Raw genomic sequence first — 111,053 nt, 5'->3', positions numbered from 1 at the left:
CAACCCCGATTACAACGGCAAGACCCAGGAAGGCGTCTCCTACTGCCAGCGCACCATCAACAACGGCCTGCGCGTCTCCGGCGCCACCGCGTTCCTCAGGCCGGCAATGAAGCGGCCCAACGTGCATGTGCACACCCATGCGCACGCGACCGAGATCATCTTCGAAGGTAAGCGCGCCGTCGGCGTGCGCTACATGAAGGGCGGGCGCGGCGGGCAGCCGGTCGAAGTGCGCGCCAACAAGGAAGTGATCCTGTCCGGCGGCACCTATAATTCGCCGCAGCTGCTTCAGCTTTCCGGCATCGGCTCGCCGGATCTGTTGCAGCAGCACGGTATTGCCGTGCGGCACGCGCTGCCCGTCGGCGAGGGCCTGCAGGATCATTACGCCCCGCGCACGGTGGCGCGCGTCAAGGACATCAAGACCATCAACGAGCTCCGCCGCGGCTGGCGTCTTTGGGTCGAGGCGATGAAATGGGCGACCGCGCGCCGCGGCCTGCTGTCGCTGTCGCCGACCATGGTCTATTGCTTCTGGCATTCCGGCGAGAGCGCCGAGAGCTCCGACCTGCAGCTCACCTTCACGCCGGCAAGCTACAAGGAAGGCGTGCAGGGCCAGCTTGAGGACGAGCCCGGCATGACCGTGGCGTCCTGGCAGCAGCGGCCCGAGAGCCGCGGCTATGTCCGCATCCGCTCCAGCGATCCGTTCGCGCCGCCGATCATCCAGACCAATTATCTCGACGCCGAGCTCGATCGCCGCGTCATCGTCGGCGGCATGAAGCTGGCGCGCCGCCTCTTGAAGAGTGCGCCGCTCTCGCCCTATTACGCCTACGAGGATTTCCCCGGCCCCAACGTCAACACCGACGACGAATTTTTGCACGCCGCCACCGAGCGCGGCACCACCACCTTCCACCCCGGCTGCACCTGCCGCATGGGTCCGGCGGATTCCACCTGGGCCGTGGTCGACGACCAGCTCCGCGTCCACGGCCTCGAAGGCCTCCGCGTCATCGACGCCTCCGTCATGCCCCGCATGATCTCGGCCAACCTCAACGCCTCCACCATGATGATCGCCGACCGCGCCTCGGACCTGATCCGCGGCAAGCAGCCGATGGAAGCCGCAAGGATTCCGGAGACGGCGGTGGCGTGAGCAGCGCAATTGCGTAGGGTGGGCAAAGCGAAGCGTGCCCACGCTTCTGTTGCAATATTGTAGAGGTGGTGGGCACGGCGCAAGTCCGCCTTTGCCCACCCTACAAGCTTGCTGTGTCGCTGCCGCGTCAACCCCTGCACGCAAAAATATTCCACTTTACCGAAATTCGGAATTGCGGCATAGATCAAAACAGCCCGGCCTGACGAAGAGGGGCGGTTCGCGAGTTGTTCGAAACGCGGGCCGGGTTGCGATGGACGCGGCAGCGTCGACACGAAGGTGCGGGCAGGGCGGGTAGTCCCTGTGAGTCCGCGGCCACGTGCAGACGAACGGCGCCGAAGTCCGGCAAAGCCTCTTGGCGAAGCCGGATGAGCTGCGTACGGCAAAACCGTGTGGTCCTGGCCGTCGTTGCTACGGTCAAGCCTGTCGCGGAGATGTGCGCGAGCCCAACCGGGCAGACGGCATCGTCAATTCGCGGGGCGAGGGAGGCCAGAAAGAATTCGGCTCCCGGGAGAGCGCGGCATAAGCCGTCCGACCATCGCGCAGGGAAGGCCGAGTGATCGGCGACACCTGTATGCTGCTGTGCGGTTTCTCTGCGTGTGCCTTTCGCGCAGCGGACCGCGGGTGCCCGTCGGCACCCGGTCTTCCCTGCGCCCTCTTTCTTCGGAAGAGGCGATGCAATGAAGCAAAGCTCGGGCGAGATGAGCCGCGAGGCTGCGAAGGTGTGTCTGCGGCTACGCACGCGCTGTCATCGCCCGCGAAGGCGGGCGATCCAGTACTCCGAGAAGGTGCGCTAGAACCGAGAAGCCGCGGCGTACTGGATTCCCCGCCTTCGCGGGGAATGACAGTGGCATTTGGAGAATGACGCCGTTGCCCCTTGCCCGCACTCGTGCCCCGGACGCAGCGCAGATATCGTAGGGTCGGCAAAGCGAAGCGTGCCCACGATCTTCGTCCATCGCGGAGGACTGGTGGGCACGGCGCTTTGCGCCTTTGCCCACCCTACGGCATCGTGCGACGCGCTGCAGCGCGTCGGGGACACGAGGCCTACACTTCCCGCCGGCTCAAGAACGCCAGCCGCTCGAACAGATGCACGTCCTGCTCGTTCTTGAGCAGCGCGCCGTGCAGCGGCGGGATCAGTTTTCGCGGGTCGCGCTCGCGCAGCTGCTCGGCGCTCATGTCCTCGTTGAGCAGCAGCTTGAGCCAGTCGAGCAGCTCCGAGGTCGACGGCTTCTTCTTCAGGCCAGGCACCTCGCGCACCTCGAAGAAGATGCGCAACGCTTCCTCGACCAGGCGCTTCTTGATGCCGGGGAAGTGGACGTCGACGATGCGGCCCATCGTGTCGGCGTCGGGGAACTTGATGTAGTGGAAGAAGCAGCGGCGCAGGAACGCATCCGGCAGCTCCTTCTCGTTGTTGGACGTGATCATCATGATCGGGCGCTGCTTGGCCTTGATCGTCTCGCCGGTCTCGTAGACATGGAATTCCATGCGGTCGAGCTCGAGCAGCAGATCGTTGGGGAATTCGATGTCGGCCTTGTCGATCTCGTCGATCAGGAGCACCGGGCGCTGCTCGCTGGTGAAGGCGTCCCACAGCTTGCCGCGCTTGATGTAGTTGCGGATGTCGGACACGCGCTCATCGCCGAGCTGGCTGTCGCGCAGGCGCGACACCGCGTCGTATTCGTAGAGTCCCTGCTGCGCCTTGGTGGTGGACTTGATGTGCCAGGTGAGAAGCGGCGCGTTCAGCGCCTTCGCCACTTCCTCCGCCAGCACGGTCTTGCCGGTGCCGGGCTCGCCCTTCACCAGGAGCGGGCGCTCCAGCACGATCGAAGCGTTGACGGCGACCTTGAGGTCATCGGTCGCAACATAGTCCTTGGTGCCGGTAAATTTCATCGCGCGTCCTTGTTGGTCGTCGTCCCGGGAATTGCCAATTGCATCGCCCCGGTCGCGACATGGGAACGGCCGCGCAGGGCGGCCGTTCCTGGTTCGGTCAGGCTTTCAGACCCGTCTTATCAGCGAAAGGATAACGAGCACAATCACTGCGCCGATCGTGGCGTCGACGATGGCGCCGATCGTGCCCGTTGCCAGCTGGATGTGCAGCTGTGGCAGCACCCAGCTCGCCACCAGCGCGCCGATGATGCCGACGACGATGTTGCCGACGAGGCCAAATCCCGCCCCGTGGACAATCTTGCCGGCCAGCCAGCCGGCGATGGCGCCGATGATCAGCGCCGCGACAATTCCCATTGCAAACGTCCCCCAAACAACCCCTTGAGGCCGGCAATTCTAGAGCAAAAAGCCTGCCGGTCCACGTTGAATCACCGCGGTCGTGATCTTGCTTCACCTCTCCCCTGCGGGGAGAGGTCGATTTGCTCCCGGCGATGCGGAGCATCGTCCGGTGCAAATCGGGTGAGGGGGCGCCGGTCCCACGAGGAAGCGAAACCCCTCACCCGGCACTGCGTGCCGACCTCTCCCGATGGGAGAGGTGAAGTGCCGCCCCTTGACGTCAGCCACCCGACGGGCAATCTGTCACCCATGTTCCTGCAATTCTTCACCTCTCTGCGCGATGCGCAGGTCCCCGTGACGCTGCGCGAATACCTCACGCTGATGGAGGCGCTCGACGCCGACCTTGCCGACTACACGGTCGAGAACTTCTACTACCTGTCGCGCGCCTCGCTGGTGAAGGACGAGCGCAACCTCGACAAGTTCGACCGCGTCTTCGGCACTGTGTTCAAGGGGCTGGAAAGCCTGCTCGAGGCCATGGACAAGGCGGAGATTCCCGAGGAGTGGCTGAAGAAGCTCGCCGAGAAATACCTCACAGAGGAAGAGAAGAAGCAGATCGAGGCCATGGGCTGGGACAAGCTCATGGAGACCCTGAAGAAGCGCCTCGAGGAGCAGAAGGGCCGCCACCAGGGCGGCTCGAAGTGGATCGGCACCGCCGGCACCTCGCCGTTCGGCGCCCACGGCTACAATCCCGAAGGCGTGCGTATCGGCCAGGAGAAGAACCGCAACAACCGCGCCGTGAAGGTGTGGGACAAGCGCGAGTTCAAGGATTTGGACGGCAACGTCGAGCTCGGCATCCGCAACATCAAGGTCGCGCTGCGGCGCCTGCGCAAATTCGCGCGCACCGGCGCGCCGGACGAGCTCGATCTCGACACCACGATCCGCGAGACCGCCAACCACGGCTATCTCGACGTCCACATGCGCCCCGAGCGGCGCAATGCGGTGAAGCTGCTGGTGTTCTTTGACATCGGCGGCTCCATGGACGCGCATATCGAGCAGGTCGAGGAGTTGTTCTCGGCGGCGAAGAGCGAGTTCAAGCACATGGAGTATTTCTACTTCCACAACTGCCTCTATGAGGGCGTGTGGAAGCAGAACAAGCGCCGCTTCACCGATCGCACGCCGACCTGGGACGTGCTGCACAAATACCCGCACGACTACAAGGTCGTGTTCGTCGGCGACGCCTCGATGTCGCCTTACGAGATCATGGTGCCCGGCGGCTCGGTCGAGCACGTCAACGAGGAGCCCGGCTCGGTCTGGCTCGACCGCATCATCCGCACCTATCCGCACACGGTGTGGCTGAACCCGGTGCAGCAGAAGCACTGGGACTATTCGGAATCCACCACCATCATCAAACGCATCTTCGCCAATCGGATGTATCCGATCACGATCGAGGGGCTGGAAGCTGCTATGAAGGAATTGACGCACTAGCTGTTGTCATTCCGGGGCGCGACGAAGTCGCGAGCCCGGAATCCATCGGGCCGCAGCAGGCGTAGATCAATGGATTCCGGGCTCGCGCTACGCGCGCCCCGGAATGGCAACAAGAGGGAGAACCATATGCCCCAGACCATCACCCGCGGCATCAAGGCGCTGATCGACGAGGCCAATGCCGAGATCGAGACGCTCACCGCCAAGGACGCGATCGAGATCTCCAAGAACGGCGACGTCGTCATCGTCGACATCCGCGATCCCCGCGAGATCGAGCGCGACGGCCGCATCCCGGGCGCGTTCGCCTGCACCCGCGGCATGCTCGAATTCTGGATCGACCCGCAGAGCCCTTACGCCAAGCCGATCTTCCAGGAGGACAAGAAGTTCGTCTTCCACTGCGCCGGGGGCCTGCGCTCCGCGCTCGCGGCCAAGACCGCGCAGGACATGGGCCTCAAGCCCGTCGCCCACATCGCCGGTGGCTACGCCGCCTGGCGCGATGCCGGCGGGCCGACCGAGAAGTGGGAGCCGAAGAAGAAGGGGTGAGAAGTGCTGCGCCGTCGCGCCATTCTGCCATTCCCCGCGAAAGCGGGGAATCCAGTACGCCGCAGCCTCTCGGCTCAATCATAACCGCCTCTGGAATACTGGATCGCCCGGTCAGGCCGGGCGATGACAGCGGAGTTTGATGCGCATTGCTTCAACTTCGGAACGACAAGAAAGACATCGCATGACCACCGACCCCCTCGTCTCCACCGAATGGCTCGCCGCTCACATGGGCGATGCCAACGTCAAGATCGTCGACGCCAGCTTCAAGCTGCCGGGCGTGCTGCCGCTGCCGAAGGACGATTATCTCGCCGCGCATCTGCCGGGCGCGGTGTTCTTCGACGTCGATGCGGTGTCGGATCATTCCAACCCGCTGCCGCACATGTTTCCGAGCGTCGAGCAGTTCGGCCGCGACGTCGGCAATCTCGGCATCGGAAACAGCGACACCGTCGTGCTCTACGATGCCGGCGGCTGGGTCGCAGCGCCGCGTGCCTGGTGGATGTTCCTGTCCTACGGCCACGGCAATGTCCGCATCCTCAATGGCGGTTTGAAGAAGTGGCGCGCCGAAGGGCGCCCGACCGAGAGCGGCGAGGTCGAGCCGAAGCCGGCGACCTTCACGGCGAGCTATGATGCAAACCGCGTGCGCAGCATGCAGCAGCTGATCGCCAACCTCGAAAGCCGCAAGGAGCAGGTGATCGACGCGCGCGCTGCCGATCGCTTCGAAGGCCGCGCGCCCGAGCCGCGGCCGGGCATCCGCTCCGGCCACATCCCCGGCGCCCGCAACGTGCCCTACAACCTGTTATTCGATGCCGCGACCGGCGAGATGAAGCCGCTCGAGGATCTGCGCGCCGCGTTCACCAATGCCGGCGTCAAGCTGGATGCGCCGATCGTGACGAGCTGCGGCTCCGGCGTCTCCGCCGGCGTGCTGACCCTCGCGCTCTACCGCCTCGGCATCACCGACACCGCGCTCTATGACGGCTCGTGGTCGGAATGGGGCCAGGCCGGCGGCCCGGCCATCGCGACCGGCCCGGCGTGAGGTTGTCGGAGTGACGAGTCAGCGCGTGCGTGCGGTCGTTGTTGTCGCGAAAGCCGGCTGCTGCTGACCGAACGGATCGAGCTGCTGCTGCAGCTGCTGAGGTGGCGGGCGCCGCACCACGCGCTGGCGCTTCTTGGCCTTCGCCTTGCGCTTGGTCGCCTTGCTGTCCGGCTTGCTGCTCTCGGCCTTGGCCTTCGCCGGCGCGTCCGTCGCGGCCGGGGCAGCGTTCAGCGCAGCGAGCCTTGCCGAGGCGACATCGATCGCCGCGGCTGCGAGGGCAGGGTCAGCCGGCGCCGGCTCGCTGGCGGTTGCGGCAGGCTGGGCCTCGGGGATCGCGGCCGTGGTGTCGGCGGGGGTCAGCGTATCCGTGGAAGCCGGGGCGGCCGCCGCCACGGTCGGCTCGGGCCTGGCTGGCTCGATGGCCGGCGCTTCGGCCTGGGGCGTGGCGCCCTCAGGCTGAACGTCGGGCTCGGTCGTGAGTACCGCAACCTGGTCGGGCTCGCTCAGGGGCAGAGCGATGGTCGGCACCTGGTCGCGGAGCGATGGCGTGGTCTCGGCGGGCAACTCCGGCTCGGCCCGCAGCACCGCGAGCACCGGCTGGGCCGGCTCGGGCGCTTGCGCAAACACCTGCTCCTGCGGGCCGTTCCGCCAGCCGGGGTTGCTGGCATATTGCTGATGGGTCGCCCGCAGCAGCGCGGCGGCCCCTAGGCCGAACACCAGGATGGAGGTTGACAGCAGGATCGCGGCAAACAGGAAGCGAAAGCCGGGAAGCATCGAGCGGTTGCGAATTTCCGCCCCGGCGGCGGAGTGGCCGGGGCCCAAGAGCCATCTGAACGCGGTGACGGTACTGCTTGCCGCGTTCGCCACGCGGGATCGAAGCTCAAAAAAGTGGCGAATCAGGCTGATTCGACCATATCGCAACGCTTCCGGATCGTTCCGTTAAAATCGCGGCCCAACATCGCGGCAAATGATGGCGCGATACGATTTCAGCCCCGTGATGCAACGGGGCAACGGTAGTCTTGCGGATCACAAAACGGCAAGTCCGGCGCAAATAAGCCTGATATGTCTTGAATGTGCCGCTATCTTCCGTCATCTGGCCGTTAACGGTCCGATCGGGCTTGGGGACTATACAAGAGCGATGATGATCAAACATTTTCTGACGATATGCGCTGCCGCAACAGTCGCTGCGGCGGGAACCTCGCTCGCTCAGGCACAGAGCTATCCGGTCCAGCAGGTCCCGAGCTATGGCGCCCCGGCCGAATATCGGCCCGGTGACCGCGTACCGAATTTCGACGCGCTCGATGAAGACGACGACGCGATGCCGCATGCCTCGCTGCCGCCGCCCGGTCCGGCCGACGATCCGCGCCACGGCCGTCCGATGGGCGCGCCTCCGGTCTATTCGGCCGCCCCGCCGCAAGGCCCGGTGATGTCGCCGGATGATCCGCGCTACGGTCGCCCGGCTGGCGCCCCGCCGGTCTATTCGGCAGCGCCGCAGGGCCCCGTGATGTCGCCCGACGATCCCCGCTACGGCCGGCCCGCCGGTCCGCCGGCGGTGATCTACGCCGACCGTCCCCCTCAGCAGGCGCCTGCCAATGATGGTCTGCGTCCGCCCGAGGCTGTCGGCGGTCCCGCCGCGACCGGGACGGTCCAGGCCGGCCAGCCGCCCGTGGGCACGGATGGCCGCCCGGTCACCTTGGCCGCGCTGCCGCCCGAGGAGCAGCCCGATGCCGCGCCGGTGCAGCTGCCGCCGAACCTGCGCCGTCAGGAGGTCGCGTTCCAGACCAAGGAGCCGGCCGGCACGCTCGTGGTCGATACGCCCAACACCTACCTCTATTACGTGCTCGGAGGCGGCCGCGCGATCCGCTATGGCGTCCGTGTCGGCCGCGACGGCTTCACCTGGACGGGCGTGCAGAAGATCACCCGCAAGGCCGAGTGGCCGGATTGGCATCCGCCGACCGAGATGATCGAGCGTCAGCCCTATCTGCCGCGCTTCATGGCCGGCGGCCCGGGCAATCCGCTCGGCGCCCGCGCGATGTATCTCGGCTCGACCGTCTATCGCATCCACGGCACCAACCAGCCCTCGACGATCGGCAAGTTCGTCTCGTCGGGCTGCATCGGCATGCTGAACGAGGACGTCTCCGACCTGTTCGATCGCGTCAAGGTCGGCACCCGCGTTGTCGTGATGCCGGGCGGCCCGCCGCCGGGAACGGCGACGGCCTCCGCCGCGCCGACGCAGAGCGCGGCCGGGCCGGCTCCGATGTCCGCCCAGGCGGGCCCGGTCCCGGGGACGCAGCCCACCGTCGTGCCGCCGCTGCCCGCGCCGGTCACCGTGCGCTGAGCGCCTCAATTTCAATGAGATTGCGAAGGGCGTGCCGTCGGCACGCCCTTTTGATTTCAGGCCAGCCTGCGCGGCAGCTCGCCGCCCTTGGTGAAGGCGTCGATCGCCTCGACCATCTGGCCGTAATGGATGCGCAGGCCATCCGTGGTCGCGTAGCCCAGATGCGGCGTCAGCACGACATTGTCGAGCTTGCGGAAGGGATGCTCGACCGGCAGCGGCTCGACCGAGAACACGTCCAGGCCTGCACCCGCGATCTTGCGCTCCTGCAAGGCTTCCAGCAGCGCCTGCTCATCCACGATCGGCCCGCGCGCGGTGTTGACCAGGAAGGCCGTCGGCTTCATCCGCGCAAGATCCGCGCGGCTCACAAGCCCGCGCGAGCGCTCGCTCAAGACCACGTGGATGGTGACGATGTCGGCCTTGGTGAACAGCTCCTCCTTGGTGGCGTAGCCGACACCAACAGCCGCGCACTTCTCCGGCGTGAGGTTCGGGCTCCAGGCGATCACGTTCATGCCGAACGCTTTCGCAATGCCTGCCATCTTGCTGCCGAGCTTGCCGAGCCCGACGATGCCGAGCGTCATGCCGTCGATCTCGACGCCGGCAAATGTCTGCCAGGATTCGCCCGCATGCATCCGCGCGTTCTCACGGCCGATGCCGCGGGTCAATTCCAGGATCAGGCCCATGGCGAGCGGCGCGGTCGGATCACGGGAATATTGCGTGCCCCCGATGGCGATGCCGCGCGCTTTCGCGGCCTCGATGTCGATCGCAGCGTTGCGCATGCCCGACGTCAACAGCAGCTTCAGCTTCGGCAGGCGATCGAACAGGCTCTTGGGAAACGCCGTGCGCTCGCGCATCGCGCAGATGATCTCGAAGTCGGTGAGCGCACTGGCTGCGGCCTGCTCGGAGGCGAAGGGATGGCTGAACACGGTGACGTCGACGCGGTCTGACAGTTTCGGCCAGTCGGCGACGTCGAGGGCGAGGTTGAAATAGTCGTCGAGGATTGCGCAGCGCAGCCGGCTCATCAGCGATCATCCATGGCGAGAGGTGATGGCGCCGGGCGGGCGCCGTCGTCGGAACCTGGCCATGGTTGCGCGCAATCGCGCCAGCGCGCAAGCAGCCTGCGGCTCAAAAGTCCGATAGGAGGTCGTCTCTCAGACGTCGCGGGGCTTCAAGCGGAACGGCGCATCCATGCCGTGCTTGGCGCGCCAGGCGGGGCCGGGGCCGCGCATGTAATGCAGTTCGGGCCGGTAGGGATTGAAGGCGGTGGCGAAGAAGCGCTTCCAGAAGGCCTTGATCTCCGAGGCGAACCCGAAAGTGCGCCCGGCTCCTGCCGGAACGGGAAGAGAATTGGTCTCGATCAGAGCCATGATGCGGCCTCGCTGTGCTCCCCATTCGTTCTGAGCGGGTGGCGCTGTTTCCGCGCGAAACCGAGCTTTGGCCTGCTTTATTAAAAAATGGTTTCAATTGTCCGGATCTGCGTCCGGATGGTGTCCGTCCCGTATTCATCCGTGGTGAACGGAGGGAAAACGTTGCCCTTTGAGGGCGGGATCGTTACATCGCTGGCGAAGCAAATTTCCTCAAATCGAAGGTTTCACGGGACCGATGGCGCGCCAGTTCATCTATTTCATGCAGGGCCTGACCAAGAGCTACCCGACCCGGAAGGTGCTCGATAACATCCATCTGAGCTTCTACCCGGATGCCAAGATCGGCGTGCTCGGCGTCAACGGCTCGGGTAAGTCGACGCTGCTCAAGATCATGGCCGGTCTCGACAAGGAATACACCGGCGAGGCCTGGGTCGCCGAGGGCGCCCGCGTTGGCTATCTGGAGCAGGAGCCGCAGCTCGATCCCAAGCTGACCGTGCGCGAGAACGTCATGCAGGGCGTCGCCAAGCAGAAGGCGATCCTCGACCGCTACAACGAGCTCGCGGTCAACTATTCGGACGAGACCGCCGATGAGATGACCAAGCTGCAGGACGAGATCGAGGCTCAGGGCCTGTGGGATCTCGACAGCAAGGTCGACCAGGCCATGGACGCGCTGCGCTGTCCGCCCGACGACGCCGACGTGACCAAGCTCTCAGGCGGTGAGCGTCGCCGCGTCGCGCTGTGCCGCCTGCTGCTCGACCAGCCCGAGCTCTTGCTGCTGGACGAGCCGACCAACCATCTCGATGCGGAATCCGTGTCGTGGCTGGAAGGGCACCTGCGCAACTATCCCGGCGCGATCCTGATCGTCACCCACGACCGCTACTTCCTCGACAACGTCACCGGCTGGATCCTCGAGCTCGATCGCGGCCGCGGCATCCCGTACGAAGGCAATTACTCGTCCTGGCTGGTGCAGAAGCAGAAGCGTCTGGAGCAGGAGGGACGCGAGGATGCCGCGCACCAGAAGACGCTCGCGCGCGAGCAGGAATGGGTGGCGTCTTCGCCCAAGGCACGCCAGGCCAAGTCCAAGGCGCGCTACCAGCGTTATGAGGAACTGCTCAAGCAGGCCAGCGAGAAGCAGACCCAGACCGCGCAGATCATCATCCCGGTGGCCGAGCGGCTCGGCGCCAACGTGGTCGATTTCGAGGGTCTCAGCAAAGGCTTTGGCGATCGCCTCCTGATCGACGATCTCACCTTCAAGCTGCCGCCCGGCGGCATCGTCGGCGTGATCGGCCCCAACGGCGCCGGCAAGACCACGCTGTTCAAGATGATCACCAAGCAGGAACAGCCGGACAAGGGCTCGATCACGGTCGGCGAGACCGTGCATCTCGGCTACGTCGACCAGTCGCGCGACGCGCTCGACGGCAAGAAGACCGTGTGGGAGGAAATCTCCGGCGGCAACGAATTGATCCTGCTCGGCAAGAAGGAAGTCAATTCGCGCGGCTATTGCTCGTCGTTCAACTTCAAGGGCGCTGACCAGCAGAAGAAGGTCGGCGCGCTCTCGGGCGGTGAACGCAACCGCGTGCATCTGGCAAAAATGCTGAAGTCCGGCGCCAACGTCCTGCTGCTCGACGAGCCGACCAACGACCTCGACGTCGACACGCTGCGCGCGCTCGAAGAGGCGCTGGAGGACTTTGCCGGTTGCGCCGTCATCATCAGCCACGATCGCTGGTTCCTCGACCGCATCGCGACGCACATCCTCGCCTTCGAGGGCGAGAGCCATGTCGAATGGTTCGAAGGTAATTTCCAGGATTACGAGAAGGACAAGATGCGCCGGCTCGGCCAGGACAGCATCATCCCGCACCGCGTGAAGTACAAGAAGCTGACGCGGTGATGGCGGCATGATGCGGCGGGCGCTCATCGCTGCGGTGATCGTCATCACCTGCGGCTGGTCGTCCGCCCGCGCCGCTGACGCCGCCTTCACGCAGTTCATCGCCTCGCTGTGGCCGGAAGCCCAGCAGGCCGGCGTCTCGCGCGCAACGTTCGACGCGCAGACGCGCGGGCTGGAGCCCGATTACAAGCTGCCCGATCTGCTCTTGCCGGGACGGCCGGCGACCGGCGCGCCGTCGCAGGCCGAGTTCGTGCAGGTGCCGGCGGACTACGTCAAGGAAGCTTCGATTGCGCGGCTGGCCGGCGAGGGCCAACGGCTGCTGCAGAAATATCGCGCGGCGCTGACCGAGATCGAGAAGAGCTCCGGCGTGCCGGCAACAATGATGCTTGCGATCTGGGGCCGCGAGACCGATTACGGCCGCTACACGCTGCCCTATGATCTGGTTCGCGTGCTGGCGACGCAGGCCTATGTCGGCCGGCGCAAGGATCAGTATCGCAACGAGTTCATCCTCGCGCTGAAGATCCTCGGCGAAGGCGTGGTGACGCGCAAGGACATGCGCTCGTCCTGGGCGGGTGCCACCGGGCTCACGCAATTCCTGCCGTCCGAATATTACAAGCATGGCGTCGATTTCGACGGCGATGGCCGCATCGACATCTGGCACTCCGTGCCGGATGCGCTGGCCTCGGCCGCGCAGCAGCTCGTCAACAAGGGCTGGCAGAGCGGCCTGCGTTGGGCCTACGAGGTGCAGGCCCCGGCCAAGGTCGATTGCACGACGGGCGTGCCGGAGGTAACCAAGCCGATCGCCCAATGGCTGCGCGAGGGTTTTGTCCCGGTGCGCGGCCAAAAGCTCAGCGCGGCCGAGCAGGCGCAGCCGGCCTCGCTGCTCCAGCCCGAAGGCATCTACGGGCCGTCGTTCCTGACCACGAAGAACTACTTCGTCATCAAGGAATACAATTTCTCCGATCTCTACGTGCTGTTCGTCGGCCATCTCAGCGACCGCATGACGAGCCCGCTGCCCTTCGCAACGCCCTGGTCGGCTTCGAAGCAGTTGCGCACCAAGGACGTCGAGACCATGCAGCGCGGGCTGACGCGCATCGGGCTCTACAAGGACAAGATCGACGGCAAGGCCGGCATGCAGACGCGCGCCGCGCTCGGCGCCTATCAGAAGTCGGCGGGACTCAAAGTCGATTGCTGGCCGAGTGAAGAGGTGCTGCGTTCGATCCAGGCGGCGCGGTAGAGCATGATCCGGAAAAAGTGTGAAGCGGTTTTTCCGAAAAGATCATGCTCAAACAAAGACCTAAAGCGCGATGACGATTCGTCCAAATCTCATCGCGCTTTAGTGTCTCACCAAAGAAAAAGCCCGGCCGAGGTGCTCGGCCGGGCTTCGATCGCCGCGCTCATGAGCGCGTTGCGATCAGATCAGTAGCAGACGCGAACCGGGCGGCTGACCCAGCCGTAGCCGTCCCAATAGCGCTCGCGGCGCCAGTAGCAGGGCGCGGGCGGCGGGGGCTCGGCGATGTAAACCGGGCCGCCATAGGCGGGACGGCTCGACGCGATGGCGCCGCCGACGATCGCGCCGCCGATCAGGCCGGCCGCGATGCCGGCGCCGACGTTGTCACCGGCTTTGGCGGACGGAGCGGCGGTCACCAGCGAACCGGCGACCGTCGCGACCGTGAGGGCGGCAACTAAAGTCTTGTTCATGCTCTTGGCTCTCCTGGGAGATGGGTTCCTCCTGTTAGAGGCGCCCGGGTTTCAAAGGTTCACGCACACTCTGATGGAATTGGCCTTGCAGCTAGGAAGCGCGCAAATGGTCAATCCACGGTAAACGCACACGGACCTGTGACGAGAAAAAGCGGTCTTTTTCAGGCCCCGAGATGAACGGCAACTCCGTAGTCAACCGGCTTGGCGTGCCTCAGCCGCAGACTCGGACGCGACGGACGCGCCAGGCATAGCCATCCCAGAAGCGCTGCTTCTGCCAGACGCAGCCGCCGTAATAGTCGTCGGCCACATAGCCTGGACCAGGGGCGTAGTAGCGCGGCGGGTAGTAGCCCGGCTGATAGTAGCCATAGCCGGGTCCGTAATAATACGGAGAAGCCAATGCACCGCCGACAATGGCGCCGCCGATGATCCCGGCTGCCACGCCTGCGGCGACGCCGCGCTGGGCATGGGCCGGCGATCCGGCCGTCAGGGCCAGGGTGGCGACGGCAGCGACCGCCATGAGCGACTTCTTCATTGCTTGACCTTTCAGACCAACACACGGGAACCCTTTGGGCCGCAAGGTTCCATATTTCGCTGAAATGATCAATGAACGGCACCTTTGCCGGAGACGACCAACTAATATGGGCCCCACTGGGAGACGATGATGGGCAACGCGATGGTCAATGCCTTGATTGCGGCCGGGATCGTTTTCGCGATCGGCTACGGCTGGATCGCACATCTCCAGAACCGCGCACGGCGCTCCCGCGCCACCGCAGGCAGCGACCGCGGGAGTGTGACAGCAGCTATTCCGGGACGAGTGACGGCTTCTCGCTGGGAAGCTGGTTCTCCGGCGGCAGTTCGGGGAGCTCGAGCGACGGCGGCAGCTGTTCGAGCAGCGATAGCGGCAGCAGCAGCGGCGGCGACTGTGGAGGCGGTGGCGACGGTGGAGGAGGCGGTGGCGGCGACTAGTCCGGCCCAATCTTGATCCAGCGCAACAGCTTATTTTAGAGCCGTTCTAGGCTTTGATCAGGCCAGTTTGGAATAGCTTCAAATACCGGTTTTTCCTTTTGCATCCGGCCGGCCTGTTAAATATCGATGATGGCGCATCACCGAAGGGCCTGCCGCTTCCATGATCGTTTGTTCCTGTAACGTGCTGAGCGATGACGATATCCGCGCCGCCGTCGCCGAGTCCGACGATGCCGTGCGCCATGCCAAACAGGTCTATGGCTGTCTCGGCTGTAGCGCCGAATGCGGCCGCTGCGCACGGACGATCAAGACCATCATCGACGAAGCGCTTGGGCCCTGCGCGCAGTCCTGCTGCGCCGGCTGTCCGCATAGCCACACCGTGGCCGCCAACGACGAGACCGCCGAGCCCGCCGAGTTCGCGCTCGCGGCCTGCTGAAAACTTCCGCACCCCCGGCTGAGCTTTTCCCCGGCTGCGTTCCCGCAGCCGGTTGCCCTCGTTCGCAAAGTGATTTAGAAGCGTTCTAAACTCGGTTAGGGCCGATTTGGATTGCAAGAGCTGGAGTGAACCATGCAGGGCGACGCAAAGGTCATCGAATATCTCAACAAGGCGCTGCGTCATGAGCTGACTGCGATCAATCAGTACTGGCTGCATTACCGCTTCCTCGACAATTGGGGCCTGCTGGACATGGCCAAGGTCTGGCGCAAGGAGTCCATCGAGGAGATGGAGCACGCCGACAAGCTCACTGAGCGTATCCTGTTCTTCGACGGCTTTCCGAACATGCAGGTGCTCGACCCCCTGCGCATCGGCCAGAACGTCAAGGAGATCATCGAGTGCGATCTCGCCGCCGAGATGAGCGCGCGGGCGCTTTATCAGGAAGCGGCGACCTACTGTCACAGCGTCAAGGACTATGTCACGCGCGACCTGTTCGAGAAGCTGATGAGCGACGAGGAGCATCACATCGACTTCCTCGAAACCCAGCTCGATTTGATCGGCCGCATCGGCCTCGAACTCTACACCCAGAAGCATGTCGGCGGGCTGGAAGGCGACGGGCATTAAGCGCTAACGCCGCGACAGACGCCGTCGCGACACACTCCCATGTCGTCCCCGCGAAAGCGGGGACCCCGCAAGGCTGGGACGACGCTGTGATGCCGTGCGGCCTACAGCTGCGTCTTGTAGAGCTCTTCCACGGCCTCCTGGCTCGCGGGCTCGCCGAGGCCGGTCTGCTCGTGAACGACCGTGACGATGCTCGGCATCACCGAGCGCGGCACCTTCTCCGACGACCACAGCTTCGAGCGCATCAGCGCCTTGCCGCAGTGAAAATAGACTTCGCTCACGGTGACGTTCAGCACCGCGCGCGGCGGCTTGCCGAATTCCTCCATCGAGGCGAGCAGATCCGGGTCGGCCGACAGCGTGCCGCGTCCGCCGACGCGCAGCGTCTCGTCGATGCCCGGAACGAAGAACAGCAAATGCACGAAGCCTGAGCCTTCGACCACGTTGCGGAAACTGTCGATGCGGTTGTTGCCGGAGCGGTCGGGCATCAGCAGCTGGTTGGGGCCGGCGACGCGGACGAAGCCGATGCCGCCGCCGCGCGGAGAAGCGTCGACGCTGCCGTCCAAGCCCGATGTCGCGAGCACGCAGAACGGCGACATCTCGATGAACTTCTTCGCGTGCGCGTCGATCGCGGGCCGTGCTTTCGCGATCACGCGCGGGCTCGGCTTGGCATAGATGGTGGCGAGGTCTTCGGCGCTAAGATCGGTCAACGGCGTGCCTCCGCTTCAAGCTTGGCTCTAGGCTACCCGATCGGGCCATCTCCAGCCAATGGAATTCATCAAGACGCGCTACACCGCATCCGCCGGCACGAAGCAGCTGATGATGATGGCCCCGCGGTGGTGGACGTACCACACCACGGCCTGGCCGACTGGATTGCCCTGGTCGCGGATGATGGCGCGTTCGGGCACTTCCATCCATTGCCCTTCGATCGGCACCCAATAGCTGCCCGCGCGCACGTCGTAGTCGGTGCGATGGCCGTCGGAGATGTCGCAGCAGGGCACGCCGTTCGGCGCGATCACGCTCTTGAACCAGGCGCGGATGTCGGGCGGGACGTGATCATATTGCCCGTTGTCGAACGCGAACGCAGCGCTCGTCAGCGCCGTCATCGCGATCAGCCAAACGCACAGTGCGAGCCTTCGCATGCGATCCTCCGCCGCATTCCGATTCGTATCGTTGATGCGATTAAGCCCGAGCTGACAGCGCATTGCATGCTCAAATAATATGCGCGCGAGAGGCGCGGCGGCATGATGCGTTGCGGCATGATCTTCGCTATGGCGTCTCGATCGAGGCAAGCAGCGATTTTGGCGCGACATTGCGCCAGGCCATATCGAGCGCGCTTCGCAGCGTTACCTGATCGACCTTCGCCAGCTTCACATTCGTGCTGCCGTTCTTGCCCCAGGCGCCGGGCACGGGGCGAAACATCGCCGGCTCCGCATCGATGAGCATGGCCTGCTGGTCCGGCGTCAGCTTCACCATACCCCATGTGTCATCGGGATAGCCTATCGTCGCGAACACGCGCTTGCCGACGCGGAAGTCGGCATGGCCGTGATGCGCGCCCTCGATAACACCGGGAAGTGCGAGTGCAGCCTTACGAAAGCGGGCTTTCGACATATCGTCTGGCTGCCGCTCCTACATCGTCCGCTGCGGCGCGGTCTGTAGCAATTGCCTGACCTGCTCGCTGTAGAACTTTGCATTGCCGGTGGTGCCGTGGCCGCGCGTCTCGGCGCTCGCCGGGATCAAATAGAGGCGGCCGTTCTTGACCCGCTTCATGGCAGCGTCCGTGAGGCCGGTCTCGGGCGGGTTGCGTTCGTCATCGGCCGAATTGATCAGCAGCAGCGGGGCCTCGATCGCCTCCAGCTTCTCGCTCGCATTGTAGTCGTGCGAGGATTCCCATTGATAGACGAAGTCGTTGGCGTCCGCCGTGATCGGCGTCGCGAGCCGGTCATCGACGATCTTGTCGGCCTTCGCCGCGGTCGGCGCCTGCGATTGATAGGCGAGCGTCCCGCCGATGCTGGCAATGCCGTAGGCGGTGATGGCATATTTCATCATGCGCGGCTGGCCGGTGTAATTGCCGCCATTGTAGTCGGGATCGTTGCGGATGGTGTCGAGCATGATCCGCCGCATCATCCAGTTGCGCGATGCCATCTCGGTCGGCTGCGAGGCCATCGGGATCAGCGCGTCCATCGCCTTCGGATATTTCTCGCCCCACAGCCAGGTGTGCATGCCGCCCATCGAATTGCCGATCACGAGCCGCAGATGCTTGACCCCGAGGCCTTCCGTCACCAGGCGATATTGCGCCTCGACCATGTCCTCGTAATTGTATTTCGGAAAGCTCGTTTTCATGCCGTCGGAGGGCTTCGACGATTTGCCGTGGCCGACATTGTCGGGAATGATGATGTAATATTTGGCGGCGTCGAGCGGCTGCCCCGGGCCGAACAGCTCGCCGGCAAAGGAAGGCGTCAACACGCTCGCGCCCGACCCGCCTGTGCCGTGCAGCACCAGCACGGGCTGGCCCGAGGGTTCGCCGACCGTGGTGTAGTGCAGCTTCAGTTCCGGCATGGTCTCGCCGGTGTGGAACTTGAAATCCCGGGCGATCCAGTCGCCCTGCTTCGGTGGCGGATAGTCGACTGCCCATCCTGACGTCGAGATCGATAGCAGGATGGCCGACAGCGCGACGCAAGAAGCTCTCATGTTCCTCTCCCCCGTGCGGCTCGTGTCCGGCGGCCGCTTTTGCGGCGGAACCTAGCACAAATGCGGGAACGATGTAGGATTTCCCCTCCGCCAACCGTCCTCGAGGAAATATCCGGAGAAAGTGCATGTGCCGCAATATCAAGACGCTGTTCAACTTCGAGCCCCCGGCGACCGAGGATGAGATCCATGCCAGCGCGCTGCAATTCGTGCGAAAGCTGTCGGGTTTCAACAGACCGTCTCAGGCCAACGAGGCGGCGTTCGAGCGTGCGGTGGCCGAGGTCTCCGAGGCCGCGCGAAAACTCCTGACTTCACTGCATACCCATGCGCCGGCGCGCGACCGCGAGGTTGAGGCGGAAAAGGCCAAAGAGCGCTCGCGGCTGCGCTTCGGTACGTGAGCTCAGGCAGCGTGGTCCGTGATCTGCCTCACGGTATCTGCTGCCTCGGCTTGCGAAGGTGGCGGCCGGGGTTTTGATCGCCCGGAGCACGACATGAGCCGCCCCCTTCTTCCCTTGAAAGCAGGTGCCATCGTCTTCACGCTGCTGTGGACCGCGTGGATGATGTGGTGGAGCGGCTCGTTCTCCAGCGCGAATGTGGTCATCCTCGCCCTGTGCGGCGCGGCGGTCGGCTATCTCTGGTATCGCGCCATGCGCTGGCAGTTCGAGCGCATGGGCATGCTGCCGCGGCGCGAGGATCAGCCCAAATAGACTGGGGCTAACTCTTCTGGCCCTGCTTCTTCTTCTTCTTTTTCTTCTTGTGATCGTCGCCGTCGTCGCCCTCGTCGTCGACGATTGCCTCGTCGGTCTCCTGGACAGCGGCTTCGAGCGCTTCGCGCTCAGCGGCTTCGCGCTCGCGTTGGCGGCGGCGCTCGTCCCAAGCGTCGAAGAGCTGGTCGAGCCACGGCAGCACCTGCTCGATCGACGGCAATTGGCCGGGCGGACCCGGCTCGCCGCGCGGGCCTTGCGGCCCCGCCGGCCCCTGCGGTCCGACAGGTCCCAGCGCGCCGGCTGGCCCACGCGGACCGGCTTCGCCCTGCTTTCCTTGCGGTCCGGCCTTTCCGACCGGGCCCGGCTTGCCCTGCGGCCCGGGCTTGCCGCGCGCGCCGTCGGGGCCGCGCCGGCCCGGATGACCTTGTGGTCCCGGTCGTCCCGGCTCGCCTTGCCGCCCACGAGGACCCTGAGGCCCCGGCCGTCGTCCCTGGTCGTCTGCCACGCCATTGCTCCCTTCACCCGAAGCAAGCTACTTAGCGGCGTTTGACGACAGCAGCAATTCTGCCCGCGCATCGTGCCCGGCTTGATCAACATCAATCCAACGGAGCAACCAGCCGTGTCATCGATCGCGCGCGGCTGCGCAGCGCGTCGTCGCGGGTGGACTAAAGTCGCGCGCTAGTCCTGATGGGCAGGCACGTCGATGCCAGAGGCGGCATAGAGCTTGATCTTGTTGCGCAGCGTGCGCACCGAAAGGCCGAGCACGCGCGAGGCCCGCGTGCGGTTGCCGTCGCAGCGCGCCAGCGTCTGCAGCACGAGCTCACGCTCGACCTCGTCGACGGTGGCGCCGATCAGAAGCGGAACGATCTGGTTCGGGGCAAAGAATTGTGCGTCCGGCTCGGACGCGGCGACATGAACAGTGGTCATCAACACACCTCCCGATCAACGCCCGCTTCCATCGTCGGAAGCGGATCGAGAACCAACGACCCCCAAGCCGTGAATCTACGGTGGTCTGGTTTGGTTAATGAAGGGTTAATCGGGGTGGCCGCGCCGAATTGATCTTGAGAATGCCCAAATGCGGCCGCGATTGACGAGCCTCTCACACCGTTCGGTAGCCGCCGTCCACCATCACGATGCTGCCGGTGACAAAGGCCGACAGATCGGAGGCGAGGAACACCGCAGGCCCCACGATGTCCTCGGGCTTGCCGGTGCGCGCCAGCGGCGTGTGATCGACGAAGGCCTGCACCAGCGCCGGATTTGTCGCACGCACATGGACGTTGATGTTGGTCTCGATAAAGCCGGGCCCGATCGCGTTGACGCGCACGCCGTCCTTGCCGAGCTCGACCGCGAGCGCCTTGGTGAAGCCGAGCACGCCGTGCTTCGAGGTGGTGTAGGCCGCCGAGCTCGGCGTGCGCAGATGCACGAAGGACTGGATCGAGCCGATATTGACGATGCGGCCTTTGCTCGCGCGCAACGGCGCGAGGAACGCCTGCGTCATGTTGAAGACGCCGGTGAGGTTGAGCGAGATGATGTCGTTCCAGTCCTTCGCCACCGTCTCGGTCTCCGCGGTGAAGGCGTTGCGGCGGGTGATGCCGGCATTGTTGACGAGGATCGAGACCTGCCCGACCTTGTCCGCGACCTGCTTCGCCAGCGCAAAGCAATCCTCGCGCCTGGTCACGTCGAGCGCAAAGCTCTCGGCCTTGCCGCCCGATGTTCGGATCTCCTGCGCCGCCTCCGCCGCCGTCTCGGCGTTGACGTCGAGCAGCACGATCTGCGCGCCCTCCCGCGCATAGCCGGCGGCGATCGCCCGGCCGATTCCGGAACCGGCGCCGGTGACGACGGCAATGTGGTTCGCGAGCAACGCCATGGCATATTCCTCCCGTTTTCGTTTCGAAGTTTCACGAAAAGCTAACTCGAAATTAAGGGGTCGGAAACGGCGGCCTTGGCATACTGATCTTGATTGCTAAACGTTGCGCGCATGATGGAACGGCTCGACTCCTGGAAACTCGCTCTGGAACGCCTGCGGTCGGCGCAATCGCCGGATTGGGCCGAGGCCGGCCGGCTGGTGGCCGAGATCGCGCGGATGAGCGGCGACGTCACGCTGCGCCAGGCCGCCGAGCAGGCGCTGCCGGTGCTGCGCCAGGCCGTCGACAATGACGATCACAGCGTGACGCTGGCGGCCCAGCGTCGTCTCGGTGTGGTGCTCGAGGTCGTGCACGATCTGACCGCACCGCGCTTCGGCCGCCGCAACGCTGCGCCGAAGAAGCTCTCCAGCGAGGATCGCGCCCGCAAGGTGCTCGGCCTGCCGCTCGCGGTGCAGCTCACCTGCGAGGACATCAACCAGGCCTATCGCCGCGCCGCCAAGGGCCTGCATCCCGACCAGGGCGGCAGCGCCGAAGCCTTCATCGACCTCGCCGCCGCGCGCGACATCCTGATCCATCCCGGCGCGCACAAGGACGCGTGAAGGCGCCACGGCTCGCGTTCACGCGGGCACAAAAACAACCGGGCAAGGACGTTGGCGTCCTTGCCCGGCTCTTCGTCCGCCGATCGAAACTTTACCAGGTGCAGCTACCGCTCTTGAGCGCGGCGTCCTTCGCCGCGAGGGCGTCGAGGAAGGTCGGCACGCTGGCGCTGGCGCGGTGGTAGCCGGCCGGCCACGGCGTGGTCGGGATGCTCTCGTCCCAGATCTGGCAGAAGCCGGTGTCCTGCCAACGGATCAGATGATAGCTGGCTTCGGCCGGGCTCGCGGCGACGAACGCAGTGACGGCAAGACCGGCGGCAGCGCACAGCATGGAAATACGACGCATGATCAGCTCCTCAAATGAATGATGTGATGCGCCTCCCGACAATGACGGGGAGGGGTGGTGCGGGACGCGCTTGGCTGCGCCCCGGACAAGATGTGAGTAGTTCCACCGGCCGCCGAGGTTCAAACAATGTGCGCTGGACCTGCGCGATTTCGGCCGGGGAAACGCTTCAGGCCAGCGCAAAGAAAAAGGGCGGATCGCCCGCGCGACCCGCCCTTCGAATGCGATCTCTTGCCGTAGAGCTCAGAGCGTGCACTTCCGCTCGGTGCGCATCTTGATCTGCAGGTCGGAGGCCTGCTGGAAGGTCGGGAGCGGCTTGCTGACGACCTTGTAGGTCGAGACCCCGAACTGGAACGGCTTGTATTGCAGGTCCTCGTTCCAGACCTGGCAGATGCCGGTGTTGTCCCAGCGGATCACGTAATAGCCGACCTTCGCTGAGGCCGGCACGGCGAACACGGACGAGGCGATGCCGGCAACGGCACAAAGCGCGAGAAGGCGACGCATGAAGTATCTCCTTGTGGGACATGGGACCGAAAAAATTCGTGCGGTAAAAGCAGGCCCTTTGCAAGCCGGCGAGCCGCCATTCACGGACATGTCAGCCGTGCCTCGAGCATTTGGTTTGGCAGCGTGCCCGATGGGCCACACGCAGCTTAATCCGCTCCTACTTGGCCAATGAGGCGACCGCCTCGATCTCGATCAGCATCTTCGGATCGGGCAGCGCGTGCACCACGCATGTGGTGCGCGCCGGGTATGGCGGCGGGCCGAAGGCGCCGGCATAGAGCGCGTTCATGGCGGCAACGTCCGAGGCGCGGGTCAGGAGCACGTTGACCTTGACGAGATCGTGCATACCGGCGCCGGCCTCGCCCAGCACGCGCTTGATGTTGACGACGACATTGGCGAACTGCGCCTCGAAGCCATCGGGTAACGCGCCTGATACATCGAAGCCGGGAATGCCGGAGACGAACAGGAGATCGCCAACGCGCGTCGCAAAGGACAGCGGCGGCGCCTTGACGTGCGGCGGGGGCGCGAAATGCTGGATCGACATGGGATCACCTCAGGACGGGGGCGGACGCATGAGAGTAGCGGCAAGACGTGGGCTGCTCAAAACAAAAGTGCGAAAACAACCCCATGCGCAGTAGGGATGGTGCGGAGATCATTGGGTTTTTACGAAATTCGGGATTGCGGAAGTATCCGCTTGCTCCGTCGGGCAAAACAGGGGCAGTATGGCACGATGGCGATGGTGCCTTCGATCGCTGGCGGTTCGCCTTTTCCTGCTGGCGGCAAGAGCCGGTATCCATCCATCTCGTCATTGCGAGGAGCTCTTGCGACGAAGCAATCCAGACTGCCTCCGCGGAACGATTCTGGATTGCTTCGCTACGCTCGCAATGACGGGGCATGAGGACCTTCCGCGAGTCTTGCCGCCGCTGCACTTGCGGAAACTGCCGTCCCATCATGTTGCCGCCCCGATCGATCAGGTACATTCGCTCCGTCTGATTCGAATCCTCCCCTAAAAAAGCCCCCGGAGACCCCCATGAAGCTCGCATCCACCTTCCGCGCCGCGTGCGTCGCCATCGTCGCCCTGGCCGGCCTCTCGACGACCGCGCGCGCCGACAGCGGCTTCGTGACGCTGACGATCTACAAGGCCGGCTGGATCATCGGCGGCTCCGGCGGCTCCGGCGTGCTGAACTTCCGCGGCCGCTCTTACGGGCTCTCCACCGGCGGCATCGACTATGGCCTGGTGTTCGGGGGATCCAAGACCGTGCTGCGCGGCCGCGTCAGCAACATCAACCGCCCCTCGGATGTCGCCGGCGTCTATGGTGCCGCCGGCGCGGGCCTCGCCGTCGGCGCCGGCGCCCGCGCCATCGTGCTGACCAACCAAAAAGGCGCGGTGCTGGAGCTGACCGGCACGCAGGTCGGCCTGATGGCGAATGCGGATCTCAGCGGGCTTGCGATCACGATGCGGTAGAAGACGGTGCCGTAGGGTGGGTTAGCCCTGCGGATGCGCGAAGCGCATCTGCGGGGCGTAACCCACCTCTTCGGCGTCTCCGGAGACGACAGTGGTGGGTTACGCTTCGGACAGCGCTTCGCGCCGCCCGAAGCTAACCCACCCTACGATTTTTGACCATCGCATGCATCCGCTCGCAATGCGCGACGAGGTTTGCGTGCGCATCGACGAAGGCCTTCAGCGGCGTCGGGATCGGAAAGAAATAGATATTGGCGATGAAGCCGTAGATGCCGGCATCAACGCTCGTCGGCGCCGCGCCGTGCACGAAGCCTTGCGCCGGCACGATCTCCGCCAGCACCTGCAGATCGGCGAGGCCCCGGGCATAGGCCTGCTCGGGCGTGTAGCGGCCGATGCCCTGGAAGTGATAGCGCTGCGCGTTGTAGGCCTTGGCTTTCTCGAAGCCATCAGCGTCGATCTGCGGATGCTGCGCGATGAAGGCGTCGCGGAACGCCGGATAGAAGCGCTCGTCCTTCCAGCGCGAAAAGGACATCACCCAGTAGAGATCGTCGAGCATGCGCGTCACGAAATGGTTGGTGCGGCGCTGCTCCGATGACAAGCCGGCATCGATCGTCAGGCGATATTTCGCGGTCGCATGCGCGATGATGGTCTCGCTGTCGCCGATGATCTCGCCGTCGTCGACGACGTAAGGCAGCTGCCCGCGCGGCGCGGCGGAGGCATCGAAGACGTGCTCATGCACGAACGGCACGCCCGCGAGCCTGAGGAAGGCGAAGACCTTGAGGCCGTAGCCGTTGTTGTCGGCGACGCCGAACAGTTGCGGATAGGAGTAGAGGGTCAGCATGGCGGGCTCCTCTGGGGTGGTGGAGGCTAGAATGCAGGAGGGTCGCGGCCGGCGCAACGGTTGGGCCTGGCACAGCTCTCGTAGGGTGGGTTAGCCGCTCACGAGCGCAGTCGTTCAACGCGCGAAGGTGCAAGGCGTAACCCACCACCTTCGTATCCGCCGAAACAGAGGCGGTGGGTTACGCCGCACGGCCCGCGCTTCGCGCAGCCGCGCGTCTAACCCACCCTACGAATTACGAACGCGACGCCGCGTTGAACACCGCCAGTTGCGCGTCGAACGCCCGCCGGAACGCCGGCCGCGCCTCGCCGCGCGCGACATAGGCGGCAATGTCGGGGTATTCGTCGAGCAGGCCTGACGAGTTCAACCGCCGCAGCACCGTCACCATCATGAGGTCGCCGGCGCTGAAGGCGCCGTCGAGCCAGTCGGCCTTGCCGAGGCGGCGGGACAATTCGCCGAGCCGGATGCGCACGTGCTCCTGCAAGCCCGGCAGGCGCTCGGCGTACCAGCTCTTGTCGCGCTCAATCATCATCGCCATGGTAAGCTCGACGATCGGCGGCTCCACCGTGCTCAGCGCGGCGAACATCCATGCGATCGCGCGGGCGCGCGCGCTCGCATCCTTCGGCAGCAAGCCGTCATGGTGTTCGGCGATGTGGAGCACGATCGCGCCGGACTCGAACAGGGCGAGGTCGCCATCCTCATAGGTCGGGATCTGCCCGAACGGATGCAGCGCAAGATGCGCCGGCTGCTTCATCGCGGCGAAAGAGAGGAGGCGAACGTCGTAGGGCTGGCCGACCTCTTCGAAAGCCCAGCGGACGCGCATGTCGCGCGCGTGGCCGCGGCCGCGATCGGGGGAGTTTTCGAAGGCGGTGATGATGGGCATCGGGGGCTCCGGGTGTTGCGTCTGTGTTCAGAGGACGAACCGGCGGTCGGCATTCCGACAATTACGCCTGTGGTTATGGGTCCCGGCGCCCGTGCGCAATTGCGCACTAGGCCGGGACGACACCTGCGGGGCGGAAAAAGTGGGGCTCCCCTGTCGGAATGCCGCCCGCTCGCTCGTCCTTGGGACAGCGGCGCCCTGCCGAGCGTCCAGCCCCAGCCGAAAGGATACAAGTTCATGACCTCGATCACGCCGTTTCTCTGGTTCGACAACAACGTCCCCGAGGCCGTCGCGTTCTACAAATCGGTGTTTCCCAACGCCAGGGTCGAGACCGTCAGCGACTCCATGGCGGTGTTCGAGCTGGAGGGCCAGCGCTTCCACGCGCTCAATGGCGGGCCGCAATACCGCTTCAACGAGGCGGTGTCGTTCTTCATCAGCGTCGAGACGCAAGGCGAGGTCGATTATTTCTGGAGCCGTCTCACCGCCGACGGCGGTGAGGAATCGAGGTGCGGCTGGCTCAAGGACAAATTCGGCCTGTCCTGGCAGGTCATCCCGACGGCGCTCGGCCGCTATCTCGGCGACCCCGACCGCACCAAAGCGAACCGCGTGATGCAGGCAATGATGGGGATGCGGAAGCTCGTGATCGCGGATCTGGACAGGGCGTATGCGGGGTGAGGGGGACGGTACCGTAGGGTGGGCAAAGGCGCTCTTCGCGCCGTGGCCCACGCACCGCCGGGACTCGCGAAGAATTCGTGGGCACGGCGCTGCCGCGCCTTTGCCCACCCTACGAAGCTGGATCCTCGTGGCGGGAGGCGCGAAGCACCGTTTCGAACCATGAAGGCCCTCATCTCGCCCGCGGCGATCCTTCGAGACGACCGCTGCGCGGTCTCCTCAGGATGAGGTCTGTGGGTGTGGCGCGCTCTCGTAGGGTGGGTTAGCCGAAGGCGTAACCCACCACGTCTGCATCGGCGGCGACAGAAGAGGTGGGTTACGCTGCGCCAACCCAGCCTACGCAGCAATCCACCTAGCCAACTCCCGCCACGGCTCGATCGTCCAATGCCCCGACGCCGCCCCCGACGGCGACGGCAATACAAATATCTCCGGCAAACTCTCATTTCGCATCTGCCGCCCCAGCGCAATCGCAGCTGACGGCCTGCCGTAAAACAAGCTCGCCGCCTTCTTGCTCGTGAACGCAACCGTCCGCGGCCGGTACAGTCGCGAAACTCGACAAAAAGGAAGTTTCGGGACAGGAATTTATCCTTGAGGAGTTAAGGTCGCTTCGCGCATCAATCCAGCGATTGGATCGTCCGATTGCCGAAGTGGCATCCAGGTCCCGCGGAACTGATGCTGAAGTCATCGAATATGAGTTTCCGAGAATGCGGGCTACAAAAAGGCGAGAAGTTAATGAGGCTCTCGTCCAAAATTTTCCTTTCATAAGTCACGTGGTTTGGACGGAAGGTGTCAGCGGTTCAATTGTGCGAGTTACGGTGCCGCGTGGTTCGCCAAAGATGGAGATCAGATCTCTACTGGATAAATATTTCGAGCTGGCAGTGAGTGAGGAGGAGGCCAAATGATCACAACGAGTTCAAGGCACCCGTTGTGATCATAAGACAAGCCCTCACAACACCCGATTGCTCTCCTTCACCTTCTCCGCATCCAGATACAAGCTCTCGCCCATCTCCTTGAACTTCGCGCTCATCTTGGCCATGCCGTCCTCGGCGGTGCCCTGCATCGACATCCCCACGCTGTTCGGATCGTTCAGCGTCGCCGCATAGTCCCGCACGTCCTGCGTGATCTTCATCGAGCAGAATTTCGGGCCGCACATCGAGCAGAAATGGGCGACCTTGTGGGCTTCCTTCGGCAGGGTCTCGTCGTGGAAGTTCTTCGCGGTGTCCGGATCGAGGCCGAGGTTGAACTGGTCGGTCCAGCGGAATTCGAACCGGGCGCGGGAGAGGGCGTCGTCACGCAATTGCGCGGCGGGGTGGCCCTTGGCGAGGTCGGCGGCGTGGGCGGCGATCTTGTAGGTGATGACGCCGGTCTTGACGTCGTTGCGGTCGGGCAGGCCGAGATGCTCCTTCGGCGTGACGTAGCAGAGCATGGCGCAGCCGAACCAGCCGATCATGGCGGCGCCGATGCCCGACGTGATGTGGTCGTAGCCCGGCGCGATGTCGGTGGTCAGCGGTCCAAGCGTGTAGAATGGCGCTTCCCCGCATTCCTTGAGCTGCTTGTCCATGTTGATCTTGATCTTGTGCATCGGCACGTGGCCGGGGCCTTCGATCATGACCTGGCAGCCCTTGTCCCACGCGATTTTCGTCAATTCGCCGAGCGTTTCGAGCTCCGCAAACTGGGCGCGGTCGTTGGCGTCGGCGATTGAGCCGGGACGCAGGCCGTCGCCGAGCGAGAACGAGACGTCATACTTGCGCATGAGGTCGCAGATCTCGTCGAAATGCGTATAGAGGAAGCTTTCCTTGTGATGCGCCAGGCACCACTTCGCCATGATCGAGCCGCCGCGGGAGACGATGCCGGTGACGCGGCTGGCGGTGAGGTGGATGTATTGCAGGCGCACGCCGGCGTGGATGGTGAAATAGTCGACGCCCTGCTCGCACTGCTCGATGAGCGTGTCCTTGTAGAGCTCCCAGGTCAGCTTGACGGGATCGCCGTTGCACTTCTCCAGCGCCTGGTAGATCGGCACGGTGCCGATCGGCACCGGCGAGTTGCGCAGGATCCACTCACGCGTGGTGTGGATGTTGCGCCCCGTGGAGAGGTCCATCACGGTGTCGGCGCCCCAGCGGATCGCCCACACCATCTTCTCGACCTCTTCCTCGACCGACGAGGTCACCGCCGAGTTGCCGATATTGGCGTTGATCTTGGTCAGGAAGTTGCGGCCGATGATCATCGGCTCGAGCTCTGAGTGGTTGATGTTGGAGGGGATGATGGCGCGGCCGCGCGCGATCTCGTCCCGCACGAACTCCGGGGTGATGAAGGCGGGCACCGAGGCGCCGAAGCTCTCGCCGTCGGCGAGCGCCGCTTCGGCGCGCTCGAGCTGAGCCTTGCGGCCGAGGTTCTCGCGCTCTGCGACGTAGATCATCTCCTTGGTGATGATGCCGGCGCGGGCGAATTCGAGCTGGGTCACCTTGTGGCCGTCGAGGCCGCGCAGCGGCTTGTGATAGGCCGAGAAGGCGCGCGCGGCCTTGTCGGTGGAGACGCTGCCATTGTCTTCCGGCTTGATCTGCCGGCCCTCATACTCCTCGACGCCGCCGCGCTCCAGCACCCATTGCTTGCGGTTGCGCGCCAAGCCGGCGTTGACGTCGATGGTGACGCTGGGGTCGGTGTAGGGGCCCGAGGTGTCGTAGACCGGCAGGTTCGGCTCGCCGGCGCCTTCGGACAGGATGATCTCGCGCAAGGGCACGCGGATATCAGGCGCGGCGTCGGGGGTCGCAAAGATCTTGCGCGAGGAGGGAAGGGGGCCGGTGGTGACGGCGGGGACGGTTTTGTCGGGGTTGGAGCGGATGTTCATGGGATCCTCCGGTTAATTCTGGTGTGCGTGCGTTGGAGCGACGGCGGTGAATTCTTGCTCCGTCATTGCGAGCGCAGCGAAGCAATCCAGAAATGCGTCCGCGGAGACGGTCTGGATTGCTTCGTCGCAAGGGCTCCTCGCAATGACGCGTGATGAGAGCGGGACCTGCATCACGCCGCCTCCTTCGAACCGTCGAGCCATTGCCGCACGCGGGCGTCGGGGTCGGGGTTCTGGGTGACGTCAGACACCACGGCAATCGAATCCGCGCCCGCCGCAAAAATCTCCGCGGCGTGCTCGAACTTGATGCCGCCGATGGCGACCAGCGGGATGGTGCCGATGCGCTGCTTCCATTCGGTGATCTTCGGAATGCCCTGCGGCTCGAAGCGCATCGATTTGAGCGTGGTGAAGAAGATCGGGCCGAGCGCGACATAGTCCGGCTTGGCTTTGAGCGCGGTTTCAAGCTCGGCGTCGTCATGGGTGGAGATGCCGAGGGAGAGGCCGGCCTCGCGGATCGCGTTGAGGTCGGCTTCCGCCAGATCCTCCTGGCCGAGATGCAGGTACTTCGCGCCGGCGACGATAGCCGCGCGCCAATAGTCGTTCACCACCAGCTTGGTTTGCGTGTCCTTGGTGATGGCCAGCGCGTCGCTGACGATCTGCAGCGCGTCGGCGTCGTTCAGCTCTTTGGCGCGCAGCTGGATGGTGCCGACGCCGAGCTTGGTCAGGCGTTCGACCCATTGGAGGCTGTCGACGACGGGATAAAAGCGATCAGGATACGGCATGCCAGAACGGGGTCCCAACGACAGGGGTGGAGGGCGAGGCGAAGTCGCGGGCGTTCATCAGTCCGGCCTCGTAAGCGGTGCGGCCGGCCTCACAGCCCATGCGGAAGGCGTTGGCCATCGCGACGGGATCGGCGGCTTTGGCAATGGCGGTGTTGAGCAGCACGGCGTCATAGCCGAGCTCCAGCGCCTGCGCGGCGTGGGAGGGCGCGCCCAGGCCGGCGTCGACCACCAGCGTGATGTCGGGCAGCCGCTCGCGCAGCAGCTTCAGCGCATCGCGGTTGGTGATGCCTTTCGCGCTGCCGATCGGCGCGGCCCATGGCATCACCACCTTGCAGCCGGCATCGACGAGGCGGCTCGCGACCGAGAGATCCTCCGTGCAATAGGGGAACACCTCAAAGCCGTCCTTGATCAGGATGCCGGCGGCTTCGACCAGGCCGACGACGTCGGGCTGCAGCGTGTCGTTGTCGGCGATGACCTCGAGCTTGATCCAGGAGGTAGCGAACAATTCGCGCGCGAGCTTTGCCGTCGTCACGGCCTCGCGCACGGTGCGGCAGCCCGCGGTGTTCGGCAGCACGGTGACGTCGAGCTCGCGGATCAGCTTCCAGAACGCGTCCCCGGTCTTGCCGCCGGCGGATTCGCGCCGCAGCGACACCGTGACGATGTTTGACCCGGAGGCGCGGATCGCGCCTTGCATGATCGCAGGCGAGGGATAGAGAGCGCTGCCGATCAGCAGGCGGGAGGCGAAGGTTTTGCCGTAGAAGGTCACCATGTGGGAGGTGTCTCCTTAGTGGATGCTGTCAGCCCAGATGTAGCTGTCATCCCCGCGAAGGCGGGGATCCAGTACGCCGCGGCAGTGCGGCTGGAACCGTGAAGCCGCGGCGTACTGGATCGCCCGGTCAAGCCGGGCGATGACAGGGGAGTGTGGGGCGCGCGCGGGCGCGACAAATAGACAGCAATCATCACCTCACCCTCCCTGCCGCGGCGTGATGATCTCGATCTCGTCGCCGGCCTTCAGGCGCGTCTCGGCCCAGCGGCTTTTCGGCACGACGTCGTAATTGAGCGCGATGGCGAAATGAGTGCCTTCGTAGTCGAGCTCGGCGAGCAGCGCGTCGACGCTGGCCGCGCTGACCTCGCGCTGCTCGCCGTTTATGATCACAAGCATTGGACGATCACGCGCATTGCATCACCTCGTTGTCGATCTGGCCGCGCTCGACATAGGCGAGCGTCAGCTCGGCGAGCGCGGGGGCGATCAGGAAGCCGTGGCGGTAGAGGCCGTTGACGCTGATCCTGCGATCGCGAATGCCGATGCGCGGCAAATTGTCGGGAAAAGCAGGCCGAAGCCCCGAGCCGAATTCGAGGATGCGGGCCTCGCCGAAGGCCGGATGCACGGTATAGGCCGCGCCCAATAGCTCCAGCGCCGAGCGCACGCTGACGCCGGTGTCCTCCGCCTCGATCGAGGTCGCGCCGAGCATGAACAGGCCGTTCTCGCGCGGGATGACGTAGAGCGGCCAGCGCGGATGGATCAGCCGCACCGGGCGCGCCAGCTGCACCTCGTCGGTCTCGATCAGGATCATCTCGCCCTTGACGCCGCGAAGCTCCGGCTCCTCGTCGCGCGCGGCAAGGCCGCGGCAGTCGATCACGATGCCGTCCAGCTCGGCAGCGCTGACGTCGCTGCAAAACTTGATGGTGCCGCCGGCGGCGCGGATGCGCTCGTGCAGCTGCGGCAGCACGCGGCGCGGCTCGACATGGCCCTCGGCGGGGAAGAACAGCGCGTCGCGGAAGCGGCCCTCCAGCGACGGCTCGAGCGCGGCAAGGCCGGCGGCATCGAGCCGGCGGTGATGCTCGGTCATGCGCGCGAAGCGCTCGAAATCGTTGCGCTCGCGTGGGTGGGCAACGACCAGCGAGCCGTTGAACGGCGTGTCCGGCAGCTCGCGCCGCCAGAGATCGAGCGAGCGCAAGCCGAGGCGGCTGATGATGGGTTCGGCGACCTCGGCCTCGCAATAGGGCGCGAGCATGCCGCCGGCCCAATGGCTGGTGGCATCCGTCATCGCCTCGTCACCGCGCTCATGCAGGGTGACGGCGTGGCCGGCCTGGGCGAACAGCAGCGCCTGCCAGGCGCCCGCGATGCCTGCGCCGATGATGGAAACCGGTGAATCCGGTCGCTTGGTCGTCTGCAACATCCCTGTCCCTTCGCCGGCATGACCCGGATCAGGTTCAAAGGGTCACCGCGGTCCTGGGCGGTATTGCCCATTTAGCGGTATCTCAGCTCCTCCTCGGAGCACCCCTCGGAACGGTGCCAATGTATGCCAGCAGGGCGGGGTGGTCAACGCGTGTTGCCGCGGAACCCGTCCGTGCCCCCGACGCAGCGCATCACGCAGTGGTGCGCTGCTGAGCCGGGGCCCATTTTGCGGAGGGTGCTGGGTCCCGGCTCTGCGCAGCAGCGTTACCGGACGATGCTTCGCATCGCCTAGGCTGCAGCGCGTCCGGGACACGAGAGCTTACTTGAGCGCCTGCGCCCGCGCGTTGCGGACACGCTGGGCGAGCTTTCTGTGCGTCGGCGCGGCGAACATCGGCTGCGGATTGCCGTTCGGCTCGAGCCAAGGCTGACCCATAGTGCCCTGGCCCATGGTCTCGCCCGCATTGGCGACCTGCACGGCCTCCTGCCGCTGGCGCTTTGCAGCGTAGTAATAGCCGCCCGCGAAATAACGCACGGCTCGCGCGTGATCGCCATTGGCGGCGCGATAGGCGCCGGCGAGGTACTTCACGGCGTAGGTCAGGTTGGTGTTGGGATCGCGCAGGCCTGCGGCATCGCCGGTGTAGCCGACCCCGCGCGCGGTCGCGAGCTTGATCTGCATCAGCCCGATGGTGCCGCCGCGGCCGACGAGGTGCGGCTGATAGCGGCTTTCGCGCATGATGACGCGATGCACCAGCGCCTCCGGCACGCCGTTGGCGCGGGCATGGGCGGCAACCATCTCGGCATATTCGGCTTCGCCGGCGAAAGCTGCCTGCGGCAACGTCAATCCGGCCGCGAGCAGCGCGACGACACGTAAGATTTTCATCGAAATATTCCTCGGCAGAACGGACCCGCACCCCAGCGCGTTAGGCCGTGGGAACACGGCGATGATGTGGCGAAATGTCACCAGCTGCGATTTTCGCCGGCTCGTCGCGTTTACGACTTAAACCTGGGTTAAGCTCCGAGTTGGTGGAGCGCCTTACGCGACAGCGGGTCTGTCCATTCGCGCATTCGCCCAACAATCGTCACTCAAGACCAGCACTCGGGAGAACGTCCATGACCCCTGTAGACATCGACGACATCCCCAAGCAGAACCCTTGTGCACAATGTGGCACACCGATCCCGTTCCCTGACTGGATCGAGCCAGGCGAAGGCCGCGTCTCCTATCTCTGGACCTGCCGCGCCTGCAATTATCGCTTCGAGGCGGTGGCGATCTTCCCGCACGAGGCCATCGAGCACCCGCCGCTCGCGGCTTGATCACGCGGCAAGGCGCGGCGCCTGCGAGACCGGCAATTGCATCCGTACGATCAGGCCATGCGGCTTGCGGTCGTGCAGCGACAGCTCGCCGCCATGGGCGAGTGCGATCGCGCGCGCGATCGACAGGCCGAGCCCGAAGCCGGTGGACTCGTCCATGGTGCGCGCCTCGTCGCCGCGCACGAACGGCTCCAGCATCTCCTGCTTGCGCGCACCCGAAATGCCGGGGCCGTCGTCCTCGACGTCGATGACGAGCGTGGTGTCCGAGACGTCGAGGCGGATCGTCACCTCGGCGCCGAAGCGCACGGCGTTCTCGACCAGGTTGGTGACGCCGCGATGCAGATCGTCGGGCCGCGCGGCGGCAGTCGCGGACACCGGCCCCACATAGTGCACGACATGGCCCATGTCGCCGAACTGATCGGCGACGAGCTGCAGCGTGCTGGCGATGTCGACCAGCGTCACCGCCTCGGCCTTGCGGTCGTCGCGCAGCAGCGACAGCACCGATTCCAGCATCGCGCGCATCTGGTCGAGATCCATCAGCATGCGCTTGCGGTTGGCCTCGTCCTCGATGAACTCGGCGCGCAGGCGCAGCCGCGTGATCGGCGTGCGCAAATCGTGGCTGATCGCGGCCAGCATCCGCGTGCGATCCGACATCAGGCGGGCGATCCGCTCGTGCATGCGGTTGAGCGCGCGCGCCACCGCGCGGATCTCCTCCGGGCCGCGCTCGGGCAGCGGCTCGGCGGTGCCGTCGAGGCTGAAATTCTCCGCCGCCTCGGCGAAGGACGACAGCGGCCGCGTCAGCGCGCCCGCCGCCCATAGGCCGAGCACGGTGACGCAGAAGAACGCGCTCACCAGCGCCATCAGCCAGGGCGCGCCCCAGAACCACGGCCGCGGGCCGCCATCGACTTGGCCCGCGATCACGGTGCCGTCGGGCAATTGCACGCCGATACGGGGCTCGATACCGCCTGAAGCCAGCAGTCCGGTCCTGTAGGCGCGGTCGAGATGACGGTGCATCCCGCGCACATGCAAGGTGTCGCTCTCCGCGAGATTAGCCGTGCCGGGCGCCAGCATCTCGATGCCGAGCCTGGGGAAGGCGCGCGCAAGATCGGTGACGAGGCGCGGACGCTCGCTCGCCTCCGCCGCACCGAGCAACAGCGCGGCATCGGCCAGTTGATGCGCCCGGTCCGGCGACGCATCAGGGCGGTCCGGCCGGCTGATCAGGAAGGCGGTGGTGACGACGAGATGGAGCGCCACGGTCGAGGCCAGCACCAGCGCGGCAATCTGCCCGCCGATCCCGCTGAGATGGAAGAACGAGGACGGCTTCATCGTCGTCGCTCTCAGCGGCTCAGGGGCGCTGCGGCCGCTTCGGGGCCTGCTGCCTCAGTTCCCGCGACCTCGGTTCGTGGCGTGAACAGATAGCCGCCGGAGCGCACCGTCTTGATCAGGGTGGGATCGGCCGGATTGGGCTCGATCTTGCGGCGGATGCGGCTGACCAGCACGTCGATGGAGCGCTCGAACGAGCCGGTGTTGCGCCCCTGCGTGAGGTCGAGCAGGCTGTCGCGCGACAAAACGCGGCCGGGCCGCTCGCAGAACGTGCGCAGCAGGTCGAACTCGGCGCTGGTCACCGCGACGCGCGCACCCTCGGGATTGCGCAGCTCGCGCAGGCGCAGATCGATGCGCCAGCCTTCGAAGGTCAGCATCGAGGCACCTCCGATCGAGCTTGCCGCCTGCGCGGCCGCCTGGCGGCGCAGCACCGCGTTGATGCGGGCGAGCAGCTCGCGCGGGTTGAACGGCTTCGGCAGATAATCGTCCGCACCCATCTCGAGGCCGACGATGCGGTCGACGTCCTCGCCGCGCGCGGTCAGCATGATGATCGGCGTCTGATTTTCTGCGCGCACCTTGCGGCACAGCGTGAGGCCGTCCTCGCCGGGCAGCATGACGTCGAGGATGATGAGGTCGACGCGGTGATCGGCCATGGCGCGCGACATCTCACGGCCGTCGGCGACGGCAGTGACGTTGCAGGCGTTGTTGCGCAGGTATTTCGCAATCAGCGTCCGGGTTTCGCGGTCGTCCTCGACGACCAGGATGTTGGGATTGGGAATGGCCATGCGCCCTTGTTTGTCCAAAATTCGGGTCAAATGGCGAAGATTTTTGTTTCGGATTGTTTCTGGCCGGCTGCCCGCAACGGACGGCAATCGACCGGGCATGGCGCGGCAAGTTCTCGTTAAGCGCGTCAACCCTACCGTGGCGCCGTTCGCCACACCCGCAAGAACCACGGAGCCATCATGACCTCGATTACGGCGGCCTCCACCGGCAGTCATCTGTCGCTGCTGCAGCGGCTGCAGCAGCAATTGCAATCGCAAGTCTCCGCCGGCGCGATCTCGTCGTCGGACCAGTCCGCGCTCTCGACGGCGCTGACCGACATCGATAAGGCGCTCCAGCAGAGCCGGGCGAGCGACCGGTCGAGCGGCACGCGTCCCTCCAAGGAGGCGATGCAGTCGAAGCTCGACGACCTCATCTCGACGGAAGTCTCGAACGGGACGCTGACCTCCGAGCAGGCCGAGGAGCTGAAAAGCGTGTTTCAGTCCACCTCGGCGAGCGGTCCCGACGGCGCGGGCGATCCGTCGCCGGACGACAATTCGTCGGATTCGTCGACGACCGGTTCGGCCGGCAGCACGTCGGCCGACGCGACGACCAAGGATATCCTTCAGCAATTCCTCAAGGCGCTCCAGCAATCGCAATCGTCGGCATCCTCCTATGGTGCCAATGGCAGCTCAACCGGCAATTCGAGCCTCTCCGCTCTCCTGATCGACTACGAGAGCTGACCTCGGCGACGCCGGGTCGGCGCGGTCCTCGCCGCGATCATGCCTCACCCCAGCGTGCATGGTCGTCGGCGGGGAACCGTGCATCGCAAAATGTTCCTGAGTGACGCAGGAACTAACCTCGTGGATGCTCCGCTCGCGCATTGCGCGACGAAATTGCGGCGCGCACGGAACTGCGCGTGATCAGCGCTGTTTTCTCCGCACAAGGTTTTCGCAAGGAGAGGACAACATGATGAAATCGATCGTCACCGGCCTCGCCGGTACCGCCCTGCTCGCGACCGTCGCGTTCGCGCAAACGCCGCCCGCCACCACCGACAAGGCGGCCCTGCGGCCACCGCAACGACCACGACGGCTTCCGGCCAGTGGCGCACCTCGAAGATGGACGGCCTGAAGGTCTACAACGAGGCCAACGAGAACATCGGCACGATCAACGACCTGCTGATGGACAAGAACGGTGACATCAAGATCGCCGTGATCGGCGTCGGCGGCTTCCTCGGCATGGGCGAGCATCTGGTCGCCGTGCCCTACGAGAAACTGAAGTTCGTCAACGAGCCCGTCGCCTATACCGGCACCGGCGCGAACACCGGCGCCAAGCCCGCCGGGACGACGACCGGCGCTGCGACCGGCACCGACAGGCCCGCGGCGCCCGCGGCGACGTCGTCCGCGTCGAAATGGTATCCGGATCACGCCGTGTTCAATGCCAGCAAGGACGAGCTGAAGAACATGCCGCAGTTCAAGTACGCGGAGTAATGCGGTTCGCGTAACGGCCTGAACGAAGCGCGCCTGGTTTTCACCGGGCGCGCTGTCGTGTCTTCGTCCGCCCGCGTCATTGCGAGGAGCTGTTGCGACGAAGCAATCCAGAGCTATCTCCGCGGATGCATTTCTGGATTGCTTCCGCCTTCGCCGAGGCTTCGGCGGACAAGTCGCTGCGCTCGCAATGACGGAAATTGTGCCGGCAATCAGCCCCCGCTGCCCTTGAGCCGTTCGTTGCGCCGGCGCAGGGCTTCCAGGGTGGCCAGGAGGATGACCGAGATTGTCGTCAAAATCACCGCCGCTGCGGTGATGGTGGGGCTGATGTTTTCGCGGATGCCGCTGAACATCTCGCGCGGCAGGGTGCGCTGCTCGGGACCTGCCATGAACAGCACGATCACCACCTCGTCGAAGCTGGTCGCGAAGGCGAACAGCGCGCCTGACGCCAGGCCCGGCAGGATCAGCGGCAGGATCACGCGACGGAAGGCTTCGAGCGGCGAGGCGCCGAGCGAGGCAGCGGCCCGTGCCAGATTGGTGTCGAAGCTCTGCAGCGTCGCACCGACCGTGATCACCACGAAGGGTGTCGCCAGCGCGGTGTGAGCCAGGATCAGGCCGAGATAGCTGCCCGTCAGCCCGATCGGTGCGAAGAAGAAGTACAGGCCGACCGCGGTGATGACCCCGGGCACGACCACCGGCGACAGCACGAAGGCCAGCACGAGCGGCTTGAACCGGCTCTTCCACTGCGCCAGCCCCAGCGCGGCCATCGTCCCAAGGACCATGGACAGCAGCGTCGAGGCGACGCCGATGATCATGCTGTTCTTGAGCGAGTTCATCCAGCGCGGCGAAGTGATGAAGTCGTCGTACCAGCGCAAGGAAAGGCCCGGCAGCGGATAGGTGAGGTACGCGCTAGAGCTGAACGACAGCGGCATGATCGCAAGGATCGGCGCGATCAGGAAGATGAACACCAGCGTGGAGACAACGATGGTCGCGGTCCACGCGATGCGCTGGCTGGGCGTGCGCAAGGAGGAATTGTCGCTCAATTCTTCATCCCTCCCGTGACCTGCTGGCCCTGCACCAGCTTGCCGTAGACGAGAGCGAGCAGAACGGTGGCCAGCAGCAGCACCGCACCCAGCGCCGAAGCAAGGCCCCAATTGGCCGTCTCGGTCGTGTAGAGCGCGATGAAGTAGCTGATCATCTGGTCGGCGGCGCCGCCGACGAGGGCCGGCGTGATGTAGTAGCCGAGCGCCAGGATGAAGACGAGCAGGCTGCCCGCGCCGATGCCGGGCTGCGTCTGCGGCAGATAGATCCGCAGGAAGGCGGTGAGGGGTGGCGCACCGAGCGAAGCGGCGGCCCGCATGTAAGCAGGCGAGATCGCCTTCATGCTGCTGTACAGCGGCAGGATCATGAACGGCAGCAGGACGTGGGTCATGGCGACGCAGACGCCGAAGCGGTTGTAGATCAGGCGGAGCGGCGCGTCGATGATGCCAAGCCAGTGCAGGCTGTCGTTGACGACGCCCTTGCTCTGCAACAGGACGATCCAGGCGCAGGTGCGGACCAGGAGCGACGTCCAGAACGGCAGCAGCACGAAGATCATCAAGAGGTTCGACCGGCCAGGCGGCAGCGTCGCCAGAAGGTAAGCGACCGGGAAACCGAGGATCAGGCAGAGCGCCGTGACACCGAGGCTGATGAGAAAGGTGCGGAGGAAAATGTCGCGGTAGATGGCCTGATCCGGTGGAGCGGCGACGATCGCGCCGTCCGCGTTTCGCGTCAGGTCGAGCGCAGCGAGCAGGTAGAAGCCGGTGATCGGGCCGCTCGCCTCCTTGATCGTGGTCCAGGTGGCGCGTTCGCGCCAGGCGGGGTTGATCTTGCCCAGCGTCTCCTTGGCCGTCCCCGGCTCCGGCACCGCCTTCAGATTGCGCGCCGTGCTGGTCAGGATCGTGCGGAAGCCGTTGAGCGCGTAGTTGAGCCGTTTGGCCGCAATCGCGACGGTGCCGGCGGCGCGCGCCGCCAGGATGTCGCTTGCCAACGCCGCATAGGCCTTCTCATCCGGCAGGTCCTTGCCGTCCCAGCTGGCGAGAGCCGCTGTTGTTTGCGGCAGGACCTGACGCACCTCCCAGTCCTCGACCGCGCGCCACAGCATACCGGCAATCGGGCCTGCGAAGGTGAAGAGCAGAAACAGCAGAAGCGGCAGGACCAGCGCCAACGCCTTGACCTGGCGTGTCCGCTCAGCGCGCCTCAATCGGCGTTTAAGCGGCACCTCGGCCTGCGCATTGGCGCCGGGCAGGGACGTGGTTGTCATGGCGTGAGCCTCGTTGACGAGAGGCCTGAGCAAGCGCCTCGTCCTTCGAGACGACCGCTTCGCGGTCTCCTCAGGATGAGGCTCATCGACATGGGTGCCTGCAAAGTCGCCGCCACAAATCCCGCCCTCATCCTGAGGGCCCGCCGCAGGCGGGCGTCTCGAAGGATGCGCCGCGGGCGAGCTCTTCGCGACATTCTTCCCTCCGCCTGTGCCGCACGCCGGTACTGTCGCGCGCTATTTCGCGGCCCACTTGTTGAAGCGCTCGGTCAGGCGGTCGATGTTCTCGAGCCAGAAGGCGACGTTGATCTCGACCGCGTTCTTGATGTTGTCGGGCGCTGTCGGCAGGTCCTTCAGAACGGCGGGCGGGAGCCGGCCGGCGGCGTCCTTGTTCGACGTCCCGTAAGCAATGTTCTCCGACAGCTTGGACTGGTTCTCCGCCTTGCCGACGAAATCCAGGAACTTGTAGGCCGCGTCCTTGTTCGGGCTCCCCTTCAGAATGACCCAGCTGTCGAGGGTGAACAGCGCGCCGTCCCACACCATGCCGAAGTTCTTCTTTTCGTTCTTGTTCGCGGTGTCGATGCGGCCATTGTAGACCGAGGTCATCGCCACCTCGCCGGAGGCGAGCAATTGCGGCGGTTGCGCGCCGGCCTTCCACCAGACGAGGTCGCCCTTGATGGTGTCGAGCTTCTGGAACGCGCGCTCAACGCCCTCGTCGGTCGCCAGCACGTGGTAGACGTCCTTTGGTGGGACGCCGTCGGCCATCAGCGCGATCTCCAGCGTGGTCTTCGGACCCTGACGCAGAGCGCGCTTGCCCGGAATCTTCTTGGTGTCGAAGAAGTCGGCCCAGCCCTTCGGGGCCTCCTTCAGCTTGTCCTTGTCGTAGCCGAGCACGAAATCGTAGAGGATGGCGCCGACGCCGCAAGGATTGACCGACGGCGGGATATAGGCAGCCTCGCCGCCGATCTTGGAATAGTCCAGCTTCTCGAACAGGCCTTCCTCGCAGCCGACCGCGAGCTCGTCGCTCTCGACCTGGACGACATCCCAGGTGGCGGCACCTCCCTGCACCTTGGCGCGCAGCACGCCGACGCCGCCGTCCCAGGATTCGTCGTTCATCGCAACGCCGGACGCCTTCTTGAACGGCTCGAAATAGACCTTCTTCTGGGCCTCCTGATACGCGCCGCCCCACGAGACGACGGTGAGGTCACGCGCCTCTGCGATCGTGGCCAGCGCAGCACTGGCGCTCAGTGCCGCGGCGAAACCCAGAGCAATCTTGCGCTTCAGCATGGTCTTCGTTCCTTCTTTATGTGAGTTGCGTTGACATTGATTGTTTCAGCTTCGCCGGCGGCAGATCAGACCGGATCGAGGGCGAGGCAGTCCTCCGGGCGGAAGGTGATGAATACGGTTCCGCCATGTTTCAGGCTGTCATGCGCTCCCGGCTGAAGCTTGACCATGAACTCGGCGTTGCCGGCGACATCGAGCACGGCCAGCGCGTGATCGCCGAGATAGATCGTGTTCTGGACCGTCGCCGGGAGCCGGTTCGGTCCCTCACCGGAATTGCCATTCGTGACGATTGCGACACGCTCCGGCCGCACCGACAGGGAGGTCGATGCGCCCGCGCCTGACACGTTGACCGCCCGCGCTGTCACGGTGCCGCCACCGGCCAGCGCGATGCTGCAATAGTCCTTGTCGATCGTCTCGACGGTGCCGGCGAGCACATTGTTCTCGCCGATGAAATGGGCGACGAAGCTGTTCACGGGATGCTCATACAGCGCGTCGGGGCGGTCGATTTGTTGCACGATGCCGTCGTTGAAGACGGCGATGCGGTCCGACATGGTGAGCGCTTCGCTCTGGTCGTGGGTGACATAGACGATCGTGATGCCCATCGTCTCGTGCAGCTGCTTGATCTCCAGCTGCATCTGCTCGCGCAGACGCTTGTCGAGGGCGCCGAGCGGCTCGTCCATCAGCACGAGCTGCGGATTGAACACCAGCGCGCGAGCCAGCGCCACGCGCTGCTGCTGACCGCCGGACAATTGCCCGGGCCGCCGGTGCGCCAGGGTTTCCATCTTGATCATGCGCAACGCCGCGTTGACGCGCTCTTGCGTTTCCGCCTTGCTCGACTTGCGAACCGATAGCGGGAAGGCGATGTTTTCCGCGATCGTCAGGTGCGGAAACAGCGCGTAGTTCTGGAACACCATGCCGATGTCGCGCCTGTGCGGCGGCACGTTCTTGATCGGCCGGTCCGCCAGGTAGATCTCGCCATGGGTCGGCACCTCGAAGCCGGCCAGCATCATCAGCGTGGTCGTCTTGCCCGAGCCCGAGGGGCCGAGCAGGGTGATGAACTCGCCCTTCCTGATATCGAGGTCGAGGTTCTTCACCACGAGATGCTCGCCATCATAGGTCTTCTGAATGCCTGAAAAACGCACCAGCGCCGGCGCAGGCGTGACCATGCCGGCTTCCATGTTGTCCTCGCGTTGTCCCCTACAATGCCGTGCGAGATTAGCATCCTGCAGCGAGAATGCCAGCGGCGCAAGCGACGAGGAATTGTGAGGGTCCGGTGAGTGGCGGGACGATCCCTTATGAAAGCTTTCCCTGCGGCCATCCTTCGAGACGCCCGCCTTGGGCGGGCTCCTCAGGATGAGGATGGAGGGCGTGGCTGCAGTTTCAGAGGGCACTGACGTCGAATAGCCTCATCCTGAGGAGGCGTGTAAGCGCCGTCTCGAAGGACGAGGCGTGCGCGCAGGCCGCTGCAACAAGTCAAATGCGACGGCCCTGCGACGAGCAGGGACGCGCTACATCCCCGACAGCTTCGTCACGAATACGTTCAGCGCTCCGCCGGCTTCGGCGACCACGCGCAGCGTCTTGGAATCGAAGGCGATGTCGGCGAGTGTCAGGCTGTCGATCTTGGCCTCGACCTTGAGGCCGTCCTCGCTCTTCTGGTAATCGGCGATCGCGGCCGCGATCTTCTCGCGGGCGTTGGCAGCGATCGGCTTCAGATCGAGGGTTGCCTTCTGCAGCAGCGCCTGCTGCATCTGCGGCATCACCGCGCGGGCGGCGGCACCCAGGAGGCCGAAGGCAGCCTCGGATTCCACGGCGAGCTGGATGTCGGTGAGCCGCAGCGTCTGCTGCGCCTGGTCGAGCACCGGCCGGCCCCAGATGTGCACATTCGCCTCGGCGCCGAGGCCGAACCAGCTCTTCTTTTCCTTGGCGCGCACCAGAAGCGAGATCAGCAGCCGGTCGCCCGAGGGGATGACGTTGGCACTCTTGACGGTGACGTCGACCGGGCCGGAGCCGTCCTCGGGATAGGTGCGGCCGACCATCTGGGCCGCGATCAGCTTGTTGATCTCGGTGAAGGGCACGTCGATCGGCACGCCGATGTTCACGCCGGTGCCGGTCGGCGGCACGATCGAGATCTTGTCGGGGAATGGACAGTCCGGCTTGGTCTGCGTCGAGGTCACGCGTGTCTCGGCTTCGAGGCCGAGCAGCAAGGTCACGGCCTGCGCATCGACGCGCGGCTGCGCCGCGATCGCGCGCACCGGCTTCATCTCGAGCCAGAGCGGCGGCAGCGCTGCCGAAGCGCTGGATCCTTGCAGCGGGATCGAGCGGCAGGCCTTGATCCATTGCGCTTTCGCATTCTCGCGCAGGCTGGGATCGCTGCGGATGCGCTCCGAGACGGCGTTGATCTGCTCGCCGACAGTCTTGTCGATCAGCGGCTTGACCTGCGCGGGCACGTTGACCTTGGCGCCGGCGACGTTGACGTTGGTGTCGCCGAGATTGACCTGGGCGCCGAGGTTGGGCTCCAGATGCCAGGCGGCGGCGAGCTTCGGGCGCGAGGTGACGACGACGTTGCCCTTGATCTCCGCGCTCGCGTTCAGGTTCTTGATGTTGACCGCGCCGATCCGCTTCGCGGCGTCACCGCCGAGGACGCTGCCGAGCGCGTCGCCAAGCGCGCCGGTGGCCTTCGACGACAGCGAGCCCGTCACGTTGAGCTTGCCGGTGAGCGGCGTCGAGATCGTCAGCACGTCCTTGTCGCCGTTTGCCGCCATCGGGCCGCGGACGGCGGACCAGCCGATATCGGCGTTCTCCAGGATCTGCGAGATCGGGTTGTCGGCCTTCCCGGCGAAATTGCGCGGCGCGGCTTTCTCGGCCTGCTCGCGGATCGCCGACAGCGCGATGGCGACCGGCGCGATCACGATGGAGCTCTTCGAAGCCGGCGGCAGCGGCGGCAGCTGCGCGACCGGCGGCGCCGAATTCGTCGCGCGCGGCGACAGCAGGTCCATCGCCTTCAGGCTGATGAAGAACGACGCCGCGAGCACCGCGACGCCGATCAGGATTGTCTTCAGATTCCACGTCAGACGCATCAATCCCCCAAGCCGCCCGGGCGGGGATTCTACAGGGCGGGCGAGGAGGGCGCTAGAGCGCACCGGTGGGGTGGAATTGGGGCGAACAGGTTAACGGGTGTGAACGGGACGTTGCCGCGTATTGCGGGCCTAGCCGTGCCGCGGACGGCGGACCGCTCTCACCTTGCCGCGATCTCCGCCACCGCAATAGAAGCGGTCACCGCCGTCGGACTCCAGGCCCGAGACCATGGTGCCAGCGGGCATGTCGAGCTGCTCGAGCACCTTGCCCGTTTCAGGATCGATCCGCCTGATATCACTGTCCTCGCCTTCCCAGGTGCCATGCCAGAGCTCGCCATCCACCCAGGTCACGCCGGTGACGAAGCGCTTGCTCTCGATGGTGCGGAGGATCTTCCCCGTCTCGGGATCGATCTGATGGATCTTGCGCTCGCGATATTGTCCGACCCAGAGCGAGCCCTCGGCCCAGGCCAGGCCGGAATCGCCGCCGCCGCCGGGCGCCGGAATCGTGCCGAGCACCTTGCCCGAGGCCGCATCGATCTTCTGGATGCGGTCCTCGGCGATCTGGAACAGATGCCTTCCGTCGAACGCCGTTCCCGCATGAGCGGCGACGTCGATGGAGCGCGCGATCTTGCCGTCGGCCGGATCGACCGCGTTCAACTTGTCGCCGGAGGCGAACCAGACATGCGTGCCGTCATAGGTGACGCCATGCACGGCCTCAACGCCTGGAAAGGGCCCATACTCCGTGACGATCTCGGCGGCTGAACGTTTCATGTGCTCGATCCCTGTGCTCAACGCGCATCCTATGTCTTCAGGAGCGGTGTGGGGAGTAACAAGCCTGTCGGGAAACCGGGGACGGGCGGTGTCATCCAGCGGCGCGCCCGTCCGTGTCCGAACGATTGCACCTTGCCCGACCGCGCCAGGTCTTCGAGGGCGCGCTGCACGGTGCGCGGGCTGATGCGAAGCGCAAGTGCGAGTGCCGAGCTCGACCACGGCTCGCCGTCGGCGAGAAAGGCGAGGACAGCGGCGTGCTTTTCCTCATCGGGCCGCGCCAGCACGAGGACGTCGCGCGTCTTCCGCGGCGCCAGCACGAAGCCCTGCTGCGTCGCGCTGATGTCGGCCAGCGGCTCGAGCTGGGTGCGGAGCCGTCCGATCTCGACGCGCAAGCGCGCGCGGTGCGATTCGTCGGCGTGCCTGGCTTGAAATGCGCCCGAGATCAGCGTCTCGCGCGAGACATCCGCGGGCCATGCCTGCGCCAGGAGACGCGCGAGCGCGAACAGCACGGGACGCGTTCCGAGCGACACCGCGACGCCTTGCCTGCGGACAACGTGATGGAAGGTGTCCACGACGAGCGCCGTCGAGGTCGCCAGCCGTTCGACCTCTCCCAGCAACAACGGATGTTCGCTGCCGCGCGCGATCAGGCGTGCTGCCGGCGTGACGAGGATCAGGTTCGCGCTGTCCACCTCGGCCAGGAGCGCCGGGATGCTGGCAAGGCGCGCCGCGTCAGCCGCGCGGCTGAGCGCCGCGCGCGCGTCTTTCGTTCTGAGTCGCCTGATGGCGATGCCGGCGACCACGAGTTCGCGGACGACTTGGGACGCGGGCGGGAGCGGCGTGGGACGGACCTCGGCCAGCGTGCGCTCGGCCTCGTCAAGGCGCCCGACCAGAAGCAGGCGGCGCGCCTCGATATGGCCTGCATGGGCGGCATTGACGAGATCGCCGTGCTTTTCGAGCGTCGCGCGGGCCGCCGCGAGCGTCTTCACCGGCCAGTTCAGATCGCGCGAGACCAGCGCGATCTCGGCTTCGGCCACCAGGCACCTTGCGCGTGCCACCGCCTCGCGCGGTCCGAAGGCGCGCGCAGCGCTCCGCAGCAGCGTCTTGGCCTTGGCGAGATCGCCGAGCTGCGCCATCGCGATGCCGCGGAGCGCCAGCGACGGTGCGTCGTTGCGCAGCGCGACGCGGTTCAGCGCGCCAAGCGGATCGCCGGCCTCCAATGCGCGCGCGGCGGCCGTGATCAGCGACTCCATGTCAATCCCGCCACACTTGTTACTCCCACCGCGCAACCGCTTGGTGCCAGAAATTGTTGGCAGGACGTCAAGCAAAAGCTTTGGAGAGTCATGATGACATCAGCAGAAAAGGCCGGAACCAACGGACAGACCGCCATGCAGACCCCGCCGGTGGTGTCGGCGCACGACTGGGAGGCCGCCCGCCAGCAACTGCTCGTGAAGGAAAAGGCGCATACCCGTGCCCGCGACGCCCTGGCCGCCGAGCGCCGGCGCATGCCATGGATGGAAGTTAGCAAAACCTATGCGTTCGAGGGGCCCGGCGGCAAGGTCAGCCTGGCTGATCTGTTCCAGGGCCGGCGACAGCTGATCGTCTACCGCGCCTTCTTCGAGCCCGGCGTGTTCGGCTGGCCCGATCATGCCTGCCGCGGCTGCTCCATGGTGGCCGACCAGGTCGCCCATGTCTCGCATCTGAACGCCCGCGATACCACCCTGGTGTTCGCCTCGCGCGCGCCGCAGTCCGACATCGTCAGGCTGAAACAGCGGATGGGCTGGACCATGCCCTGGGTCACGGTCACCGACAGCTTCGATGCGGATTTCGGCGTGGACGAATGGCACGGCACCAACGTGTTCTACCGCGACGGCAACCGCATCTTCCGCACCTATTTCGTCAAGAGCCGCGGTGATGAACAGATGGGCGGCACCTGGAACTATCTCGACATCACCCCGCTCGGCCGGCAGGAGGTGTGGGAGGATTCGCCTCCGGGCTATCCGCAGACCCCGACCTACAAATGGTGGAACTGGCACGACAGCTACACAGACGGTGCGGCGCCCGACAAGAAATGGGTGGAGATCTCGGACGCCGGCGAGAAAGCCTTCCGCGAGGAGGCTGCGGGAGAACGGCAATGACCGGTCCGGTCAGCGCGGCCCCCAGCGTCAGCCCCGACGCTGTGGCGGCCGCGCGCCACCTCGCCAGATGGCTGGGCCTGGCGGCCACGCCGACCTTCGCGATGATGGCACTGCTGACGGCCATGCTCGGCGACGGCCCGGCGGATACGCTGTGCAGCGCCGGGCAGGGCTCGCTGCTCGGCGGGATGGTGCCGATGTATCTCCTGATGAGTGCGTTTCATGCAGCGGCTTGGCTGAGGTTGATCGCGGAGTGGCGGGGCGCAGCCGCCTAGACTAGCGCAGCTTCAGCCCAAACACTTCCTCGAACAGGCCGAGCATCGCGGCCCATGACCGCCGATCCGCGGCGGCATGGTAGGCGTGGTTCGGCAAGGCGGCGCCGACGAGCTCCGGATTGGTGAAGCCATGCGCCGCGCCGCCATAGACGTTGACCTGCCAGTCCACGCCGGTCCTGCGCATATGCTCCTCGAAGCTGCCAAGCTGGGCCATCGTCACCAGCGCATCGGCGGCGCCGTGGCAGACAAGAACCTTGGCCTTGATATGGGCAGCACGATCCGGCTTCAGGCTCGTGAGTCCGCCATGGAAGGAGACGACTGCGGCGAGCGTCGCGCCGGTTTGCGCCAGCTCGAGCGCGGTGGTGCCGCCGAAGCAATAGCCGATGGCGGCAAGCGTCATGACGTCGACCGCCTCGTGCCCTGACAGGGCGAGGTGCGCCGCCTGGGCCCGCCCGCGCCAGCGCTCTTCGTCGGCTCGCAGCTCGTTCATCAGCTTGATCGCTTCGGCGACGTCGGGCGCCGTCCTGCCGCCGCCATAGAGATCGGCCACCAGCACGGCGAAGCCGAGCCCGGCCAGTCGTTCCGCGCAGGCGATCGCATGCGTCCCGATTCCGCGGGCGTCGGGAAACAGCACGACGCCGGGGCGCCGGCCTGATGTTGCGTCGTCCGTGACCAGGATGCCCTGGAGCTCGGCGGTGTTATCGCGATAGGGAAAGGGTGTTTGTGTCATGCGCGTGCCATGGCTGCTGAAGCCAGGCTAGCGAGCAACCGCAAGCCTGCGCAAGTGCTGCCTCTAGCGCTGCCCTGCCGCCGATTGCAGATAGGCGATCACGCGGGTGGCCTCTTCCGCCGAGATACCGCCATAGGGCTGCATCTTGTGGCCGGACACGACCTCGTCCGGCTTGACCATGAAGCGGGTGAGCTTGTCCTGGTCCCAGGCGAAGCCGGCGTCCTTCATCGACGAGGAGTAATTGTAGTCCTGCAGCGAGCCGGCCTTGCGTCCGACGATCTTGTTCAGATTGGGACCGAGGCGATTGTCGCCCTCCTTCATGGAGTGGCAGGTGCGGCAGGAATTGTTGAAGGCCTGCTGGCCCGTGTCGTCAGGCGCGGGTTGCTGCGCGAGCGAGCAGGGCGCGGACACGAGCAGCGCCAGTGCTCCGGCGCCGGCGAGGGCGTGCAGCCATGGGCGTTGCGAGGGGTGCCTTCGTGGTCGCATTTGCGCCTCCATCGGGATCGCGCCGCAGCACGCGGGATGTCGAGGGCAAACGAAAACGGCCCCGGTGGGTTCCGGGGCCGTTCGCGTCATGATGTCCTGTCGTTTTAGCGGTTCGTGGCGCCGAGGTCTGCACGACGCTCGGTCATCGGCAGCACGATCACCTTGGTGCCGACGTTGACGCGGGAATAGAGGTCGGTGACGTCCCCGTTGGTCATGCGGATGCAGCCGGAGGAGACGCGCTTGCCGATGGTTTCGGGGGCGTTGGTGCCGTGGATGCGGTAGATGGTGCCGCCGAGATACATCGCGCGGGCCCCCAACGGGTTGCCGGGGCCGCCGGCCATGTGGCGCGGCAGATAGGGCTGGCGGGCGATCATCTCCGGCGGCGGAGTCCAGGCCGGCCACTCGGCCTTGCGGCTCACCGACTGGACGCCGGACCAGGTGAAGCCGTCGCGGCCGACGCCAATGCCATAGCGCAGCGCCTGGCCATTGCCGAGCACGTAATAGAGATAGGTGTTGGGCGTATCGATGATGATCGTGCCCGGGGCTTCGCGCGTTGCGTAAGAGACGGTCTGGCGGCGGAAGCGGGCCGGCATCTCGACCGCGTCCTGATCCTCGGACGGCTCGGTCTGGTAGGGCGCCTGATAGGGCTGCTGATACGGTTGATAGGGCTGCAGCGGCTGCGGCGCGGTCATCGGCGGCAGCGGCTGGAAGAACGGGAAGATCTGCACCGGCGCCGCCTTGGCTGCGCTCGCGAACGCGATGGCGGAGACCGCGACTGCACTGAGCGCAACGGCACGCGAAAACGTCTTGAACGTGTCCAGATTGAACATGTGATCGCCCCTGTTTGCTCGGTGTTTTGCTCACCGCGGCACCATTGCGGTGCTCCGTTGCCTAAAGTCCTAACGGCAAAACGTTTCGGGACATTTGCGCGCAAAACCGAAAACGGTTTCACGGCGGCAAGAATTGTTTCATGACAGTTTCGTGGCTCCGCGGGCCCGTTAACGAACAAAACAGCACGCCGACACTTCTGTGACGTCACACGCCTGAAATATCCTTCGTTGATGGTCGATGCCTGAGAATCATCAAACTCTCGGGATTTTCCCATGCGGGTATTAATCGCGACCGACGCCTGGCATCCGCAGGTCAATGGGGTGGTGCGCACCCTGACCTCGCTGGCGAATGCGGCCAAGGCCCTCGATGTCGAGATCGACTTCCTCACCCCCGACGGCTTTCCGTCCTGGCCGCTGCCGACCTATCCGGGCCTGCGCTTTGCGCTGCCGAGCGGAAAGGAGATCGCGCGGCGGATCGAGAGGTGCGCGCCGGAGGCGCTGCATATCGCCACCGAAGGCCCGATCGGCTGGGCCGCGCGCGCCTATTGCCGCCGCAACCGGCTCGCCTTCACCACCTCCTACACGACGCGCTTCCCGGAATACGTCTCGGTGCGGACCGGCATCCCGGCGGGGGTCGGCTATGCGGTGCTGCGCCATTTCCACGATGCCGCCGCGATGACGATGGTGGCGACGCCCTCGCTGCGGCAGGAGCTGTCCGAGCGCGGCTTCAAGCGGCTCGGCTTTTGGACGCGCGGCGTCGACACCGAGCTGTTTCATCCCGACGCTCCGGCTGAGCTCGACCTGCCGCGCCCGATCTTCATGACGATGGGGCGCGTGGCGGTGGAGAAGAATCTCGAAGCGTTCCTCTCGCTCGACCTGCCCGGCACCAAGGTCGTCGTCGGCGACGGCCCGCAGAAGGCGGCGCTGGAGAAGAAATATCCGGACACGGTATTCCTCGGCGAGAAGAAGGGTGCGGATCTCACCGCGCACCTCGCCTCCGCCGACGTGTTCGTGTTTCCGAGCCTGACCGATACGTTCGGCGTGGTGCAACTCGAGGCGCTCGCCTGCGGCACGCCGGTTGCGGCGTTTCCGGTCACGGGACCGAAGGACGTCATTGCCGATCACCCGATCGGCGCCATCGACCACGATCTGCGCACCGCGTGCCTGCGCGCGCTCACCATGTCGCGTCAGACCTGCCGCAATTTCGCGCTGGAGCGCTCCTGGGAGAACAGCGCGCGCCAGTTCGTCGGCAACCTCACCTCACTGCAGCCCAGCCGCGTCCTGCGCGCCTCGCCTCGCATGGCGCGGCGGCCGGTACGCGGTTGATCGTCCATTCGAACCACAGCGAGAACCTCATCGATGGCTAAGATCATGAACCTTGACGGCACCCAGCAGCTCGACCTCACGCGCGGCACGGTCGAGCAGGCCTATGACCGCTGGGCGCCGGTCTATGATCTCGTGTTCGGCGGCGTGTTCGCCAAGGGCCGGCAGGCCGCGATTACGGCCACCAACAAGATCGGCGGCCGCGTGCTCGAGGTCGGCGTCGGCACCGGCATCTCGCTGCCGCTCTACGCGCCGAACCTGCGCATCTTCGGCACCGACATCTCGGAAGCGATGCTGGACAAGGCGCGCCGCCGCGTCAGCGAAGGCAATCTGAAGAACGTCGAGGGCCTCGCGGTGATGGACGCCGAGAAGCTCGAATTCCCCGACAACTCGTTCGACGTCGTGATGGCGCAATACGTCGTCACCGCCGTGCCGAACCCGGAGAAGGCGCTCGACGAATTCGCCCGCGTGCTGCGTCCGGGCGGCGAATTGATCATCCTCACCCGCGTCAGCGCCGACACCGGCATGCGCCGCTTCATCGAGCAGAAGCTGCAGCCGGTGGTGCGTCCGCTCGGCTTCCGCACCGCCGAGTTCGCCTGGTCGCGCTACGCCAAATGGCTCGCCGGCGCGCACGGCATCGAACTCGCCGAGCGCCGCTTGATTCCGCCGCTGGGGCACTTCTCGCTGGTGCGCTTCCGCAAGGTCGACGTCGCCAAGGCAGCGTGAGCTCACGCGTCGCGTGCGTCATCGCGCCGCTGCACATCGTCACATGACAAAATGATGATGTCACACGGCCTACATCGAATCTCTGTAAATCCTGAACCCGAAAGCATTTTGGGGGAGAGCATGATCAAGAACTATCTCGAGCAGCTGCGGATCCAGCGCTGGGACGACCATCGCTACTATCACCACAGCCGCATCAATCAGAGCCTGCACTTCGTCAGCGCGCTGAGCTTCCTCTTCGCCTATGTCTGGCTGTTCATCGATCCCGTCGTCTCCGCCCTGGTCGGCTGGCTGGTCTCGATGACCTCGCGCCAGGCCGGCCACTTCTTCTTCGAGCCGCACACTTACGACCACATCAACCAGGCGACGCACGAGTACAAGGAAGAGATCAAGGTCGGCTACAATCTACAGCGCAAGGTGGTGCTGATGGCGATCTGGGCGCTGTCGCCGCTGGTCCTGGTCATCGATCCCACCCTGTTCGGCCTGTTCACGCCGTGGGCCAGCGCGACCGATTTCATGCGGCAGGTGGCGAAGATCTGGCTCGTGGTCGGCGGCGGCGGCCTGTTGTTCCGCACCGTGCATCTGTTCTTCATCCGTGACGTCGAGACCGGCCTCGTCTGGATGACCAAGATCCTGACCGACCCGTTCCACGATCTGATGCTCTATCGCGGCGCTCCGCTCGCCTTGATGCGCGGCGAACTGATGGACCCCGGCCTGCACCTCAACCCCGAGCACACACTGGGCTTCATCGACGAGCCGGTGCTCGAAGAGCAGCACGCCTGAGCGCGCTGGTCCCACCAAGCACTTCGATGTCCAATGGTTGCGTCATGCCCGGGCTTGTCCCGGGCATCCACGTGTGGGGGGCAGTCGCTGCGGCTTCTTCGCCTCGCCCCGCCTGCGGGGAGAGGCCGGAACGCGTCGTAGATGCGATCCGGGTGAGGGGGAGTCTCTGCGGGGGCGCTGCCAGACGGTCGTCCGCCAACTTTCACCGCGCGCGCGGAGAGTCCCCCTCACCCCAACCCTCTCCGCGCAAGCGGGGAGAGGGGGAGGATGGACCTCGCCCCGGAATGACGGTTGTAAGGGGAAGGGCCTCAGCGCCCGAAGCGCTTGGCCAGCATCTCTTTCAGGATCTGGCGCTTGATCTGCTTGTTGGTGAGCGCGCCGTCGTGCCACCAGAAGCCGTCGGCCTTCATCTTCTGTGCGGCGCGAACGAAGCGGTCGGCGACTTCGGTGAAGTCGGCGTCGGTGTAGTTGAGGCTGAAGATCAGCCGGCCGGTGCCGACCCAGCTCAAGGCCAGGCCCTCGGCGCGCAGGTAATATTGCAGCATCCAATTGTAGCGGGACGGCGTGGTGTATTTCACCGTCCAGATCGAGGAGAAGTTGGCGAAGCGCACCGGCAGGTCGGCGTCCGTCATCATCTGGTTGAGCTTCTTTACGCGCCCGTTCCAGGTCTCCTCCAGCCCGTCATAGACCGCGCGGAAATTCGGGCTGGCGAGGCGGCTCAGGAACTCGTCCATCGCCGTCATGACGTAGGGGTGCGAGTTGAAGGTGCCGCGGGCGAAGCAGATGTCGGCGGGGCGGTCGTCGCGGAAGCGGCGCATCAATTCGCGCGTGCCGCAGACCACGCCGACCGGCAGGCCGCCGGCGAGGCTCTTGCCGTAGGTCACCATGTCGGCCTTGACGCCGAAATATTCCTGGGCACCGCCGGCGGCGAGGCGGAAGCCGACGAAGACCTCGTCGAAGATCAGCACGATGCCGCGCTGGTCGCAAACCTCGCGCAGCTTCTTCAGCCACTCGGTGTACGCCGCGCGATCGAAATTGCCGCCGCGGGAGGAATCGACCAGCGAGGAATCGCCGGGTGCGTTGGCGTTGGGATGCAGCCCCTGCAGCGGGTTGACCAGCACGCAGGCGATGTCCTTGCGCGTGCGCAGGACGTGCAGAGTCTTCTCCGACATTTCGGCGAGGGTGTAGGTCTCGTGCGCAGGAATGGGATTGCCGACGCCCGGCTGCACGTCGCCCCACCAGCCGTGATAGGCGCCGGCGAAGCGAACCAGATGCGTGCGCTTGGTGTGGTAGCGCGCCAGCCGCACCGCCTGCATCACGGCTTCGGTGCCGGACATGTGGAACGAGACCTCGTCGAGGCCGGAGATCTGGCAGAGCCGCTGCACATTCTCGAGGATGACGGGATGGTAGGGGCCGAGCACGGGGCCGAGCGCATGCGCGCGCTTCTCGGCGCCCTCGATGCACTCCTTGTAGAAATCGTTGCCGAAGATGTTGACGCCGTAGGAGCCCGTGAGGTCGTAAGCAGTGTTACCGTCGACATCGGTGACGGTGACGCCGCGCGAGGATTCCATGAAGGTCGAGGTGCCCAGATGCTCGCGGACGAGACGCGAGAACTGGAACGGCACGCGGTAGCTTTCGGTGAAGTTCAGGTCGGAGATCGTCTCCGCCGCTTCCTTCGTCATCGCGCGGCCCTTGGGGTAGCGCTCGGCGTAAAGCCTGGCGAGACGGAAGAAGGCGTCCTTGCGCTGCGCTGCGATGTTCGCCGGCGCGCCGTCGCATGCGAAGTACTGATCACCCGCGAACTCGTAGAACGGCAGCAGCCGCGCCACCCTGCGCGACATCTTGGAGTGCCCGGCGAGCGAGCGGTGCTTGGCGCGGGAGAGCTCGACCCGCGCCTTGATCTTCGGGAGGACGGCGGCAGCGGACGCTGCGGCGGCCACGGACATCGAGAGAATCGGGAGTGTCGTTTCCATGACAACAAGCGCTAAACCTGTGAGCTGACAGATTCATGACAGTCAAAGCCCTCATCGCCTCTTTCACCCAGCAGGAAGACCTCAACTTCCTGCTGACCAATCGCATCCCGCGCGCGGCCCTGACGCGCTTCATGGGCTGGTTCTCCAAGATCGAGAATCCCCTGGTGCGGGACTTCTCGATCGCGCTGTGGAAGCTGTTCTCCGACCTCGATCTGTCGGAAGCGCGCAAGACGCATTTCAGGAGTCTGCACGACTGCTTCACCCGGGAGTTGAAGCCGGGGCTGCGGCCGTTCGATCCTGATGCTGCGGTGGTGGCGAGCCCCTCGGACGGCATCGTCGGCGCTCATGGGAAAATCGCGGACACCGAGCTGTTCCAGGTCAAGGGCGCGCCCTATTCGCTGCTCGATCTCGTCGGCGATTCCGCGCTGGTCGAGCAGCACCGCAACGGCTCCTTCGTCACGCTGCGGCTGACCTCGAGCATGTATCACCGCTTCCATGCGCCTTATGATGCGCATATCGAGCGGGTCACGCTGATCCATGGCGACGTCTGGAACGTCAACCCGATCGCGCTCAAGCGCGTCGAGCGGCTGTTCTGCAAGAACGAGCGCGCGGTGATCCGCACGCATCTGTCGACCGGCGAAGCCGTGACGCTGGTGCCCGTTGCGGCCATCCTGGTCGCGAGCATCCGCCTGCACTTCCTCGACATGGTGCTGAACGCGCAGACGCGCGGCCCGGTCAATTTTCCCTGCGACGTCAACGTGACCAAAGGCGAGGAGCTCGGCTGGTTCGAGCATGGCTCGACCATCATCATCCTCGCGCCCGGCGATTTCACCTTCTGCGACGGCATTGCCGAGGGCACGCGCATTCGCGCCGGTCAAGCGCTGCTCAGAAGAAAGTAGCCTTCAATCCGCCGTCCCTGCCGCCTATATCGTCTGGCGGGGGCGATTCGATACGGATGTGGTGATGGCGCGGGCGCCGGTCATGGCGGCGGGTGGTATTGTGCTGCGGCGCGGGCCGGTGCCGCTGGTTGCAGTCGTGCGCCAGCGCAAGCGCAACGAATGGGTCCTGCCCAAGGGCAAGCTCGATGACGGCGAGACGCCGAAGGAAGCCGCGCATCGCGAGGTGCTGGAAGAGACCGGCCACGACGTCGCCATCCACGAATTCTTGGGCACGCTCGTCTACCAGTCCGGCGGCCGCTCCAAGGTCGTGCATTTCTGGCGGATGGAGGCCGACGGGGGCCCCGTTCGCAAGCTGACGAACGACATCAAGGCGGTCGACTGGCTGACGCTGGACGAGGCGATCGCGCGTCTGTCGCGCGAATATGAGCGCGCGTTCCTGACCCAGATTGGCCCGATTGCGCTCGCGGCGGCGGGGCTGCCGCCATCGCCGCGGCAAGAGCCGACGCCGTCGAACGACGACGTGGATGCAGCTTTGCAGACACTGACACCCGCCGAAGCAGCTTCCGTCGACGAGCTGCGGCAAGGCCTGTTGCAGAAGGTGAAAGCCTGGCTGCGCGGCGAGGCGTGAAGTCTCGACCCGAGCGCTCGCAGCTGAGACGGAGAGGTTAGCGTCAACTTTCTCCACACCGTCATTGCGAGCGCAGCGAAGCAATCCAGAATCTTTCCACGGAAGGATTCTGGATTGCTTCGTCGCAAGGGCTCCTCGCAATGACGGAGAGAGCGGGTCACCGCCGCTCTTTCTCCTTCGGGGCGGGCGCGGGTCTGCGCGGCGCTGCGGGACGTTGCGCGGCGGGGAGGCGTGGCTGGAAGGTGCTGGGGCGCTGCATGCCCGGCTGCTGAGCCGCAGGCTGGGCCGGCTGCAGGCCGGTGCGCGGCAATGGCTGCTGCGGGCCGGCTGGCTGCGTCCCGCCCGGTTGCGGCGGCACGATTCCTCCGGGCTGAATCTGTCCACCACGCTGCGGCTGAATTTGCGGCGTGTTGCTGGGCGCCGTGCCCTGTCCGGCGCGCGGCGGGCCCGTCGGGCGACCAGCGCCCTGTTGCCGTTGCCCTTGCCCCTGCCCGGCACGCGGCGTGCCCGGCTGCACCGCGCCGCCGTGTTGTCCTTGTCCCTGCCGCTGCGGCGGCTGCGCGCCTTGCTGTGTTCCCTGCCGGCCCGGCGTGCCCGGCTGCTGCTGACCCGGACGGTTGTCCTGACGCGGCTGGCCGTTCGGCCGTTGCGGCAATTGGCCTGGGGCCGTCGTCGGCCGCAATTGTTGCTGCTGCGGCGGTTGTGCCGGCCGCGGAATGCGGCTGAGCGCCGTCGGGTTGGCGCGACGGAAGTCGCGCTGCTCGATGACGATCTGCCGGCCCGCGGTCTGCGCCAGATGCACCTGGCTGACAAAGCCGCGGTCGCGCGCGATCTGCGGCGCGGGGATCGTGATCGGCACGGCCGCAAAACGCATGACGCCGGCGGTGGCCGCGCCCGGGCGGATCGCAAAGCCGCTCGCGGCTTGCGTCAGCGCGCCGAGCCGCGCGCCGCTCGAGCGGTCGTCGACATCGATGTGGCCGACGCGGCCGTCGGCGTCGGGATAGAGCTTGATGTTGACGTTGCTCGCCCTGTTCGCCGCCGCGCCTTCGGGCACGTCGACGACCCCGGTGGTGCCGCGGATGCCGAGCGTTGCCGTTGGCGTCGTGATCTTCATGTCGCCCGTCTTCGCCACCGCGGCCGCCACGAAGGCAACCGTGCCCTTGCCGACGTCGAAGATCGCCGAATTCTGCTTGCCGCCGTCTTCATAGACGTAATTGTCGATGGTGATCTTCGCGCTCGCCGAGAGATTGAACGTGGTGGCGTCGTTGAAGGTGATGCCGAGCGCGGAGTTCGACGAGGTCTGCACGACGTCGTTGAGATAGATGTCGTCGCGCACGCGCAGCGGATAGGAATTCTTGTCGCGGATCACGGTCGCGATCCCCGTCACGGTTGCGACGTTGCCGATCGGCTCGACGGCAGCGGGCTGTGCGTCTGCGGACGGTGTCGGGGCGGCCGATGGCGTCGGCGAGGGTGCGGGCGTTGGCTGGGCTTGCGGCTGCGCCTGTGCGAATTCGATCGTCTCGGATGCACGAGCCGCGCTGCTGCCCGCCAGCGGCAATGCCGGCAGCACGAGCGCGAACACGAAGCGGCGCCAAGCCAGCATTGATGTCACGAGGAAGTCCCGATGAGAGCGTGAGGCGAGATCGGTTATATCAGCCGGACAGAGCTGAATGACGGATGAATGTGTGTGGCACAGGAGAGGCGAACGTTCAAAGGAGCGCGTTGCTCGCGAATGGGATTCAGTCTTCTCCGCAGCGTCATGGCCGGGCTTGTCCCGCCTGCGCGGCCGAAGCCGCTACGGCGCGGCGAAGGCCCGACCATCCACGCTTTGCGGCACTGAGAACGTGGATGCCCGGGACAGGCCCGGGCATGACGAAGAGTGTGCGTGTGTGGGAGCTGACCCGCTCCGCGCGTCAGCTCACGCGCTTCCAGGTCTGGCCGCCGCAGAACATGCCGCCGAAGGCGCAGCCCTGCACGCGCATCGCGTTCGGACCCTTCATCGAGATCGTCGAGTCGTAATTGCGGCCGGAGTTGGGATCGCGAATGCGGCCGCTCCACTTCGATCCCTCGGGCTTCATGTTGATCAGGATGCGTTCGTTGGTCTTCTCGGCATAGCCGCAGAGATTGGCGCCACACTGCTCGACGCGGACATTGCCCTTGTTCTCTTCGGTCGCCCAGACGCCGATCGGCGAGTTCGCTGCAGCCACGGGCGCGGCAGCCATCGGAGCCGGCGCAGGAGCCGCGGCGACGGGAGCGGGTGCGGCAACAGGCGCGGGCGCCGCGACCGGAGCCGGCTGCGAGTTGTCGAAGCCGATAGAAGGAGCGGCAGCAACAGTCGCGGTTGGGGCGGCGGGCGCGGCCGGCGCGGTCGCCTGCACCGGCGCCTGCGGCACGGGCTGCTGCTGCACCGGAGCCGGCGCGGGTTGCGCCGTCGTGGGCGCCGGAGCCGGCGTGGCGTCGACGTCATCGTCCTTGGAGCCACCGAGGCCCTTGAGGTTGATGTTGTTCAGCTTGATCGGCTTGTCCGACAGACCCGGCGCGACGATGGTCACGCAATCGAGCGAAGCGCAGTTGCGCGGCGTCTCGATGCGGATGTGCTGGCCCTCGATCTGGAACGAAATCGAATTGCCGGCATGCGCGGCGGCGGTCGAAGCGAGGAAGAGGGCGGTGGCGGCGATGGAGAGCTTGCTCATGACAACCTCCGAAAATGGCGTGGTCCCGAGATGGACCGAAGTCGCTGGTGGATGAAGCGTGGTTCGACCCTACGCTGGGGCGGCTTGGTGTTCTGTGATGGGCGTCACAACGACCTGATGCCGCCTGGGTGATGCAGCGCACATTCGGCCGTGCCTGCGCCGCGTAACGTCGTCGCGACACCGAGGAGACGCAGATGCCGCGACTTGCGACCTGGCTTGCCACCTGTCTTGGTACATCGATCGCCCTGCTGGCGATGGCGCCGACCGCGCAGGCCGGCTCCTACACGTTCTCGATCGGCGGCCACCGGTTTCATGTCGAGGCGCCGCGCAATTGCCGATCCTCGTCCTGTGTCACCGTGTCCTCCAATCGCGGCCTTCGGCCATCGGACGAGGTCTCCACAGCACCGGCCTTGCAGCCGGCGCCCGCGCCGGTAGTCCAGGCACCGCAGCCAGCTTGTCCGGCGGCAGCGGTCAAGCCGCCACAAGCGGCTGTGGTCGTGCCGCCACCGGCGCCTCCCGTCCTTGCCGCGGCGACGTCGCAGCCCGTTGCGCCACCGCCGGCGCCAAGCTTTGAGATTTCGAGAATGGAGACGCTGAGCCCCGGTCCGCCGCGGGTTGATCTGGAGCGGATCGATCGGCCGAAGACCGCCGCGCTAGAACCGCCGCGCATCGTGCCGCCGGTCATCGTCCCAAGCGCCGAGATCGATCAGACCACAATTGTGGCGCAGGTCAGCGGCGACGACAGCCATGCGCCGCTCGGCGAATGGGAGAGCGCCGGCGCCAAGGGCACCGTCCGCATCGAGCGTTGTGGATCCGCATTGTGCGGCTACGCGCTCAGTGAAGCCTCGGGCCGGGGCGAGAGCGTGCTCGTCAACATGAAGCCGAAGAAGCACGATGTCTGGACCGGGAGCATCTACAGCCGTTCCAGCGGCAACACCTATTACGCGGCGATGAGGTTGAAGGGCTCCGGCAAGCTGCACGTCGAAGCCTGCGCGCTCGGCCGCTTCTGGTGCTCCGGCAACGACTGGACGCGGGTCGAGGTGCCGCGGGAGGAGATCACCGCCTCGTCGCAGCCCTCGCGCACGCGGTCGTAGTGTTTTTCCTGCCCTTCAGGGCGGGTTGAGCGAACTGTCGTGTGTTGATCAGCGCTTCTAAATCATCCCGAGCACGATGGCGCCGACGAAGGCCATGGCGAGGTAGGCGGTGATCACGCTCAGTCTGCCGGCGAACGTCATGAGGTCGCTCCGCTGGTCGCGCGCTTTGCCGCGGCCGTCATGGTTAACAGAGAGTCTCTCAACGAAAAAGTCAGTCTTGCTGTCGCTCATCGGCGGTAGCGGCCGCGCCAGTGCGGCCGGCATGGTTAAGGAATGCTGAAATCGACGTGTTGAAGAGTCTTTAAGTAAATTCACCGAACGTGCGTGCATGACGCGCGGAGTTCGTTTGTATCTCGTCGGCTCCATCGTCCTTGTTTCGCTAGCGGGTTGCGGTCGCGGCTTCTTCCAGGCCGAACGCGAACCGTGGCGGGCCGAGGCGGAAGCCGCATGCCTGAAATCGGGCGCAGTCAAGGAAAGTGCGGACATCGTCCGCATAGACCCGATCTCCGGGCCTGGCAGCTGCGGCGCCGAGTTTCCGCTCAAGGTCGCCGCCATCGGCGAAGGCTCCAGCACCTATGGCTTTGCCGACGAGTCGCTGCGCCCGCCCGGCAGCATCGGCAACCAGCCGCGTTGGCCGGTGCAGCCGCAGTCGAACTATCCGCAGAGCCAAGGCTATCCCGCATCGTCCTATCCGCAGCGCTCGAACTATCCCGAGAGCGCGGTGCGCCAGCCGGCCGGCTATGGTGCATCGTCGGGGCCGATGTCGCTGAACGCACCCGGCGTGGCCGCGCAGGAGGACGAGATCGATCTGCCGCCCGAGGGTACCGACGCCGCGGGTGCGGCGCGCTACATGAACGCACCGAGCTATCCGGCTCGTCCGGCGCCTTACTCGCAGGCGCCGGCACAGCAGCCGCTGCCGCGTCTTGGTCCTGCGCAGGGCAATCCCGTCGCGAGCGTCGGTCCCGTTGCGATCAAGCCGACAGCGACGCTCGCCTGTCCGATCGTGTCCGAGCTCGACCGCTGGCTCGCCGACACGGTGCAGCCTTCGGCGATGCGCTGGTTCGGCGTGCGCGTCGCCGAGATCAAGCAGATCTCCGCCTATTCCTGCCGCGGCATGAACGGCAATCCGCACGCCCACATCTCAGAGCACGCCTACGGCAATGCGCTCGACATTTCGGCCTTCGTGCTCGCTGACGGACGCCGCGTCACCATCAAGGACGGCTGGCGCGGCATGCCGGAAGAGCAGGGATTCCTGCGCGATGTGCAGTCGGGTGCGTGCGCGCATTTCAGCACCGTGCTGGCGCCGGGCTCGAACGTCTACCACTACGATCACATCCACGTCGATCTGATGCGCCGCGCCAGCCGCCGCCTGATCTGCCAGCCCGCCGCCGTGTCGGGCGAAGAGGTCGCCTCGCGCGCCCAGTCGCGCAGACCCTATGCGAGTGCACGCGAGCCGTCGGTGACCGGTTCACTCGGTGCGCGCAAGAGCACGATGCACAAGCGGGAAGAGGACGAGTACGCCGACGATTAGGCATTACCTTTGCGAAAATCGACCTCCACCGTCATTGCGAGCGGAGCGAAGCAATCCAGACTGTCACCGTGGCGGCAGTCCGGATTGCTTCGTCGCATCAGCGCAAAATTGCATCGCAATTTTGTCGCGAGCTCCTCGCAATGACGAGGAGAGACTGAGATTCATTATGACCGCCGACATCGTCCGCTATCTCACCCACCCGCAGGTGCAAATCGATCCCGATGTGCCGGTGCCGCAATGGGGCCTGAGCCCGCTCGGCCGCGCGCGCACCGAGGCCTTGGCGAATGCAGGCTGGCTCGCAAGCACCACGCAGATCGTCTCCAGCGGCGAGCGGAAGGCGATCGAGACCGCCGAGATCATTGCCGCTCGGCTCGGACTCATGATCGAGATCCGCGAGGCCATGCACGAAAACGACCGTTCGGCGACCGGTTTCCTGAAGCCGGCCGAGTTCGAAGCTGTCGCCGACCAGTTCTTCGCCGCGCCTCATCTCAGCGTGCGCGGCTGGGAGCGCGCTGCGGATGCACAGGCGCGGATCGTGCGCGAGGCTGAGGCAGTGCTGACGCGAAACCGACCCGGCGACGTCCTGTTCGTCGGCCACGGCGCAGTCGGCACGCTGCTGTTCTGTCACTATTCCGGCCATTCCATCGATCGCGTCCACGATCAGCCGGCAGGCGGCGGCAACTACTTTGCGTTCGCGCCGGAAGGGCGTCGCATCCTGCATGGATGGCGCAGGATGGAAGACCTGGGGTCAGCGGCCGGCTGAGGCCCGGCTGTTCAGTGGACGCTGCGTCTTCGGCAAAGCCCAGTTGAGGCGCAAAAATTTGCGCCGTCCCGATTCGCCGCCAACTCATTGAATCAAAATCGCTAATCGCGCCAGGACGGGCTTTTCCCGCGATTGGCACGGTCGCTGCAATGATGGTGCTGAAACGAAGCAGCGCAACCGGCGCTGTGAGCCAGCGGAACCCATCATGCAGATGCCCGTCGCCCCGCCCTACTCCGATCTCGAGCAGCGCGTGCTGTCGCGCATCACGGAGCAGCGATGGCTCGACCTTGCCTCCGAGCTGATCCGAACCGGTCAGCCGCGCTCCGGCAATCCGCTCGATCCCGATCTGCCGCCGGCCGAGGAGGAGGCGATCTCGATGCTGGTCGCGGGCAAGCTCGAGGCCCTCGGCATGGTGGTCACCAAGCACAGTGCGCAGCCGCACCGGCCGAACGTGCTCGGCGTGCTGAAAGGGCGGGTGGGCGCACCGTCGCTGATCCTGAACGATCATCTCGACACCTATCCGGTGGTCGAGCCCGAGAAATGGCACATGACGGATTTCGATCCGTTCAAGGCGACGCGCCATGGCGATCTGCTCTACGCGCGCGGCACGTCGGACACGCGCGGCAACCTTGCCGCATCGCTGCTCGCGGTGCAGGCCTTGATCGAGGAGGGCGTGACGTTCGATGGCACCTTGATGTGCTGCTACACCGTCGACGAGGAGCGTAACGGCACCGAAGGCTCGATCTACATGCTCGAGAAGGTGGGTCTCACTGCCGACTACGAGATCACGGCCGAGCCGACTGCCTGGGGAGATGTCGGCAAAGACTGGGGCATCAACCTCTCGGTGGCCAATTCCGGCCACTGCCTGATCGAGGTCACGGTCGAGGGAATCAAGTCGCACATTTGGCGGCCCGATATCAGCGTCAACGCCATCATGGAGGCGGGCAAGCTGCTGCCCAAGCTGAAGGAGATGGCGTTCACCCACGTGCCGAGCAAGTTCATGGGGCATACGTCGCCCTGCTGCTCGGTGGTGCGCATCCGTGGCGGCCTGCCCGGCGAGATGCAGTTCTCGCCGGATGCCTGCACCATCACGCTCGCGGTGGTCGGCATCGTGCCGGGCATGACGCTCGCCAGCGTGATCTCCGACATCGAGCGGCTCGGGCTGGAAACATTTGCCGGAATCAACGACGTCAAGGTCGGAGTGCGCCAGGTGCCCGGCTCGCTGTTCGTCAACGCGACCGAGCCGGTGCCGGTCGAGGAGGAGCCCTGCCGTTCGCTTCGTGCGGTGTATCGGCGGCTGATGGGCCGTGAGCCCGGCGTCAATCGCAAGAATGCCTTCAACGACACCATCCGCTTCCGCGAAGCAGGCATCAATGCGGTCACCTTCGGTCCGGGCGAGGACGGCTGGGCCGTCGACAACGAGAACATCTCGATCACCAAGTCGGTGATGGCAACGCGGATCTATGCACTGACCATCATGCAGATCTTGGGAGTGCGCACATGAGCGTCGAGGCAAGTCCCATGGCCATTCCGATCTCGGCCGACCGTACACGGCGGGGCAGCTTGCGGCTGCCAACAGTGTCGCGGTCGGTGCTGCTATCGACCCTCACCGTCGCCCTGCTGCTGGCCGCGTGGGTCATCGTTACGGAGATGGGCTGGGCCAACGAACTGTTCCTGCCGAAGCCGCAGGCGGTGTGGGCGGCATTCGTCAAGACCATGACGAAGGGCTACCAGGGCGCCACGCTGCTTCAGCATCTCGGCGCCAGCCTCTACCGCATCCTCGTGGCCTTCGCGTTGGCCTGTCTCGTCGGCATTCCGCTCGGCGTGCTCATGGGCGTCTCGAAAAATGCCCGTGCGCTGCTCAATCCGCTGATCGAGTTCTATCGTCCGCTACCGCCACTCGGGCTCTATACGTTGCTGGTGATGTGGCTCGGCATCGGCGAGAGCTCCAAACTGTCGTTGTTGTTCCTTGCAGGCCTGCCCGGCATCGTGATTTCGACGATCCAGGCCGTCACCAGCGTCGATCCCGTCTACGTGCGTGCCGCGCAATCCCTTGGCGCAACCCGGCGCCACCTGCTCTTTCACGTCTACCTGCCCGCAGCGGGACCACTGATCCTCGCCGGGATGCGCATCTCGCTCGGCTTCACCTACACCGTCCTCGTCGCCGCCGAGATCGTCGCGGCCTCCGCCGGCATCGGCTGGATGATCTGGGATGCCGCGAAATTCCTGCTGTCCGACGTCGTGATCATGGGCCTGATCGTGCTTGGCCTGACCGGCGTCGTGCTCGACCTGATGATGCGCGGAATTGCGAAATTACTGATGCCGTGGGCCCGAACCTGATCCTGATCGAGGAGAGATGAGATGATGAAGAGACTGGTTGCGACGCTTGCATTCGCTGCGCTGACGCTCTCGGCCCCCGCTCGTGCCGAGGACAAGCCGGCCAAGGTGACCGTCGGCTATCTGAATTTGGTGAACGCGCAGCTCGTCACCAAGCATCTCGGCCTGCTGGCCAAGGAGATGCCTGGTGTCGACATCAAATACGTCAAGATCGGTGGCGGCGGCGACATGCTGCGCGCGATCGCCGGAAACGACGTCGATTTCGGCGGCCTCGGCAATCCTCCGACCGCGATCGGCGCGACCCGGGCCCTGCCGATCAAGGGCATCCTGGTGATCAATCTGCTCGACTATGTCGAGTCGATGGTGGTGCGCACCGACCAGAACATCAATTCGCTTAAAGATCTTAAAGGCAAGACGGTCGCCGCGCCGTTCGGATCCACCACACATTACCTGCTGTTGCAGGCATTGAAGGACGACGGCGTCGATCCTGCCTCGCTGAAGATTATCGATCTCGCACCCTCGGACATCGCCTCCGCCTGGCTTCGCGGCGATATCGATGCCGCCTGGTTCTGGGAGCCGAACCTCGACAAGGCCGTCAAGAACGGCGGCAAGATCCTGATCACCTCGGGTGAGATGACCAAGCGCGGCTATCCGACCTGGGACATCGGCGTCGTGATGAATGCTTTTGCGGAAAAATATCCGTCCTACGTCGAGAAGTTCATCAAGGCCGAATGCGAGGGGATCGATTTCTGGCTGAAGAACCCGGAGAAGACGGCCGAGATCATCGCCGAGGAGCTTTCGCTGCCGCTGCCCGATGCGATGCGGATGATGAAGGGCACGGGCATGGTCCCTTGCAACCAGCAGCTCACCGAGGAATATCTCGGCACAACGACAAAGAAGGGCAAGTTCGTCGACACGCTGGTCTCCACGGCCGACTTCCTGGTCAAGCAGGAGCGTCTCCCGAAGCTGCTGCCGCGCGCCGGCTTCGAAGCCTTCATCCAGCCGGCCTATATCGAGAAGGTGATCGGCCGTTGACGCCTGCTGCCGGCGGGCTTGTCTCGCCGGCGCGCCCTGTTCCCATAAGCATGTGACGCCATGGATATCTCGCCTAGCCATCTTCGCGCTGCCTATCGCAACGGCACGCTGAAGCCGTCAGACGTCGCCGCGCACGTGCTGTCGCGCCTGACTGATGCCGACCAGAGCGGTGTCTGGATATCGACGGGAAGGCCCGAGAGCGTCATGGCCGCGGCGCGCGCGATCGATGCCCGCGTCGGCGAGATCGATGAGCTACCGCTCTATGGGCTCGTATTCTCGGTCAAGGACTGCATCGATGTCGCAGGCGAGCAGACGACGTCGGCCTGTCCGGAATTCGCCTATGTGGCGGAGGATACGAGCCCCGTGGTGGCTGACGCGATTGCAGCCGGTGCGATTTATGTCGGCAAGACCAACATGGACCAGTTCGCGACCGGGCTCGTCGGCGTCCGCTCGCCCTACGGCATCGCCCGGAATCCATACAACGCAGACTACATTCCCGGCGGCTCCAGCTCGGGCGCGGCGGTGTCGGTCGCGACCGGCACGTCGTCCTTCGCGTTCGGCACCGACACCGGCGGGTCGGGCAGGGTGCCTGCGTCCTATTGCGGCGTGACCGGCTTCAAGCCGGCGCCGGGCGCGTTCAGTCAGCGCGGGATGGTGTATGCGTGCCGAAGCTTTGACACGATCTCGCTCTACACCCGCGATCCCGCCGACGGCTATGATGTCTATCGCGTGCTGGCGCGGCGCGATCCCGCGGACGGCTTTTCGCCGCTGGAGTTCGCCGGCTGGACAGAGCAGGCGTCCCCGGCGCGGCCGCTGAAGATCGCAACGCCGCGCCTCGATCAGCTCAAGTTCTTCGGCAATCCAGAGACGGAGAGGCTGTTCGGCGACGCGCTGCACCGGCTGCGCCGACTCGACCTGCCGGTCGTGCCGGTGGATTTCTCGCCATTCACCTCGATCAACGATCTGATGTTCTTCGGGCCGTTTCTAGCGGAGCGTGATGTTTCTGTCGGCGCCTTTCTCGACGCCCATCCCGGTGCAGGGGTCAAGATCGTGCGCGATCTCGTTCTCGGCAGCCGGAAGTTCTCGGCCGCCGATGCCTACCGCGCGTTCTACGAAGTCAAGGACGTCCAGCGTCAGCTTCGCGGCTTCTGGGAAGCTCACGATGCGCTGGTGGTGCCGACGGTCGGCACCGTCCTCAGCATTGATGAAGTTGCGCGCGATCCGCTGACGGCCAATTTCAACAACGGTTATTACACCAACTACGCCAATCCGCTCGGGCTCGCCGCGATTGCGGTGCCGAATGCGATGACCGGGGCCGGCGTGCCCTATGGAGTCACGTTCCTGGCGCCGGCGGGGCGGGAGCGCTTGCTCGCTGACCTCGCTTGTGCGTTCACGGCTGCGGCGGCCGTGCGTTGAGCGGTCGCAACGCGTTGCAATCGGATGCGATACCTCCTAGCCTTCGAGCCGTCACTCGAAGGGAGACTGGTCGTGGGGCGGGGCCATGCACATGAAGTCGCCGATCCGGGTGAGCCCTGTGCGGAAGTGCAAGGCGCCGGAACGGGTCGCTATGTGCTGAAGGCGCTGGACAAGTCTGATCTGGACCTGGTGATGCGGACCGGCAGGTTGGCGACTTACCAGAACCGCGAACATCTGCTACGCGAAGGCGAGCCGGCGAACGGCATCCACGTCATTTTGAGCGGGATCGTCGAAAGCACCCATGCCGGCACGCAAGGTCGCGAGCTGATGCTGGGGACATGGGAAGCCGGCGACTTCGTCGGCGCCCCCTACATTCTCGGCAATCACCGCCATAGCTGGTCGGCGCGCGCGCTCGGCCGGGTCGAAGCTTTGCATCTCGACCAGGATGCCATCCGCCGCCTGATCGCACAGTCGCCCTCGTTCGCAGTCGCGCTGATCGAATGTCTCGGCTTCAAGGGCGAGACCTATTCGATGCTGGCGCAGACGCTGGCTGGGCAGAAGGCTGCGGAACGATTGGTGCTGCTGCTGGTGAAGCTGTGCGAGAACGCGGCGCAGGACGAGAACGGTCCGATCTCGCTCGGCCGCCTCACGCAGGCCAATCTCGCGCGCATGATCGGCGCGACGCGGCAGTCGATCAGCCTTATTCTCAACCGTCTCCAGGACGAGGGCATCATCACGACCGGCCCGACCAAGATGGTCGTGAATGATCTCTCGGCGCTGAGGAAGCAGGTCACTGACTAAAGCGCGATGATGTCGTCATCGCGCTTTAGGCTTCGATGGTGTCAGTCCCATGCAGCGCTGCACCTCACCCGGAACGTTGTAGGTGCGCATGATGTGGCGGCTGTCGCGCAAGCCGGTCGCCTCGCGTTGCACCACGAACATCCAAAGCGCCTGGCCGGCTTCCAGCACCAGCTTGCGCCTCGCCGGTTGCATCGCGTCCGGCACTTCGGTCGCGGCGTGGGCGGCGTCGAACTCGCGCAAACGCGAAAGGCTCTGTTCGAGGGCGCGGCCCATCCGCCCAAGCGCCGAGGCCTGTTCCTGGACGATCTCGTAGTGGAGGATGTCGACTGGCGGGCGAAGATCACGAGACATGGCCGCAATATAGTGTCGCCCGGCCCGCAGGCGCAACGCGCGGCTACCTCGCCTTGTACGCCGCCAGGAACATCCGCGTTGCGCTCTCGACCACCGCGCTCATGCGCTGTTCCGACGGCGCGGGCTCCGCCTGAAACACGAAGGGCAGGAACAGCGAGGCCTTGCACAGTTCCATGAACTGCGAGGCGGCAAGATCGCAATCATCGATCGAAAGATCGCCCGATGCGACACGTGCCTTGAGATAAGCGGAGAGGCGGTTGATGCTCTTGTCCAGCACGCGCGCATAGTAACGCCGGCCGACATCCGGCATGCGCTCGGCGATCGCCATCACGGTGCGGATCGCCGATCCGCCACCGGGCCGGCAGACCAGGTGAAGATAGGCGAGGCCGAACTCCTTCAGCGTGCTCTCGGCCTCGCGCTCCGGATCGAAATTGAACACGACCTGGCCATGCTGGAGCGCCTCCTGTTCGACCATGGCTTCGAACAGCGCGCATTTGTCGGCGAAGTAGACGTAGAGTGTGCCCTTGGAGACCTGCGCGGCGCGCGCGATCTCACCCATGCTGGCGCCGTCGAAGCCCAGATCCATGAACACCTTGCGGGCGCCGTCCAGGATCTGGCGGCGCTTGGAATTGTCCTCGTCCTGGACGATACGCAATTGTTCGCTGGCAGCTACAACCATTGGTTTAGGGTCTCGGAAGGTTTTTGGGTCGGGATTAAGCCATGAAACGCCCATAAAGGATTCGCGGCTGTAAGGTCTGTCGGGAATAATGTGTATATTGACCGAACCGTTCGGTCAATGCTATTTGAGATCCACGCGAGGAAACCGCCGCAACAGCGGCCGCCCTCGGGTTGCGCTTTTTTGGGGAGGCCGTGATGGCCATATCGAGAGATCAGACGGCTCGCGTCCTTCGCCAGGAAACGGCGGAGGACGAGACGGGCGCTGATGCTGCCTCCGAGACACCCGCCCCCCCTGCCGAGCAGCTGCGCGCTCACGTGGCCGAGGAAACCAAGCGTCCGACCCGCGAGGCGCCGGAGCAGCCCGTGATCGACAAGCCGGCCGCACCTGCGCCGGACGCGCCCGCCGCCGCTGCGTCCGGTGCGCCAAAGTCCGGCAAGCGCAAATTCGTCCTGATGGGCGTCGGCCTCGTCCTCGCGCTGGCTGTTGCGGGGTATGCCGGCTATTACACTTTGGTCGGTCGCTTCTACATCTCGACCGACGACGCCTATGTGCGCGCCAACAACACCATGCTCGGCGCGCGCGTTGCCGGCCACATCTCCTCGATCCTTGCCGGCGACAACACACAGGTCCAAGCCGGCGACATCGTCCTCCGCATCGACGACGGCGACTACAGGATCGCGGTCGAGGCCGCCGCGACCAAGATCGCGACCCAGCAAGCCACCATCGATCGCATCGGCCGCCAGGTCGCAGCTCTCGACAGCCAGGTCGCCCAGGCCAAGGCGCAGCTCGTCTCCGCCGAAGCGGGCCTCAAGCGCGCCGACCTCGATTATGAGCGCCAGCAGGCGCTGAGCAGCAAGGGCTTTGCCTCGCGCGCCACCTTCGAAAGCTCGGAAGCCGGACGCGACCAGGGCGCCGCCGCGGTCAAGGCCGCGCGAGCCGCCTACGAGGTTGCCGTCAGCAATGTCGACGTCGCCAAGGCGCAGCAGGCCGAAGCGCAAGCCCAGCTCGCCGAGCTCAAGACCACGCTCGCCAAAGCCGAGCGCGACCTCGGCTTCACGGCGGTGCGCGCGCCGGTGAACGGCACGTTCTCGAACCGCCTTGTCAACACCGGCGACTTCGTCGCGGTCGGCCAGCGCCTCGGCAACATCGTGCCGCTGGACGACGTCTATATCGACGCCAACTTCAAGGAGACGCAGCTCAAGCGCATCCGCCCAGGCCAGCCGGTGACGATCAAGGTCGATGCCTACGGCATGCGCAAGTTCTCCGGCGTCGTCGACAGCATCGCGGCGGGCGCGGGCTCGGTGTTCACGCTGCTGCCGCCCGACAACGCCACCGGCAACTTCACCAAGATCGTGCAGCGCGTGCCGGTCCGCATCCGCGTGCCCAAATCGGTGGCGAAGCAGAACCTGCTCCGCGCCGGCATGTCGGTCTACGCCACCGTCGACACCAACAAGGGCGCCGCCGACGCCGACAGCGCGGTCGACCTCGACGATCCCACCGCGGTCCATCCGCAGTAGGGATGCTATGATGTTCGAGACGAGCGCCGCTTCGCCTTTCACCTCTCCCGGAGGGAGAGGTCGGATCGCATCGGAAGATGCGATCCGGGTGAGGGGTTACGCTCTCTCGTGGAAGCTGCGGCCCCTCACCCGATTTGCTGCGCAAATCGACCTCTCCCCGATGGGAAGAGGTGGAGCGTGCCCTCTCGCGCGAGCTGAGTGAGAAAATGGCCAACGCCACCACCGCTTCACCTGCCATGATGGCGGATCCCGCTTCGGAGCGCATTGCGCCGAAGCGGCTGTTTGCGTTCATCATCATGGTGTTCGGGATGTTCATGTCGATCCTGGACATCCAGATCGTCTCGGCCTCATTGAGCGAAATCCAGGCCGGGCTGTCGGCGAGCTCCAGCGAGGTCTCCTGGGTTCAGACCGCCTATCTGATCGCCGAGGTGATCGCGATCCCGCTGTCGGGATTCCTGTCGCGCGCCTTCGGCACGCGGCTGTTGTTCGCGATCTCGGCGGCCGGCTTCACCTTCGCGAGCCTGCTCTGCGGCTTCGCCACGACGATCGAGGAGATGATCCTCTGGCGCGCGCTGCAGGGCTTTCTCGGCGCCGGCATGATCCCGACCGTGTTCGCTTCGGCCTACACCGTCTTCCCGCGCACGAAATTCCACATCGTCGGTCCCATCATCGGCCTCGTCGCAACCTTGGCTCCGACCATCGGACCGACGGTCGGCGGCTACATCACCGACGCGATGTCGTGGAACTGGCTGTTCTTCATCAACGTCGTGCCCGGCATCGGCATCACAGTGGGCGTGCTGGCGCTGGTCGATTTCGACGAGCCGCATTTCGAGCTGCTCGATCGCTTCGACTGGTGGGGCTTGTTGTTCATGGCCAGCTTCCTCGGCACGCTGGAATATGTGCTGGAAGAGGGCCCGCAATATCAATGGATGCAGGACACGTCGGTCGCGATCTGCGCCTGGATCTGCGCGATCTCGGCCATCGCCTTCTTCTGGCGCGTGTTCACGGCGGCCGAGCCGATCGTCAATCTGCGCACCTTCTCCGACCGCAATTTCGCCGTCGGATGCACGCTGCAATTCTGCATCGGCATCGGTCTCTACGGCCTGACCTACATCTATCCGCGCTATCTCGCCGAAGTGCGCGGCTACAGCGCGCTGATGATCGGCGACACCATGTTCGTCTCCGGCATCACCATGTTCCTGGTCGCACCGCTGGTCGGCCGGCTCATGGCCAAGCTCGACATGCGCTACATGATCGCGTTCGGCCTCGTCGTGTTCGCGATCGGCTCCTACCAGATGACCTGGATCACCCGCGAATACGATTTCTACGAGCTGCTGGTGCCGCAGATCCTGCGCGGCATCGGCATGATGTTCGCGATGGTCCCGACCAACAACGTCGCGCTCGGCACGCTGCCACCTGACAAGGTGAAGAACGCGAGCGGCCTGTTCAACCTGATGCGCAATCTCGGCGGCGCGCTCGGCCTCGCCGTCATCAACACCGTGCTCAACGATCGCACCGACCTGCATATCACCCGTCTGCAGGAGCGCGTGACCTGGGGCAACACGACCGCGACCGAAACCCTGAGCATGTTCATGCAGAAATTTCAGGGACTTGGCGATTCCACGCTGATGGCCATGAAGCAGCTTTCCCAGCTGGTTCATCGCCAGGCCGTGGTGATGAGCTTTGGCGATGCCTTCTTCATCCTGTCGCTGTTCTATGTCGCCCTCAGTTTCCTGGTGGTGCTGCTGAAGAGGCCGCCGTCGCCGTTCGGCGCCGGCGGCGACGCGCACTAATTTGCAACACTCGTGCGTGATCTCGCGCGAGCCCCGTTGCAATCGGCTGGCGACACATCTATAAAGCGCGCCTCATTCATTCGAACCGGGGAGAGATTTGCATGATTTCGTCGCAATCGCAGATCGTACGCCCGCGCTCGATGATCACCTCGATGACGTTCTGGTTCGGTATGTACGCGGCCTGTTAGAGGCCTCTTCCGCCAGCTTCGATTGGGCCAAGGTTTTGGCCGAGCGTCCCGATCGCTTCGTTTCCCAAGCCAAAATCAGTCTTACGTGACGCCGTTGCGGCCTTCCGGCCGACTTGCGTCCATCGATGGAGCCGGCCCGCGCGAAGCGGCCGGATGATGCCATGACCGCTCTGTCCAAGAAGCCTGCGGCGATTCGCGTCGTGCTTCCCTTCGTGTTCAAGCATTGGCTGAAGCAGCCGGGGCGCGGCCTCGTCGTGGCCGGCGGCCTGCTCGGCGCAACCGCCGCCGATTTGTTCATGCCGGTCTTCTCCGGACACCTGATCGATGCGCTGACCCGCGGTCCGTCCGACCCCGATGCGCGGCACGCGGCGCTGGTCGCGTTCGGCGCCATCGTGGCGCTGGGCGCGGCCTCGATGGTGCTGCGGCTCGCGGGATTGCAGGCGATCGTGCCGTTCACGCTGCAGATCATGTCCGAGGTCGCGCAGGAGGCGTTCACGCGCGTGCAGCGCCTCTCGACCGACTGGCACGCGAACTCCTTCGCCGGCTCCACGGTCCGGAAGATCACCCGCGGCATGTGGGCGCTCGACCTGCTCAACGACACGCTGCTGCTCGCGCTATTGCCCTCGTTCGTCGTTCTGATCGGCTCGATGATCCTGCTCGGCCTGCACTGGGCCTCGCTCGGCGCGGTGATCGCGCTCGGCGCGCTGGTCTATGTCACCATGACGGTGCTGTTCTCGACCCGCTTCATCGCGCCCGCGGCGCGCGTCTCCAATGCCTGGGACACCAAGGTGGGCGGCACGCTGGCGGATGCGCTGACCTGCAACGCCGTGGTGAAATCCTTCGGCGCGGAACTGCGCGAGGACGCGCGGCTCGCCCGCGTCATCAACCGCTGGGGCGTGCGCGTGCGGCGGACCTGGTTTCGCTACAACTACACCGCCATGGCGCAGCTCACGCTGCTGCTGGGCTTGCGCGCCTCGGTGATCGGCGGCTCCGTTTTGCTGTGGGTCTCCGGCTACGCCTCGCCCGGCGACGTCACCTATGTGCTGACGAGCTACTATGTGATCCACGCCTATTTGCGCGACGTCGGCATGCACATCAACAACCTCCAGCGCTCGGTCAACGACATGGAGGAGCTGGTGGCGATCCACGACGAGCCGATCGGCATCGCCGATGCGGCCAATGCGCAGCCGATCGCGATCGAAGGCGGCGAGATCGTGTTCGACGACGTCACGTTCCATTATGGCGGCCATCGTGCGCCGCTCTATGACGGGCTGTCGCTGACGATCCGCGCCGGCGAGCGGGTCGGCCTCGTCGGCCGCTCCGGCTCCGGCAAGACCACCTTCGTCAAGCTGGTGCAGCGGCTCTATGACGTCACCGGCGGCCGCGTGCTGATCGACGGGCAGGACATCGCGCTGGCCACGCAGCAATCGCTGCGCAGCCAGATCGCGATCGTGCAGCAGGAGCCGATCCTGTTTCACCGTACGCTCGCCGAGAACATCGCCTATGGCCGGCCCGGCGCCAGCCTCGAGGCGATCGAGCAGGCGGCGCGGCTTGCCAATGCGCACGACTTCATCCTGCGCCTGCCGAAGGGTTACGGCACCCTGGTCGGTGAGCGGGGCGTGAAATTGTCGGGCGGCGAGCGGCAGCGCGTGGCGCTGGCGCGCGCCTTCCTGGCGGATGCTCCGGTGCTGATCCTGGACGAGGCGACCTCGAGTCTCGATTCGGAATCGGAGGCGCTGATCCAGGAGGCGATGGAGCGGCTGATGAAGGGACGCACCTCCATCGTGATCGCGCACCGGCTGTCGACGGTGAAGAGCCTCGATCGCATCCTGGTGTTCGACCGCGGCGAGATCGTCGAGCAGGGCACGCACGCTCTGCTCGCGGCCAAGCCCGGCGGCATCTATCGCAGCCTGTTCGAGCGCCAGGTGGTGGAGCTCGGAGAGATCGCAGCAGCGGAATGACGCGCGTGGCCGGTGGACGAATGCCGGCCACGTCGCGTGGGGATGGAACGACATGAAAGACCTGACACACGGCTCTATCGTGAGACACATCCTGGCCATGGCGCCGCCGATCATGGTCGGCATGATCTCGATCATGATCTGCCAGCTGGTCGATCTGTATTTCGTATCTAGCCTCGGCGATGCGGCGGTTGCCGGCGTCGCCGCGGCCGGCAATGCCGGCTTTCTCGTCAATGCCTTGATGCAGGTGCTCGGCGTCGGCACGGTGGCGCTGATCGCGCATGCCGTGGGACGCAAGGACCGGGCGGATGCGAACCTGATCTTCAACCAGGCGGTCGTGCTGTCGGTGCTGGCCGGCCTCTTGACCCTCGTGATCGGCGCAGCGCTGTCGCGCCCTTACATGCGTTCGGTCGCGGCCGACCAGGCCACGGTCGAGGCGGGGACCACCTACCTGTTGTGGTTCATGCCGGCGCTCGCGCTGGAATTCGCCATGCAGGTGCTGGCTTCGGCGCTGCGCGCGACCGGGATCGTGCGTCCCGCGATGGTCGTGCGCGCGCTCGCGGTCGCGATCAATATCGCATTGGCGCCGGTGCTGATCTCGGGCTGGGGCACGGGCTGCGCACTCGGTGTCGCCGGCGCGGGGCTGGCGAGCTCGATCGCAGTCGCCGTCGGCGTGCTGATGCTGCTGGCCTATTTCCGCAAGGTCGAGCGCTACGTCGCCTTGAGCGCGGCGCAGTGGCGTCCGCAGCCGCGGCACCTGATGCGCATCCTGAATGTCGGCCTGCCGGCCGGCGGCGAGTTCGCGATGATGTTCATCTTCATGGCGGTGGTCTATTACGTGCTGCGCGATTTCGGCGCGGCGGCGCAGGCGGGCTTCGGCATCGGGCAGCGCGTGCTCGGCCTGATTCAGATGCCGGCGCTCGCGATTGCGCTGGCGGCCGCGCCCATCGCCGGCCAGAACGTCGGTGCCGGCAACGGCGCGCGGGTGCGGGAAACCTTTGTCAAGACGGCGCTGATCACCACCGTCGTGGCGGTCGGCTTCATGATCCTCGCGCAGCTGAAGCCGGAGCTGCTGCTGGCCGGGTTTTCCAACGACCGGGAGACGATGGCGATCGCCTTCCTGTTCCTGCGGATCATCTCGCTCAACATGGTGGCGCAGGGCCTCATCTTCACCTGCTCCAGCATGTTCCAGGGCCTCGGCAACACCAGGCCTGTGCTGGTGAGCTCGGTGACGCGCGTGTTCACCTATTCGCTGCCGGTGCTCTGGCTGTCGACGCGGCCGGGTTTCCGCATCGAGCATGTCTGGTATCTCTCGATCGCGGCGACGACGCTGCAGGCCGCAATGAGCCTGTGGCTCATGCGCCGCGAGTTCGGCATGCGCTTCGCGTCGCAGGACGAGGCCGCGAAGGCAGTGGAAGCCGAGCCGGTCGCGCCTCCGGCCCGTGCTCCCGCGTAGCGAAAGTGACATCCCTCCCACGGCTCCCGCCAGCTTGCGGCGCCGTGGGGCTAATGCGCGCCAAGGCTGTTCCAGACGAGCGTGAGGCCCGACAGAAACAAGAGGCCGAGCACGACATCGCCGAAATGCTTGTCGTTCAGCGCGTGATAGACGCGCGCGCCCGCCCATGCGCCGATCAAGGTGCCCGGAAAGGCGACCAGCGCGAGCCAGACCACTTTGAGCTCGACGAGACCCGATGCGGTCTGCAGCAGCAGTGCGGTGGCGAGCACCGTGAAGTTAAAGAGCTGGAAGATGCCGCGCCGCTCGTGCTTGTTCCAGCCGCGGATATTGGCCCACAGGATCGGCAGCGGTCCCGAGAGCCCAGCGAGGCCACCAAGAATGCCGCCGGCAAAGCCGACCGCGCCGTCGGCAATCCGGCCGCCGGATTTGATCGCGAGCGACCTCTTGTTCAGATAGAGCGCCGTAGAGAAAATCAGGATCAGCACACCGACGCTCAGCTTGAACACTTTTGGATCGGCCGAGGCCACCATCATGGTGCCGAGCGGGACGCCGAGCAGGCCGCCGATCAGGAACGGCCAGACCAGCGAGAGGTTGAAGCTCTTCCACATCGAGGGCAGCGTCGAGGTCTGCGCGATCACCGAGCAGATCAGCACCAAGGGGACCGCGAGCGAGGGCGGCAGCACATAGAGCCAGATGCCGAGCGCCATCAGCGCCGTGCCGAAACCGGCCAGTCCCGAGACGAAGCCGCCGGCGAGCGCGCCGAGCAGCAGCAGGACGTAGGTGAGCGTTTCCAACAGACTGTCCTTGTCGCCAGGGGCGATCCCGAGCCGATCGCCACGGCTCGCATAACATGCCTGCCGGCATGGAGGTCAATCCATGCCGCACGCAGGCGTGATCTGTCCGGCCATCGCCGCCGCTCTAGACGATCTGCCTGGTGTCGGCAGGCTTCTGCAGCGCGCCGACCAGGATGCGCAGCGCCTCCGTCAATTCCGATCTGTTTCGTGCTGCGCCCAGCGAGACGCGCGCCGCATGCGGCGGTGCCCCGTCGACGGTGAAGGCATCGCCGGCGACGACGGCAAGCCCATTCCGCAGGAGATGTGCAGCAAGATCGGGCCGCTCTTCCGGCAGTCGCAGCCAGAGATGATGCGCCGCGGGCCTGGCCAGGAACTGAAAACCTTTCAGCGCGCGTTGCGCGAGCTGCTGGCGGCCGACGGCTTCGTTGCGGATAGCGCTGATGATGCGATCGGCAATGCCGTTTTCGATCCAATGCGTCACCAGCGCGACCATCAGGGGCGCCGGCATCTGCACGGTCGCCTGCAGGGAGGTGCGCATGTCCCGCTGCGCGCCACTGTCGGGCGTCACCAGATAGGCAACGCGCAGCGCCGGCGCGATGCATTTTGACAGCGTGGTCGCAAGATATGTTCGCTCCGGAATGAGGTTCGCGATCGGCGAGGCCGCGCGGTCGAGCAGCCCGTAGGCGTCGTCCTCGATCAGGATGGTGCCGGCATCGCGGATGATCTTCGCGATCGCGCCGCGCCGCTCGGCGGAAAGCGTCGCCGTGGTCGGATTGTGCAACGTCGGAATGAGATAGACGGCTTTCGGCTTATGCACGCGGGACGCCTTTGCCAGCGCATCCGGCAGGATGCCGTCCTCATCCATGGGGACACCGACGAGCTTGACGCCGAGCCGGGCCGCGGCGGCCTTGATGCCGGGGAAGGTGAGGGCTTCGGTCAGCACGGTGTCGCCGGGCCGCGCCAGATGGGCGAGCAGGTTGAAGAGGATCGTCTGTGCGCCGGGAAAGATCACCAGCCTGTCGGCCTGCGCATGCGCGACGCGGGCGCGCATCCAGCGCGCCGCGACCTCGCGCTCATGCGCGCTACCGCCGGGCGGCTGGTAGTTGAGATACGCCGTCAGGCCCGATTGCGCGTGGAGGGCTTCCAGCCCGGCGATGATGCGCTCGTCGAGCTGCGCCTCCAGCGGGTGCGGCGGCACGTTCATCGACAGGTCGATCGCGACCGGGTGCGGCAAGTCCACCGCGCGCCGCGCGCTGGTCTCCGACACGAACGAGCCCTGTCCGACGCGAGCTTCCATGATGCCGCGGCGCCGCGCCTCGGTGTAGGCGCGCGTCACCGTCGTGAGGTCGATGCCGAGTGCCTTTGCCAGCGCGCGCTGCGTCGGCAGCTGTTGACCGCGCACCAGCCTGCCGGCGGCAATGTCGGCCTCCATGGCCTCGACGATCCGCTGATAGCGCGGGCCCGAAAGCTCCGAGATTGTAGGGATCCATTCCATGCAATTTGGGCCCATAACCTTTGAATGTATGGATGCAAGATATTATTGTATGGATCGTCGAAAAGGAAGAGGTGTGGGCATGTCTGTCTCTCTGGCGACGGTCTCTCTGGCCAAGGCGATGTGGCGCGGTTTCAGCGGCAAATGTCCGCATTGCGGGGAAGGGCACATGTTCGGCCGCTTCCTGAAGGTGGCGGAGGCTTGCGACCATTGCGGCGAGGAGCTGTTCCACCAGCGCGCCGACGACTTTCCCGCCTATCTCGTGATGGTCGTGGTCGGCCATCTCGTGGTGCCGGCGATCCTCGCGGTCGAGACCGCCTACGCGCCGCCGGAATGGCTGCAGCTCGCGGTATGGCTGCCGGTGACGCTGTTGGCCTCGCTCGCGCTGCTGCAACCCACCAAGGGTGCCATCGTCGGCCTGCAATGGCAGCTCGGCATGCACGGTTTCGAGGCGGGCAAGCTGCGGCGCGAAGCCGGCGAGCTTGCGCCGGTGCTGGTGAAGGACACGCGCGCCGCGTAAGCAGCGTTTACATCGCGCGGCCGGCCGCTACACTCCGTCGTATCAAACAAGAACGATGGAAACGCCGATGGCCGCACGCGCGAAGACCTTCCTGCTCTGTCATGGCGCATGGTCCGGCGGATGGGCCTGGAAGAAGATGCACCCGCTGTTGGCGCAGGCCGGCCACCGCCTGGTGGCGCCGACCTACACAGGGCTCGGCGAGCGCGCGCATCTGGCCAATCCTTCGGTCGATCTCGACACGCATATCCAGGATATCCTCAACGTCATCGCTTTCGAGGATCTCAACGACATCGTGCTGCTCGGCCACAGCTACGGCGGCATGGTCGCGACCGGCGTCGCCGACCGCGCGCGCGAGCGCGTGACGCAGCTGATCTATCTCGATGCCTTCGTGCCGCGTGACGGCCAGTCGCTGTTCGACCTCAACGAGGGCGGGCGCGAGCCGATGCGCAACGCAGTCCACTCGGGCGACGGCTATCGCATCCCGCCGAACCCGCCGCCGCCGGATACCGCGCAGGCCGATCTCGACTGGCTCAATGCGCGGCGCGTCCCGATGCCGATCAAGTGCTTCGAGACGCGCTTGAGGCTCGAGCACGGCGAGCCGGCGATGCCGCGCAGCTACATCTATTGCACGCGCCTTCCGCCCGGCGATGTGTTCGGGCAGTTCGCCCAGCGCACGAAGAGCGAGGAGGGCTGGCGCTATGTCGAGCTCGACGCCAGTCACGCGCCGAATGTGACGGCGCCGGAGGCGTTGATGAAGGTGTTGAACGAGATCGTCGCGTAGCTCACAGCCGTCATTCCGGCTCGCGAAGCGAGAGCCCGGAATCCATCAGGCAGCGGAGTCGGTGGATGAATGGATTCCGGGTTCGTGCTGCGCACGCCCCAGAATGACAGCAGCCCAAATTGGTGAGGGGTCCGATGCGTTAGCATCGAACCCCTCGTTGCTTCCTTAGCAAGACGCGTTTTCTTCACGCGAACCGGAAACCCACTTCGCTCGAAAACGCTTTAGAGCATCAGCCGGCCTGTAAGCCGGGTTCTGTAGGGCACCGTCCACTTGCGCGAACGATACGTGACGGCCATTCCTCTGGGACCATGTTTGCACACGGCCTCGAGCAACCTACCCGGACGGCGGGCCTGACATCGCCCCGCGGTGTTATCGCTTTCGCGAACAGCCCGCTTAAGCCGTCCCTATTCGGTTTTGCTCCCGGTGGGGTTTGCCCTGCCGGCTCCGTTGCCGGAACCGCGGTGCGCTCTTACCGCACCTTTTCACCCTTACTTCCTCCGAGGAGGGAGCGGTTCGTTCTCTGTGGCACTTTCCCTGGGGTCACCCCCGCCGGACGTTATCCGGCACCGCATGTCAAGGGAGCCCGGACTTTCCTCCCCGGCGGCCTTTCGGCACCTGCCGGAGCGGCCGTCCGGCCGACTGACGGCTTAGGCATGGGCATTTGTGACGGTTTCGTCAAGCCGATATCGCGAGGCACGCTCGGCCAGAAATAATTTATCGTGAAGATGTCGTTTGGCGCGCAACCCGTTCGACTGGATGCCGGCAACACAGCCGAACAACAGGAGTGAAGCGATGCAATACCTGCTGATGATCTACCAGAACGAGGTCGAGTACGCGAAGAACGACGCGGCGACCAGCCAGAAGATGCTGGCCGAATACCAGACCTTCACGCAAGCCATCATCCAGAGCGGCAATTTCAAGGCCGGCGACCGCCTGCAGCCGACCATGACCGCAACGACCGTGCGTGTGCGCGAGGGCAAGACGCTGACGACCGATGGTCCGTTCGCGGAAACCCGCGAGCAGCTCGGTGGCTATTACCTGATCGAAGCCAAGGATCTCAACGCCGCCATCGAGATCGCGGCGCGGATTCCCAGCGCACGCATCGGCTCGATCGAGGTGCGGCCGATCTGGGTGTACGAGAAGTGACGGCTCTCACCTTCGTCATTCCGGGATGCGCCGCAAGGCGCAGGCCCGGAATCCATATCCCCGAATCGTGGTTATGGATTCCGGGCTCGCGGCTTTGCCGCGCCCCGGAATGACGAGAGGGGAGTGATCGCGTGACATGACCCCTGGCGAGATCGACAAAATCTTCCGCGACGAGGCGGGGCGGACGCTGGCCACGCTGATCCGTCTCGTCGGGGATTTCGATCTCGCCGAGGACGCGCTTCAGGATGCGTTTGCGGTCGCGCTGGAACGCTGGGCGTGTGAGGTCCCTGACAATCGGCGCGCCTGGCTCGTCAACGTCGCCAAGCACAAGGCGATCGATCGCATCCGCCGTCAGGCTGTGTTCCGCGGCAAGCAGCAGGCGCTGGTGCATGAGCTCGAGCTCAACGCGCTCGGCCCCGATGAGCCGACCGCAACGCTCGACGACGACATGCTGCGGCTGATCTTCACCTGCTGCCATCCTGCGTTCGCGGCCGAGGTGCAGGTCGCGCTGACGCTGCGCACCGTATGCGGGCTGTCGACGGCGCAGGTGGCGCGCGCTTTTCTCGTCGGCGAGGAGGCGATGGCGCAGCGGCTCGTCCGCGCCAAGCAGAAGATCAGGCTTGCCGGCATCCCCTATGAGGTGCCGGAGCGCGAGATGCTTGCGCCGCGGCTCGATGGCGTGCTCGCCGTGATCTATCTCGTCTTCACCGAAGGCTATGTCGCGACCGAGGGCGCGGACCTGATGCGGCCTGATCTGGCGACCGAGGCCATCCGGCTTGGCCGCCTGCTGAACCGGCTGATGCCCGATCGCGCCGGCATCAAGGGCCTGCTGGCCCTGATGCTGCTGCACGACGCGCGCCGCGCCGGGCGACAGACGCCCGCCGGCGACATCGTCCTGCTCGAAGAGCAGGACCGCTCGCTGTGGGACCGCGCGCAGATCGAGGAGGGCCTACGTCTGGTGGAGGATGCGTTGCGCGTGCCGGGCCGCCCGCAGCCCTATGCGGTGCAAGCGGCGATCGCAGCGCTGCATGCGCGTGCGCCGAGCTTCGAAGCCACCGACTGGCCGCAGATCGCAGGTTTGTACGAGGTGCTGCTGCGCATCAATCCGTCACCGGTGATCGAACTCAACCACGCCGCGGCGCTGTCGATGGTCGATGGGCCGGCGCGTGCGCTCGATCTCGTCGATGCGATCGCCGCGCGCGGCGGGCTTCGCGGCTATGAGCTGCTGCCCGCCGTGCGCGCGGATTTGTTGCGGCGGCTCGGCAGGACGAAGGAGGCACGCGAGGCCTATCGTGCGGCGACCGAAGCGACGCAGCTCGAGCCGTTGCGGAGGCTCTATGCGCGACGGATGAGGGAGATGGAATAGGGGCCTCACATGCCGTCATTGCGAGCGCAGCGAAGCAATCCAGGCTATCACCGCGGAGACAGTCTGGGTTGCTTCGTCGCAAGAGCTCCTCGCAATGACGGCGTGTGCGGCTACGCCGTCACTTCGATGCGACCGGCGTTGCTTCCGCCGGCAGGCTCGCCAGCAGCGCCTGCAAGGTCGACAGCGTCGAGTGATCGGCGACGCCGTCCAGCCGTGCTGGGCGGAAATGGCGTTGGAAGGCGGTGACGACTTCCATCGTGGCAGCGTCGTACTTGCCGTTCAGGGGCACGCCATAGCCGTACCTTGCGAGCGCCTGCTGCATGCTCAGCACCGCGTCGCTGATGGTGCCGAGCATCAGGCTGTCGCCGCGGACGATCGGGGCGGGCGTCACCCAATGGCCGACGCCGGAATTGGCCAGCGAATGCCACGGAAATTTCTCGCCGGGATCCTTCTTGCGGGCGGGCGCGACGTCGGAATGGCCGAGCACCCGGTGCGCCGGCACCTTGCGGCGGAGCATGATGCCGCGGCACAGCGCGATCACGGCGGCGATCTGGCGCAGCGGAAACTCCGGATAGCCCCAGTCATGGCCGCGATTGATGATCTCGATGCCGATCGAGCAGGAGTTGATGTCGTCCTCGCCGGCCCAGGAGGAGACGCCGGCGTGCCAGGCCCGCTTGGCCTCGGGCACGCATTGCACGATGCGGCCGTCCTCCAGCACGACATAATGCGCCGACACTTCGGTGCCGGCCGTGCAGAGGCGTGCCAGCGCGCCCTCGACATCGGGCATGCCGGTGTAGTGCAGCAGGATCATGTCCGGCTGCCGTCCCTTGTTGCGCTCGCCATGGTTCGGCGAGGGGATGATGTCCGAGACGATCGAGGAATCGGGCTCGAACGTCCGCAGGCCCGCCACGGTCTTGGGAACCGGGAGAACGCGGTGACGCTTCGAATCAGATCCAGACGGCGTGGACGAACCGGAGGGCATGAGCAGCTCGGACGGACGGAGAGTGGGGCAAGCCCTTCTCTTTACTATTCCTTTACCCTCCATCGCGCGCAATCGCGCGGCGCGGTTAACGGATTCATTTTGGCGATGTGTGTGGATGAAGCATCACTGCCCTCGTTACCTTTTCCACTTGTCATGAACCGAGCAACGCTTTCTTAACGCTAAGGGCCGTTACTGAGGGATGAAGAGCCGACCCGCGTCCGGAGGCGGCCAAAGCGTATTTTGGCTCGAAATCCCATGGCTGCCCGACAAATTCCACTGGGAACACCGGGTTTGTGGCCCGGGACGGCCGGGCTCGGTAACCATGCTGGACAGGGGCTTTGTCGTGGAACCGCCGCGACGCGTAATGATTCGAGGCGTTATGGGCTTGTTCGGCCCCGATCTCGCTTGGGTATCGGGCCGGGCGGTCGGCAGGCGTTGCGCATGAGCTCGGCTCCGCACATCCCCGTTCTTGGCCGTGAGGCCATCGCCCATCTCGCCCCGCGCGAGGGCGGCGTCTATGTCGACGCCACTTTTGGTGCCGGCGGCTATAGCCGCGCGATCCTGGAAGTGCCGGGAACCCGACTCATTGCCATCGATCGCGACCGCACCGCGATTGCCGGGGGTGCCGAACTGGTCGAACGCTCCGCGGGCCGGCTGACGCTGGTCGAGGACCGCTTCTCCAACCTCGCCGAGGTCTGCGCCGCGCAAGGCGTCGACGGCGTTGACGGCGTCGTGATGGATGTCGGCGTGTCCTCGATGCAGCTCGACCAGGCCGGCCGCGGCTTCTCCTTCCGCCTCGACGGTCCGCTCGACATGCGGATGGGGCAGACAGGCCCGACCGCGGCCGACGTCGTCGCCCGCGCCTCCGAAGGCGATCTCGCCGACATCATCTATCTCTTCGGCGAGGAGCGGCATTCGCGCCGCATCGCCCGCGCCATCGTCGCCGACCGGCAGGACACTCCGTTCACGACCACGCGCGCGCTCGCCGATCTCGTCGGCAGGGTGGTGCGATCGAAGCCCGGCGACATTCATCCGGCGACGCGGACGTTCCAGGCGCTGCGCATCTTCGTCAACGAAGAACTCGAGGAACTCCAGACGGCGCTCGCTGCCGCCGAGCGCGTGCTGAGGCCCGGCGGCCGCCTCGTCGTCGTCTCGTTCCATTCGCTGGAAGACCGCATCGTCAAGAATTTCCTCTCCGGGCGTTCCAAGACCGGCGGCGGTTCGCGGCATCTGCCGGAAGTCGCGCAGATTGCGCCGAGCTTCCAGCTGCTGACGCGGCGGCCGGTCGTCGCCGGCGAGGACGAAGTTGCGCACAATCCGCGCGCGCGCTCGGCAAAGCTGCGCGCCGCCGAGCGCACCTCTGCGCCGGCGCATGAGATCGATGAGGCATCGTCCTGGCCCAAGCTCGCCGACGTGATGAGGGGCGGCTAGCGCATGCGCATCATCCACCTCCTCGTCATCGGTGCGCTGATCTTCGCAGCCGCCCATGTCTACCGCATCAAGATGGACTCCACGGCGCGCACCGAGAAGGTGCTGCGGCTGCGTGCGGAGATCCGCGAGCAGCGCGATGCGATCGCGGGGCTGCGGGCCGAGTGGGCCAAGCTCGATGCGCCTCACCGCCTGCAAGGGCTGTCCGACCGGCATCTGCACCTCAAGCCGGTCAACGGCACGCAATATGATTCGCTGAAGAACCTGCCGGAACGTCCGCCGCGGATGTTCAGGCCGGGCGAGCCCGATCCGATCGGGGCCATGCTCAAGACCATCGAAGCCGCGAGCGATCCCGACACGGTCACGGGCTCCGTGCCTCAGCGCGAGGACAAGCAATGAGCCCGGCAACGCCTGCAAGACCAACCGAAAAAACGGCCGAGCGGTCAGTTGAGCCTTGGCGGCGGCGGCTGATCCGAAGCCTGCTCTACGGGCGCAACGTCGATCGCGCCGCGAAGGCGCGCGCGCGCGTCGGCCTTGCGATGCTTGCCTTCGCTTCGGTCTACGCCCTGATCGGCGGGCGGCTCGTGATGTTCGCGATCGGCGCCGACGCCCACAGCGCGCGCCGCGCCGCGGCGCAGGAGGTGGTTGCGACCGCGCGACCCGACATCGTCGACCGCAACGGCGCCATCCTTGCCACCGACGTCAAGGCGGCGAGCCTGTTCGGCGAACCGCGCCGCATCATCGACAAGGACGAGGCGATCGAGCTCTTGACCGCGACCATACCCGACCTCGACGAGGCCGAAGTGCGCGAGCGCCTGAAGACGCGCAAGGGCTTCGTCTGGCTCAAGCGCGAGGTCACGGCGGCGCAGCAGCAGGCCGTCCACAAGCTCGGCATTCCCGGCATCGGCTTCCTGCGCGAGAACAAGCGGGTCTATCCGACCGGCAACGAGGTCGCCCACCTCATCGGTCTCGTCAACATCGACAACCAGGGGATCGCCGGCCTCGAGAAGTGGCTCGACAATCAGGGGCTCGCCGATCTCCACCGCGCCGGCTTCGCCACCGACCGCTTGCAGAAGCCGATCGAGCTCGCGGTCGATCTGCGCGTCGAGCATGCGCTGCGCGACGAGCTGTTGAAGGCCAAGGACAAGTTCCACGCCAAGGCCGCCTCCGGCATCGTCTCCAACGTCAAGACCGGCGAGATCGTGGCGATGGTCTCGCTGCCCGACTTCGATCCCAACAATCCGAAGGAAGCGCACGATCCCGACCGCATCAACCGCCTGACCACCGGCGTCTACGAGATGGGCTCGACCTTCAAGGCGTTCACGCTGGCGATGGCGCTCGATTCCGGCAAGATCAATCTGAACTCGATGTGGGACGCGCGCGGAAACCTGCACTACGGCAAGTTCACCATCCACGACAGCCATCCGCTCGGGCGTTTCATCAACACCAAGGAAGTGTTCACCTACTCGTCCAACATCGGCGCGGCGCGCATCGCGCTCGGCCAGGGCGTGGAGGCGCACAAGGCGTTCCTCGCCAAGATGGGCCAGATGACGCGGCTGCGCACCGAATTGCCGGAGAGCGCGGCGCCGCTGCTGCCGCGGCGCTGGAGCGAGCTGAACACGGTCACCGCCGCGTTCGGCCAGGGCCTGTCGGTGGCGCCGCTGCAGGCGGTGATGGGCATCAACGCGCTCGTGAACGGCGGCTATCTGATTCCGCCGACATTCATGAAGCGCAGCGAATCCGAAGCCATGGCGATGGCCAAGCGCGTCATCAAGCCGGAGACCAGCGACAAGATGCGGTTCCTGATGCGGCTCAACGCCGAAGTCGGTTCGGCGAGAAAGGCGGACGTCAGGGGCTATTACGTCGGCGGCAAGACCGGCACGTCGGAGAAGGTCATCAATGGCCGCTACGCCAAGAAGCGCGTGCTCAATTCCTTCACGGCGGTGATGCCGTGCGATGATCCGAAGTACCAGGTGCTCGTCATGCTGGACGAGCCGCAAGCGCTGCCGGAAACCCATGGTTTCATCACCTCAGGCTGGAACGCGGTGCCGACCGGCGGCAAGGTGATCGAGCGGATCGCGCCGCTTCTCGGCGTCGAGCCGCGGTTCGACCTGCCGCCGTCCGAGCGCCTTATTCTTGCAGCATCCAGGACAACCCAGTAATCAACCGGGTGGGCCATCGCCGGTGCTGAGTCGGGATTGTCCTTTGGAATCGGCTTTCCGGCTGGGCATATCGACTGGAAGACCATGAAGCTGCGCGACCTCTTGGGTCAGGATGTTCCGGGCAATGATGCCGCGATCGAGCCCGCTGCCGCGGCGCTCGAGGTGAGCGGCGTTGCGCTCGACAGCCGCGCGGTGAAACCGGGCGATCTCTTCTTCGCGCTGGCAGGCAGCAAGACCGACGGCGCCCGCTTCGTCGATGCTGCGGTCGCCGCCGGCGCGGTGGCCGTCGTCGGTGACCACGCACCGGCCGCTTGCAAGGTGCCGTTCATCGCGGTCGCCAATCCGCGCCGCGCGCTGGCACTGGCCGCGGCAAGATTTTTCCCGGCGCAGCCTGCGACGATTGCCGCGGTGACCGGAACCAGCGGCAAGACCTCGGTCGCCGCGTTCACGCGCCAGATCTGGGAGCGGCTCGGGCACGCCTCCGCCAGTATCGGTACCATCGGTCTCGTGTCGCAAAAGCGCACCGTCTATGGCTCGCTGACCACGCCGGATCCGATCGCGCTGCACCGGCAGCTGGACGAGATCGCGCGCGAGGGTGTCACGCATCTCGCGTTCGAGGCGTCCTCGCACGGGCTCGATCAATATCGCCTCGACGGCGTGCGCATCTCGGCCGGCGGCTTCACCAATCTCTCGCGCGACCACATGGATTACCATCCGACCGTTGCGCATTACCTCGCGGCCAAGCTCCGCTTGTTCCGCGAGCTGGTGCCGCCTGATGGCGCCGCGGTGATCTCGGCCGATCATGATTGCTCGGCGGAAGCGATCGAGGCGGCGACATCGCGCGGCCTGCGCGTCATGGCGGTCGGCCGCAACGGCGATGGCGCAGGCGAGGGCATCCGCCTCACGGAGGCCGTGGTCGACGGTTTCTCGCAAAAGCTCACGGTCGAGCATCGCGGCAGGGCTTACGCGATCCGGCTGCCGCTGGTCGGCGAATTCCAGATCGAGAATGCGCTGGTGTCGGCCGGGCTTGCCATCGGCACCGGCAGCGATGCTGAAAACGTGTTTGCGAGCCTCGAACATCTCGAAGGCGCCAAGGGCCGGCTCGAGCGCGTCGGCGCGCGCAACGGCGCGCCGATCTTCGTCGACTACGCGCACAAGCCCGACGCGCTGGCGAAGGCGCTGCAGGCGCTGCGGCCTTATGCCAAGCGCAGGCTGGTCGTCGTGTTCGGCGCCGGTGGCGACCGCGATGCCGGCAAGCGTCCGATCATGGGCGAGATCGCGGCGGAGAATGCCGATGCCGTCATCATCACCGATGACAATCCGCGCAGCGAGAAGCCGGAAGCCATCCGCGCCGCCATCCTCGCCACCGCGAAGGGCGCCCGCGAGATCGGCGACCGGGCCGAGGCGATCCGCGCCGCGATCGATGACTTGCAGGAGGGCGATGCGCTGCTCATCGCCGGCAAGGGCCACGAGACCGGGCAGATCGTCGGCGGCCAGACGCTGCCCTTCAGTGATCACGAGGCGGTCGCCGCCGCACTAGCGTCGAGGGTTGCATGAGCGGGCCAATATGGACGGTTGCCGAGGTCGCGCGTGCGCTGGGCGTGGCCGGATCGTTCCCGGAGACGGGAATCGATTTCGTCACCCAGGACAGCCGCCTGGTGAAGCCGGGCAGCCTGTTCGTCGCGCTGAGCGGCACGCCAAGCGGCGGCTTCGTCTCGGCTTTCGCCAGCGCGCGCGACGGCTGGGAATTCGCCGACAAGGCGGAAGCTTCAGGCGCGGTCGCGATCATCGTGCCGCACGAGATCGCGGGCATCCGCATTCCCCAGATCGTCGTCAAGGACACGCTGATCGACGGCCTCTGGGGCCTCGCCCGCGCCGCACGCGCGCGCTTCAATGGCCCGGTGATCGGGCTCACCGGCAGCGCCGGCAAGACCAGCACCAAGGAATTTCTCGCCGCCTATCCGAACGCCTATGCCAGCCCGTCGAGCTTCAACAATTTCTGGGGCGTGCCGCTGACGCTGTGCAATGCCAGGCGGGACGCCAGCCTCTGGGTCGTCGAGATGGGCATGAACCAGCAAGGCGAGATCGCCCGGCTCAGCGAGCTCACGCAGCCGACCGTCGCGCTCGTCGTCAACGTCCAGCCGGTGCATCTGGAAAAGCTCGGCTCGCTCGAGGCCATCAGGCGCGAGAAGGTGTCGATCGCGCTCGGCCTGCCCGAGGACGGCGTGCTGGTGCTGCCCGCCGGAATCAGGGCGCCGGAGTGGAAGGGCAAGGTCGTGCGCTTCGGCGGCGAGCATGCCGAGGTGCACGAGGTCGCGCACGCGCCGCACGGCGAGAGCTGGCAGGTCGTGGCCGCGATCGGCAAGAAGGAGATCGCCTTCAGCCTCACCCCTGGCGCGCCGCACCGGGTGCACAATGCGCTGGCTGCGCTCGCCTCGGTTCATGCCGCGCATCTCGATGTCGCGACGCTCGCGGTCAAGCTCGATCGCGTCGGCATCATGACCGGCCGCGGCGTCGAGCAGGCAGTCGGCGATATCACGGTGATCGACGACAGCTTCAACGGCAATCCGGCCAGCGTGGCGGCGGCGCTGCAAAGCCTGCAGGCGCGCAACATGAGCGGTGGCCGCCGCATCGCGATTCTCGGCGACATGCTCGAGCTCGGCGAGGACGCACCGAGCTATCACACCGGCCTCGCCAGGCATCTCGACGGCATTGACGGCGTCTATTGTGTCGGACCTCTAATGCGGTACCTGTTCGACGCTTTGCCATCGGGCAAGGGCCTCGGCTGGCATGATGATCCTGCCACGCTGCAGCCGGGCGAGGTCGCAAAGCTGCTGAAGGCAGGCGACGTCGTGGTTGTCAAGGGCAGCAAGAAGATGTTCTGGGTCAACAAGTTTGTGCCGGGGCTGGTGGCCGCCTTGCAGGCAAAGGCGTAAACTGCTTGGAAGGCGCCGTTCCCGAATCCCACCCTTGCGGCGGAAGCCGTCCGTTTCCCGAAACGCGCGGCCCATGACGAAGACCAGCGAATGCGCGTGAAGCACCTGGATGTGCAAAGGCGCCATAGGACCGTCTGAATGTTTTACTGGCTGATCGAGCTCTCCAACACATTTCCGGGCTTCGGTGCCTTCCGCACCGTCCTGAACGTCTTTCGCTACATCACCTTCCGCACCGGCGGCGCCATCGTGACCGGCGCGCTGTTCGTGTTCCTGTTCGGCCCCTGGATCATCGATCATTTGCGCATCCGTCAGGGCAAGGGCCAGCCGATCCGCACCGACGGTCCGCAATCACATCTCGCCAAGAAGGGCACGCCCACCATGGGCGGACTGATGATCCTGTCCGGGCTCACGGTCGGCACCGTGCTGTGGGCCAATCCGCTCAACCCCTATGTCTGGATCGTGCTGGCGGTGACGCTCGGCTTCGGCTTCGTCGGCTTCTATGACGATTACCTCAAGGTGACCAAGCAGACCACGACGGGGTTCGGCAGCAAGCTGCGCCTCTTGATCGAAGCCGTCATAGCGCTGGTCGCCTGCTACGCGCTGGTGCGGCTGAACCGCGACCCCGCCTCGACCGCGCTGACGATTCCCTTCCTGAAGGATACCGTGCTGCATTTCGGCTGGTTCTTCGTCGTCTTCGGCGCCTTCGTCATCGTCGGCTCCGGCAACGCGGTGAACCTCACCGACGGTCTCGACGGCCTCGCCATCGTGCCCGTGATGATTGCGACCGCGAGCTTTGCGATGATCGCCTATCTCACCGGCAACTTGGTGTTCGCCGACTACCTCCAGATCAAATATGTCGCCGGCACCGGCGAACTCGCGGTGCTCTGCGGCGCGTTGCTCGGCGCCGGTCTCGGCTTCCTCTGGTTCAACGCCCCGCCTGCCTCGATCTTCATGGGCGACACCGGCTCGCTTGCGCTCGGCGGCATGCTCGGCGCGATCGCGGTCGCGGTGAAGCACGAGATCGTCCTCGCCGTGATCGGCGGATTGTTCGTGCTCGAGGCGGTTTCGGTCATCGTGCAGGTGGTGTCCTTTAAGCTCACGGGCAAGCGTGTGTTCCGCATGGCGCCGATCCATCACCACTTCGAGCAGAAGGGCTGGACCGAGCCGCAGATCGTGATCCGCTTCTGGATCATCTCGGTGATGCTGGCGCTCGCCGGCCTTTCGACGCTGAAGCTGCGGTGACCGATCGATGATCCCCGTCACGTCCTTCGCCGGCAAGACGGTCGCGGTGTTCGGCCTCGGCGGCTCCGGGCTCGCCTCCTGCCATGCGTTGAAAGCCGGCGGTGCGGAGGTGGTCGCCGCCGACGACAACGCCGAGAACGTCGCCAAGGCTGCGCAGGCCGGCTTCATCACCGCGGACTTGCGCAACGTCTCCTGGGCCAAGTTCGCAAGCCTCGTGCTGGCGCCCGGCGTGCCGCTCACCCATCCGGTGCCGCACTGGAGCGTCTTGAAGGCGCGCGAGGCCGGCGTCGAGGTGATCGGCGACATCGAGCTGTTCTGCCGCGAGCGACGCCGCCACGCACCCGATGCGCCGTTCGTGGCCATCACCGGCACCAACGGCAAGTCGACCACGACGGCGCTGATTGCGCATCTGACCAAGGTCGCCGGCTACGACACCCAGATGGGCGGCAATATCGGCACCGCGATCCTGTCGCTGGAGCCGCCGCGCATGGGCCGCGTCCACGTCATCGAGATGTCGTCCTACCAGATCGACCTCACGCCCTCGCTCGATCCCTCCGTCGGCATCCTGCTCAATGTCAGCGAGGACCATATCGACCGGCACGGCACGATCGAGCATTACGCCGCGGTGAAGGAACGCCTCGTTGCCGGCGTGCAAGGCGGCGGCACCTCGATCGTCGGCGTCGATGACGGCTTTTCCCGCGATATCGCCGACCGGCTCGATCGCGCGGGCAAGAACGTGGTGCGCATCTCCGTCAAGAACCCGCTCGCGTCAGGCATTTACGTCGAGCACGGCACCATCGTGCGCGCCTCGGGCGGCGCCCGCAGCGAAGTCGCCGCGCTCGGCGGCATCGGCTCGCTGCGCGGCCAGCACAACGCGCAGAACGCGGCCTGCGCGGCCGCCGCCGCGCTCGCCATGGGCATCAGCCAGGACGTGCTACAGAACGGCCTGCGCAGTTTTCCGGGCCTCGCGCATCGCATGGAGCAGGTCGGCCGCCGCGGCAACGTGCTGTTCGTCAACGATTCCAAGGGCACCAATGCGGATGCCACGGCGCATGCGCTGTCGTCGTTTGCCGACATCTTCTGGATCGCCGGCGGCAAGCCAAAGGCGGGCGGCATTACTAGCCTGACCGGTTTCTTCCCGCGGATTCGAAAAGCCTATCTGATCGGCGAAGCCGCGCAGGAATTTTCCGGAACGCTCGGCTCGGTCGCGCACGAGATCAGCCAGACCCTCGATGTCGCCGTCGAGCACGCCGCGCGCGATGCGGAAGGCTCGGGCCTCGCCGATGCCGTCGTGCTGCTGTCACCGGCCTGCGCCTCGTTCGACCAGTACCGCAACTTCGAGATCCGCGGCACCAAGTTCCGCGAGCTGGTGCAGGCGCTGCCGGGTGTGAAGCCGGTGGTGTAGGGCGCGCACTCGTCCGGCCAACTGCGCTGTCGTCGCCCGGCTTGACCGGGCGACCCAGTATTCCAGAGACGGTTGCGATTGAACCGAGGAGCCGCGGCGTACTGGATGCCCCGGTCAAGCCGGGGCATGACAGTGCGTCTTGTGGCCAGAGATCATCGTCAAACATCCGCACTTCCTTAACCCCCCGGTAACCAACGTCGGCGACCAATGGACGGACCTCTGTCCGAAAGCGGCCGCCCATGCTCTCCCGTGAAGAACGCACCCCCTTTTCCGAGTGGTGGTGGACCGTCGACAAGCCGCTGATGGGCGCCATCCTGGGGCTGATGCTGACCGGGGTCATCCTGTCGCTGGCGGCGAGCCCGCCGGTTGCGACCCGCATCGGGCTCGATGCCTTCCACTTCTTCAGCCGCCATGTGCTGTTCCTCGTGCCCTCCTGCATCGTGCTGCTCGGGGTGTCGTTCCTGTCGCCGCGCGCGATCCGCCGCTCGGCCCTGATCATCTTCGCGGCGAGCATCATCCTGATCGTGCTCACGCTCGCCATCGGCCCCGAGGTGAAGGGTTCGCGCCGCTGGATCACGCTGCTCGGCGTCAACATCCAGGCCTCCGAGATCGCAAAACCATCTTTCGTCGTGATCGCGGCCTGGCTGTTCGCGGAATCGACCAGACGGCCGGAGATGCCGGCGACCTCGATGGCGCTGGTGCTGCTGTTGATGCTGGTCGCGCTATTGGTGATGGAGCCGGATTTCGGCCAGACCATGCTGATCCTGATGGTGTGGGGCTCGCTGTTCTTCATCGCGGGCATGCGCATGATCTGGGTGTTCGGGCTCGCAGGTCTCGGCGCGGCCGGCCTGTTCAGCGCCTATCTTTTCGTTCCGCACGTCGCGGGCCGCATCAAGCGCTTCATGAACCCGGCCTCCGGCGACACTTTCCAGGTCGATACCGCCATGGAGGCCTTCTATAACGGCGGCTGGTTCGGGCTCGGACCCGGCGAGGGCATCGCCAAACGCAGCCTGCCGGACAGCCACACCGACTTCGTCTTCGCGGTCGCGGCCGAAGAGTTCGGCATCATCCTGTGCCTTGCGATGCTGGCGCTGTTCGCCTTCGTCGTCATCCGCACGCTGTCGCGCGCCTATGCCAATGAGGACATGTTCTCGCGCTTTGCCGCTTCGGGCCTTGCGATCCTGTTCGGCGTGCAGGCGGCGATCAACATGTCTGTGAACCTGCAGCTCATCCCCGCCAAGGGCATGACGCTGCCGTTCATCTCCTATGGCGGCTCCTCGATCATCTCGCTCGCCTATGGCGTCGGCATGATGCTGGCGCTGACGCGGCTGCGCCCGCGCACCGAGGTCGAGGCGAGCGGCCACGCCGAGGCGATGCGCAGTTACGCGTAAGTCGTCATTGCGAGCGCAGCGAAGCAATCCAGACTGTCCCCGCGGAGGGATTCTGGATGGCTTCGCTTCGCTCGCAATGACGGGACAGACCTTGTAAAAAGGCCTACCATGGACATGTCCCCCCTGATTCTTCTCGCCGCGGGCGGCACCGGCGGCCATCTGTTCCCGGCCGAGGCGCTCGGCGTCGAATTGATCCGGCGCGGCTATCGCGTCCGCCTCGTCACCGACGAGCGCGCGCTGCGCTACAGCGGGCTGTTCAGCAAGGACATGATCGACGTCGTCAGAAGCGAGACCGCGCGCGGCCGCAATCCGCTTCAGCTCGCCTATGCCGGCCTCACGCTCGCCGCCGGCACGCTGTCGGCCTACGCCCTGATCAAGCGGTTGAAGCCCGTCGCCGTCGTCGGCTTCGGCGGCTATCCGACCTTGCCGCCGCTGGTCGCGGCGAAGTTCGCGGGCGTACCCGGCATCATCCACGACGCCAACGCCGTGCTCGGCCGCGCCAACCGGTTCCTGTCGAGCCGCGTGCGCGCCATCGCGACGTCCTTGCCCGGCGTGCTCGATCGCGATCCGGCGCTGGCAGGCAAGACGACTACCGTCGGCACGCCGATGCGTCCGGCGATCCTCGCGGCCGCCGCGGTGAAATATGCCGCGCCCGAGCCGAACGGGCCGCTGCGCCTGCTCGTCGTCGGCGGCAGCCAGGGCGCGCGCATCATGGCCGACATCGTGCCTGATACGATCGAGCGACTCGAGCCTGCGCTGTGGAGCCGTCTCATTCTCACCCAGCAGGTGCGCGAAGAGGACATGAGCCGCGTGCGCGCCGTCTACGACAAGCTCAAGATCAAGGCCGAGCTCGCGCCGTTCTTCACGGATCTGCCGGCGCGCCTCGCCTCCAATCATCTCGTGGTATCGCGCTCCGGTGCGGGCACCGTGGCCGAGCTCGCCGCGATCGGCCGGCCCTCCATCCTGGTGCCGCTGCCCGGCTCGATCGACCAGGACCAGTTCGCCAATGCCGGCGTCCTGGTCAAGGTCGAGGGCGCAATCCGGATCCCGCAGACCGAGTTCACCTCCGACCGGCTGGCGTCCGAAATCTCCGCCTTCGCCGCCGAGCCGGCGCGACTTGCCGCGATGGCTGAAGCCGCCCGTGGCGCTGGCCGGCTCGACGCGGCCGAGCGGCTGGCGGATCTCGTGGTCAAGGTTGCGGGAATCTGACGCCTGTTCCGGCCCGGATGGCCAAAAAAGGCCCTTGTCATGCCCCGCGAAAGCGGGGCATCCAGTATCCGACGCAGTTGATTTGAATCTCTGGCGTCGCGGAGTACTGGATCGTCCGCCTTCGCGGACGATGACCCCAAGGAAACCACATGAGACTGCCGCGCGAGATCGGACCCATCCACTTCGTCGGGATCGGCGGGATCGGCATGAGCGGCATCGCCGAGGTGCTGGTCAATCTCGGCTATGCCGTGCAAGGCTCGGACGCCGCCGACAATTACAATCTCGACCGTCTGCGCAAGAAGGGCGCGAAGGTCTCGGTCGGCCACAAGGCCGAGAATATCGACGGCGCCGAGGTCGTGGTCGTGTCCTCCGCGATCAAACGCGACAATCCGGAACTGATGGCGGCGCGCGAGAAGCGCATTCCCGTGGTACGCCGCGCCGAGATGCTGGCCGAGCTGATGCGGCTGAAGAGCTGTGTCGCCATCGCCGGTACCCACGGCAAGACCACGACGACGACGATGGTCGCAACGCTGCTCGATGCCGGCGGGCTCGACCCGACCGTGATCAACGGCGGCATCATCAACGCCTACGGCTCCAACGCACGGTTAGGTGCCGGCGACTGGATGGTGGTGGAGGCCGACGAGAGCGACGGCACGTTCCTGAAGCTGCCGACCGATGTCGCGATCGTCACCAATGTCGACCCCGAGCATCTCGACCACTTCAAGACCTTCGAGGCCGTGCAGGACGCGTTCCGTCATTTCGTCGAGAACCTTCCGTTCTACGGCTTTGCCGTGATGTGCATCGATCATCCCGTGGTGCAGAGCCTCGTCGGCAAGATCGAGGACCGCCGCATCATCACTTACGGTGAGAACCCGCAGGCCGATGCGCGCCTGGTCGATCTCACCGCAGGCGGCGGCGGCTCGAAGTTCAAGGTCGTGATCCGCGACCGCAAGACCGGCACCACGCATGAGCTCGCCGACCTCGCGCTGCCGATGCCGGGCCGGCACAACGCCTCGAATGCGACGGCTGCAATTGCGGTCGCGCACGCGCTCGGCGTGTCGGACGAGGCGATCCGAAAGGCGCTGGCCGGCTTCGGCGGCGTCAAGCGCCGCTTCACCAAGACAGGCGAGTGGAACGGCGTCACCGTGATCGACGATTATGGCCATCACCCCGTGGAGATCGCGGCCGTGCTGAAGGCAGCGCGCGATTCCTACACCGGCAAGGTGATCGCCGTGGTGCAGCCGCATCGCTACACCCGTCTGCAATCGCTGTTCGAGGAATTCTGCACCTGCTTCAACGACGCCGATGCGGTCGTCGTCGCCGACGTCTATGCCGCGGGCGAAGCGCCGATCGACGGCATCGACCGCGATCACTTCGTCGCGGGCCTGCGCGCGCATGGTCACCGCGAGGTGGTCCCGCTGCCGGCAGCGACGGAGCTCGCCGGCATCGTCAAGGGATTGGCGAAACCAGGCGATCTCGTCGTGTGCCTCGGGGCAGGCAACATCACGCAATGGGCGTATGCATTGCCCGGCGAATTGAAGACGCTGGGGTAACGCGGTGGGATTTCCCGACATCACGCCCGACCTCAAAGCCGCGATGCCCGAGCTGCGCGGCCGGCTGCTGGCGAACCAGTCACTGGCCGAGCTCACCTGGTTTCGCGTCGGCGGTCCCGCGCAGGTGCTGTTCACGCCGGCGGACGAGGACGATCTCGCTTACTTCCTCGCGCATCTGGCGTCCGACGTTCCCGTCTACGTCATCGGCGTCGGTTCCAACCTCATCGTGCGCGACGGCGGCATTGCCGGCGTCGTCATTCGTCTCGCGCCGCGCGCCTTCGGCGAGGCGACCGCGAGCGACGACGTCGTCACCGCAGGTACTGCCGCGCTCGACAAGCGCGTGGCGGAGGTTGCGGCGTCCGCCAATATCGGCGGGCTCGAATTCTTTTTCGGCATTCCGGGTACGATCGGCGGCGCGCTGCGCATGAATGCCGGCGCCAATGGCGGCGAGACCAAGGACGTGCTGATCGAGGCGAGGGGCGTCGGGCGCGACGGCACGAAGCACGTCTTCTCCAACACCGAGATGAAATTCGTTTACCGCAACAGCGGCGTCGATCCCTCCATCATCTTCACCTCCGCGCGCTTTCGCGGCGAGATCAAAGAGCCAGAGGCCATCCGCGCGCGCATGGCGGAGGTGCAAAGCCATCGCGAGACCGCGCAGCCGATCCGCGAAAAGACCGGCGGCTCGACCTTCAAGAATCCGCCCGGCCATTCCGCCTGGAAGCTGGTGGATGCCGCCGGCTGCCGCGGCTTGCGCGTCGGTGGCGCGCAGGTCTCGGAGATGCATTGCAACTTCCTGATCAACACGGGTGACGCCACCGCGCATGACATCGAGACGCTCGGCGAGACCGTACGCGAACGCGTGAAGGCGAATTCCGGAATTGAGCTACACTGGGAAATCAAGCGGATCGGGGTTTTATGACCACCGTCATTCCGGGGCGATGCGCTAGCATCGAACCCGGAATCCATCTCGCCTCTGTATCTGCGGCTAGATGGATTCCGGGTTCTCGCTTCGCGAGCCCCGGAATGACGAACTGGAGAGATTGCGGACTATGACCATGCGCATCACCATCCTCTTCGGCGGCTCCAACCGCGAACGTCTGGTCTCGGTTGCCACCGCCCAGGCGCTGCATCAGGCGCTGCCCGAGGCCGACCTCTGGTGGTGGGACGTCGAGGACAAGGTGCACGTCGTGCAGTCGAAGCAGCTGCTCGAGCATGCCCGCCCGTTCGAGGACGAGTTCAAGCCGGGCACGTCAGGCGTTCCGCTCGCGCAGGCGCTCGACCGGGCCAAGGCGGAAGATCGCGTGCTGGTGCTCGGCCTGCATGGCGGGCGTGCCGAGAACGGCGAATTGCAGGTGATGTGCGAGGCGCGCGGCGTGCCGTTCACCGGCTCGGGCTCGGCGTCCTCGCATCTCGCCTTCGACAAGATCGCAGCCAAGCATTTCGCTGCGCTCGGCGGCGTGACGCCGCCGGAAAATCTTGCGCTCGATGATATCGACGAGGCCTTCGCCGAATACGGCCGCTTGATCGCAAAGCCCGCGCGCGACGGGTCGAGCTACGGCCTGATCTTCGTCAACGCCAAGCAGGACCTCGTCGCCGTCCGCAACGCGGCCAAGCATGAAGAGTATGTCATCGAGCCCTATATCGCCGGCGTGGAGGCGACCTGCGGCGTGCTGGAGCGCACCGACGGCTCGATCATCTCGCTGCCGCCGATCGAGATCATTCCGGGTGAGGGCAATTTCGACTACGCGGCGAAATATCTTCTGAAGTCGACCCAGGAGATCTGCCCCGGCCGCTTCGCACCCGAGATCACCGCCGCGCTCAAGGAGCAGGCGATGCTGGCCCATCGCGCAATGTCCTGCACCGGCTATTCCCGCTCGGACTTCATCGTCTCGGACAAGGGCCTCGTCTATCTCGAGACCAACACGCTGCCCGGGCTGACCAAGTCCTCGCTCTACCCCAAGGCGCTGAAAGCCGAAGGCATCGAGTTCGTCGACTTCCTGCGCGGCCTAGTCGAGCTCGCCTGCCAGCGTGTGCGGAAATAGTCAGGACTGGTTAACGGCCGAATCGGCGAAACCGGCCGGTTTGGCGACCAAAACCGGTAAAATGCCGGACATCGCGGCGCAAACGCCTCACATTGCGGGGCAAAATGCGCAAGTCGTTAACGAATTTTACCTTTTGTTTACCAGGACGTCCGAAGGTTAACGCTGGCGGCGCATATGGCGCTTTGGCTGCCGGCGCGAGAGCTGTCGCGGGGTGATGTCACCCTCCAGCGAACGCTTTGAAGGGGAGAGGTTTTCTTCTGCTGAAGACCAGCACCCGGCCCGGCAGGTCCGAGACGTCATGTTCGCCAGGATCCGCGCGATGTCGCGGGCAAACTGTTGACGAGCTCGTGCAATGGATGGAGCAGGAAGCCTCACCCGGTCGCTTTTCAGATCGCTGAGGCCCCAAGCTGACCTGAAGGCGGCCGCTATCGGAGCGGGCGTGCTTCTGCGCGAGTGGATGCAGGACAAGCACGAAGAGGCGCGCGCTGCCGCCAACGACAAGGCCAAAGCCAAGGCCAAGGTCAGGGCCGTCGTCGAGCGCGAGCCGCCGCCGCGCGTGGTCGCGCTGGTCGAGCGCTATCTGCCGCGCCGGGTCGGCCTCAGCATGACCGTGCTGCTCTTGATCGGCAGCTGCGGCTTCGGCATCGTCAAGGGCGGCCACCTCCAGGATTTCGTCACCGCGGTCAGCGATGCCCGCAATGCGCTGGCCAATTCCGCCGGTTTCCGCATCACCTCCGTCGTGATCAACGGCCGCAAGCAGCTGACGCAGGACGAGATCCTCGCGATCGGCGGCGTCAGCGGCCGTTCCTCGCTGCTGTTCCTCGATGCGGACGCGGTGCGCGACAAGCTCAAGGCCAATCCCTGGATTGCGGATGCGACCGTGCTGAAGCTCTATCCGGGCCAGCTCATGATCGAGCTCACCGAGCGCAAGGCGTTCGCGCTGTGGCAGGAGGCCGGCCGGCTCTCCGTCATCGCCGACGATGGCGCCGTGCTCGAGCCCTATGTTTCGCGCCGCTTCCTGTCGCTGCCGCTCGTGGTCGGCAAGGGCGCCGACACCCAGGCGCGTGATTTCCTGGCGCTGCTGTCGCGCTACCCGCAGGTCAATTCGGTGACCAAGGCCGCGATCTACGTGGGCGAGCGGCGCTGGAACCTGCGGCTCAAGGACGGTCTCGACATCCGCCTGCCCGAGCAGGACGTCGGCAACGCGCTTGCGACGCTGTCCAAGCTCGACAAGGAAGACCGGCTGTTCTCCCGCGATATCGTCGCCGTCGACATGCGCCTGCCGGACCGGCTGGTGGTGCAGCTCTCCGAGGACGCCGCCAAGGCGCGCGAGGAGCTGTTCAAGGACAAGAAGAAAAAGAAGGCCGGGGATTCCGCATGACCGGTCTCGATCGCAGCCAGACGCCGAAGACGCGCCCGATGCCGCACAAGCGCGGCGGCATCGTCGCCTGCCTCGACATCGGAACCAGCAAGATCGCCTGCATGATCGCGCGGCTGAAGCCGTCGCCGCCGAGCGATGCGCTGCGCGGCCGCACCCATGCGGTGGAATTGATCGGCTACAGCCAGATCCAGTCGCGCGGCATGAAGGCCGGGGCGGTGATCGATCTCGGCGAATGCGAGCAGGCGGTGCGCCAGGCCGTCGGACTCGCGGAGAAGATGGCCAAGGTGCGGGTCGAGTCGGTGCTGCTGTCGGTCTCCGGCGGCCGGCTCGCCGGCCAGCTGGTCGAAGCCGCCGCCGACATTCGTGGCGGCGCCGTGACGCCGGCCGATGTCAGCCGCGTCACCTCCACCGGCATGCGCCACGCCACCGGCGAAGGCCGCACCGTGCTGCATGCGCTGCCGGTCGGCTACACGCTCGACGGCGTCAAGGGCATCCGCGATCCCCGCGGCATGGTTGCGCACCAGTTCGGCGTCGACATGAACGTCGTCACCTGTGAGGCCACTGTGGCGCGCAACCTGATGCTGGCGGTGGAGCGCTGCCACATCAATGTCGAAGCGATGGCAGCGAGCTCCTATGTGGCCGGCCTGTCGGTGCTGACCGACGACGAGGCCGATCTCGGCGCCGCCGTCGTCGAGATGGGCGCCGGCACCACCACGATTGCCGTTTATTCGGGCGGCCGCTTCGTGCATGCGGCGGGTTTTGCGGTCGGCGGGCAACACATCACGATGGATCTTGCGCGCGGACTCTCGGCGACCATTGCCGATGCCGAGCGAATCAAGACCTTATACGGCACCGTCATCACCGGCGGATCGGACTCGCGTGAGCTGATGTCTGTGCCGACAGCCGGTGACGAGCAGGATCTGCCGCAGATCGTCTCCCGCGCCACCATCGCGAACATCGTCAAGCACCGTGCCGAGGAAGTCTTCGAAATGGTTCGGGACAAGCTGAAGGATTCGCCCTTCGCCGCAGAGCCCAACGGCCGCGTCGTGCTCTCGGGCGGCGCCTCGCAGCTGACCGGTCTCGTCGATCTCGGTACCCGGATTCTCGGCCGCCCCGTGCGGGTCGGCCGTCCGCTCGGTTTTGGCCGGCTGCCCAACGAGGCGAAGAACGCCGCGTTCGCGGTGCCGACCGGACTTCTCGTCTACCCGCAATATGTTCACCTCGAACATGTCGAACCGCGGCATACGCGGCAGCAGGTCAAGACAGGGACCGGCGGATATTTCGGAAAGGTCGGACGATGGCTACGCGAGGGCTTCTGATGACCGCATTCTGCAATCTTCGATTTTCACCAACTCCCGCGGCCACCGGCCGGGGCGAACCCACGCGCGCGTGATCGAGAGGCAACCATGACCATCAGCATCAATGTTCCTGATATTCACGAACTGAAGCCCCGGATCACCGTATTCGGCGTCGGCGGCGCCGGCGGCAACGCCGTCAACAACATGATCACGGCGGGCCTGCAGGGCGTCGACTTCGTGGTCGCCAACACCGACGCGCAGGCGCTGACGATGTCGAAGGCGCAGCGCATCGTGCAGATGGGCACGGCCGTCACCCAAGGCCTCGGCGCCGGCTCGCAGCCGAACGTCGGCGCCGCGGCGGCGGAAGAGGTGATCGACGAGCTGCGCGACCATCTCTCGGGCGCCAACATGGTGTTCGTCACCGCCGGCATGGGCGGCGGCACCGGCACGGGCGCTGCTCCCGTGATCGCCAAGACCGCGCGCGACATGGGCATCCTCACCGTCGGCGTCGTGACCAAGCCGTTCCACTTCGAAGGCGGCCGCCGCATGCGCACCGCTGAAGCCGGCATCAACGAGCTGCACAAGGTCGTGGATACGCTCCTGATCATCCCGAACCAGAACCTGTTCCGGGTCGCCAACGAGAAGACCACCTTCGCCGACGCCTTCGCGATGGCCGACCAGGTGCTCTATTCGGGCGTTGCCTGCATCACCGACCTGATGGTCAAGGAAGGCCTGATCAACCTCGACTTCGCCGACGTGAGAGCGGTGATGAGGGAAATGGGCAAGGCGATGATGGGCACCGGCGAAGCCTCCGGCGACAAGCGCGCGCTGACCGCCGCGGAAGCCGCGATCGCTAATCCGCTGATCGACGACAGCTCGATGAAGGGCGCCAAGGGCCTCCTCATCTCCATCACCGGCGGCAAGGACCTCACCCTGTTCGAGGTCGACGAGGCCGCGACCCGCATCCGCGAGGAAGTCGACCAGGATGCCAACATCATCGTCGGCGCCACCTTCGACGAAGCGCTCGACGGCCTGATCCGCGTCTCGGTCGTCGCCACCGGCATCGAGCAGGCCGCGATCGCCCGCAACAGCCAGGCCACCTCCGCGCCTGTCGCGAACCCGGCGCCGCAGGTGCAGCAGGCTGCCGCCCCGGCCGCCGCTGCCGAGAGCCGTCTCGCCGACCTGACCGCCCGGCTCCGGGCCGACAACCAGCGTCTGGCCGAGCGTGCCCAGAAGCTCGAAGCCCAGACCCCGGTCGCCGCGCCGGCTCCCGCTGCCGCGCCCCGTCAGAACGTCGAGCGCGCTGCGCTCGCCGCCATCGCCGCTGCCGTTGCCGAGGTGCCGCAGGCGCCCGCGCCGCAGACCTATGGCGACGTCACCGTGCGCCCGATCGCGCAGAAGCCGACCCTGTTCCCGGAGCCCGACATGGCCCCGGTCGCGGTGCAGGAGCCGATGACGCCGGATACCTTCATCCCGCCGCAGGCCGAGCGTCCGGCCCGCGCGCCACGCATGCCGCGAATCGAGGAGCTGCCGATGCCGGCCCAGGCCGAGATTCGGCAGGCCCGCGGCGAGGCTGAGGAAGAAACCCCGCAGAAAACCCGCCTGTCGCTGTTGCAGCGCCTCGCCAATGTCGGCCTTGGCCGTCGCGACGAGGAAAGCGAGCCGCCGGTCGCGGCCCGCACCGCCGGTCCCGCCATGCCGCCGCTGCCCGAGCGCCGGCCGCAGAAGACCGTGGCGCAGCAGATCGCATCCAGCGAGCCGGTATCAGAGTATGCCCGCCGTCCTGCGCCGCAGGGCCTGGACGTCCATGGGCGCCCCGCACCTGTTGCGCCGGCGCCACAGGGTGACGACCATCTTGATATCCCGGCCTTCCTGCGGCGGCAGGCGACCTGAGGATTGTTACAATAAGGCAGACGAAAAAAGGTCCCGGCGAGAAGCTTGCCGGGACCTTTCCTTTGGTCCCGGGCATGTCCGGATTGCGCAGCCAAGCAACTGATTTTAAATCATTAATTACGCATTCGGTGGTTCAGTAAAACTGCCGACAGGGACCCCGAACACCGGCGCAATTTGGTTAAGCCTTGGCGCGAATACGGCAGGTTTGGGGTAACAATCGGTAAAAAAGCGTGAGTTGGCGCTGTTTGAGGCAGCAACTATGGTTTGCCGTGACTTGGGGATACGGGGATTCGGTAGTGTCGGCTCTGGCCGGCCAAGCGGGTCTCGTATAAGTCGCAGTGGGTCGTAGTGGGGCGGGTTCCTGATGAAATTTAGCCGGCAAACAACGCTTCGTGCGCAAGCCTCCGTGGCAGGCGTGGGCGTTCATTCCGGTCTTCCCGTTACTGTCACGCTTGGGCCTGCGCCTGTCGACGCAGGTTTTATTTTTGTCCGGACCGGACTTGAGGGAAGTGACCGCGAAGTCCAGGCGACCGCCGACCAGGTGATCGCGACCGACTTTGCCACCGTCCTCGGCGACCGCACCGGTCCGCTGGTGTCCACCGCCGAGCATGTGCTTGCTGCGCTGCGGGGAATGGGCGTCGACAACGCCACCATCGAGATCGACGGTCCCGAAGTCCCGATCATGGACGGCAGCGCGGCGGCCTTCATCGCGGCGATCGACCAGGCCGGCATCGTCACCCAGCCGGCGCAGCGTCGCTTCATTCAGGTTCTGAAGCCGATCTCGGTCAAGATCGGCGACTCCTTCGGCGAGATCAGGCCCCACGCCAATGGGTTCCGCGTAGAGGTCGAGATCGATTTCACCAATCCCGTCATCGGTCAGCAGGCTTACGCCTTCGACGTCAATCCGGAAGGTTTCCGCCGCGAAGTCGGCCGGGCCCGGACCTTCGGCCTGATGAGCGATGTCGCGCGGCTCTGGAGCGCGGGCTATGCCCTCGGCGCCTCCTTTGACAACACCGTCGTGTTCGACGACGAGCGGCTGCTCAACACCGAAGGCCTGCGCTACGCCGATGAATGCGCCCGCCACAAGGTGCTGGACGTGATCGGCGATCTCTCGCTGGCCGGGCTGCCGCTGCTTGGCGCCTACCGCTCGGTGCGTGGTGGCCACAAGGTCAACCACGCCGTCCTGACCGCGCTGCTCGCCGACCGGACCGCCTGGCGGGTGGTCGAGGGCGAGGCTGCCCGCCGCACCACGCGTCCCGTGGGTGAGGTCGGTCGCGGCATCGTCGGCGGCCGGATCGCTGCGGCCTTCGGACCGGATGTGTCCTGACGCGGCCTGCCGCCTTGGGAACGTGGTTGGCGGCCCCGGGAAACTCCTGGTAACCATGATCGGCTAGCATTGCGGCAGGTTCGCCTTAATCCGGGCGAAATGCCTCCCTATCCGGTTCGTTAACGGTCGTTTTTCGGATACATCAGCGTGGTCGCACGGCAGGCACCACGGTTACATTTCGCGCCCATGAGGGGTTCGTGGGCTGGCGGACACCGCATCACAGGGCGTCAGGGCTTAAACTCATGTCGGCACAGCGTATGACGCGCGGATATTTCTCGGTCTCGTCGCGAGCCCGCGGGCTGCTTCAGGCCGTCACCTTCATCATGCTCGCGCTGCCGCTCGCCGGATGTGGCACGGGCGCGCTCTGGGACAAGTTCACCGCCAAGGACGACACCTTCGTCGAGGAGCCCGCCGACAAGATCTACAATGAGGGCCTGTACCTCATGAACGAGAAGAAGGACATGAAGGCGGCGAACAAGAAGTTCGAAGAGGTCGACCGCCAGCATCCTTATTCCGAATGGGCCCGCAAATCGCTGCTGATGTCGGCCTATGCGTCCTATCAGGGCGGCGATTATGACGGCTGCATCGGCGCCGCCACCCGCTACGTCACGCTGCATCCCGGCAGCCCGGACGCGGCCTATGCGCAATATCTGATCGCCGCCTCCCATTACGACCAGATCCCGGACATCAGCCGCGACCAGACCCGCACCGAAAAGGCGATCGCGGCGCTGGAAGAGGTGGTGCGCAAATATCCGAACTCGGAATATGCGACCTCGGCCAAGGCCAAGATCGAGGGCGCCCGCGACCAGCTCGCGGGCAAGGAAATGAACGTCGGCCGCTACTACGCCCAGAAGCGCGACTACACGGCCGCCATCAATCGTTACAAGACCGTCGTCACGCAGTACCAGACCACCCGCCATGTCGAGGAGGCGCTGTTCCGCCTGACCGAGGCCTATATGGCGATCGGCATCGTCGGCGAAGCGCAGACCGCGGCGGCCGTGCTTGGGCACAATTTTCCTGACAGCCGCTGGTACAAGGACGCCTATAATCTTGTAAAATCCGGCGGTCTCGAACCGAGCGAGAATCAGGGGTCCTGGATCAGCCGGACCTTCAAGAAGATGGGTCTCGGCTAGGAAATTTGGTTCCATGCTGGCGCGTCTGTCGATCCGTGACATCGTCCTGATCGAACGGCTCGATATCGAATTCGCCTCCGGCCTCGCGGTTTTGACCGGCGAGACCGGTGCAGGCAAATCCATCCTGCTCGATGCTTTTGCGCTGGCGCTCGGCGGCCGCGGCGATGCCGGCCTCGTGCGTCACGGCGTGGAGCAGGGGCAGGTCACGGCGGTGTTCGATGTCCCGAAGAATCACCCTGCGACGAAGATCCTGGCCGAGAACGGCCTGGACGACACCGGCGAGATGATTCTCCGCCGCGTGCAGCTCGCCGACGGCCGCACCCGCGCCTTCATCAACGACCAATCGATCAGCGTGCAGACGCTGAAGGCGGTCGGCACCGCCCTGGTCGAGATCCACGGCCAGCACGACGAGCGCGCGCTGGTCGATGCCGCCACCCACCGCCGCCTGCTCGACGCTTTTGCCGGCCTCGAAAAGGACGTCGCGGCGGTCGAAGCGCTCTGGGACGCGCGCCGCACCGCCAGCACCGCGCTGGAGGAGCATCGCGCCGCCATGGAGAGCGCGGCGCGCGAGGCCGATTATCTGCGCCACGCCTCCGACGAGCTGAAGCAGCTCGCGCCCAAGGACGGCGAGGAGACTGCGCTGGCCTCCCGCCGCACCACCATGATGCAGGGCGAGAAGATCGCCTCCGACCTGCGCGAGGCGCAGGAAGCGGTCGGCGGCAATCATTCGCCGGTCGCAGCCCTCTCGGCAGCGGTGCGCCGGCTGGAGCGCCGCGGCGTCAACTCGCCGGCGCTGGTCGAGCCCGCGGTGAAGGCGATCGACGCCGCGATCAACGCGCTGGAGGAAGCCGACCAGCATCTCCAGGCAGCGCTGGCCGAAACCGATTTCGATCCGACCGAGCTCGAGCGTATCGAGGAGCGGCTGTTCGCATTGCGCGCCGCCTCGCGCAAATATTCGACGCCGGTCGACGGGCTCGCCGCCCTGGCCGCCAAATATGCCGCCGACGTCGTCATGATCGATGCCGGCGCCTCGCGCTTGAAGAAGCTGGAGCAGGCCGCGATCGAGGCAGACGGCCGCTATGCTGCGGCCGCCAAGAAGCTGTCGCTGGCGCGGCAGAAATCAGCGGAGAAGCTCAACAAGGCAGTCAATGCCGAGCTCGCCCCGCTCAAGCTCGAACGCGCCAGGTTCATGACCCAGGTCGAGACCGACGAGGCTGCGCCCGGGCCGCAAGGTTTCGACCGCGTCGAGTTCTGGGTGCAGACCAATCCGGGCACCAAGCCGGGTCCCTTGATGAAGGTCGCCTCCGGCGGCGAGCTGTCGCGCTTCCTGCTCGCGCTCAAGGTCGTGCTGTCCGACTGCGGCTCGGCGCCGACGCTCGTGTTCGACGAGATCGACACCGGCGTCGGTGGTGCGGTGGCCGACGCCATCGGCGGGCGCCTGGCGCGGCTTGCCGGCAAGGTCCAGGTCATGGCCGTGACCCACGCCCCGCAGGTCGCCGCCCGCGCCGACCAGCACCTGCTCATCTCCAAGGACGCCCTCGACAAGGGCAAGCGCGTCGCCACCCGCGTCAACGCACTCGCCGCCGACCACCGCCGCGAGGAGATCGCCCGCATGCTCGCAGGTGCCGAGATCACGGCCGAGGCGAGGGCGGCGGCGGAGAGATTGCTGAAGGCGGCGACGGCTTAGGTTTGTGTCCCGGACGCGCGAAGCGCGAGCCGGGACCCAGAGCTCTCGTCGCATGGGCCCCGGCTCTGCAGCGCACCGCCGAAGAGGCGCTGCGCTGCGTCCGGGGCACGAGATTTCCACAAGCCTTTACCCTCCCGCCCGCTACGTCGTATCCAAGCATCATGGCCAGAGCAGCAAAATCCAAAGCAGCACCGCTACGCGACGTCGCCGACCTCACCAAGGCGCAGGCCAAGGTCGAGCATATGCGGCTCGCGCTCGAGATCGAGGGGCACAACGAGCGCTACTATCAGGAGGATGCGCCGACCGTCACCGATGCCGAATACGACGCGCTGCGCCAGCGCCTCAACGCGATCGAGACGCGCTTTCCCGAGTTCGTCACCGCGGAATCGCCCTCGCAGAAGGTCGGCGCCGCACCGTCGGGGCGGTTCAAGAAAGTCCCGCATGCCGTGCCCATGCTGTCGCTCGACAACGCCTTTGCGGAGGAGGACGTGCGCGACTTCGTTGGTCGCATCGTGCGCTACCTGAAGCTCGACGACGACAAGATCGACTTCTCCGCCGAGCCCAAGATCGACGGCCTCTCGATGTCGCTGCGCTACGAGGGCGGCGAGCTCGTCACCGCCGCGACGCGCGGCGACGGCGCGGTCGGCGAGGACGTCACCGCCAACATCCGCACGCTCGAAGACGTGCCGCAGAAGCTGAAGGGCCGCAACATCCCCGACATCTGCGAGGTGCGCGGCGAAGTCTACATGACCAAGAAGGCGTTCCTGGCGCTCAACGAGCGGCAGAAGGCGGCAGGCGACACCATCTTCGCCAATCCGCGCAATTCGGCCGCCGGCTCGCTCCGCCAGAAGGACCCGACCATCACCGCCTCGCGCCCGCTCGGGTTCTTCGCCTATGCCTGGGGGCAGATGAGCGCGATGCCGGAAGACACGCAGAGCGGCATGATCGGCTGGTTCGAGCGCTGCGGCTTCAAGACCAATCCGCTGACCAAGCTCTGTCGCTCGGTCGAGGAGCTGCTCGCGTTTCATCACGCGATCGAGGAGCAGCGCGCAAAACTCGACTACGACATCGACGGCGTCGTCTACAAGGTCGACCGCATCGACTGGCAGGAGCGGCTCGGCTTCGTCTCGCGCACGCCGCGCTGGGGCATCGCGCACAAATTCCCGGCCGAGCGCGCCATGACGGTGCTGCGCGACATCGAGATCCAGGTCGGCCGCACCGGCTCGTTCACGCCGGTCGGCAAGCTCGAGCCGGTCGGCGTCGGCGGCGTGATCGTGCAGAACGTCACGCTCCACAACGAGGACTACATCAAGGGCATCGGCAACAAGGGCGAGGTGCTTCGCGAGGGGCGCGACATCAGGATCGGCGACACCGTGGTGATCCAGCGCGCCGGCGACGTCATCCCGCAGGTGGTCGACGTCGTCCTGGACAAGCGGCCGAAGACCGCCAGGGAATTCCACTTCCCGAAGAAGTGCCCGTGTCCGCTGCACACCGACGTCGTGCGCGAGGAGACGGCGACGGGCGAGGAGGGCTCGCGTGCCCGCTGCACCGGCGAGTTCGCCTGTCCCTACCAGAAGATCGAGCATCTGAAGCTGTTCGTGTCGCGGCGGGCCTTCGACATCGACGGCCTTGGCGAGAAGCAGCTCCAGTACTTCTTCGACGAGGGCTGGGTGAAGGAGCCCGCCGATATCTTCACGCTGGAGAAGCGCAACGCCAAGCTGAAGCTCGAGGAGGTCGAGGGCTACGGCGCGACCTCGGTGCGCAACCTGTTCGGGGCCATCGAGAGCCGGCGGAAGATCGCGCTGGAGCGCTTCATCTACGCGCTCGGCATGCGCCATGTTGGCGAGACCACGGCGCTGGCGCTGGCGCGCGGCTACGGCTCGTGGGATGCGTTCCACGATGCCTGCCTGAAAGTTGCTGAGGGTGACGAGGAGGCGATGGCCGAGATGGATGCGCTCGACCAGATCGGCGACACCGTGATCAAGAGCATCGCCGATTATTTCGGCGAGAGCCACAATCGCGGCATCGTCGAACGCCTGACCAGGGAGGTCGAGATCGTCGACGCCGAGAAGCCGAAGAGCAATTCGGCCGTCGCCGGCAAGACCGTTGTGTTCACGGGATCGCTGGAGAGGATGACGCGGGATGAAGCCAAGGCGACGGCCGAGCGGTTAGGGGCCAAGGTATCGGGCTCCGTGTCGAAAAAGACCGATCTCGTCGTCGCGGGCCCCGGCGCCGGCTCGAAGCTCGCGGATGCGAACAAGCACGGCGTCAAGGTGCTGACCGAAGACGAGTGGCTGAAGCTGATCGCGGAGTGAGGGGCACGTCGGCTCCTCACGTTCCGTCGCCATCGCCGAGGCTCCTGTAACAAACGTCCCGTAATGATACGCGGCGGCAAGAGTTCCTTCACCTTTCGCGTTGACCCGATCTTTACCGCTTCACGTCAGGCCGCATTTACCAATGCGCGACGTCGCCCCGTGAAAACACCTGCATTCGCTTGAGTGTGCCGCATGCGCAACGCCGATTAACGCCCCGGCAACCTAAATTAGATACTCACGATAAAGATCGAATTGCACGGATGTACTGAGTTCGATCGGACGAGCGTAAGCGTAGCGTGAGTGTATCGATGTCTGTGTTGCGTAACCATCCGAAGGGCGCGCGGTTCGCGTCCTTCGGCATCGGTCTCTGCATCTTCGCATTGATGCCGAGAGAGACCGGTTATCAGGACATTGCCTCGCTGCTGGCGCGCCAACCCGGCGTCGCCGAGCGGTGGCAGAAGCAGGTGTTCTCTGCTGCGTCCTCGATCCAGCTCGCCACCTACAGTTTTTCCCGTCCCATCGGCACGTCGGTTCCGCAGAGCGCGATGGTTCGGCTCGCCAGCCTCGACGGCCGCGACGTCACCGGCGCGATCAGCCGCAATCCGGCGCTGCAGGCCCCGGCGCGCTACCAGGCTTCCGACTTTCCCAAGGTTGATCGCGCCTTGAAGGGTGATCGCCTCGCAATCGTCACGCCGACACAGTCTCCCGAGACGGTCGCGCCGGCTGCAGCCCCGGCCAAGGAAGATCCCGCGACCTCGAACAGCTCGGTGTTCGGCGCCAAGACCGCCGCATTGCCGCCGGCGATGTCGCCGGAATCCGCGGCCGCGCTCGATCCGGAGCTGCAGGAGGCGCTGCGCGCGCCGCCGCTGCCGCAATATTCCAATCCGCCGCAGGCGAGCGAAGCCGCGCGCGCGTTGGCGGTGCAGCCGCTGGAAGCGCTGAAGCGGGCCGCGGCGCCGGCTGCGCCCGCGCGCGATCCCTTCAGCGTCAAGACATCAAACCTGTTTTTCGGCAGCTCCTCGCTCGGCGGCAATCTCGAGACCATCGAGAGCTGGCAGCCCGGCGCCGAGCCGCTGATCGTGATGCCCGACCCCGACATGAAGGTGACGGCCTCGCTCACCCCGCCGACGGCGGAGATCGCCAAGGACATCGAGAGCGGCGAGAGCGTCGCGCCGAAGGGCGAGGTCAACGCCGACAACCAGCGCGCCAAGTCGCCGGCGGAACGGCTCGCGCTCGACGAGAAGGCGCGCGCGAAATCTGAAAAGTGCCTCGCGGAAGCCGTCTACTTCGAATCCCGCGGCGAGGCCGTGCGCGGCCAGATCGCGGTGGCGCAGGTGGTGATGAACCGCGTGTTCTCCGGCAAATATCCCGACACGGTGTGCGGCGTGGTCTATCAGAACAAGTACCGCCATTTCGCCTGCCAGTTCACCTTCGCCTGCGACAACAATCCCGACGTGATCCGCGAGCCCGAAATGTGGGAGCGCGCCAAGAAGATTTCCAAGGCGATGCTCGACGGCCAGATCTGGCTGCCCGAGGTCGGCAAATCGACGCACTACCATGCCTATTGGGTGCGCCCGTCCTGGGTCGCCGAGATGAAAAAGCTGTACAAGACCGGCGTGCACACCTTCTATCGGCCGCGCAACTGGGGTGACGGCAGCGAGGTGCCGAGCTGGGGCTCGCCGGCGCAGACCGCCGCGCTCTCGGCTGAACTCGCGCAGGAAGCCAAGAGCTCCGCCGAGATGGGCGAGCGGCGGTAGTTTCCTTACCTCTCCTTGCTTGCGCAAATGCGCTCCCTCGCCCCGCTTGCGGGGAGAGGGTTGGGGTGAGGGGGACTCTCCGCGAGGACGGTGAGAGTTGGACTCGCGGAGACTCCCCTCACCCGGAATCCGCGCTACGCGCGCATTCCGGCCTCTCCCCGCAAGCGGGGAGAGGCGAAGACGTCACGCCTCGATGTCCAGCGCGCAATCGAAATTCGGAGCTGAATGCGTCAGGGCGCCGGCCGATGCATAGTCGACGCCGGTTGCCGCGATGGCGGCGATCGAGTCCAGCGTGACGCCGCCGGACGCCTCCAGCTCGAGGCGGCCCTCGTTGAGCCTCACCGCCTCGCGCAGCGTCGCAATGTCCATGTTGTCGAGCAGTACCGCGTCAGCCGTTCCGCTGTCGAGCACCTCGCGCAGCTGCGCCAGCGTATCGACCTCGATCTCGATCTTGACGAGGTGGCCGGCATGGGCGCGGGCGCGCTCCAGCACCGGGCGGATGCCGCCGGCCACCGCGATGTGGTTGTCCTTGATCAGGATGGCATCGTCGAGCCCGAAGCGATGGTTGAAGCCGCCGCCGCAACGCACCGCGTATTTCTCCAGCGCGCGCAGTCCCGGCGTGGTTTTGCGCGTGCAGCAGATGCGCATCCTGGTGCCTTCGGTGCGCGCGACATAGTCCGCCGTGAGCGTGGCGATGCCTGACAGCCGGCCGACGAAGTTCAGCGCAGTCCGCTCTGCCGTGAGGATGGCGCGCGCAGGGCCGGAGATCGTCAGCACGTGCTGGCCGCGCGCAACCCGCGCGGCATCGCGGACATGTGCGCGTACCTCGATGTCGGGCGACAGCTTCTGCAAGGTCGCGAGCGCCAGCGGCAATCCGGCGATCACGCCGGACTGGCGCGCGACAAGGATGGCCTGCGCGCGCGTCGCTTCCGGGATCGTCGCGAGCGAGGTGATGTCGCCGGCGCGGCCGAGGTCCTCGTCGAGCGCGCGCTCAACGGCCGCCTCGATCGCGAGCGGCGAGAGGAAGGCATCGGGATAGAGCAGTGA

At 65.7% G+C, this 111,053-nt stretch carries 106 protein-coding genes, 1 other RNA gene, 2 pseudogenes and 1 riboswitch (2 of these 110 running past the window's edge); of the genes and pseudogenes, 60 read left to right on the top strand and 49 right to left on the bottom strand.

Annotated elements, in window-relative coordinates; genetic code table 11:
• Positions 1-1,138: the 3' portion of a GMC family oxidoreductase gene (locus ACNJYD_RS29285; protein WP_439364072.1), read on the top strand. 509 nt of this gene lie to the left of the window's left edge; the window shows 1,138 of its 1,647 coding nt (coding positions 510-1,647); its start codon lies beyond the left edge, outside the window; the stop codon is at positions 1,136-1,138.
• Between the two features lie 1,041 nt (positions 1,139-2,179).
• Here ACNJYD_RS29285 and ACNJYD_RS29280 read toward each other — a convergent pair.
• Together ACNJYD_RS29280 and ACNJYD_RS29275 are read right to left on the bottom strand one after the other, a co-directional pair.
• On the bottom strand, positions 2,180-3,022 hold the full coding sequence (locus ACNJYD_RS29280) for an AAA family ATPase (RefSeq protein ID WP_172786789.1): 843 nt from the start codon (positions 3,020-3,022) through the stop codon (positions 2,180-2,182).
• A 105-nt stretch (positions 3,023-3,127) separates the two neighbouring features.
• Positions 3,128-3,373: a GlsB/YeaQ/YmgE family stress response membrane protein gene (locus ACNJYD_RS29275; protein ID WP_172786788.1), complete on the bottom strand. Its 246-nt coding sequence runs from the start codon at positions 3,371-3,373 to the stop codon at positions 3,128-3,130.
• A gap of 288 nt (positions 3,374-3,661) precedes the next feature.
• Here ACNJYD_RS29275 and ACNJYD_RS29270 point away from each other — a divergent pair, with 288 nt between their 5' ends.
• From ACNJYD_RS29270 to sseA, 3 genes are all read left to right on the top strand, one after another.
• Complete coding sequence (locus ACNJYD_RS29270; RefSeq protein WP_036042143.1) at positions 3,662-4,837, top strand: vWA domain-containing protein; 1,176 nt, start codon at positions 3,662-3,664, stop codon at positions 4,835-4,837.
• A 126-nt stretch (positions 4,838-4,963) separates the two neighbouring features.
• Positions 4,964-5,377 (top strand): rhodanese-like domain-containing protein, encoded by a 414-nt coding sequence (locus tag ACNJYD_RS29265; protein ID WP_028179894.1) that lies wholly within the window; start codon positions 4,964-4,966, stop codon positions 5,375-5,377.
• Positions 5,378-5,558: 181 nt separating this feature from the next.
• On the top strand, positions 5,559-6,410 hold the full coding sequence (gene sseA, locus ACNJYD_RS29260; RefSeq protein ID WP_439364071.1) for a 3-mercaptopyruvate sulfurtransferase: 852 nt from the start codon (positions 5,559-5,561) through the stop codon (positions 6,408-6,410).
• 18 nt (positions 6,411-6,428) lie between these two features.
• On the opposite strand, the gene ACNJYD_RS29255 is transcribed toward sseA, so the two are convergent.
• Complete coding sequence (locus ACNJYD_RS29255) at positions 6,429-7,184, bottom strand: hypothetical protein (RefSeq protein ID WP_439364070.1); 756 nt, start codon at positions 7,182-7,184, stop codon at positions 6,429-6,431.
• Positions 7,185-7,551: 367 nt separating this feature from the next.
• Here ACNJYD_RS29255 and ACNJYD_RS29250 point away from each other — a divergent pair, with 367 nt between their 5' ends.
• Positions 7,552-8,748: a L,D-transpeptidase family protein gene (locus ACNJYD_RS29250; RefSeq protein ID WP_439364069.1), complete on the top strand. Its 1,197-nt coding sequence runs from the start codon at positions 7,552-7,554 to the stop codon at positions 8,746-8,748.
• A gap of 56 nt (positions 8,749-8,804) precedes the next feature.
• On the opposite strand, the gene ACNJYD_RS29245 is transcribed toward ACNJYD_RS29250, so the two are convergent.
• On the bottom strand, positions 8,805-9,767 hold the full coding sequence (locus ACNJYD_RS29245) for a D-2-hydroxyacid dehydrogenase family protein (RefSeq protein ID WP_439364068.1): 963 nt from the start codon (positions 9,765-9,767) through the stop codon (positions 8,805-8,807).
• Between the two features lie 129 nt (positions 9,768-9,896).
• Positions 9,897-10,112, bottom strand: coding sequence for a hypothetical protein (locus tag ACNJYD_RS29240; RefSeq protein WP_172786783.1), 216 nt, complete (start codon positions 10,110-10,112; stop codon positions 9,897-9,899).
• A 235-nt stretch (positions 10,113-10,347) separates the two neighbouring features.
• Between ACNJYD_RS29240 and ettA the strand changes: the two genes are divergently transcribed.
• Positions 10,348-11,997 carry an energy-dependent translational throttle protein EttA gene (ettA, locus tag ACNJYD_RS29235; protein WP_439364067.1) on the top strand — a complete coding sequence of 550 codons (1,650 nt, stop codon included), beginning with the start codon at positions 10,348-10,350 and terminating at the stop codon, positions 11,995-11,997.
• 7 nt (positions 11,998-12,004) lie between these two features.
• Positions 12,005-13,231 (top strand): lytic murein transglycosylase, encoded by a 1,227-nt coding sequence (locus tag ACNJYD_RS29230; RefSeq protein ID WP_439364066.1) that lies wholly within the window; start codon positions 12,005-12,007, stop codon positions 13,229-13,231.
• Positions 13,232-13,413: 182 nt separating this feature from the next.
• Here ACNJYD_RS29230 and ACNJYD_RS29225 read toward each other — a convergent pair whose 3' ends face one another.
• Both ACNJYD_RS29225 and ACNJYD_RS29220 read right to left on the bottom strand, forming a co-directional pair.
• Positions 13,414-13,695: a hypothetical protein gene (locus ACNJYD_RS29225; protein ID WP_025034459.1), complete on the bottom strand. Its 282-nt coding sequence runs from the start codon at positions 13,693-13,695 to the stop codon at positions 13,414-13,416.
• Positions 13,696-13,906: 211 nt separating this feature from the next.
• Complete coding sequence (locus tag ACNJYD_RS29220; RefSeq protein ID WP_172786779.1) at positions 13,907-14,227, bottom strand: hypothetical protein; 321 nt, start codon at positions 14,225-14,227, stop codon at positions 13,907-13,909.
• Between the two features lie 594 nt (positions 14,228-14,821).
• Between ACNJYD_RS29220 and ACNJYD_RS29215 the strand changes: the two genes are divergently transcribed.
• Together ACNJYD_RS29215 and bfr are read left to right on the top strand one after the other, a co-directional pair.
• Positions 14,822-15,094 (top strand): (2Fe-2S)-binding protein, encoded by a 273-nt coding sequence (locus ACNJYD_RS29215; protein ID WP_172786777.1) that lies wholly within the window; start codon positions 14,822-14,824, stop codon positions 15,092-15,094.
• A 132-nt stretch (positions 15,095-15,226) separates the two neighbouring features.
• Positions 15,227-15,715, top strand: a complete 489-nt coding sequence (bfr, locus tag ACNJYD_RS29210; RefSeq protein WP_172786776.1) for a bacterioferritin — start codon at positions 15,227-15,229, stop codon at positions 15,713-15,715.
• 101 nt (positions 15,716-15,816) lie between these two features.
• On the opposite strand, the gene ACNJYD_RS29205 is transcribed toward bfr, so the two are convergent.
• The 4 genes from ACNJYD_RS29205 to ACNJYD_RS29190 all read right to left on the bottom strand — a co-directional run bounded on the left by ACNJYD_RS29205 (position 15,817) and on the right by ACNJYD_RS29190 (position 18,400).
• Positions 15,817-16,419 (bottom strand): MSMEG_1061 family FMN-dependent PPOX-type flavoprotein, encoded by a 603-nt coding sequence (locus ACNJYD_RS29205; protein ID WP_439364065.1) that lies wholly within the window; start codon positions 16,417-16,419, stop codon positions 15,817-15,819.
• A 78-nt stretch (positions 16,420-16,497) separates the two neighbouring features.
• On the bottom strand, positions 16,498-16,851 hold the full coding sequence (locus ACNJYD_RS29200) for a hypothetical protein (RefSeq protein ID WP_172786774.1): 354 nt from the start codon (positions 16,849-16,851) through the stop codon (positions 16,498-16,500).
• Between the two features lie 127 nt (positions 16,852-16,978).
• Positions 16,979-17,320: an MmcQ/YjbR family DNA-binding protein gene (locus tag ACNJYD_RS29195; protein ID WP_439364064.1), complete on the bottom strand. Its 342-nt coding sequence runs from the start codon at positions 17,318-17,320 to the stop codon at positions 16,979-16,981.
• 18 nt (positions 17,321-17,338) lie between these two features.
• Entirely contained in the window at positions 17,339-18,400 is a 1,062-nt protein-coding gene (locus tag ACNJYD_RS29190) for an alpha/beta fold hydrolase (RefSeq protein WP_439364063.1), read from the bottom strand.
• Positions 18,401-18,525: 125 nt separating this feature from the next.
• On the opposite strand from ACNJYD_RS29190, the gene ACNJYD_RS29185 reads away from it, so the two are divergent.
• Entirely contained in the window at positions 18,526-18,795 is a 270-nt protein-coding gene (locus ACNJYD_RS29185) for a DUF2277 domain-containing protein (protein ID WP_172786771.1), read from the top strand.
• Positions 18,796-18,888: 93 nt separating this feature from the next.
• Positions 18,889-19,104 (top strand): hypothetical protein, encoded by a 216-nt coding sequence (locus ACNJYD_RS29180; protein WP_172786770.1) that lies wholly within the window; start codon positions 18,889-18,891, stop codon positions 19,102-19,104.
• Between the two features lie 7 nt (positions 19,105-19,111).
• Here the strand turns inward: ACNJYD_RS29180 and ACNJYD_RS29175 are convergent, their stop codons facing one another.
• The 3 genes from ACNJYD_RS29175 to ACNJYD_RS29165 form a co-directional block, all read right to left on the bottom strand.
• On the bottom strand, positions 19,112-19,609 hold the full coding sequence (locus ACNJYD_RS29175; RefSeq protein ID WP_212254557.1) for a collagen-like protein: 498 nt from the start codon (positions 19,607-19,609) through the stop codon (positions 19,112-19,114).
• A gap of 173 nt (positions 19,610-19,782) precedes the next feature.
• On the bottom strand, positions 19,783-20,031 hold the full coding sequence (locus ACNJYD_RS29170; protein WP_172786768.1) for a helix-turn-helix domain-containing protein: 249 nt from the start codon (positions 20,029-20,031) through the stop codon (positions 19,783-19,785).
• A gap of 172 nt (positions 20,032-20,203) precedes the next feature.
• The gene (locus ACNJYD_RS29165) at positions 20,204-20,971 is read right to left on the bottom strand and encodes an SDR family NAD(P)-dependent oxidoreductase (protein ID WP_439364062.1); all 768 of its coding nucleotides are present in this window, start codon (positions 20,969-20,971) and stop codon (positions 20,204-20,206) included.
• Positions 20,972-21,082: 111 nt separating this feature from the next.
• Between ACNJYD_RS29165 and ACNJYD_RS29160 the strand changes: the two genes are divergently transcribed.
• The gene (locus tag ACNJYD_RS29160) at positions 21,083-21,568 is read left to right on the top strand and encodes a J domain-containing protein (RefSeq protein WP_172786766.1); all 486 of its coding nucleotides are present in this window, start codon (positions 21,083-21,085) and stop codon (positions 21,566-21,568) included.
• A gap of 91 nt (positions 21,569-21,659) precedes the next feature.
• On the opposite strand, the gene ACNJYD_RS29155 is transcribed toward ACNJYD_RS29160, so the two are convergent.
• The 3 genes from ACNJYD_RS29155 to ACNJYD_RS29145 form a co-directional block, all read right to left on the bottom strand.
• Positions 21,660-21,911: a hypothetical protein gene (locus ACNJYD_RS29155; protein WP_172786765.1), complete on the bottom strand. Its 252-nt coding sequence runs from the start codon at positions 21,909-21,911 to the stop codon at positions 21,660-21,662.
• Between the two features lie 240 nt (positions 21,912-22,151).
• Positions 22,152-22,412, bottom strand: a complete 261-nt coding sequence (locus ACNJYD_RS29150; RefSeq protein WP_172786764.1) for a hypothetical protein — start codon at positions 22,410-22,412, stop codon at positions 22,152-22,154.
• Between the two features lie 157 nt (positions 22,413-22,569).
• On the bottom strand, positions 22,570-22,953 hold the full coding sequence (locus tag ACNJYD_RS29145; protein WP_439364061.1) for a RidA family protein: 384 nt from the start codon (positions 22,951-22,953) through the stop codon (positions 22,570-22,572).
• Between the two features lie 486 nt (positions 22,954-23,439).
• Between ACNJYD_RS29145 and ACNJYD_RS29140 the strand changes: the two genes are divergently transcribed.
• Positions 23,440-23,874, top strand: coding sequence for a hypothetical protein (locus tag ACNJYD_RS29140; protein WP_172786762.1), 435 nt, complete (start codon positions 23,440-23,442; stop codon positions 23,872-23,874).
• 133 nt (positions 23,875-24,007) lie between these two features.
• Here ACNJYD_RS29140 and ACNJYD_RS29135 read toward each other — a convergent pair whose 3' ends face one another.
• On the bottom strand, positions 24,008-24,712 hold the full coding sequence (locus ACNJYD_RS29135) for a glutathione S-transferase family protein (RefSeq protein WP_439364060.1): 705 nt from the start codon (positions 24,710-24,712) through the stop codon (positions 24,008-24,010).
• A gap of 232 nt (positions 24,713-24,944) precedes the next feature.
• Positions 24,945-25,592: a glutathione S-transferase family protein gene (locus tag ACNJYD_RS29130; RefSeq protein ID WP_439364059.1), complete on the bottom strand. Its 648-nt coding sequence runs from the start codon at positions 25,590-25,592 to the stop codon at positions 24,945-24,947.
• A gap of 234 nt (positions 25,593-25,826) precedes the next feature.
• On the opposite strand from ACNJYD_RS29130, the gene ACNJYD_RS29125 reads away from it, so the two are divergent.
• Entirely contained in the window at positions 25,827-26,264 is a 438-nt protein-coding gene (locus ACNJYD_RS29125) for a VOC family protein (protein WP_439364058.1), read from the top strand.
• A 333-nt stretch (positions 26,265-26,597) separates the two neighbouring features.
• On the opposite strand, the pseudogene ACNJYD_RS29120 reads toward ACNJYD_RS29125, so the two are convergent.
• The 7 genes and pseudogenes from ACNJYD_RS29120 to ACNJYD_RS29090 form a co-directional block, all read right to left on the bottom strand.
• A pseudogene (locus tag ACNJYD_RS29120) lies at positions 26,598-26,801 on the bottom strand (mismatch-specific DNA-glycosylase); the annotation flags it as partial.
• 406 nt (positions 26,802-27,207) lie between these two features.
• Positions 27,208-29,106, bottom strand: coding sequence for a phosphomethylpyrimidine synthase ThiC (thiC, locus tag ACNJYD_RS29115; RefSeq protein WP_439364057.1), 1,899 nt, complete (start codon positions 29,104-29,106; stop codon positions 27,208-27,210).
• A gap of 170 nt (positions 29,107-29,276) precedes the next feature.
• Entirely contained in the window at positions 29,277-29,885 is a 609-nt protein-coding gene (locus ACNJYD_RS29110) for a thiamine phosphate synthase (protein ID WP_439364056.1), read from the bottom strand.
• Positions 29,872-30,654 carry a thiazole synthase gene (locus tag ACNJYD_RS29105; protein WP_439364055.1) on the bottom strand — a complete coding sequence of 261 codons (783 nt, stop codon included), beginning with the start codon at positions 30,652-30,654 and terminating at the stop codon, positions 29,872-29,874. Before ACNJYD_RS29105 ends, ACNJYD_RS29110 begins: the two co-directional genes overlap by 14 nt.
• Before the next feature lie 195 nt (positions 30,655-30,849).
• Positions 30,850-31,047 carry a sulfur carrier protein ThiS gene (thiS, locus tag ACNJYD_RS29100; RefSeq protein WP_439364054.1) on the bottom strand — a complete coding sequence of 66 codons (198 nt, stop codon included), beginning with the start codon at positions 31,045-31,047 and terminating at the stop codon, positions 30,850-30,852.
• Positions 31,048-31,054: 7 nt separating this feature from the next.
• A complete protein-coding gene (locus ACNJYD_RS29095; RefSeq protein WP_212254569.1) occupies positions 31,055-32,065 on the bottom strand; it encodes an FAD-dependent oxidoreductase in 1,011 nt (336 codons plus the stop codon).
• A riboswitch (TPP riboswitch) is annotated at positions 32,053-32,181 on the bottom strand. (Overlaps the previous gene by 13 nt.)
• A 202-nt stretch (positions 32,182-32,383) precedes the next feature.
• Positions 32,384-32,944: a lytic transglycosylase domain-containing protein gene (locus ACNJYD_RS29090; RefSeq protein ID WP_212254570.1), complete on the bottom strand. Its 561-nt coding sequence runs from the start codon at positions 32,942-32,944 to the stop codon at positions 32,384-32,386.
• Between the two features lie 230 nt (positions 32,945-33,174).
• Here ACNJYD_RS29090 and ACNJYD_RS29085 point away from each other — a divergent pair, with 230 nt between their 5' ends.
• A complete protein-coding gene (locus ACNJYD_RS29085) occupies positions 33,175-33,375 on the top strand; it encodes a hypothetical protein (RefSeq protein ID WP_172787194.1) in 201 nt (66 codons plus the stop codon).
• Here the strand turns inward: ACNJYD_RS29085 and ACNJYD_RS29080 are convergent, their stop codons facing one another.
• Positions 33,376-34,698 carry an ATP-binding protein gene (locus ACNJYD_RS29080; protein WP_439364053.1) on the bottom strand — a complete coding sequence of 441 codons (1,323 nt, stop codon included), beginning with the start codon at positions 34,696-34,698 and terminating at the stop codon, positions 33,376-33,378.
• Positions 34,699-34,709: 11 nt separating this feature from the next.
• Complete coding sequence (locus ACNJYD_RS29075; protein WP_439364052.1) at positions 34,710-35,480, bottom strand: response regulator; 771 nt, start codon at positions 35,478-35,480, stop codon at positions 34,710-34,712.
• A gap of 177 nt (positions 35,481-35,657) precedes the next feature.
• Here ACNJYD_RS29075 and ACNJYD_RS29070 point away from each other — a divergent pair, with 177 nt between their 5' ends.
• Positions 35,658-36,197, top strand: coding sequence for a hypothetical protein (locus tag ACNJYD_RS29070; RefSeq protein ID WP_439364051.1), 540 nt, complete (start codon positions 35,658-35,660; stop codon positions 36,195-36,197).
• A 226-nt stretch (positions 36,198-36,423) separates the two neighbouring features.
• Positions 36,424-36,944 (top strand): annotated as a pseudogene (locus tag ACNJYD_RS29065) (PRC-barrel domain-containing protein).
• 209 nt (positions 36,945-37,153) lie between these two features.
• Here ACNJYD_RS29065 and ACNJYD_RS29060 read toward each other — a convergent pair.
• The 7 genes from ACNJYD_RS29060 to ACNJYD_RS29030 all read right to left on the bottom strand — a co-directional run bounded on the left by ACNJYD_RS29060 (position 37,154) and on the right by ACNJYD_RS29030 (position 45,619).
• A complete protein-coding gene (locus ACNJYD_RS29060) occupies positions 37,154-37,984 on the bottom strand; it encodes an ABC transporter permease (protein WP_439364050.1) in 831 nt (276 codons plus the stop codon).
• On the bottom strand, positions 37,981-39,243 hold the full coding sequence (locus ACNJYD_RS29055; protein WP_439364049.1) for an ABC transporter permease: 1,263 nt from the start codon (positions 39,241-39,243) through the stop codon (positions 37,981-37,983). Before ACNJYD_RS29055 ends, ACNJYD_RS29060 begins: the two co-directional genes overlap by 4 nt.
• A gap of 234 nt (positions 39,244-39,477) precedes the next feature.
• Positions 39,478-40,527 (bottom strand): ABC transporter substrate-binding protein, encoded by a 1,050-nt coding sequence (locus ACNJYD_RS29050; protein WP_260382578.1) that lies wholly within the window; start codon positions 40,525-40,527, stop codon positions 39,478-39,480.
• A gap of 65 nt (positions 40,528-40,592) precedes the next feature.
• Positions 40,593-41,702, bottom strand: a complete 1,110-nt coding sequence (locus ACNJYD_RS29045; protein WP_439364048.1) for an ABC transporter ATP-binding protein — start codon at positions 41,700-41,702, stop codon at positions 40,593-40,595.
• 330 nt (positions 41,703-42,032) lie between these two features.
• Positions 42,033-43,601: a DUF4403 family protein gene (locus ACNJYD_RS29040; RefSeq protein WP_439364047.1), complete on the bottom strand. Its 1,569-nt coding sequence runs from the start codon at positions 43,599-43,601 to the stop codon at positions 42,033-42,035.
• A gap of 129 nt (positions 43,602-43,730) precedes the next feature.
• Entirely contained in the window at positions 43,731-44,369 is a 639-nt protein-coding gene (locus ACNJYD_RS29035) for a Vgb family protein (RefSeq protein WP_172787204.1), read from the bottom strand.
• 29 nt (positions 44,370-44,398) lie between these two features.
• Positions 44,399-45,619 carry a helix-turn-helix domain-containing protein gene (locus ACNJYD_RS29030; protein WP_439364046.1) on the bottom strand — a complete coding sequence of 407 codons (1,221 nt, stop codon included), beginning with the start codon at positions 45,617-45,619 and terminating at the stop codon, positions 44,399-44,401.
• 90 nt (positions 45,620-45,709) lie between these two features.
• On the opposite strand from ACNJYD_RS29030, the gene ACNJYD_RS29025 reads away from it, so the two are divergent.
• Positions 45,710-46,504: a DUF899 domain-containing protein gene (locus ACNJYD_RS29025; RefSeq protein ID WP_212254580.1), complete on the top strand. Its 795-nt coding sequence runs from the start codon at positions 45,710-45,712 to the stop codon at positions 46,502-46,504.
• Positions 46,501-46,776, top strand: coding sequence for a hypothetical protein (locus ACNJYD_RS29020; RefSeq protein WP_212254581.1), 276 nt, complete (start codon positions 46,501-46,503; stop codon positions 46,774-46,776). Before ACNJYD_RS29025 ends, ACNJYD_RS29020 begins: the two co-directional genes overlap by 4 nt.
• Before the next feature lies 1 nt (position 46,777).
• Here the strand turns inward: ACNJYD_RS29020 and ACNJYD_RS29015 are convergent, their stop codons facing one another.
• From ACNJYD_RS29015 to ACNJYD_RS29005, 3 genes are all read right to left on the bottom strand, one after another.
• Positions 46,778-47,506, bottom strand: a complete 729-nt coding sequence (locus ACNJYD_RS29015; protein ID WP_212254582.1) for a dienelactone hydrolase family protein — start codon at positions 47,504-47,506, stop codon at positions 46,778-46,780.
• A gap of 63 nt (positions 47,507-47,569) precedes the next feature.
• Complete coding sequence (locus tag ACNJYD_RS29010; protein ID WP_212254583.1) at positions 47,570-48,004, bottom strand: c-type cytochrome; 435 nt, start codon at positions 48,002-48,004, stop codon at positions 47,570-47,572.
• Between the two features lie 92 nt (positions 48,005-48,096).
• Complete coding sequence (locus ACNJYD_RS29005; protein WP_212254584.1) at positions 48,097-48,822, bottom strand: L,D-transpeptidase; 726 nt, start codon at positions 48,820-48,822, stop codon at positions 48,097-48,099.
• Positions 48,823-49,095: 273 nt separating this feature from the next.
• Between ACNJYD_RS29005 and ACNJYD_RS29000 the strand changes: the two genes are divergently transcribed.
• The 3 genes from ACNJYD_RS29000 to ACNJYD_RS28990 all read left to right on the top strand — a co-directional run bounded on the left by ACNJYD_RS29000 (position 49,096) and on the right by ACNJYD_RS28990 (position 51,651).
• On the top strand, positions 49,096-50,148 hold the full coding sequence (locus tag ACNJYD_RS29000; RefSeq protein WP_172787211.1) for a glycosyltransferase family 4 protein: 1,053 nt from the start codon (positions 49,096-49,098) through the stop codon (positions 50,146-50,148).
• 33 nt (positions 50,149-50,181) lie between these two features.
• Entirely contained in the window at positions 50,182-50,871 is a 690-nt protein-coding gene (locus tag ACNJYD_RS28995; protein ID WP_439364045.1) for a methyltransferase domain-containing protein, read from the top strand.
• A 120-nt stretch (positions 50,872-50,991) separates the two neighbouring features.
• Complete coding sequence (locus ACNJYD_RS28990; RefSeq protein WP_172787213.1) at positions 50,992-51,651, top strand: hypothetical protein; 660 nt, start codon at positions 50,992-50,994, stop codon at positions 51,649-51,651.
• 308 nt (positions 51,652-51,959) lie between these two features.
• Here ACNJYD_RS28990 and ACNJYD_RS28985 read toward each other — a convergent pair whose 3' ends face one another.
• Positions 51,960-53,624, bottom strand: a complete 1,665-nt coding sequence (locus ACNJYD_RS28985; RefSeq protein ID WP_439364044.1) for an aminotransferase class III-fold pyridoxal phosphate-dependent enzyme — start codon at positions 53,622-53,624, stop codon at positions 51,960-51,962.
• 35 nt (positions 53,625-53,659) lie between these two features.
• Between ACNJYD_RS28985 and asd the strand changes: the two genes are divergently transcribed.
• Positions 53,660-54,523 carry an archaetidylserine decarboxylase gene (gene asd, locus ACNJYD_RS28980; RefSeq protein ID WP_212254588.1) on the top strand — a complete coding sequence of 288 codons (864 nt, stop codon included), beginning with the start codon at positions 53,660-53,662 and terminating at the stop codon, positions 54,521-54,523.
• A 64-nt stretch (positions 54,524-54,587) separates the two neighbouring features.
• Positions 54,588-55,151 (top strand): NUDIX hydrolase, encoded by a 564-nt coding sequence (locus ACNJYD_RS28975; protein ID WP_439364043.1) that lies wholly within the window; start codon positions 54,588-54,590, stop codon positions 55,149-55,151.
• A 157-nt stretch (positions 55,152-55,308) separates the two neighbouring features.
• Here the strand turns inward: ACNJYD_RS28975 and ACNJYD_RS28970 are convergent, their stop codons facing one another.
• Together ACNJYD_RS28970 and ACNJYD_RS28965 are read right to left on the bottom strand one after the other, a co-directional pair.
• A complete protein-coding gene (locus ACNJYD_RS28970; RefSeq protein ID WP_439367527.1) occupies positions 55,309-56,754 on the bottom strand; it encodes a FecR domain-containing protein in 1,446 nt (481 codons plus the stop codon).
• A gap of 310 nt (positions 56,755-57,064) precedes the next feature.
• On the bottom strand, positions 57,065-57,844 hold the full coding sequence (locus ACNJYD_RS28965; RefSeq protein WP_439364042.1) for a DUF2147 domain-containing protein: 780 nt from the start codon (positions 57,842-57,844) through the stop codon (positions 57,065-57,067).
• 194 nt (positions 57,845-58,038) lie between these two features.
• On the opposite strand from ACNJYD_RS28965, the gene ACNJYD_RS28960 reads away from it, so the two are divergent.
• Positions 58,039-58,938 carry a DUF2147 domain-containing protein gene (locus ACNJYD_RS28960; RefSeq protein ID WP_439364041.1) on the top strand — a complete coding sequence of 300 codons (900 nt, stop codon included), beginning with the start codon at positions 58,039-58,041 and terminating at the stop codon, positions 58,936-58,938.
• A gap of 57 nt (positions 58,939-58,995) precedes the next feature.
• Here the strand turns inward: ACNJYD_RS28960 and ACNJYD_RS28955 are convergent, their stop codons facing one another.
• Positions 58,996-59,268, bottom strand: a complete 273-nt coding sequence (locus ACNJYD_RS28955; protein ID WP_439364040.1) for a hypothetical protein — start codon at positions 59,266-59,268, stop codon at positions 58,996-58,998.
• Here ACNJYD_RS28955 and ACNJYD_RS28950 point away from each other — a divergent pair.
• From ACNJYD_RS28950 to ACNJYD_RS28920, 7 genes are all read left to right on the top strand, one after another.
• Positions 59,267-60,469 carry an extensin family protein gene (locus ACNJYD_RS28950; protein ID WP_172787218.1) on the top strand — a complete coding sequence of 401 codons (1,203 nt, stop codon included), beginning with the start codon at positions 59,267-59,269 and terminating at the stop codon, positions 60,467-60,469. The genes ACNJYD_RS28955 and ACNJYD_RS28950 overlap by 2 nt on opposite strands.
• Before the next feature lie 166 nt (positions 60,470-60,635).
• Positions 60,636-61,232: a histidine phosphatase family protein gene (locus tag ACNJYD_RS28945; protein WP_212254592.1), complete on the top strand. Its 597-nt coding sequence runs from the start codon at positions 60,636-60,638 to the stop codon at positions 61,230-61,232.
• A gap of 205 nt (positions 61,233-61,437) precedes the next feature.
• Complete coding sequence (locus ACNJYD_RS28940) at positions 61,438-62,736, top strand: M20 family metallopeptidase (protein WP_439364039.1); 1,299 nt, start codon at positions 61,438-61,440, stop codon at positions 62,734-62,736.
• A complete protein-coding gene (locus ACNJYD_RS28935) occupies positions 62,733-63,572 on the top strand; it encodes an ABC transporter permease (protein WP_172787221.1) in 840 nt (279 codons plus the stop codon). The genes ACNJYD_RS28940 and ACNJYD_RS28935 overlap by 4 nt, the downstream gene beginning before the upstream one ends.
• 21 nt (positions 63,573-63,593) lie before the next feature.
• On the top strand, positions 63,594-64,604 hold the full coding sequence (locus tag ACNJYD_RS28930; RefSeq protein ID WP_439364038.1) for a taurine ABC transporter substrate-binding protein: 1,011 nt from the start codon (positions 63,594-63,596) through the stop codon (positions 64,602-64,604).
• Positions 64,605-64,664: 60 nt separating this feature from the next.
• On the top strand, positions 64,665-66,020 hold the full coding sequence (locus tag ACNJYD_RS28925; protein WP_439364037.1) for an amidase family protein: 1,356 nt from the start codon (positions 64,665-64,667) through the stop codon (positions 66,018-66,020).
• A gap of 72 nt (positions 66,021-66,092) precedes the next feature.
• Entirely contained in the window at positions 66,093-66,821 is a 729-nt protein-coding gene (locus ACNJYD_RS28920) for a Crp/Fnr family transcriptional regulator (RefSeq protein ID WP_439364036.1), read from the top strand.
• A gap of 15 nt (positions 66,822-66,836) precedes the next feature.
• Here ACNJYD_RS28920 and ACNJYD_RS28915 read toward each other — a convergent pair whose 3' ends face one another.
• On the bottom strand, positions 66,837-67,172 hold the full coding sequence (locus tag ACNJYD_RS28915) for a DUF6665 family protein (RefSeq protein WP_439364035.1): 336 nt from the start codon (positions 67,170-67,172) through the stop codon (positions 66,837-66,839).
• A gap of 43 nt (positions 67,173-67,215) precedes the next feature.
• Complete coding sequence (locus ACNJYD_RS28910; protein ID WP_439364034.1) at positions 67,216-67,851, bottom strand: TetR/AcrR family transcriptional regulator; 636 nt, start codon at positions 67,849-67,851, stop codon at positions 67,216-67,218.
• A 194-nt stretch (positions 67,852-68,045) separates the two neighbouring features.
• Between ACNJYD_RS28910 and ACNJYD_RS28905 the strand changes: the two genes are divergently transcribed.
• The 4 genes from ACNJYD_RS28905 to ACNJYD_RS28890 all read left to right on the top strand — a co-directional run bounded on the left by ACNJYD_RS28905 (position 68,046) and on the right by ACNJYD_RS28890 (position 74,763).
• Positions 68,046-69,368: an HlyD family efflux transporter periplasmic adaptor subunit gene (locus ACNJYD_RS28905; protein ID WP_439364033.1), complete on the top strand. Its 1,323-nt coding sequence runs from the start codon at positions 68,046-68,048 to the stop codon at positions 69,366-69,368.
• Between the two features lie 206 nt (positions 69,369-69,574).
• Positions 69,575-71,161: a DHA2 family efflux MFS transporter permease subunit gene (locus ACNJYD_RS28900; RefSeq protein WP_439364032.1), complete on the top strand. Its 1,587-nt coding sequence runs from the start codon at positions 69,575-69,577 to the stop codon at positions 71,159-71,161.
• Positions 71,162-71,510: 349 nt separating this feature from the next.
• Positions 71,511-73,310, top strand: a complete 1,800-nt coding sequence (locus ACNJYD_RS28895) for an ABC transporter ATP-binding protein (protein WP_439364031.1) — start codon at positions 71,511-71,513, stop codon at positions 73,308-73,310.
• A 52-nt stretch (positions 73,311-73,362) separates the two neighbouring features.
• The gene (locus ACNJYD_RS28890; protein ID WP_439364030.1) at positions 73,363-74,763 is read left to right on the top strand and encodes an MATE family efflux transporter; all 1,401 of its coding nucleotides are present in this window, start codon (positions 73,363-73,365) and stop codon (positions 74,761-74,763) included.
• A 50-nt stretch (positions 74,764-74,813) separates the two neighbouring features.
• Here the strand turns inward: ACNJYD_RS28890 and ACNJYD_RS28885 are convergent, their stop codons facing one another.
• Entirely contained in the window at positions 74,814-75,557 is a 744-nt protein-coding gene (locus ACNJYD_RS28885) for a sulfite exporter TauE/SafE family protein (protein ID WP_439364029.1), read from the bottom strand.
• 124 nt (positions 75,558-75,681) lie between these two features.
• Positions 75,682-77,052 (bottom strand): PLP-dependent aminotransferase family protein, encoded by a 1,371-nt coding sequence (locus ACNJYD_RS28880; RefSeq protein ID WP_439364028.1) that lies wholly within the window; start codon positions 77,050-77,052, stop codon positions 75,682-75,684.
• A gap of 79 nt (positions 77,053-77,131) precedes the next feature.
• Between ACNJYD_RS28880 and ACNJYD_RS28875 the strand changes: the two genes are divergently transcribed.
• On the top strand, positions 77,132-77,569 hold the full coding sequence (locus ACNJYD_RS28875) for a DUF983 domain-containing protein (protein ID WP_439364027.1): 438 nt from the start codon (positions 77,132-77,134) through the stop codon (positions 77,567-77,569).
• A gap of 67 nt (positions 77,570-77,636) precedes the next feature.
• The gene (locus ACNJYD_RS28870; protein ID WP_439364026.1) at positions 77,637-78,350 is read left to right on the top strand and encodes an alpha/beta fold hydrolase; all 714 of its coding nucleotides are present in this window, start codon (positions 77,637-77,639) and stop codon (positions 78,348-78,350) included.
• A 225-nt stretch (positions 78,351-78,575) separates the two neighbouring features.
• Here ACNJYD_RS28870 and rnpB read toward each other — a convergent pair.
• An RNA gene (gene rnpB / locus ACNJYD_RS28865) (RNase P RNA component class A) lies at positions 78,576-78,993 on the bottom strand.
• Between the two features lie 149 nt (positions 78,994-79,142).
• Between rnpB and ACNJYD_RS28860 the strand changes: the two genes are divergently transcribed.
• Both ACNJYD_RS28860 and ACNJYD_RS28855 read left to right on the top strand, forming a co-directional pair.
• Positions 79,143-79,496, top strand: coding sequence for a YciI family protein (locus ACNJYD_RS28860; RefSeq protein ID WP_439364025.1), 354 nt, complete (start codon positions 79,143-79,145; stop codon positions 79,494-79,496).
• 136 nt (positions 79,497-79,632) lie between these two features.
• Positions 79,633-80,862: an RNA polymerase sigma factor gene (locus tag ACNJYD_RS28855; protein WP_439364024.1), complete on the top strand. Its 1,230-nt coding sequence runs from the start codon at positions 79,633-79,635 to the stop codon at positions 80,860-80,862.
• 118 nt (positions 80,863-80,980) lie between these two features.
• Here the strand turns inward: ACNJYD_RS28855 and ACNJYD_RS28850 are convergent, their stop codons facing one another.
• Complete coding sequence (locus tag ACNJYD_RS28850; RefSeq protein WP_172787237.1) at positions 80,981-81,844, bottom strand: N-acetylmuramoyl-L-alanine amidase; 864 nt, start codon at positions 81,842-81,844, stop codon at positions 80,981-80,983.
• Positions 81,845-82,285: 441 nt separating this feature from the next.
• On the opposite strand from ACNJYD_RS28850, the gene rsmH reads away from it, so the two are divergent.
• The 20 genes from rsmH (at position 82,286) to ACNJYD_RS28750 (ending at position 110,006) form a co-directional block, all read left to right on the top strand.
• On the top strand, positions 82,286-83,275 hold the full coding sequence (gene rsmH, locus ACNJYD_RS28845) for a 16S rRNA (cytosine(1402)-N(4))-methyltransferase RsmH (RefSeq protein WP_439364023.1): 990 nt from the start codon (positions 82,286-82,288) through the stop codon (positions 83,273-83,275).
• A 3-nt stretch (positions 83,276-83,278) separates the two neighbouring features.
• Positions 83,279-83,671 (top strand): cell division protein FtsL, encoded by a 393-nt coding sequence (ftsL, locus tag ACNJYD_RS28840; RefSeq protein WP_212254604.1) that lies wholly within the window; start codon positions 83,279-83,281, stop codon positions 83,669-83,671.
• A complete protein-coding gene (locus tag ACNJYD_RS28835; protein ID WP_212254605.1) occupies positions 83,668-85,434 on the top strand; it encodes a peptidoglycan D,D-transpeptidase FtsI family protein in 1,767 nt (588 codons plus the stop codon). Before ftsL ends, ACNJYD_RS28835 begins: the two co-directional genes overlap by 4 nt.
• Before the next feature lie 84 nt (positions 85,435-85,518).
• The gene (locus tag ACNJYD_RS28830) at positions 85,519-86,991 is read left to right on the top strand and encodes a UDP-N-acetylmuramoyl-L-alanyl-D-glutamate--2,6-diaminopimelate ligase (protein ID WP_439367526.1); all 1,473 of its coding nucleotides are present in this window, start codon (positions 85,519-85,521) and stop codon (positions 86,989-86,991) included.
• Entirely contained in the window at positions 86,988-88,370 is a 1,383-nt protein-coding gene (locus ACNJYD_RS28825) for a UDP-N-acetylmuramoyl-tripeptide--D-alanyl-D-alanine ligase (protein WP_439364022.1), read from the top strand. The genes ACNJYD_RS28830 and ACNJYD_RS28825 overlap by 4 nt, the downstream gene beginning before the upstream one ends.
• A gap of 138 nt (positions 88,371-88,508) precedes the next feature.
• Positions 88,509-89,612, top strand: coding sequence for a phospho-N-acetylmuramoyl-pentapeptide-transferase (mraY, locus tag ACNJYD_RS28820; RefSeq protein WP_172787242.1), 1,104 nt, complete (start codon positions 88,509-88,511; stop codon positions 89,610-89,612).
• A gap of 7 nt (positions 89,613-89,619) precedes the next feature.
• Positions 89,620-91,017, top strand: coding sequence for a UDP-N-acetylmuramoyl-L-alanine--D-glutamate ligase (gene murD / locus ACNJYD_RS28815; protein WP_439364021.1), 1,398 nt, complete (start codon positions 89,620-89,622; stop codon positions 91,015-91,017).
• A 239-nt stretch (positions 91,018-91,256) separates the two neighbouring features.
• Entirely contained in the window at positions 91,257-92,408 is a 1,152-nt protein-coding gene (gene ftsW, locus ACNJYD_RS28810; RefSeq protein ID WP_172787244.1) for a putative lipid II flippase FtsW, read from the top strand.
• A gap of 108 nt (positions 92,409-92,516) precedes the next feature.
• Entirely contained in the window at positions 92,517-93,617 is a 1,101-nt protein-coding gene (gene murG / locus ACNJYD_RS28805) for an undecaprenyldiphospho-muramoylpentapeptide beta-N-acetylglucosaminyltransferase (protein ID WP_439364020.1), read from the top strand.
• A gap of 149 nt (positions 93,618-93,766) precedes the next feature.
• Complete coding sequence (murC, locus tag ACNJYD_RS28800; protein WP_439364019.1) at positions 93,767-95,170, top strand: UDP-N-acetylmuramate--L-alanine ligase; 1,404 nt, start codon at positions 93,767-93,769, stop codon at positions 95,168-95,170.
• A 4-nt stretch (positions 95,171-95,174) separates the two neighbouring features.
• Positions 95,175-96,092 (top strand): UDP-N-acetylmuramate dehydrogenase, encoded by a 918-nt coding sequence (gene murB / locus ACNJYD_RS28795; RefSeq protein WP_439364018.1) that lies wholly within the window; start codon positions 95,175-95,177, stop codon positions 96,090-96,092.
• Between the two features lie 136 nt (positions 96,093-96,228).
• Complete coding sequence (locus ACNJYD_RS28790) at positions 96,229-97,215, top strand: D-alanine--D-alanine ligase family protein (RefSeq protein ID WP_439367525.1); 987 nt, start codon at positions 96,229-96,231, stop codon at positions 97,213-97,215.
• Between the two features lie 352 nt (positions 97,216-97,567).
• Positions 97,568-98,596 carry a cell division protein FtsQ/DivIB gene (locus tag ACNJYD_RS28785; protein WP_439364017.1) on the top strand — a complete coding sequence of 343 codons (1,029 nt, stop codon included), beginning with the start codon at positions 97,568-97,570 and terminating at the stop codon, positions 98,594-98,596.
• A complete protein-coding gene (gene ftsA / locus ACNJYD_RS28780; protein WP_439364016.1) occupies positions 98,593-99,915 on the top strand; it encodes a cell division protein FtsA in 1,323 nt (440 codons plus the stop codon). Before ACNJYD_RS28785 ends, ftsA begins: the two co-directional genes overlap by 4 nt.
• 87 nt (positions 99,916-100,002) lie before the next feature.
• Positions 100,003-101,787, top strand: coding sequence for a cell division protein FtsZ (ftsZ, locus tag ACNJYD_RS28775; protein WP_439364015.1), 1,785 nt, complete (start codon positions 100,003-100,005; stop codon positions 101,785-101,787).
• Between the two features lie 364 nt (positions 101,788-102,151).
• Positions 102,152-103,114: a UDP-3-O-acyl-N-acetylglucosamine deacetylase gene (lpxC, locus tag ACNJYD_RS28770; protein WP_439364014.1), complete on the top strand. Its 963-nt coding sequence runs from the start codon at positions 102,152-102,154 to the stop codon at positions 103,112-103,114.
• 242 nt (positions 103,115-103,356) lie between these two features.
• The gene (locus tag ACNJYD_RS28765; protein ID WP_172787252.1) at positions 103,357-104,247 is read left to right on the top strand and encodes an outer membrane protein assembly factor BamD; all 891 of its coding nucleotides are present in this window, start codon (positions 103,357-103,359) and stop codon (positions 104,245-104,247) included.
• A gap of 13 nt (positions 104,248-104,260) precedes the next feature.
• Complete coding sequence (gene recN / locus ACNJYD_RS28760; RefSeq protein ID WP_439364013.1) at positions 104,261-105,934, top strand: DNA repair protein RecN; 1,674 nt, start codon at positions 104,261-104,263, stop codon at positions 105,932-105,934.
• A 161-nt stretch (positions 105,935-106,095) separates the two neighbouring features.
• Entirely contained in the window at positions 106,096-108,249 is a 2,154-nt protein-coding gene (gene ligA, locus ACNJYD_RS28755) for an NAD-dependent DNA ligase LigA (RefSeq protein ID WP_212254616.1), read from the top strand.
• Between the two features lie 308 nt (positions 108,250-108,557).
• Entirely contained in the window at positions 108,558-110,006 is a 1,449-nt protein-coding gene (locus tag ACNJYD_RS28750) for a cell wall hydrolase (protein WP_439364012.1), read from the top strand.
• 183 nt (positions 110,007-110,189) lie between these two features.
• Here the strand turns inward: ACNJYD_RS28750 and nadC are convergent, their stop codons facing one another.
• On the bottom strand, positions 110,190-111,053 hold the 3' portion of the coding sequence (gene nadC / locus ACNJYD_RS28745) for a carboxylating nicotinate-nucleotide diphosphorylase (protein ID WP_439364011.1). The gene runs 15 nt beyond the window's last position; 864 of the gene's 879 nt are visible here — the last part of the coding sequence; the start codon falls outside the window, past its right edge — the gene reads right to left on this strand; the stop codon is at positions 110,190-110,192.

This window comes from Bradyrhizobium sp. SPXBL-02 (genome assembly GCF_051853065.1).
Taxonomy (GTDB): domain Bacteria; phylum Pseudomonadota; class Alphaproteobacteria; order Rhizobiales; family Xanthobacteraceae; genus Bradyrhizobium.
Note: the sequence above shows the minus strand (reverse complement) of the source record. Positions and strands in the feature narration are given on the sequence as shown.

Excerpts from the sequence above, each read along its gene's own strand:
- ACNJYD_RS29110 (WP_439364056.1), bottom strand. The coding sequence starts at position 29,885 with ATGCCGTATCCTGATCGCTTTTATCCCGTCGTCGACAGCCTCCAATGG.
- murG (WP_439364020.1), top strand. The coding sequence starts at position 92,517 with ATGGACATGTCCCCCCTGATTCTTCTCGCCGCGGGCGGCACCGGCGGC.
- ACNJYD_RS29025 (WP_212254580.1), top strand. The coding sequence starts at position 45,710 with ATGATGACATCAGCAGAAAAGGCCGGAACCAACGGACAGACCGCCATG.
- ACNJYD_RS28945 (WP_212254592.1), top strand. The coding sequence starts at position 60,636 with ATGACCGCCGACATCGTCCGCTATCTCACCCACCCGCAGGTGCAAATC.
- thiC (WP_439364057.1), bottom strand. The coding sequence starts at position 29,106 with ATGAACATCCGCTCCAACCCCGACAAAACCGTCCCCGCCGTCACCACC.
- ftsA (WP_439364016.1), top strand. The coding sequence starts at position 98,593 with ATGACCGGTCTCGATCGCAGCCAGACGCCGAAGACGCGCCCGATGCCG.
- ACNJYD_RS29220 (WP_172786779.1), bottom strand. The coding sequence starts at position 14,227 with ATGAAGAAGTCGCTCATGGCGGTCGCTGCCGTCGCCACCCTGGCCCTG.
- ligA (WP_212254616.1), top strand. The coding sequence starts at position 106,096 with ATGGCCAGAGCAGCAAAATCCAAAGCAGCACCGCTACGCGACGTCGCC.
- ACNJYD_RS29035 (WP_172787204.1), bottom strand. The coding sequence starts at position 44,369 with ATGAAACGTTCAGCCGCCGAGATCGTCACGGAGTATGGGCCCTTTCCA.
- ACNJYD_RS29125 (WP_439364058.1), top strand. The coding sequence starts at position 25,827 with ATGACCTCGATCACGCCGTTTCTCTGGTTCGACAACAACGTCCCCGAG.
- ACNJYD_RS28935 (WP_172787221.1), top strand. The coding sequence starts at position 62,733 with ATGAGCGTCGAGGCAAGTCCCATGGCCATTCCGATCTCGGCCGACCGT.
- recN (WP_439364013.1), top strand. The coding sequence starts at position 104,261 with ATGCTGGCGCGTCTGTCGATCCGTGACATCGTCCTGATCGAACGGCTC.
- ACNJYD_RS29030 (WP_439364046.1), bottom strand. The coding sequence starts at position 45,619 with ATGGAGTCGCTGATCACGGCCGCCGCGCGCGCATTGGAGGCCGGCGAT.
- ACNJYD_RS28925 (WP_439364037.1), top strand. The coding sequence starts at position 64,665 with ATGGATATCTCGCCTAGCCATCTTCGCGCTGCCTATCGCAACGGCACG.
- mraY (WP_172787242.1), top strand. The coding sequence starts at position 88,509 with ATGTTTTACTGGCTGATCGAGCTCTCCAACACATTTCCGGGCTTCGGT.
- ACNJYD_RS28855 (WP_439364024.1), top strand. The coding sequence starts at position 79,633 with ATGACCCCTGGCGAGATCGACAAAATCTTCCGCGACGAGGCGGGGCGG.
- ACNJYD_RS29000 (WP_172787211.1), top strand. The coding sequence starts at position 49,096 with ATGCGGGTATTAATCGCGACCGACGCCTGGCATCCGCAGGTCAATGGG.
- ACNJYD_RS29230 (WP_439364066.1), top strand. The coding sequence starts at position 12,005 with ATGATGCGGCGGGCGCTCATCGCTGCGGTGATCGTCATCACCTGCGGC.
- ftsL (WP_212254604.1), top strand. The coding sequence starts at position 83,279 with ATGCGCATCATCCACCTCCTCGTCATCGGTGCGCTGATCTTCGCAGCC.
- ftsW (WP_172787244.1), top strand. The coding sequence starts at position 91,257 with ATGCTCTCCCGTGAAGAACGCACCCCCTTTTCCGAGTGGTGGTGGACC.
- ACNJYD_RS29265 (WP_028179894.1), top strand. The coding sequence starts at position 4,964 with ATGCCCCAGACCATCACCCGCGGCATCAAGGCGCTGATCGACGAGGCC.
- ACNJYD_RS29075 (WP_439364052.1), bottom strand. The coding sequence starts at position 35,480 with ATGGCCATTCCCAATCCCAACATCCTGGTCGTCGAGGACGACCGCGAA.
- ACNJYD_RS28940 (WP_439364039.1), top strand. The coding sequence starts at position 61,438 with ATGCAGATGCCCGTCGCCCCGCCCTACTCCGATCTCGAGCAGCGCGTG.
- ACNJYD_RS29185 (WP_172786771.1), top strand. The coding sequence starts at position 18,526 with ATGTGCCGCAATATCAAGACGCTGTTCAACTTCGAGCCCCCGGCGACC.
- ACNJYD_RS28875 (WP_439364027.1), top strand. The coding sequence starts at position 77,132 with ATGTCTGTCTCTCTGGCGACGGTCTCTCTGGCCAAGGCGATGTGGCGC.
- ACNJYD_RS28970 (WP_439367527.1), bottom strand. The coding sequence starts at position 56,754 with ATGCTGGCTTGGCGCCGCTTCGTGTTCGCGCTCGTGCTGCCGGCATTG.
- rsmH (WP_439364023.1), top strand. The coding sequence starts at position 82,286 with ATGAGCTCGGCTCCGCACATCCCCGTTCTTGGCCGTGAGGCCATCGCC.
- ACNJYD_RS29165 (WP_439364062.1), bottom strand. The coding sequence starts at position 20,971 with ATGGCGTTGCTCGCGAACCACATTGCCGTCGTCACCGGCGCCGGTTCC.
- lpxC (WP_439364014.1), top strand. The coding sequence starts at position 102,152 with ATGAAATTTAGCCGGCAAACAACGCTTCGTGCGCAAGCCTCCGTGGCA.
- ACNJYD_RS28955 (WP_439364040.1), bottom strand. The coding sequence starts at position 59,268 with ATGCACGCACGTTCGGTGAATTTACTTAAAGACTCTTCAACACGTCGA.
- ACNJYD_RS28765 (WP_172787252.1), top strand. The coding sequence starts at position 103,357 with ATGTCGGCACAGCGTATGACGCGCGGATATTTCTCGGTCTCGTCGCGA.
- ACNJYD_RS29170 (WP_172786768.1), bottom strand. The coding sequence starts at position 20,031 with ATGACCACTGTTCATGTCGCCGCGTCCGAGCCGGACGCACAATTCTTT.
- bfr (WP_172786776.1), top strand. The coding sequence starts at position 15,227 with ATGCAGGGCGACGCAAAGGTCATCGAATATCTCAACAAGGCGCTGCGT.
- ACNJYD_RS28995 (WP_439364045.1), top strand. The coding sequence starts at position 50,182 with ATGGCTAAGATCATGAACCTTGACGGCACCCAGCAGCTCGACCTCACG.
- ACNJYD_RS29190 (WP_439364063.1), bottom strand. The coding sequence starts at position 18,400 with ATGAGAGCTTCTTGCGTCGCGCTGTCGGCCATCCTGCTATCGATCTCG.
- ACNJYD_RS28830 (WP_439367526.1), top strand. The coding sequence starts at position 85,519 with ATGAAGCTGCGCGACCTCTTGGGTCAGGATGTTCCGGGCAATGATGCC.
- ACNJYD_RS29280 (WP_172786789.1), bottom strand. The coding sequence starts at position 3,022 with ATGAAATTTACCGGCACCAAGGACTATGTTGCGACCGATGACCTCAAG.
- murC (WP_439364019.1), top strand. The coding sequence starts at position 93,767 with ATGAGACTGCCGCGCGAGATCGGACCCATCCACTTCGTCGGGATCGGC.
- ACNJYD_RS28950 (WP_172787218.1), top strand. The coding sequence starts at position 59,267 with ATGACGCGCGGAGTTCGTTTGTATCTCGTCGGCTCCATCGTCCTTGTT.
- ACNJYD_RS29195 (WP_439364064.1), bottom strand. The coding sequence starts at position 17,320 with ATGTCGAAAGCCCGCTTTCGTAAGGCTGCACTCGCACTTCCCGGTGTT.
- ACNJYD_RS29255 (WP_439364070.1), bottom strand. The coding sequence starts at position 7,184 with ATGCTTCCCGGCTTTCGCTTCCTGTTTGCCGCGATCCTGCTGTCAACC.
- ACNJYD_RS29160 (WP_172786766.1), top strand. The coding sequence starts at position 21,083 with ATGATGGAACGGCTCGACTCCTGGAAACTCGCTCTGGAACGCCTGCGG.
- ACNJYD_RS28895 (WP_439364031.1), top strand. The coding sequence starts at position 71,511 with ATGACCGCTCTGTCCAAGAAGCCTGCGGCGATTCGCGTCGTGCTTCCC.
- thiS (WP_439364054.1), bottom strand. The coding sequence starts at position 31,047 with ATGCTTGTGATCATAAACGGCGAGCAGCGCGAGGTCAGCGCGGCCAGC.
- ACNJYD_RS28910 (WP_439364034.1), bottom strand. The coding sequence starts at position 67,851 with ATGGTTGTAGCTGCCAGCGAACAATTGCGTATCGTCCAGGACGAGGAC.
- ACNJYD_RS29095 (WP_212254569.1), bottom strand. The coding sequence starts at position 32,065 with ATGTTGCAGACGACCAAGCGACCGGATTCACCGGTTTCCATCATCGGC.
- ACNJYD_RS29020 (WP_212254581.1), top strand. The coding sequence starts at position 46,501 with ATGACCGGTCCGGTCAGCGCGGCCCCCAGCGTCAGCCCCGACGCTGTG.
- ACNJYD_RS28790 (WP_439367525.1), top strand. The coding sequence starts at position 96,229 with ATGCGCATCACCATCCTCTTCGGCGGCTCCAACCGCGAACGTCTGGTC.
- ACNJYD_RS28915 (WP_439364035.1), bottom strand. The coding sequence starts at position 67,172 with ATGTCTCGTGATCTTCGCCCGCCAGTCGACATCCTCCACTACGAGATC.
- asd (WP_212254588.1), top strand. The coding sequence starts at position 53,660 with ATGACAGTCAAAGCCCTCATCGCCTCTTTCACCCAGCAGGAAGACCTC.
- ACNJYD_RS29015 (WP_212254582.1), bottom strand. The coding sequence starts at position 47,506 with ATGACACAAACACCCTTTCCCTATCGCGATAACACCGCCGAGCTCCAG.
- ACNJYD_RS28900 (WP_439364032.1), top strand. The coding sequence starts at position 69,575 with ATGGCCAACGCCACCACCGCTTCACCTGCCATGATGGCGGATCCCGCT.
- ACNJYD_RS29070 (WP_439364051.1), top strand. The coding sequence starts at position 35,658 with ATGACCTCGATTACGGCGGCCTCCACCGGCAGTCATCTGTCGCTGCTG.
- ACNJYD_RS28835 (WP_212254605.1), top strand. The coding sequence starts at position 83,668 with ATGAGCCCGGCAACGCCTGCAAGACCAACCGAAAAAACGGCCGAGCGG.
- ACNJYD_RS29275 (WP_172786788.1), bottom strand. The coding sequence starts at position 3,373 with ATGGGAATTGTCGCGGCGCTGATCATCGGCGCCATCGCCGGCTGGCTG.
- ACNJYD_RS29240 (WP_172786783.1), bottom strand. The coding sequence starts at position 10,112 with ATGGCTCTGATCGAGACCAATTCTCTTCCCGTTCCGGCAGGAGCCGGG.
- ACNJYD_RS29215 (WP_172786777.1), top strand. The coding sequence starts at position 14,822 with ATGATCGTTTGTTCCTGTAACGTGCTGAGCGATGACGATATCCGCGCC.
- ACNJYD_RS29250 (WP_439364069.1), top strand. The coding sequence starts at position 7,552 with ATGATCAAACATTTTCTGACGATATGCGCTGCCGCAACAGTCGCTGCG.
- ACNJYD_RS29130 (WP_439364059.1), bottom strand. The coding sequence starts at position 25,592 with ATGCCCATCATCACCGCCTTCGAAAACTCCCCCGATCGCGGCCGCGGC.
- ACNJYD_RS28850 (WP_172787237.1), bottom strand. The coding sequence starts at position 81,844 with ATGCCCTCCGGTTCGTCCACGCCGTCTGGATCTGATTCGAAGCGTCAC.
- ACNJYD_RS29050 (WP_260382578.1), bottom strand. The coding sequence starts at position 40,527 with ATGCTGAAGCGCAAGATTGCTCTGGGTTTCGCCGCGGCACTGAGCGCC.
- ACNJYD_RS29040 (WP_439364047.1), bottom strand. The coding sequence starts at position 43,601 with ATGCGTCTGACGTGGAATCTGAAGACAATCCTGATCGGCGTCGCGGTG.
- ACNJYD_RS29010 (WP_212254583.1), bottom strand. The coding sequence starts at position 48,004 with ATGGAGGCGCAAATGCGACCACGAAGGCACCCCTCGCAACGCCCATGG.
- ACNJYD_RS29045 (WP_439364048.1), bottom strand. The coding sequence starts at position 41,702 with ATGGAAGCCGGCATGGTCACGCCTGCGCCGGCGCTGGTGCGTTTTTCA.
- ACNJYD_RS29005 (WP_212254584.1), bottom strand. The coding sequence starts at position 48,822 with ATGTTCAATCTGGACACGTTCAAGACGTTTTCGCGTGCCGTTGCGCTC.
- ACNJYD_RS29085 (WP_172787194.1), top strand. The coding sequence starts at position 33,175 with ATGACCCCTGTAGACATCGACGACATCCCCAAGCAGAACCCTTGTGCA.
- ACNJYD_RS29140 (WP_172786762.1), top strand. The coding sequence starts at position 23,440 with ATGAAGCTCGCATCCACCTTCCGCGCCGCGTGCGTCGCCATCGTCGCC.
- ACNJYD_RS28860 (WP_439364025.1), top strand. The coding sequence starts at position 79,143 with ATGCAATACCTGCTGATGATCTACCAGAACGAGGTCGAGTACGCGAAG.
- ACNJYD_RS29200 (WP_172786774.1), bottom strand. The coding sequence starts at position 16,851 with ATGCGAAGGCTCGCACTGTGCGTTTGGCTGATCGCGATGACGGCGCTG.
- ftsZ (WP_439364015.1), top strand. The coding sequence starts at position 100,003 with ATGACCATCAGCATCAATGTTCCTGATATTCACGAACTGAAGCCCCGG.
- ACNJYD_RS29245 (WP_439364068.1), bottom strand. The coding sequence starts at position 9,767 with ATGAGCCGGCTGCGCTGCGCAATCCTCGACGACTATTTCAACCTCGCC.
- ACNJYD_RS28785 (WP_439364017.1), top strand. The coding sequence starts at position 97,568 with ATGGATGGAGCAGGAAGCCTCACCCGGTCGCTTTTCAGATCGCTGAGG.
- ACNJYD_RS28750 (WP_439364012.1), top strand. The coding sequence starts at position 108,558 with ATGTCTGTGTTGCGTAACCATCCGAAGGGCGCGCGGTTCGCGTCCTTC.
- ACNJYD_RS28960 (WP_439364041.1), top strand. The coding sequence starts at position 58,039 with ATGCCGCGACTTGCGACCTGGCTTGCCACCTGTCTTGGTACATCGATC.
- ACNJYD_RS29055 (WP_439364049.1), bottom strand. The coding sequence starts at position 39,243 with ATGACAACCACGTCCCTGCCCGGCGCCAATGCGCAGGCCGAGGTGCCG.
- ACNJYD_RS29155 (WP_172786765.1), bottom strand. The coding sequence starts at position 21,911 with ATGCGTCGTATTTCCATGCTGTGCGCTGCCGCCGGTCTTGCCGTCACT.
- ACNJYD_RS28880 (WP_439364028.1), bottom strand. The coding sequence starts at position 77,052 with ATGGAATGGATCCCTACAATCTCGGAGCTTTCGGGCCCGCGCTATCAG.
- ACNJYD_RS29145 (WP_439364061.1), bottom strand. The coding sequence starts at position 22,953 with ATGTCGATCCAGCATTTCGCGCCCCCGCCGCACGTCAAGGCGCCGCCG.
- ACNJYD_RS29180 (WP_172786770.1), top strand. The coding sequence starts at position 18,889 with ATGAGCCGCCCCCTTCTTCCCTTGAAAGCAGGTGCCATCGTCTTCACG.
- ACNJYD_RS28965 (WP_439364042.1), bottom strand. The coding sequence starts at position 57,844 with ATGAGCAAGCTCTCCATCGCCGCCACCGCCCTCTTCCTCGCTTCGACC.
- ACNJYD_RS29105 (WP_439364055.1), bottom strand. The coding sequence starts at position 30,654 with ATGGTGACCTTCTACGGCAAAACCTTCGCCTCCCGCCTGCTGATCGGC.
- ACNJYD_RS29150 (WP_172786764.1), bottom strand. The coding sequence starts at position 22,412 with ATGCGTCGCCTTCTCGCGCTTTGTGCCGTTGCCGGCATCGCCTCGTCC.
- ACNJYD_RS28825 (WP_439364022.1), top strand. The coding sequence starts at position 86,988 with ATGAGCGGGCCAATATGGACGGTTGCCGAGGTCGCGCGTGCGCTGGGC.
- ACNJYD_RS28930 (WP_439364038.1), top strand. The coding sequence starts at position 63,594 with ATGATGAAGAGACTGGTTGCGACGCTTGCATTCGCTGCGCTGACGCTC.
- ACNJYD_RS28990 (WP_172787213.1), top strand. The coding sequence starts at position 50,992 with ATGATCAAGAACTATCTCGAGCAGCTGCGGATCCAGCGCTGGGACGAC.
- ACNJYD_RS29135 (WP_439364060.1), bottom strand. The coding sequence starts at position 24,712 with ATGCTGACCCTCTACTCCTATCCGCAACTGTTCGGCGTCGCCGACAAC.
- ACNJYD_RS29090 (WP_212254570.1), bottom strand. The coding sequence starts at position 32,944 with ATGAAAATCTTACGTGTCGTCGCGCTGCTCGCGGCCGGATTGACGTTG.
- ACNJYD_RS29080 (WP_439364053.1), bottom strand. The coding sequence starts at position 34,698 with ATGAAGCCGTCCTCGTTCTTCCATCTCAGCGGGATCGGCGGGCAGATT.
- ACNJYD_RS28975 (WP_439364043.1), top strand. The coding sequence starts at position 54,588 with ATGGCGCGGGCGCCGGTCATGGCGGCGGGTGGTATTGTGCTGCGGCGC.
- ACNJYD_RS28985 (WP_439364044.1), bottom strand. The coding sequence starts at position 53,624 with ATGGAAACGACACTCCCGATTCTCTCGATGTCCGTGGCCGCCGCAGCG.
- ACNJYD_RS29225 (WP_025034459.1), bottom strand. The coding sequence starts at position 13,695 with ATGAACAAGACTTTAGTTGCCGCCCTCACGGTCGCGACGGTCGCCGGT.
- ACNJYD_RS28905 (WP_439364033.1), top strand. The coding sequence starts at position 68,046 with ATGGCCATATCGAGAGATCAGACGGCTCGCGTCCTTCGCCAGGAAACG.
- sseA (WP_439364071.1), top strand. The coding sequence starts at position 5,559 with ATGACCACCGACCCCCTCGTCTCCACCGAATGGCTCGCCGCTCACATG.
- murD (WP_439364021.1), top strand. The coding sequence starts at position 89,620 with ATGATCCCCGTCACGTCCTTCGCCGGCAAGACGGTCGCGGTGTTCGGC.
- ettA (WP_439364067.1), top strand. The coding sequence starts at position 10,348 with ATGGCGCGCCAGTTCATCTATTTCATGCAGGGCCTGACCAAGAGCTAC.
- ACNJYD_RS28870 (WP_439364026.1), top strand. The coding sequence starts at position 77,637 with ATGGCCGCACGCGCGAAGACCTTCCTGCTCTGTCATGGCGCATGGTCC.
- ACNJYD_RS28890 (WP_439364030.1), top strand. The coding sequence starts at position 73,363 with ATGAAAGACCTGACACACGGCTCTATCGTGAGACACATCCTGGCCATG.
- ACNJYD_RS29270 (WP_036042143.1), top strand. The coding sequence starts at position 3,662 with ATGTTCCTGCAATTCTTCACCTCTCTGCGCGATGCGCAGGTCCCCGTG.